General features: G+C 57.4%; 68 protein-coding genes and 1 tRNA gene (2 of these 69 running past the window's edge). 32 read left to right on the top strand and 37 right to left on the bottom strand.

The window, feature by feature from the left end:
* Together SH661x_RS20290 and SH661x_RS20295 are read left to right on the top strand one after the other, a co-directional pair.
* On the top strand, positions 1–210 hold the final stretch of the coding sequence (locus SH661x_RS20290; RefSeq protein ID WP_437225419.1) for a sigma-70 family RNA polymerase sigma factor. The gene continues 360 nt to the left of window position 1, outside the view; only the last 210 of its 570 coding nucleotides appear in the window; the start codon falls outside the window, past its left edge; its stop codon occupies positions 208–210.
* Between the two features lie 7 nt (positions 211–217).
* Positions 218–1,684 (top strand): LamG-like jellyroll fold domain-containing protein, encoded by a 1,467-nt coding sequence (locus SH661x_RS20295; protein ID WP_437225422.1) that lies wholly within the window; start codon positions 218–220, stop codon positions 1,682–1,684.
* Positions 1,685–1,723: 39 nt separating this feature from the next.
* On the opposite strand, the gene SH661x_RS20300 is transcribed toward SH661x_RS20295, so the two are convergent.
* The gene (locus SH661x_RS20300; protein WP_437225425.1) at positions 1,724–3,028 is read right to left on the bottom strand and encodes a coproporphyrinogen-III oxidase family protein; all 1,305 of its coding nucleotides are present in this window, start codon (positions 3,026–3,028) and stop codon (positions 1,724–1,726) included.
* Positions 3,029–3,390: 362 nt separating this feature from the next.
* Entirely contained in the window at positions 3,391–4,209 is an 819-nt protein-coding gene (locus tag SH661x_RS20305) for a DUF1559 family PulG-like putative transporter (RefSeq protein WP_437225427.1), read from the bottom strand.
* 340 nt (positions 4,210–4,549) lie between these two features.
* Between SH661x_RS20305 and SH661x_RS20310 the strand changes: the two genes are divergently transcribed.
* The gene (locus tag SH661x_RS20310) at positions 4,550–6,220 is read left to right on the top strand and encodes a glycine--tRNA ligase (RefSeq protein ID WP_437225429.1); all 1,671 of its coding nucleotides are present in this window, start codon (positions 4,550–4,552) and stop codon (positions 6,218–6,220) included.
* A 99-nt stretch (positions 6,221–6,319) separates the two neighbouring features.
* Here the strand turns inward: SH661x_RS20310 and SH661x_RS20315 are convergent, their stop codons facing one another.
* From SH661x_RS20315 to SH661x_RS20325, 3 genes are read right to left on the bottom strand one after another with little or no spacing between them, the layout of a single operon-like run.
* On the bottom strand, positions 6,320–7,288 hold the full coding sequence (locus SH661x_RS20315; protein WP_437225432.1) for a C-terminal binding protein: 969 nt from the start codon (positions 7,286–7,288) through the stop codon (positions 6,320–6,322).
* A 32-nt stretch (positions 7,289–7,320) separates the two neighbouring features.
* A complete protein-coding gene (locus tag SH661x_RS20320; protein WP_437225434.1) occupies positions 7,321–8,529 on the bottom strand; it encodes a GIY-YIG nuclease family protein in 1,209 nt (402 codons plus the stop codon).
* Positions 8,530–8,556: 27 nt separating this feature from the next.
* On the bottom strand, positions 8,557–9,429 hold the full coding sequence (locus tag SH661x_RS20325) for a 3-keto-disaccharide hydrolase (RefSeq protein ID WP_437225436.1): 873 nt from the start codon (positions 9,427–9,429) through the stop codon (positions 8,557–8,559).
* 345 nt (positions 9,430–9,774) lie between these two features.
* On the opposite strand from SH661x_RS20325, the gene SH661x_RS20330 reads away from it, so the two are divergent.
* Both SH661x_RS20330 and SH661x_RS20335 read left to right on the top strand, forming a co-directional pair.
* Positions 9,775–13,314, top strand: a complete 3,540-nt coding sequence (locus SH661x_RS20330; RefSeq protein WP_437225438.1) for an acyl-[ACP]--phospholipid O-acyltransferase — start codon at positions 9,775–9,777, stop codon at positions 13,312–13,314.
* Between the two features lie 153 nt (positions 13,315–13,467).
* Positions 13,468–13,540 (top strand) — tRNA-Lys (locus SH661x_RS20335).
* A 348-nt stretch (positions 13,541–13,888) separates the two neighbouring features.
* Here the strand turns inward: SH661x_RS20335 and greA are convergent.
* Positions 13,889–14,374, bottom strand: coding sequence for a transcription elongation factor GreA (greA, locus tag SH661x_RS20340; RefSeq protein ID WP_437225440.1), 486 nt, complete (start codon positions 14,372–14,374; stop codon positions 13,889–13,891).
* Between the two features lie 368 nt (positions 14,375–14,742).
* On the opposite strand from greA, the gene SH661x_RS20345 reads away from it, so the two are divergent.
* Entirely contained in the window at positions 14,743–15,231 is a 489-nt protein-coding gene (locus tag SH661x_RS20345) for a hypothetical protein (RefSeq protein ID WP_437225442.1), read from the top strand.
* Between the two features lie 129 nt (positions 15,232–15,360).
* Here SH661x_RS20345 and SH661x_RS20350 read toward each other — a convergent pair whose 3' ends face one another.
* Positions 15,361–16,416: a ParB/RepB/Spo0J family partition protein gene (locus tag SH661x_RS20350; RefSeq protein WP_437225444.1), complete on the bottom strand. Its 1,056-nt coding sequence runs from the start codon at positions 16,414–16,416 to the stop codon at positions 15,361–15,363.
* 283 nt (positions 16,417–16,699) lie between these two features.
* Positions 16,700–18,727 carry an ArnT family glycosyltransferase gene (locus tag SH661x_RS20355; RefSeq protein ID WP_437225447.1) on the bottom strand — a complete coding sequence of 676 codons (2,028 nt, stop codon included), beginning with the start codon at positions 18,725–18,727 and terminating at the stop codon, positions 16,700–16,702.
* Between the two features lie 442 nt (positions 18,728–19,169).
* Between SH661x_RS20355 and SH661x_RS20360 the strand changes: the two genes are divergently transcribed.
* The 3 genes from SH661x_RS20360 (at position 19,170) to SH661x_RS20370 (ending at position 23,092) form a co-directional block, all read left to right on the top strand.
* Complete coding sequence (locus SH661x_RS20360; protein ID WP_437225450.1) at positions 19,170–19,727, top strand: 3'-5' exonuclease; 558 nt, start codon at positions 19,170–19,172, stop codon at positions 19,725–19,727.
* Positions 19,728–19,841: 114 nt separating this feature from the next.
* Positions 19,842–21,200, top strand: coding sequence for a replication-associated recombination protein A (locus SH661x_RS20365; RefSeq protein ID WP_437225453.1), 1,359 nt, complete (start codon positions 19,842–19,844; stop codon positions 21,198–21,200).
* 749 nt (positions 21,201–21,949) lie between these two features.
* Positions 21,950–23,092: a Gfo/Idh/MocA family protein gene (locus SH661x_RS20370; RefSeq protein WP_437225456.1), complete on the top strand. Its 1,143-nt coding sequence runs from the start codon at positions 21,950–21,952 to the stop codon at positions 23,090–23,092.
* 195 nt (positions 23,093–23,287) lie between these two features.
* Here SH661x_RS20370 and kdsA read toward each other — a convergent pair whose 3' ends face one another.
* The 5 genes from kdsA to SH661x_RS20395 form a co-directional block, all read right to left on the bottom strand.
* Positions 23,288–24,133 carry a 3-deoxy-8-phosphooctulonate synthase gene (kdsA, locus tag SH661x_RS20375; RefSeq protein ID WP_437225458.1) on the bottom strand — a complete coding sequence of 282 codons (846 nt, stop codon included), beginning with the start codon at positions 24,131–24,133 and terminating at the stop codon, positions 23,288–23,290.
* A 106-nt stretch (positions 24,134–24,239) separates the two neighbouring features.
* The gene (gene polX / locus SH661x_RS20380; protein WP_437225461.1) at positions 24,240–25,958 is read right to left on the bottom strand and encodes a DNA polymerase/3'-5' exonuclease PolX; all 1,719 of its coding nucleotides are present in this window, start codon (positions 25,956–25,958) and stop codon (positions 24,240–24,242) included.
* 170 nt (positions 25,959–26,128) lie between these two features.
* Positions 26,129–27,787: a hypothetical protein gene (locus SH661x_RS20385; RefSeq protein WP_437225464.1), complete on the bottom strand. Its 1,659-nt coding sequence runs from the start codon at positions 27,785–27,787 to the stop codon at positions 26,129–26,131.
* Between the two features lie 414 nt (positions 27,788–28,201).
* A complete protein-coding gene (gene hemA / locus SH661x_RS20390; protein WP_437225466.1) occupies positions 28,202–29,488 on the bottom strand; it encodes a glutamyl-tRNA reductase in 1,287 nt (428 codons plus the stop codon).
* Positions 29,485–30,426 carry a hypothetical protein gene (locus SH661x_RS20395; protein ID WP_437225469.1) on the bottom strand — a complete coding sequence of 314 codons (942 nt, stop codon included), beginning with the start codon at positions 30,424–30,426 and terminating at the stop codon, positions 29,485–29,487. Before SH661x_RS20395 ends, hemA begins: the two co-directional genes overlap by 4 nt.
* Before the next feature lie 663 nt (positions 30,427–31,089).
* Here SH661x_RS20395 and SH661x_RS20400 point away from each other — a divergent pair.
* Entirely contained in the window at positions 31,090–32,103 is a 1,014-nt protein-coding gene (locus SH661x_RS20400; protein WP_437231227.1) for a glutamine synthetase beta-grasp domain-containing protein, read from the top strand.
* 213 nt (positions 32,104–32,316) lie between these two features.
* Positions 32,317–33,204: a nucleotidyl transferase AbiEii/AbiGii toxin family protein gene (locus SH661x_RS20405; protein WP_437225472.1), complete on the top strand. Its 888-nt coding sequence runs from the start codon at positions 32,317–32,319 to the stop codon at positions 33,202–33,204.
* Here the strand turns inward: SH661x_RS20405 and SH661x_RS20410 are convergent.
* Positions 33,181–34,065: a type IV toxin-antitoxin system AbiEi family antitoxin domain-containing protein gene (locus tag SH661x_RS20410; protein ID WP_437225474.1), complete on the bottom strand. Its 885-nt coding sequence runs from the start codon at positions 34,063–34,065 to the stop codon at positions 33,181–33,183. The two genes, SH661x_RS20405 and SH661x_RS20410, sit on opposite strands and share 24 nt — an antisense overlap.
* Positions 34,066–34,435: 370 nt before the next feature.
* On the opposite strand from SH661x_RS20410, the gene SH661x_RS20415 reads away from it, so the two are divergent.
* The gene (locus SH661x_RS20415; RefSeq protein WP_437225476.1) at positions 34,436–35,698 is read left to right on the top strand and encodes a protein phosphatase 2C domain-containing protein; all 1,263 of its coding nucleotides are present in this window, start codon (positions 34,436–34,438) and stop codon (positions 35,696–35,698) included.
* A 79-nt stretch (positions 35,699–35,777) separates the two neighbouring features.
* Here the strand turns inward: SH661x_RS20415 and SH661x_RS20420 are convergent, their stop codons facing one another.
* The 4 genes from SH661x_RS20420 to SH661x_RS20435 form a co-directional block, all read right to left on the bottom strand.
* Positions 35,778–37,196, bottom strand: a complete 1,419-nt coding sequence (locus tag SH661x_RS20420; protein ID WP_437225478.1) for an MATE family efflux transporter — start codon at positions 37,194–37,196, stop codon at positions 35,778–35,780.
* Positions 37,197–37,504: 308 nt separating this feature from the next.
* Positions 37,505–37,765 (bottom strand): type II toxin-antitoxin system death-on-curing family toxin, encoded by a 261-nt coding sequence (locus tag SH661x_RS20425; protein ID WP_437225480.1) that lies wholly within the window; start codon positions 37,763–37,765, stop codon positions 37,505–37,507.
* 126 nt (positions 37,766–37,891) lie between these two features.
* A complete protein-coding gene (locus SH661x_RS20430; RefSeq protein ID WP_437225482.1) occupies positions 37,892–38,089 on the bottom strand; it encodes a DNA-binding protein in 198 nt (65 codons plus the stop codon).
* 87 nt (positions 38,090–38,176) lie between these two features.
* The gene (locus tag SH661x_RS20435; protein WP_437225485.1) at positions 38,177–39,235 is read right to left on the bottom strand and encodes a DUF1207 domain-containing protein; all 1,059 of its coding nucleotides are present in this window, start codon (positions 39,233–39,235) and stop codon (positions 38,177–38,179) included.
* Positions 39,236–39,647: 412 nt separating this feature from the next.
* On the opposite strand from SH661x_RS20435, the gene lexA reads away from it, so the two are divergent.
* From lexA to SH661x_RS20465, 6 genes are all read left to right on the top strand, one after another.
* Positions 39,648–40,250 (top strand): transcriptional repressor LexA, encoded by a 603-nt coding sequence (lexA, locus tag SH661x_RS20440; protein WP_437225488.1) that lies wholly within the window; start codon positions 39,648–39,650, stop codon positions 40,248–40,250.
* 170 nt (positions 40,251–40,420) lie between these two features.
* The gene (locus tag SH661x_RS20445) at positions 40,421–41,899 is read left to right on the top strand and encodes a hypothetical protein (RefSeq protein ID WP_437225490.1); all 1,479 of its coding nucleotides are present in this window, start codon (positions 40,421–40,423) and stop codon (positions 41,897–41,899) included.
* A 314-nt stretch (positions 41,900–42,213) separates the two neighbouring features.
* A complete protein-coding gene (locus SH661x_RS20450; RefSeq protein WP_437225493.1) occupies positions 42,214–44,754 on the top strand; it encodes an ATP-dependent Clp protease ATP-binding subunit in 2,541 nt (846 codons plus the stop codon).
* Between the two features lie 228 nt (positions 44,755–44,982).
* Positions 44,983–45,816, top strand: coding sequence for a leucine-rich repeat domain-containing protein (locus tag SH661x_RS20455; protein ID WP_437225496.1), 834 nt, complete (start codon positions 44,983–44,985; stop codon positions 45,814–45,816).
* A gap of 286 nt (positions 45,817–46,102) precedes the next feature.
* The gene (locus SH661x_RS20460; RefSeq protein ID WP_437225498.1) at positions 46,103–47,086 is read left to right on the top strand and encodes an endonuclease V; all 984 of its coding nucleotides are present in this window, start codon (positions 46,103–46,105) and stop codon (positions 47,084–47,086) included.
* A gap of 143 nt (positions 47,087–47,229) precedes the next feature.
* Positions 47,230–47,685, top strand: coding sequence for a BLUF domain-containing protein (locus tag SH661x_RS20465; protein WP_437225500.1), 456 nt, complete (start codon positions 47,230–47,232; stop codon positions 47,683–47,685).
* Between the two features lie 257 nt (positions 47,686–47,942).
* On the opposite strand, the gene SH661x_RS20470 is transcribed toward SH661x_RS20465, so the two are convergent.
* Complete coding sequence (locus tag SH661x_RS20470; RefSeq protein ID WP_437225502.1) at positions 47,943–48,680, bottom strand: 3-keto-disaccharide hydrolase; 738 nt, start codon at positions 48,678–48,680, stop codon at positions 47,943–47,945.
* A gap of 204 nt (positions 48,681–48,884) precedes the next feature.
* Between SH661x_RS20470 and SH661x_RS20475 the strand changes: the two genes are divergently transcribed.
* On the top strand, positions 48,885–49,472 hold the full coding sequence (locus SH661x_RS20475) for a peroxiredoxin (RefSeq protein ID WP_437225504.1): 588 nt from the start codon (positions 48,885–48,887) through the stop codon (positions 49,470–49,472).
* Between the two features lie 265 nt (positions 49,473–49,737).
* Entirely contained in the window at positions 49,738–50,805 is a 1,068-nt protein-coding gene (locus SH661x_RS20480; protein ID WP_437225507.1) for a protein arginine kinase, read from the top strand.
* Here SH661x_RS20480 and SH661x_RS20485 read toward each other — a convergent pair whose 3' ends face one another.
* The 3 genes from SH661x_RS20485 to SH661x_RS20495 all read right to left on the bottom strand — a co-directional run bounded on the left by SH661x_RS20485 (position 50,806) and on the right by SH661x_RS20495 (position 53,994).
* Positions 50,806–51,477: a phosphopantothenoylcysteine decarboxylase domain-containing protein gene (locus tag SH661x_RS20485; RefSeq protein ID WP_437225509.1), complete on the bottom strand. Its 672-nt coding sequence runs from the start codon at positions 51,475–51,477 to the stop codon at positions 50,806–50,808. It lies immediately after the preceding gene.
* 96 nt (positions 51,478–51,573) lie between these two features.
* Positions 51,574–52,401 carry a uracil-DNA glycosylase family protein gene (locus tag SH661x_RS20490; protein WP_437225512.1) on the bottom strand — a complete coding sequence of 276 codons (828 nt, stop codon included), beginning with the start codon at positions 52,399–52,401 and terminating at the stop codon, positions 51,574–51,576.
* Between the two features lie 132 nt (positions 52,402–52,533).
* Complete coding sequence (locus SH661x_RS20495) at positions 52,534–53,994, bottom strand: family 16 glycoside hydrolase (RefSeq protein WP_437225515.1); 1,461 nt, start codon at positions 53,992–53,994, stop codon at positions 52,534–52,536.
* A gap of 205 nt (positions 53,995–54,199) precedes the next feature.
* Here SH661x_RS20495 and SH661x_RS20500 point away from each other — a divergent pair, with 205 nt between their 5' ends.
* From SH661x_RS20500 to SH661x_RS20515, 4 genes are all read left to right on the top strand, one after another.
* Positions 54,200–54,613: a hypothetical protein gene (locus SH661x_RS20500; RefSeq protein WP_437225517.1), complete on the top strand. Its 414-nt coding sequence runs from the start codon at positions 54,200–54,202 to the stop codon at positions 54,611–54,613.
* 21 nt (positions 54,614–54,634) lie between these two features.
* Entirely contained in the window at positions 54,635–55,447 is an 813-nt protein-coding gene (locus tag SH661x_RS20505) for an ExeA family protein (RefSeq protein WP_437225519.1), read from the top strand.
* A 207-nt stretch (positions 55,448–55,654) separates the two neighbouring features.
* Entirely contained in the window at positions 55,655–55,849 is a 195-nt protein-coding gene (locus tag SH661x_RS20510; protein WP_437225521.1) for a hypothetical protein, read from the top strand.
* Between the two features lie 9 nt (positions 55,850–55,858).
* The gene (locus tag SH661x_RS20515; protein WP_437225524.1) at positions 55,859–56,224 is read left to right on the top strand and encodes a hypothetical protein; all 366 of its coding nucleotides are present in this window, start codon (positions 55,859–55,861) and stop codon (positions 56,222–56,224) included.
* 281 nt (positions 56,225–56,505) lie between these two features.
* On the opposite strand, the gene SH661x_RS20520 is transcribed toward SH661x_RS20515, so the two are convergent.
* The 3 genes from SH661x_RS20520 to SH661x_RS20530 form a co-directional block, all read right to left on the bottom strand.
* A complete protein-coding gene (locus SH661x_RS20520) occupies positions 56,506–58,983 on the bottom strand; it encodes a helicase HerA domain-containing protein (RefSeq protein WP_437225527.1) in 2,478 nt (825 codons plus the stop codon).
* A 42-nt stretch (positions 58,984–59,025) separates the two neighbouring features.
* Positions 59,026–62,298, bottom strand: coding sequence for a DUF4332 domain-containing protein (locus SH661x_RS20525; protein ID WP_437225529.1), 3,273 nt, complete (start codon positions 62,296–62,298; stop codon positions 59,026–59,028).
* Positions 62,299–62,366: 68 nt separating this feature from the next.
* Complete coding sequence (locus SH661x_RS20530; protein ID WP_437225531.1) at positions 62,367–63,518, bottom strand: hypothetical protein; 1,152 nt, start codon at positions 63,516–63,518, stop codon at positions 62,367–62,369.
* Between the two features lie 501 nt (positions 63,519–64,019).
* Between SH661x_RS20530 and ribA the strand changes: the two genes are divergently transcribed.
* The gene (gene ribA, locus SH661x_RS20535; protein WP_437225533.1) at positions 64,020–65,270 is read left to right on the top strand and encodes a GTP cyclohydrolase II; all 1,251 of its coding nucleotides are present in this window, start codon (positions 64,020–64,022) and stop codon (positions 65,268–65,270) included.
* 310 nt (positions 65,271–65,580) lie between these two features.
* Here ribA and SH661x_RS20540 read toward each other — a convergent pair whose 3' ends face one another.
* Both SH661x_RS20540 and SH661x_RS20545 read right to left on the bottom strand, forming a co-directional pair.
* Entirely contained in the window at positions 65,581–66,780 is a 1,200-nt protein-coding gene (locus SH661x_RS20540) for a class I SAM-dependent rRNA methyltransferase (RefSeq protein ID WP_437225535.1), read from the bottom strand.
* A gap of 119 nt (positions 66,781–66,899) precedes the next feature.
* Positions 66,900–67,358: a response regulator gene (locus SH661x_RS20545; RefSeq protein ID WP_437225537.1), complete on the bottom strand. Its 459-nt coding sequence runs from the start codon at positions 67,356–67,358 to the stop codon at positions 66,900–66,902.
* 287 nt (positions 67,359–67,645) lie between these two features.
* Here SH661x_RS20545 and SH661x_RS20550 point away from each other — a divergent pair, with 287 nt between their 5' ends.
* Together SH661x_RS20550 and SH661x_RS20555 are read left to right on the top strand one after the other, a co-directional pair.
* Positions 67,646–68,725, top strand: a complete 1,080-nt coding sequence (locus tag SH661x_RS20550) for a metal ABC transporter solute-binding protein, Zn/Mn family (protein WP_437225539.1) — start codon at positions 67,646–67,648, stop codon at positions 68,723–68,725.
* Between the two features lie 114 nt (positions 68,726–68,839).
* The gene (locus SH661x_RS20555) at positions 68,840–69,418 is read left to right on the top strand and encodes a hypothetical protein (RefSeq protein ID WP_437225541.1); all 579 of its coding nucleotides are present in this window, start codon (positions 68,840–68,842) and stop codon (positions 69,416–69,418) included.
* 20 nt (positions 69,419–69,438) lie between these two features.
* On the opposite strand, the gene SH661x_RS20560 is transcribed toward SH661x_RS20555, so the two are convergent.
* The 5 genes from SH661x_RS20560 to SH661x_RS20580 form a co-directional block, all read right to left on the bottom strand.
* A complete protein-coding gene (locus SH661x_RS20560) occupies positions 69,439–70,032 on the bottom strand; it encodes a septation protein SpoVG family protein (RefSeq protein ID WP_437225543.1) in 594 nt (197 codons plus the stop codon).
* A 135-nt stretch (positions 70,033–70,167) separates the two neighbouring features.
* A complete protein-coding gene (ispE, locus tag SH661x_RS20565) occupies positions 70,168–71,034 on the bottom strand; it encodes a 4-(cytidine 5'-diphospho)-2-C-methyl-D-erythritol kinase (RefSeq protein WP_437225545.1) in 867 nt (288 codons plus the stop codon).
* A gap of 178 nt (positions 71,035–71,212) precedes the next feature.
* Positions 71,213–72,088: an alpha/beta fold hydrolase gene (locus tag SH661x_RS20570; protein WP_437225547.1), complete on the bottom strand. Its 876-nt coding sequence runs from the start codon at positions 72,086–72,088 to the stop codon at positions 71,213–71,215.
* A gap of 114 nt (positions 72,089–72,202) precedes the next feature.
* Entirely contained in the window at positions 72,203–73,663 is a 1,461-nt protein-coding gene (locus SH661x_RS20575; protein ID WP_437225549.1) for a hypothetical protein, read from the bottom strand.
* A gap of 94 nt (positions 73,664–73,757) precedes the next feature.
* Positions 73,758–74,867 (bottom strand): Gfo/Idh/MocA family protein, encoded by a 1,110-nt coding sequence (locus tag SH661x_RS20580; RefSeq protein WP_437225551.1) that lies wholly within the window; start codon positions 74,865–74,867, stop codon positions 73,758–73,760.
* A gap of 217 nt (positions 74,868–75,084) precedes the next feature.
* Here SH661x_RS20580 and SH661x_RS20585 point away from each other — a divergent pair, with 217 nt between their 5' ends.
* On the top strand, positions 75,085–76,251 hold the full coding sequence (locus SH661x_RS20585; protein WP_437225553.1) for a DUF1501 domain-containing protein: 1,167 nt from the start codon (positions 75,085–75,087) through the stop codon (positions 76,249–76,251).
* 102 nt (positions 76,252–76,353) lie between these two features.
* Here SH661x_RS20585 and SH661x_RS20590 read toward each other — a convergent pair whose 3' ends face one another.
* A complete protein-coding gene (locus SH661x_RS20590; RefSeq protein ID WP_437225555.1) occupies positions 76,354–76,809 on the bottom strand; it encodes a 3-hydroxyacyl-ACP dehydratase FabZ family protein in 456 nt (151 codons plus the stop codon).
* 477 nt (positions 76,810–77,286) lie between these two features.
* Between SH661x_RS20590 and glgB the strand changes: the two genes are divergently transcribed.
* Entirely contained in the window at positions 77,287–79,287 is a 2,001-nt protein-coding gene (gene glgB / locus SH661x_RS20595; RefSeq protein ID WP_437225557.1) for a 1,4-alpha-glucan branching protein GlgB, read from the top strand.
* Between the two features lie 36 nt (positions 79,288–79,323).
* On the opposite strand, the gene SH661x_RS20600 is transcribed toward glgB, so the two are convergent.
* The 3 genes from SH661x_RS20600 to SH661x_RS20610 all read right to left on the bottom strand — a co-directional run bounded on the left by SH661x_RS20600 (position 79,324) and on the right by SH661x_RS20610 (position 81,312).
* Entirely contained in the window at positions 79,324–79,611 is a 288-nt protein-coding gene (locus SH661x_RS20600) for a DUF1330 domain-containing protein (protein WP_437225559.1), read from the bottom strand.
* Positions 79,612–79,683: 72 nt separating this feature from the next.
* A complete protein-coding gene (gene bioB / locus SH661x_RS20605) occupies positions 79,684–80,709 on the bottom strand; it encodes a biotin synthase BioB (protein ID WP_437225561.1) in 1,026 nt (341 codons plus the stop codon).
* Between the two features lie 171 nt (positions 80,710–80,880).
* On the bottom strand, positions 80,881–81,312 hold the full coding sequence (locus SH661x_RS20610; RefSeq protein ID WP_437225563.1) for a response regulator transcription factor: 432 nt from the start codon (positions 81,310–81,312) through the stop codon (positions 80,881–80,883).
* 332 nt (positions 81,313–81,644) lie between these two features.
* On the opposite strand from SH661x_RS20610, the gene SH661x_RS20615 reads away from it, so the two are divergent.
* The 3 genes from SH661x_RS20615 (at position 81,645) to SH661x_RS20625 (ending at position 86,794) form a co-directional block, all read left to right on the top strand.
* Positions 81,645–83,030, top strand: coding sequence for an RtcB family protein (locus SH661x_RS20615; protein ID WP_437225565.1), 1,386 nt, complete (start codon positions 81,645–81,647; stop codon positions 83,028–83,030).
* A gap of 252 nt (positions 83,031–83,282) precedes the next feature.
* Positions 83,283–86,336 carry a PVC-type heme-binding CxxCH protein gene (locus SH661x_RS20620; RefSeq protein ID WP_437225567.1) on the top strand — a complete coding sequence of 1,018 codons (3,054 nt, stop codon included), beginning with the start codon at positions 83,283–83,285 and terminating at the stop codon, positions 86,334–86,336.
* A 266-nt stretch (positions 86,337–86,602) separates the two neighbouring features.
* On the top strand, positions 86,603–86,794 hold the full coding sequence (locus SH661x_RS20625; RefSeq protein WP_437225569.1) for a hypothetical protein: 192 nt from the start codon (positions 86,603–86,605) through the stop codon (positions 86,792–86,794).
* On the opposite strand, the gene SH661x_RS20630 is transcribed toward SH661x_RS20625, so the two are convergent.
* On the bottom strand, positions 86,776–87,500 hold the 3' portion of the coding sequence (locus SH661x_RS20630) for an SGNH/GDSL hydrolase family protein (RefSeq protein ID WP_437225571.1). Its footprint extends 244 nt past the window's final position; the window shows 725 of its 969 coding nt (coding positions 245–969); its start codon lies beyond the right edge, outside the window; the stop codon is at positions 86,776–86,778. The two genes, SH661x_RS20625 and SH661x_RS20630, sit on opposite strands and share 19 nt — an antisense overlap.

Raw genomic sequence — 87,500 nt, forward strand, 5'->3', positions numbered from 1 at the left:
CAGGAACAGCGGGATGTCCTGGAGAACTGCTTTGGAAAGATGCCGGAACGAGACCGCGATCTGTTGATGAAGTCCTATTCAACAGACGCGAAAATTCAGGAAATTGCCCGACTGAACGGGCTGTCCCGAGCGGCCCTGTACAAGTGGCTGTATCGGATCCGGAGGTTACTGTTGGAATGTATTCATCGAGAACAGGCACGCAGAGCATAGCAGCATCATGAATCAAGACCCCAGGGATGTCGACACTCTCTTTCAACAGTACGCGGAAGGTCAGGTTTCCGTCGCGGAACTGGACAATCTCAATGACCATCTGCGGAACGACCCTCAGGCGCGCCGCAGATTCCTGGAGCTGGTCAACATCGACGCTGGACTGATGTCTCTCGCGATGGATTACGCTGTCACTGCAGCACCCCATCAAGCTCCAACGGTCCGTCGCCGGGCATTGCTTCATCGCTGGGTTCTTCCATTGGCTGCCTGCCTGATGATGATGGCCGCCGGCAGTGTTTTCTGGTGGCAATCGTCAAAGTCGGCGTACGCCAGTGTCAGCAGCTGCGAAGGCGTTTCAGGGCTCGAGAAAGGGAGGCTCCTCCGCGACGAATGGTATGATATTTCTGAGGGGGCGATCGACCTTCTGACGAAAGACAAGACGAGTCTTGTCATCGAGGCCCCAGCCCGCTTTCGTTTCGAATCCCCGGAACGAGTACGGATCGAGCACGGTCGACTCGCAGCTTATGTTCCGCCGACTGCCGGCAAGTTCACCGTCGTGACTCCGTCGGGTCAGATTGTTGAAATGGGGACGAAGTTTGGTGTCGACGTCCCGCGGAACGGTGACGCGGAAGTGCATGTCTTTCAAGGCGAAGTCGTCGCACACTCGCCGGCTGGGAACTCACTTCGAAATCTGGTCGATGGAGATGCGCTCAGCCTGTCCGGCAAGCCGAGCCTCCTGCGATCAGGAGCATTCATTCATCCCAATGAAATTTCTTCGCTGCATGCAGCCATCGCCGCTGGTCAGCAACAAGTCTCTGATGTTGCACTGGAAAAATTGCGGCACGATCCCAGTCTCATCATTCTGCTCGATTTCGAATCGCTGAAATATTCGGATGGGAACTTCGGTCTGGTGCAGGGACGCTGGCCGGGGACACGGGCCGCTGAGTTCGTCAAAATCGGGGATCATATTAAGTTGAATGTCGGGGAAGGGGAGCGCTGGCCGCGTCTGACTCTCTCCACCTGGGTCAGGCTCGATCAACTCTCGGAGCCATATCAATCACTGCTGCATACGAATGACTGGGGGAATCAGGTGGGGAAAATCCACTGGATGATCACCGATTCGAAAAAGATGCGGCTGGGAACCTGGGGAAACCAGGATGTCACTCGCCGCGACGGGGCAAAGCACGAAGCCGACTCAAATCCCTCGTTACTCTTTGACCAGGGACGGTGGATCCATCTGACTCTGGTGTACGATTCAGACTTGCGTTCGGTGAAACATTATCTGAATGGAAAGCTCGATCGCGAAGTCATCGTGGACGTGGCGAATCCGGCGCTGCTGGGGGAAATTCAGATCGGAAACTGGAATGCGTATGATCGAAAACTCAGCGGTCGCGTCGATGAAATGGTCATCCTGTCACGAGCGATGAGCGATGAAGAGATCAAAGCACTCTACGAGGCCGGGAACCCGTATCGCTGATGCAGTTCCGCTTCCTTCGTGACGGTCTGCTTTCAGAAGTCAGGTATACCGAACTTCCCGGTGCCGTTCTTCGAAATATTCCGTCAACAGGCTGTCGACCTGAAGCAGCCCCTTGCGGGTCAGGTGGACTTCGTCGCCGTCGACGTTGAGATAACCGGCCTTCTGCTGGTTCTCCAAAGGAATCGCGAACTCTTTCAGCGGATCGGCCCCGAATTTTTCGCGGAACGGTTGAGCTGCAACGTGACCTTCTTTCATCTGAAGGACCCATTCCCGGATGAAACGTTGATGCTGTGTCGGCACCAGTGCCCGCTTCACCGGTAACTCACCGGCCTGCACACCAGCGATGTACTTCTCGAGTTCATCCTGGTTCTGGTAGTGGACTCCCTGCAGGTGTCCGAATGACGAAACTCCCACCGCCAGGAGATCGCTTCCCCGGAACAGATTGTCCCGGTAGATGAACTTATCGGTGTCGAGGTTCTTGACGAGTTCGTTGCCGCTGGAGAGCTGGTAGCCCGCTGCCTGGAACTGATCGATCGCTTCACTCGCCCAGCGTCGTTTCGTCGGCCAGTCCGCAACGGGAGATTCGATCCCCGCTGTCAGCATCTCTTTCGAATAGACCGTGTTCCAGGGAAGTTCCATCTGGTAGATGGTGACGTTGTCCGGCTGCATGCTGATGGCTTTCTCAACACATGCCTGCCAGTTCTCATCCGTTTCCCCAACCATGCCGGCGATGAGGTCGATGTTGATCTGCGGAAAACCGACTTCCTTCAACCAGCCGTATGCCCGCTCAATCTCGGGGGAGAGATGGGCACGGCCGTTTTCTTCCAGAATCTTGTCGTTGAAGTTTTCCACCCCGAGTGACACGCGGGTGATCCCGATCTCTTTAAGGGTCTGAACTTTTTCGAGGCTCAGGGTTCCCGGTTCGCATTCGAAGGTCACTTCCCGGGCTTTGTCCCAGGAGACGGATTTGCTCAGACGTTCCCGCAGCATGTGCAGCTGTCGGGCACTCAGATAGGAGGGAGTTCCGCCGCCGAAGTAGACGAATTCGAGATCGCGCCCCTGCAGTGCGGGTTGGTCCTTGAGCAGCTGGACTTCTTTGTCGAGCGTGTCGACGTAGTTCTTGATCGTGTCGGCGTTCTGCTGGGTGTAGACCCGGAAGTAACAGAACTTGCAGCGTTTTCGGCAGAAGGGGATATGCAGATACATCCCCAGCGGAACCTGCTTCTGCGGCGCGGCGTGCAGTGCCTCGAAGAACTTTGGCACATCCTCCCGATTCCATTGGGAATAGGGGGGATAGTTGGAGACAAAGTAGCTCCCGATTTCGGTTTTCGTCTCGGTCGACATCGCAGGCTGTTCTCGGGTCCGGAAGAAGCACGTTTCAACAATTGTCGCATGGAATTGCTCGATAGGCTACCCCGGGAGGCGATTTGTTTTTGATGGGGGCCAGATGTTTTTGAGGAGGAGAATGAAACGCAGAGAGCGCCGAGTTCGCGGAGGAAAGAAAGAGGGGAGGCAGGGGCAGGTCGATTCAATCGGGAGGGAGCAGCACTGGCCGAGCGGCAAGTGAAGAGTCAGCAAGAGTTCCCTGCGGCTCAGCGAGAGTTCAGAATCCCAAATTCTTCTCCCCACTTTCTCAGCGAACTCTGCGACCTCTGCGTTTCAAAATCCTTTTTCGCAATTGAAGATGCCGCATTACATCGACGGATTCAGAACTCCCCCTCGTTCAACTTGCCATCATTCGCCCGCAACAACTTCAGCAATACGGATGGATCGATGCTGTTAGAGAGCCAGCGTCCGCTTCCATCTGCGAAGGTCGCGGTGGCCATGCCCGGGTGATAACTGGAGATGATCCCATCCGACTCCCCTTTTCTCGCACCGGGGAGATTGACTCCGATCGGCAGTTGGTCGAAGTCGACATCCCGGGGTTCCGTCCACACGATATGCTGCCCGGCGGCCTCGACGAGCATCAACGTCTGGCTGGTGCCGTCGGTGATTTCCTCAATCGTCAATATCCCCGCCGGGGAATAGATCCCGCCAGTGCCGTGGGGAATCGCAAACGCAGTTTCGACGGGGGAATTCTCGACCGCTTTGGGCATGACAGGGCAACGGAAGACTGGAACGTCCAGTGTCGTCGCCGGTGAGTTGCGGGGATCGTTCCAGGTTGCGTCCCGATCATAACGCTCGTGAAGTCCGGCTTGGTCCAGAAAGGGGAGCATCTCAACCCGCCAACTGACCGGCGGATCCCCATCGGCAAGGGGCGGAAAACGTCCGTTATGGATAATGATGTAATTTTGAAGTGCGACTCCAACATTGCGTTCGTTGTTGAGGCATTGGTAGAGACTTCTCTTTTTAATGGAATCCGACGGGCTTCCCAGAAAGAATTCTGCCACCAGTAACAACATGAAAGCGATTGTTCCGAACTGGACAACTCTTCGAATTCTGTTGGAACGAATCAGATATTGGGCTGCGAGCACTCCTGCCGTCAAAAGTACAAATGTCGTCAGAAACTGCGGGAACTCGTACATGTCTCTTCCTTGGCCAAAAGAGATTGCTGTCCAGGTTTAGAAACGGGACCAGTCTCGCAGCTTCAACTACGATTCTGTGCGCCGCTTCTTCAAAACTCTGTCGCGGGAGCAGAAAACCACGGAGATACAGAGACACGGAGAAATCAAAGAGGCGTTCACGGTACTGCTGGCCGCGTTTGGAATTGAAATCTGCCGCTGAAGGAAGTCATCGGGAGAGAACACGCCTGTCACCAAAAGTTGTACTCAGCACTCCCGACTCGTCCGGTATGCTGTCCTTTGCGGATCGACTACAATTCAGGTTCGGACTTCAAATTTGTCAGAGACAGGAAAAGCAGCGACCATGGCGGATGCGGATCGTTCAGGATTGATGGAAAAAATCGTTTCTCTGTGCAAGCGGAGAGGATTCATCTTTCAGAATTCGGAAATCTACGGGGGCCAGAACGGCTTCTGGGATTATGGTCCGCTCGGGACCGAGCTGAAGCGGAACGTCCGGAATGCGTGGTGGGAAGACATGATCTCCCGGCACGACCCCCTCGACCCGCCGCCGGGAGCCCCGGGATCGTACCAGATGGTGGGCGTCGAAACCTCTATCATCATGCACCCGCAGGTGTGGAAAGTGAGCGGGCACTACGACCTGTTCTGCGACAAGATGGTGGACTGCAAAGAGAGCAAGGGCCGCTATCGACTCGATCACACGAAAGGGCGCTGGATTGAGGGGGCACTCGCTGGCTCCAAGGACGCTCCGTCACCCTCGCAGCGGTACTTCGTCACAGCTCTGGTCGAGGAATCGGAACTTGCAGAGACCCTGACCAAGAAAGCATGTTCGCTGTTCGGATTGAAATCCAAAGAAGCGGACAAGTTGAACTGGCAAAGCGAGCCGGTCAGTCTGGCGACGATTTCCGTTGAAGAATATGCCAGCGTGATCGCTCCGGATGCGACCAAGCCCGGCACGTTCACCGCGCCGCGCGACTTCAACCTGATGATGAAAACGATCCTCGGGGCCCTGGGGACTGAGGACAACGCAGCCTTCCTTCGGCCGGAGACCGCACAAGGAATCTTCGTCAACTTCAAGAACGTGATGGATTCGACGCGGGTCAGGCTGCCGGTCGGAATCAGCCAGATCGGCAAGAGTTTTCGTAATGAGATCACCCCGCGGAACTTCACGTTCCGTTCGCGCGAGTTCGAGCAGATGGAGATTGAATTCTTCTGCCGACCGGAAGAGTCGCCAGCGTGGTACCAGTATTGGCGGGACCGCCGGTTCGCCTGGTACACCAGCCTGGGAATCGGACCGAAGCATCTGCGGCTGCGGGATCATGACAAGGATGAACTCTCTCACTATTCATGCGGGACGGCGGATATCGAGTATCAGTTCCCGTTCCTGGCAGAAGGGGAATATGGGGAGCTGGAAGGGGTGGCCCATCGCGGTGACTTCGACCTGCGATCGCACATGGAAGGGAAACTCAAGAACGAAAACGGCGAACTGGTTGTCGAGACCGGTCCGGATGGCCAGCCGAAATGGCGCGGGTCCGGCAAGGATCTGACGTACTTCGATGAAGCGTCGAAGTCCCGGTTCATTCCTCACGTGATTGAACCGAGTGCGGGAGCCGACCGGGCAACTCTGGCGTTCCTGTGCGAAGCGTACTACGAAGATCAGGCTCCGGACGATAAGGGGCAGATGCAGACCCGCGTGGTCATGCGTTTCCATCCCCGGTTGGCGCCGATCAAAGTGGCTGTCTTTCCGCTGGTTAAGAAGGATGGACAGCCAGAAAAAGCCAAGGAAATCTACCGGGCCTTCCGGGACGCAGGGATTGCTGTCACGTACGATGAACAGGCTGCGATCGGCAAACGTTATCGACGTCAGGATGAAGCGGGAACACCGTGGTGCATCACCGTCGACAATGAGTCTCTCACCGCGGACACCGTGACGCTCCGTGACCGGGACTCGCTCGAGCAGGTCCGGATCCCGATCAAGGATGTCGTGGATGAGATTGCCCGGCGTCTTCGTAAGTAAGAAACGAAACGGAGAGTGGGACGTTTCAGGCTCCCACTCTCCATTTTTGTTGCCATCCTGACATTCGACATCAATGCCGACGTCCGGAACTTTGCGAGGTCAAATCCCTGCCAGAACTTTGGGGTTCACCACATTGTCTGGGCGCTCGCCGCTCAGCACAGCGGCGATCTGATGAGCGACCCGTTCTCGCATCTCGATCAGGGATTCTTCTGAAACGAAGGCTGCGTGCGGAGTGGCGATGACACGTTCATCCCGGTACAGCGGATCCGACAGATCGGGCGGCTCAGGCTCGAAGACATCCAGTCCGGCCCCTGCCACCTTGCCCGACTGAATGGCATCATAAAGAGCAGTGTGGTCGACGAGTGGTCCACGCGAGGTGTTGACCAGCACCACGCCGTCTTTCATCTTCCCGAACGCATCCGCGTTGAATGCGTGGCGGTTTTCGCTGGTGAGCGGAGCATGCAGCGAAAGATAGTGCGACTGCTCCAGCAGTTCTTCGAAGGAGACCATCTTGCAGCCGGTTCCGTAATCGTTTCCGCTGGGAGTGCAGGCAATGACGTTCATTCCGCAGGCGCGGGCCCGCTGATAGACCAGCTGACCGGTTTTGCCGAAGCCGAACAGTCCCAGGGTTCGGCCCTGCATCCGGTGCATGGTGCCGGCGGCGCGCAGGTTGTATTCCCCGCCCTTGGTGCGGTGATGAAAGAATCCGATGTTCCGTGTCACTGCCAGCAGCAGGCCCAGCGCGTGATCGGCCACTTCCCCCACGCAGTAGTCGGGAGTGTTTGTGACGACGATCCCTTTCGAGGTCGCGGTCGGGATATCGATGTTGTCCAGTCCGATCCCCATCCGGCAGATGATCCTGCAGTTCTGTGCAGCCTGGACCACCTTGGTCGTTACCTTCGCCCAGCAGGTGGCGATGGCATCGACATTCTGCGCAAGTCTCGCGAGGGTCGCTTCGGATTCATCCGGGGCGTCAATAATCTCGACGCCATAAGGAGCGAGCAGCCGCTGCTCGATGTCGATTCCGGGCCAGGGATGGTCGGTGATGAGAACCTGGTGTTGTGGCATTGGACGTTCTTCTGAATTGGAAAATTCGATGTTCAGCTAGGAGCATTACTTTGACACAGACGGCACGCTTTCGCGAGTGACAGCTGCCGATCTTTTTCTTCCGGGAACAGCCTGAACCAGCGGAACAACAGTCGGGCCGATTCGAATTCATCCGGACCGGTCACAGACGCCTGTGCAGGGGTTCCCGCGAACTGGGCTCCCAGCTGTTTCAGATGAAGTCGAACTACCTCCCGGTCCTTCCGCTCAACAGGCCGGGGAAGCACTTCGACGACCGCGCCGCGTGCTATCACCAGCCACCACTCCCGCCCATCTAGAGCCGAAGTGACCGGGTAGAGGAAGTTGGCCTGACTGGTCCAGTCATGAAATCGTCGCAGATGCAGATCGATTCGTTCCAGCGATTGCAGGCGGTCACGCAGAGTGGCTGCCTTCTCGTAACGACGAAGCTCTACCGACGCCTTCATCTCCTGTGACAACACCTCCAGCACGGAACGATCGGTCCCGTTCAGGAATTTTCGGGCGGCGTTGAGCGATCTGGAATAGGCGACTTTCGTACATCCGCCGATGCACGGCGCGAGGCAGGTTCCCAGATCTGCCCGCATGCAGGGGGTGAATTCCTGCGATTCCGTTGATGCTGCATCGCCCCGAAACTGCATCGGTGTTTCACGTGGGCAGTCCCGCAGCAGGAACTGATGGTTCAGTTCAGAGACCGCCTGACGAAGAAACTTTGTCAGCGGGAGCGGTCCCCAGGCTCCCCCATGCTTTCGCGGAAGGTGAGGCAGAAGCGTGAAGGCGGGAGCAGTCTGTTCCAGGAGAATCAGAAACCCCAGCTTCATCCGGGTCGGGTGCCCCTGCACGTTGTAGTTGGGGCGATACTGACGAATCAGCTCCCGTTCCCGCAGCCTGGCGATCAGCTCATGAGCTGCCGGTTGCCAGATCAGCGTCATCGACCGGTGGCCGATGCGCCGCTCTTTTGTTCTGGAGACCTTCGAAGAGAAGTACGACTGCAGCCGCTTCCGCAGACTGCGTGACATGCCGACATAGATGAGCTGGCCCGTCGGGCTCACCATGCCGTACACACCGGGTAGATCAGGGCAGTTCTCCCGGAGCCGCGAACGGATCTCCGGACGCGAGCCACTCAGAGGTAACGTCTTCGCTGCAGCGAGCACACTGATGTACCGGCTGGTGGCGAAGAGGTCCGGCAGCGACTCGACCGGAGTGATCTGCATCCGTTTGCGTTTCATGGATTCCTTCCATGAGGAGAGTTGACTTCAGGGAATCTCCTTGGGGAGGGGCTGGAGATCGAAGCGGCGGACAAACAGTTCCGCACCTTCGGTCTGCAGGATGAGTTTGCCCTCTGACGGGAAGACCTTGGTCGCGCGGTTCACGACAACGCCGTTCACCCGGTAGACGAGTTCGTCCCCTTTGCAGAAGCACTCCACCGTGGTCCACTCCTGTCCCGGGCTTTCAACATCATCCTTGCCTCGGAATCCGGCAACATCCTTCCAGTCCGGGTCTCGTCCAAACCAGTTGATGCGGCCGACTTCAAATGTGGCGGTTGGAGCTCCCGGGGTCCAGACCGGTTCGCCATCGCGGTCCTTGGTGACTTCGCAGGTGACGGTCGATTCAATCGTCTTGCCGTTTTCATCCGGCCCTCGCAGGACCAGGATGTCACCGGTTCCTCCCTCGATGATCTGGCATTCAATGGATGCCATCCAGGGGCCCGGCTTTCCATTGGCCATGCCATAGTTTCCGTCCGGTCCCTGACAGTGCACCAGCACCCCGCTGTCGCGAGCACGATCGGCCCGTCTCCCCCAGGTGGCTGTCCCCCAGCGAAACTCCATGACCAGATGGTAATCCTTGTACTCATCGTGAGTTGTCAGGCCGCCGAAGCTCCCCTCACCGGAGATTCGCAAGGTTCCATCAGGCTGCAGGGTGAACACGTTTTTCGTGTCGGCATCCCGCCCTTCTTCCTGCTGCCAGATGTACCATTTCGACAGGTCTTTCCCGTTCAGCAACTGGATGGTCTCCGTCGGGACAATCACTTCTGCCTTCGGCTCCTCTGCAGCGTGTGCGAGAATGCCGGATGGCACCCCCGCCAGGACTGCCGCCAGCAATGCAGCTCGTGTCAAAGAAATGGACATCTCTCTCTCCTGTCGAATCTAAGCTCTACCGCGTGCAGGCAATTCAGGCGTTTTTTCGCATGAACGTCGTACCATCGCCTGCGGAATACCGAACGTCATTTTGAAAACTTCTAAAACAGCTTTTTCAAAACGTGACCCGGGCACAATAGACAGATCTGAGCTCCCGGGCAACCAGTCCTCCGGGTTCCAAGGGGGCTCCACTCCAGGCCCTCAGCCCACGTGGTTGCCCCGTCCTTCCGAGAGTTCCTCTTTTGGCGATCGGCCAATCGTGTTAATCTCGACTCTGTACCGCCTTTACGTCATTTGCGGGTCGAGGAACCTTTCGTTCGCCTTCGGTCAATCAGCATGGAACAGCCACCCCCTCATCGCGATGATGAGCTGCCCAACTCGCAGCTTCGATCCAAAGAGAACTGGAAATCGACCAGCTTTCTCGGGCTGGTGCTGACACAGTTTTTCGGCGCCTTCAACGACAATCTGTTCCGCTGGCTGGCCGTTCCCATCGCGCAGCCCGTCCTGGGGAACGTGGCTTCGGTCGCTCTTGGCGGACTCTGCCTGACCCTTCCCTTTCTGTTTCTGATGCCTGTGGCGGGCTGGCTGGCCGACCGCTATTCGAAACGAAACGTCATCAACGCCTGCAAGGTGGCAGAACTGGTGCTGATGATGCTGGGGGTGCTCGCGATCCTTTATGGAAGCATCACTTCCCTGTTCGGAATTGTCTTTCTCATGGGGGTCCAGAGTGCGCTCTTCGGCCCCGCCAAGTTCGGAAGCATTCCGGAGATGCTCCCCTCGAGCCTGCTCTCCAAGGGGAACGGAATCATGGCGATGTTCTCCATCGTCGCGATTGGCCTGGGGACCGTGGCCGGCTTCGTGATCTATGACCTCACCGGACCTGTGCTGGGAAGCGGAAACTGGTCGACAGCCTGGCCCAGTGCGGCCGCTTTGATCGGAATCGCACTTGCCGGTTTGTTCACCAGCCTGCCGGTTCGAACGGGTCCTCCGGCCGACCCCACTCGCAAGCCGACTCTCAATCCACTGCTCGACGTCATTCCCGCGATCCGGTTGCTGAAAGCGGATCGCCGCCTGTTGCGGACAGCCCTGGGAATCGCGTTCTTCTACTTTCTGGCCTCCCTCGCACAGCAGAACATCGACCCATTTGGCGAGACGACGCTGGGACTCGGGAAAACAGACATCGGCATTCTCCTTGGCACCCTGATTGCCGGAGTGGCAGCCGGGAGTCTGCTGGCGGGAGTCTGGTCAGAAGGGAAGGTTGAACTGGGGATCGTTCCGCTGGGAGCCCTTGGAATTTCGTGCAGTGCCTTACTGGTGTTCATCGCGGGCAGCCAGATGAACTTCGATCTGCCTGCAAAATCCCAGTTCGCCTACTGGGGATCCAGCATCGGTCTCTTTCTCCTGGGGGCCAGTGCAGGGCTCTATGACGTTCCGCTCGAAGCCTATTTGCAGTTTAGGAGTGAAGAGAAGACTCGTGGGACGGTTCTCGCGGGCAGTTACTTCATAACCTACGTTCTGATTGTGCTGTCGTTTGGCATTTTCTATCTGCTGGGGACCGTCCTGGCGCTTTCGCCCGCTGCCATATTCATGGTGGCCAGCCTCATGACGTTGCCTGTGGTCTTCTACACCGTTTGGCTCATGCCCGACTGGACGTTTCGTTTCTGCATGTGGCTGGCGACCCATTCCATCTACCGGCTGCGGGTTCACAACATCGAGAACATTCCAGACCGCGGCGGAGCCTTGATTGTCGCCAATCATGTTTCTTTTCTGGATGGGGTGATGTTGTGTATTTCTTCATCCCGGTTTATACGATTTCTGGTATACTCAGATTTTACGGAAATGCCGCTGCTGCGGGTGCTGGCCAAGTTCATGCGGGTCATTCCGATCCGTGCGGAAGACGGCCCGATCGCTGTGGTCAAGTCGATCAACACCGCTCGGGAGGCCCTGAAGAATGGCGAAGTTGTCTGCATCTTCGCTGAAGGGGGCTTAACCCGCACTGGACAGATTCAACCGTTCCAGCGTGGATTACTGAAGATCATCCGTGGAATCGATGTCCCTGTCATCCCAACATATCTCCACGGACTGTGGGGCAGCATTTTCAGCTGGCGGGGGGGGAAGGTTTTCTGGAAATGGCCGAGAAAATGGCCCCTGCCTGTTGATGTTCACTTCGGAGATCCACTCCATAACCCACAGGATGTTGCCGTTGTACGACAGGCTGTCGAACACCTGGGAGCTGAGGCTGTAAAAATGGACGCGTCACAGAATCAAGTCATTCCGGCCCGACAATTCATCCGGCACTGCAAAGCGTCGAAGTTTGTCCCCAAGATCTGCGATTCCACCAAAGCCGAACTGACCGGCGGCAAATTGCTGGCTGCGACACTCGCCATGCGACGCGTTCTCAACCGCATCGCACTTCAGCGGGGCGAAAAACATGTCGGGGTGCTTCTCCCCCCTTCCGTCGGCGGATGCCTCGCGAACATGGCCCTGGCTGTCGATAGTCGCGTGGCTGTCAATCTGAACTACACGTTGTCAGAAGAAGTCCTGAACTTCTGCGTGAAGAAAGCCCAGCTCAAGCACGTCATCACCAGCCGGAAATTCCTGGAGAAGAAACCGTTCAATCTCGAAGGGGCAACGTTCATCTACCTCGAAGACGTCAAGGAGCAGGTGACCTCGCTCGACCGTCTGATCGGGGCGGCCGAAGCCTACTGCGTCCCGGCTCGCATCCTCGACATGTGGCTCGGGCTGAACCGCATTCATCCCGACGAGACCCTGACGATCGTATTCACATCCGGATCGACCGGCGAACCTAAGGGGGTTGTTCTTTCCCAGGCCAATATCGGCTCCAACGTGGAAGCGATCGATCATCTGCTGAACCTGCAGCACACCGACGGTGTCCTCGGAGTGTTACCGTTCTTCCATTCGTTCGGTTACACAGCCTGCATGTGGCTCCCGATGTGTTACAACGTCCGGGGCGTCTATCACTTCAATCCGCTGGATGCGAAAGTAGTCGGACGACTCTGTCAGGAAAACAAGATCACCATCATGATGGCGACACCGACCTTCCTGAAGATGTACATGAAACGCTGCGAGCCTGAACAATTCAAGACGGTGGACCTGATTGTCGTGGGGGCTGAGAAACTCCCAGTCGATCTCGCAAAACAGTTCGAGGAGAAGTTCAAAGTCCTGCCGACCGAAGGTTACGGAACGACGGAACTTTCTCCTGTCGCAGCAGTCAATATTCCCGATCACCGTTCACGAACGGTGTACCAGCAGGGAACCAAACTTGGCACCGTCGGGCGTCCTCTGCCGGGCGTGACCGCCAAGATCGTCGACCCTGATACCGGTGCCGATCGCGGAATCGGTGTTGAAGGTCTGCTGCTGATCAAAGGCCCGAACGTCATGCGGGGATATCTGGACGAACCCGCAAAGACGAGCGAACTGATTCACGACGGCTGGTACAACACCGGCGACTTCGGAATGCTCGATCAGGACGGATTCCTCACCATCACCGGACGGCAGAGTCGATTTTCCAAAATCGGGGGGGAAATGGTCCCGCACATTCGGATCGAACAGGAGCTGTTCAAGATCTGCGAGTCTCCCGAAGACGAAGAAGGAATGATCCCGCTGGCAGTGACAGCTGTCCCCGACGAAGACCGAGGCGAGCGCCTGATTGTGCTCTACACGCAGTTGTGCAAACCGGTGGAACAGATCATCAAGGAACTGGCCCAGACCGGCCTGCCGAAATTATGGCTCCCCTCTGCCGATTCGTTCATTCCGGTCGAACAGATTCCCATCCTGGGAACAGGAAAACTCGATCTGAGAGCGGTCAAGGAACTGGCCCTGCAGGCAACCTGCCCCGCGACGACCTCCCCGTGAGATTCGCCCAGAAGTCAGGATGCGGCAAATTGCAGCGCACCGGCCCGCACAATCGGGTGAATTGCGGGAAATCATTCCGCGAATGGTTGCGAAGAAATTTTGGATAACTATGATCGCCCGTCCGGCCAGCGGAGCAATTCTGCCCGGCCACCCGGAGGCGTAGCTCAGTCGGTAGAGCAACGGACTTTTAATCCGTTGGTCCAGGGTTCGAGTCCCTGCGCCTCCACTTGGTCAGGTGATGTCTTTTATCTCAGAGCAACCCGGTTCCGGGCGAGACGATTGACGAACTGACTGTACCTGAAATTCAGAAAGAGCCACCGAACACGTTCAGTGGCTCTTTCTGTTTGAGCGTCGCGAAGAGGGCGAATTCTGGCAGCCCACCCGACGGCTGATTCCTCTGATCCGATCGACTCTTGATTCCCGGGAGAAGAGATCGTTCGGCGCTGGGATGACAAACAGAAGGCCCGGCACTTTGTGGTACCGGGCCTGAATGGTGACTGAATTTGTTAGTGGGCGTGGGATGGGGCCGCTCTCTGCGATCCCGGATGCTCCTAACGCTTCACCTTCAACGCCGTCAATCCCCGTGGTCGACGATCTTGACGATCTCGACGTTCATGCTGCCGCGGGGGAGAGTGATTTCGACTTTCTCCCCTTCCTTCTTCCCCATCAGGCCGACGGCGATCGGGCTGGTGGTGAGGATCTTCATCACCGGGCCGTCGTAGTTCTCTTCGCCCGGGCCGACGAACTCGTAGGTCTCTTCTTCATCGAGGTCAAGGTCCTTGATGGTCACCGTGGAACCGAAGGTGACCTGACCTTTGGGCATGTCCGCCTTGTCGACGACATAACAGCTCGCGAGTTTGGCGTTGAGCTGGTAGATCTTTGCCTGGACACGCCCCTGTTCTTCACGCTGGCCGTGGTATTCCGCGTTCTCTTTCAGATCCCCTTCCGCACGAGCGTCGGCGATATTCTGAGCGATCTGCGGCATCACCACTTCATCCAGATGCTTAATTTCGGCACGAATTTTTTCGTAGCCTTCACGTGTAATCGGTTGTCGCTCCATGGCACTCACCCGTCTCAAACGCAATCGCGATCAAAAATGAAACCACGAGCGGCAGCTCGTGGCGTGAAATGGTCTGGTTCAGTTGAAAAATGACACGGGGCACAACTGATGTCGCGTCCCGTGTCTTGAGATGTGTTACCTCATTTCGGGATCAATGTCCATGGGAATCCGTATTCGCGACGGTTCCCGCTCGGAAACCTCACCCTTTCCGAAGTGGAAACAAATCGGTCTCAGCGGAGTTCGGATCAATTGCGTCTTCTACGAATATTTTTCCCGCTGCCATGCGTTCGTTACAGTGTCAGGCGCGTTCCCTGTCGCATGTTCATCATGCAGCGGGCCCATTCGGTGAATCAACCTGGAGAACGAAGATGACCAACAAAGATGCCGGGCAGAGCGACCAGCCCACTCCTGCGGAGTACTCCCGCTTCGAGCTCGACCGCGTCAACGCGGAACCTGTTGGACCGGTCAATACGCCAGCAGCCATTCAGGTGACCGCGAACACCTACACCTGGCGTTGGAATCCCTGGGAAATCAGCCCCATTCTTTTTACAAATCTCGTGGTGACCTTTCATCGCAATGGGGACTGGGAGACCTCCTGTACGATTCGGAATCAGTCCCGTCACAGCAACTGGGACGTCGAGTTTACAATCGGGGTGAGAAATAGCATCAGCGGCGGCGTCGCGTTCTACGTTCCCCCGGACCCGCCGGGACTCGCGTGGTTCCAGGATCTGGATCACGGAGAGGAATGGAACAAGTCCGGACGGGGCAATAATCACTATATCACCGGGTACTGGGACATCATTGCTGCCGGAACATTTTTCCCCTTCGGATCTGGATCGATTCGGCGAGACAATTGACGTCGGTTGACGCTTGCTGAACGGAGGATGACTCCCTCCCGCAATCGAGCTTTACCAGCAACCCATAAAAGAACGATCCCCCGGTTAAGTGGGGGATCGTTTCATTTTCTATCTCGCAGCAAGTGCATTTCACGCTGCGTTGCGTCGGAGCGTCCCCAGGATTCGTTCGAACTCCTGATTGTTCGCGAACTGTACGACGATCTGGCCGCTCTCTTTCGAGTTCAGTTTGATCTCGACTGGAACCCCCAGCAGGTCTCGCAGCTGCGACTCGAGCGAGGCCACATGATGCGTCCGGTTGGGATCTTCCTGGTGCATCGGCAGCGTTTCGGCATGCTGGTTCGAAGCTTCTTCGATGTGCTGTGCCTGTTGATGTTCTTCCCCGTGCTGCTGCGGATGTCGGCTCTCTGCTTCAGAAACTGGAGCTTGCTGCTGGACGTCAGTGGGCTGCTCGGTTGAAGCAGCGGTTGCAGCTTCAACTTCAGGTTCACGTCCCAGCATCTTCTTGACGGTCGCTTCCGTTTGGCGAACGGAAAGCTGTTCTGCCTGAATGCGACTTGAAAGTTCCAGCTGCTGAGCCTGCGGCAACGGAAGAATGGCGCGGGCATGACCAGCACTCAGGCGCCCGCTGTTGAGAGCGTTCTTGACCGGGTCTGGCAGATCGAGCAGTCGCAGCATGTTGCTGACGGTCGACCGCTTCATGCTGAGCTGCTTGCTGAGTTCTTCGATCGAGCACTGGAACTGCGCGATGTAGTCCCGGAACGCTTCGGCCTTCTCCAGATCGTTCAGGTCCTTCCGCTTCAGGTTCTCTTCCAGAGCGAATTCGCAGGCGGTCTTGTCGACGACATCGACGACCCGGCAGGGGATCGACGTGACTCCCGCTTTCTGGGCCGCCTGCCAGCGACGTTCGCCGGCGATGATCTGATATCCGTTGTCGACAGACCGGACCAGCAGCGGCTGCAGAATGCCGTGTTCCTTGATGCTCGAAGCAAGTTCCCCGATCGCTTCGGGGTCGAACTGCTTGCGAGGCTGAAACGGGTTACGGGTCAGTTCGCTGGTGGAGATGTTCCGGAGTTCGGATTGGATCTCCTGCTGCGACTCCTCGTAGGCAGGGGCCCCCCCTCCGAGAAGTGCGGAAAGCCCGCGGCCAAGGCGTCGTTGTGAGGAGGTGGTGGCTGCTTCGCTCATGGGGGTCTGTCTCCGTACAGACAAATTGACAATCAAATCCGTTGATCTGTTTCTCGCCGGGCGGCAACTCCACCCACCCGACACGTCTATTCTCGACCAACACCCCGCCCGGACTGCAGACCGGTCGGCACTCTCGGGAAATGATTTCGCCTCTGCCGCCAAATTCCTGTTAACGGGGAAGGCGGCGGAGTTAAGTTAAATTGGGTGGAATGGACAATAAGTCCAAAATTCATCCCGCATTCCAGCCAAGTGCCAACAGGCCGGAAAGGCCTGCCCACAGCGGTCATTGCCGGACCGACCAGAGCCCGATCGGTTCACTCTCGGGCAGCTGAATGTGGTCCGCGCCCCCACTGAATAAGTGGTCCGCATAGCGGACCCTACCGCACTCAGCGGGAGACTTGTCGTCCAGTAAGACGAGATCGCTCGGGTGGTACGAATACCCGGTGGCACCGTTTTCTATCGATCCATAATGCACTTGATTCGCCCGGTCTTTTGAAGCCTGAAGCTGCGCTGCTTCGTCTTTCGAATGGGGGCCGGTCACCAGGTAGGCAGGGACTCGAGGGTCGATCTTCCCAGAGGTGAGCATCCCCAGGTCGGACGCCGGCTGGGTGATGAACTTGAGTTTCTCGTTCTCCAATGCAGCCAGATGATAGTACAGTCCAGGCTCGGCGAGGACGTAGATCACGCAGTCCATTTCCGGGACCTTCGATGGAGCTCGCCCCTGCAGATCGCTCTGGATGCCAGCCACGATTTCATCAGCTGCAATTCGCAGCCCGTTCCGATCCTCCCATTGGACTCCCTTCGGGGAAAGGATCCAGGCAGCAACTCCCAGCGGAAGCAGAACGGCCACCAGAACATCGACGAGCTTTCGTTTCGAGGTTGGTCGACCGGCTGATGCAGCGACATCTCCTGAATCGTTTTCAGAATCAGCAGCAAGTTCCCGCAGCACGGCAGCGGCCAGGGCCAGTCCGATTCCGGCCGCCATCGACAGGCTGATCAGCCAGGGGAGAATGAGCCGGGGATAGGGGCGATAGAGCGGAGTCGTCAGCCCGAGCCCAATGATCCACGCCAGCAACAGCCATCCTCCTAGTGGGAGAACAGGCCACCTTTGACCCGGACATTTTCTGCTGTAGCAACACAACGGGATCAGGAGTCCGCCAGCCAGCAGGGCGGGAATCAGGCCCGCACCGGCGATCACGAGAACCGCCGGAAGGGAGATCGCCAGTGTCAGCAGCGGGGATCCTCTTCCTGATTTCCGCGTCGGCCGTGGGGCCAGTTGGCCCGCCCGGGGTGAGAGCCACCACGCGATCTGAGTGGCGAGAACGACCCCGAACAGAGTGGCGCCGCGCGAGTAGTACCGGTCGACTTCGAGGTGTCTGAGCAGTGAACTTCCCCAGCCGGACCACCCAACAAGATACCCGCGATGATTGGCTGCGACAGCAGCGTACCCGCCGGTGGGCTGCAGCTCCGACAGATAGGGCAACCAGCAGATGACCGCCACAGCGACGATTCCACCGTATTGAAGTGACTGCCGGATCCCCACGGGGAGTGAGCGGGGCGAAGTTGCTTTCACCTTCTTTTTTCGACCCGCAGTGGGACCTGGACGGGGGGAGGAGAACTTCAACGAGGCTCGACCCTCGCGGGTCAACAGCAGCCAGCCCGCCAGTCCGGAGCCGAGAATCGCCAACGGCAGCCAGCCGTTGTACTTCGTCCACCAGGCCAGTCCGGTCAGCAGACCGCCCGCCAGCACCCACCCCCAGCTGGCGGTTCGATAGGCTCTGGCTCCCGCTCCAACCGCCAGCGTCATCCACAGGCAGACGGGAGTATCGGTCAGCGCAGCCCGGCTGTACTGGATGAACATGTCGCTGAAGGCAACGATGGCAGCAGCCGCCAGCCCCGCTGTCTCTGAGAATTGGTTGAGCAGGTTCATCGGGAGACTCACGTCTCCCGCTCGCCGATTCTCAATACTCTGGACTCTCTGCTCTGGACGCTCGACTCGCACCAACTCTTTCGTGGTCCAGAACACCGCTGCCACGAGGGCTGTGCCAAGCACCACGTTCACCCACATCACCGCGTGCGGATTCGCCCCGCTGAGGATCAGAACCCATTCGAGGATCGCCGGCCAGAGCGGGGGAGCGTAGAACTGCCGGTCCGGGTATTTGAAGTCCAGGTGATCCGAGAACAGGTTGGAGGCGTACACCCCTTCGTCGAAGTGCTCGATCCCCATATTCCCCGGCGACCACGCCCGCAGCGTGAAGGCGGCAGCCAGCAGAAATCCCAGAGCGATCGACGTGGGGCGAAATGAGGACATGGATGTAGTGTCGAGAGTCGAAAGCGGAGAGTCCAGAGTGGTGAGTGCCAAGAGTTGAGTGTTGAGTGTTGAGTGTTGAGGGGCGGGCTGTGGAGGCTGAATGGGGTCGGCCCCCAATCCCCAATCCCCAATCCCCAATCCCCAATCCCCAATCCCCAATCCCCAATCCCCAATCCCCTCTCCCCTCTCCCCTTATCAACTCCCCGTTCCACGTGAAACGGGGGGAAGTCTTCCTCTTCAGCAGATCGTTCCGCCCGTGACGCGGAGGCGACGTATGGGACCTGAAGGAAATGAACTGCCATTGGCGACTGGCTGGGGTGTGAGCATCGTTTCACGTGGAACGATGAGTTGAGAGTTGAGTGTTGAGCGACTAGCGTGGCAGGGGCGGCTCCCGATTGCTCGTCATCCACACACCACCTCGCCCTCGACACTCAGCCTCCCCATGCCCGAGATTTACGTCAGCACCGATGTCGAAACCGACGGCCCCATCCCCGGACCGCACTCCATGCTCAGCCTGGGATCGGCAGCCTACCTCGCGGACAAAACGCTCGTCTCGACGTTCAGTGCGAATCTCGAGACCCTGCCCGGCGCCAGCGGACACCCGGACACGATGGCCTGGTGGGAACGAAACTCGCGTGCCTGGAGCAAGTGCCGCCGCGATCCCCAGCCCCCAGCTGAGGTCATGCTCCGCTACGTCGAATGGCTGAAGTCCCTCCCGGGAACCTGCGTCTTTGTCGCGTACCCGGCTGGCTTCGACTTCACGTTCGTCTACTGGTACCTGATGCGGTTTGCCGGAGAGAGTCCGTTTTCGTTTTCCGCCCTCGATGTCAAGACCATGGCAATGTGCCTGATGAACTCCGGCTACCGGGACGCCACGAAGCGGAACATGCCCCGACACTGGTTCGACCGGCTCCCGCACACCCACGACGCTCTGGACGACGCCATCGAGCAGGGAGCCATGTTCTGCAACATGCTGGCGGAGCTGAGAGCGAAGAGTTGAGTGTTGAGTGTCCAGAGTCCAGAGTCCAGAGTCCAGAGTCCAGAGCAAGCGGGCTCTCTGCTCTGGACTCTTCGCTCTTCGCTCTCGACAATCGATGAGAAACGGAGCGAGAGAATGGCGGGGTTGTTCGACAAGCAGGAACGGGCACATGCGGAATCGGCCCGGCCGTTGGCTGCCAGGATGCGGCCCCGGAGGCTGGATGAATTCGCCGGGCAGCAGCACTTCCTCGGCCCCGGGAAGCTGCTCCGAAGAATGCTGCAGGCGGACCGGGTCGGATCCATGATCTTCTTTGGCCCCCCGGGAACCGGAAAGACCTCGCTGGGTGAAGTCATCGCCCGACATACGAAGTCACACTTCGTCGTCCTGAACGCAGCGTCTGCGGGGGTGAAGGAACTGCGGGCCGCTCTCGACGACGCCCGTTCCCGGCTCCAGCGGGGGGGCGAACGGACCATCCTCTTCGTCGATGAGCTGCATCACTTCAACCGGACGCAGCAGGATGTCCTCCTCCCCGATGTGGAAGCGGGAGTCGTGAGCCTGATCGCAGCCACGACCGCGAACCCCTTCTTCTCGCTGGCAGGCGCGTTGATCAGCCGCAGCCAGGTCTTCGAATTTCAGTCCCTCACCCAGTCAGACATCCTGACCCTGCTCAAAAGAGCCCTCACCGACAAGGAACGCGGACTCGGCCAGTCCCCGGACGCTGCGACGGAGGAAGCTCTAAACTTCCTCGCTGAGGTGTGTGACGGCGACGCCCGGCGGGCGCTGACAGCACTTGAGATCGGGGTGAAGTCGCTCGAGGAGGGGACAGAGGGGAGAGGTCAGGGGGGAGTTAGAAGCGGAGCCTTCGACTTGCAGGTGGCGCAGGAGTCCATTCAGAAGAAGGCGGTCCTCTACGATGCGAAGGAGGATCAGCACTACGATGTGACCAGTGCGTTCATCAAAAGCATGCGGGGGAGTGATCCGGATGCAGCCATCTACTGGCTGGCTCGGATGCTGGTGGCTGGGGAAGATCCGCGGTTCATCGCCCGCCGGATTGTGATACTCGCGTCAGAAGACGTCGGCAACGCCGACCCGCAGGGGCTCGTTCTGGCGAATGCCGCTGCGGAAGCGACCGAACGGGTCGGCATGCCGGAGTGCCGGATCATTCTGGCTCAGGCGGTCACGTATCTGGCTTGCGCTCCGAAATCCAACGCTGCTTACATGGCGATCAATCAGGCGATGGACGACGTCCAGCAGCAGCGGGTTATCCCGGTCCCGGTACACCTGAAGGACGGCCACTACGCTGGGGCCAAGAGACTTGGCCACGGAGAAGGATACCAGTACGCCCACAACAGCGAAGGGGGCTGGGTCGACCAGGATTACCTGGGGGTCGAGAAGCACTACTACGAACCGACTGACCGAGGCTACGAGCAACGCATCAAGCAGCGATTGGAAGAACTGCGAGCGAGGAAGTCGCCGGTAGAGGAGGAACTATGAGATTGATGGTGGTATTGAGCGTTTTGCTCTTTTTCAACTTTGGTTGCGAACGAACTGCCCCACCAGATCAGAAGGTGCTTGTTGAAGTCCTTGATGACCTCCCCAGCACAATCGATCCCACTCGCCTTAAACCTGGGGTTCGGGAACTCTATGAACGAATGCTTGCTCATTCGGTGTCGCAGAATGAGTTCTGGGAATTGCAACCTGTCTTGGTGATGGCTGATAAATTCGAACTCATTGGAACCAAGAGTCTCTGTTACACATTTTATCTTGGAGACGCTTTGACGGCACCTCCTGAAAACGATGGATTGGCCCACATGCCCTGTATGATGATTCGTGTGAACACTGAACATCACACCGTGACCCGGTGCTGGATCATGGATTTCCGATTCTGACCAATAGCAGGAGGAGCTACGGGCGTGGAAGAAGCCGGTGATTGATCAGGAGTGCCCCGCTTTCGCTGATGTTTGATGCAAAGATCTCGCGCAGAGTCGCTGAGAGAATAGGGGAAATCTGGATCGATCAACCCGGTCATCACAGGCTCCCGTCGCGATTGAAACTCCTTATTCTCCTCCTTTTCCTCCGCGTCTCTGCGACTCTGCGCGAGACCGATTCCTTTTCATCAGTCCGGTCGCGGCGGATTTTTTATACGCTCCCTCGTCTCTGCGTGGTGAAATTCCCGTCGTTCGTGATACATTTTCGTTCCCGGAAATCACCACGCAACGACATCGAGAGAGAGGAGACCTGTTATGAGCAAGCCGCTCAACATCGGCATGATCGGTTACGGCTTCATGGGCCGCACGCACACCAACGGCTACAAGCGGGTTCCAGACTTTTTCCCGGAGCTGAAGTACCGACCGGTCCTCAAGGCCGCCTGTGCTCGGAACAAGGAGAAGATTCAGGAGTTCGCCGACCAGTGGGGCTACGAATCGATCGAGACCGACTGGAAGGCCCTGATCGCCCGCGACGACATCGATGCTGTCGATATCTGCACACCCAACAATCTCCACAAGGAGATTGCGATTGCTGCCGCCAAGGCAGGCAAGATGATTCTCTGCGAAAAGCCTTTGGCGATGAACACCGCTGAAGGGGAAGAGATGTGCCAGGCTGTCGAAGCAGCCAAGGTTCCTAATACCGTCTGGTACAACTACCGCCGGATCCCCGCTGTCACGTTCGCCAAGCAGATCGTCGATTCGGGTCGGCTCGGGCGGATCTTCCACTACCGCGCCAACTTCCTGCAGGACTGGACGATCAACGCGGATCTCCCTCAGGGGGGCAACGCCCTGTGGCGTCTGGACGCCGCAGCAGCCGGCTCCGGAGTGACCGGCGACCTGCTGGCTCACTGCATCGACACCGCTATCTGGCTCAATGGCAAAGTGACCGACGTTTCCGCCATGACCGAAACGTTCATCAAGGAGCGAGTTCATCAGGCGACCGGCCAGAAGCAGAAAGTGACCATCGATGATGCCTGTGCGTTCATCTGTCACTTCGAAAATGGTTCGCTCGGACTGTTCGAATCAACCCGGTACGCGCGCGGTCACAAGGCACTGTACACCTTCGAAATCAACGGGGAGAACATGTCGCTGCGCTGGGACCTGCACGACCTGCATCGCCTGGAAATGTTCGAATACAAGGAAGAAGGAGCCTTCCGCGCCTGGAAAAGCATCCACGTCACCGACAACGGCGGCGATCATCCTTACATGGACAAGTGGTGGGTCCCCGGCCTGCAGATCGGTTACGAGCACTCGTTCGTGCATCAGGTGGCAGACTTCCTGAAGAGCCTTGAAGAAGGCAAGCCGTGCGGACCCACGTTCCGGGACGCACTGGAAACTCAGAAAGTCTGCGACGCGGTTCTCAACAGCGCGAAAGACCGCGCGTGGAAGACCGTGTAACAAAGTGTGTCTGACATTGACAGAGTTGAATCTGAACCACGGAATGCACGGAAGACACGGAAAAGTCACAGTCCAGATTGTGGAGTGACCGGACTGATTTTGTGATTAGTGAGAATTGCAGAAATCAGTTTTTGATTTTCCGTGATCTCCGTGCATTCCGTGGTTAAAAATTCTCTTTCAATACAAAATCAAGTCTCACTGATTGACGTTGAACTCGTTCACCAGTTCCCGGACGCGTGTGAGCTGTTCGAAGACTTTCTCGAGATCGTCCAGTCGGACCTGATTCGGGCCGTCGGACTTTGCCTTGTTGGGATCGGGATGAGTCTCCATGAAGACGGCGTCCGCTCCCGCTGCCACGGCAGCCCGTGCGATGAACGGCACCATGGCGCGATTTCCCCCGGTCGTGCTTCCGCCGGGACGCTGCACGCTGTGCGTGGCGTCAATACAGACCGGGCATCCCATTCCCTGCATGGTCGGGATGGCGGTCAAGTCGTTGATGAGTCGGCCGTAGCCGAACATCGTTCCCCGGTCCGTGAGCAGGACGTTGTTCGCTCCCGCTTCCCGGCACTTGTTGACCACATGGATGATGTCTTCCGGAGCGATGAACTGCGGCTTCTTGACGTTCACGATTCCACCGTTGTCCCGAGCCGCCTCTGCGATGGCGTTGACCAGATCGGTCTGACGGGCCAGAAACGCTGGCACCTGCAGGATGCGACAGACTTTCGCAGCCGGGCCAGCCTGCTCCGGAGTATGAATATCGGTGGTAACGGGCAGACCCGTCTCCTCTCGCACCCGCGCCAGAATCTCCAGTCCCCGTTCCAGACCCGGTCCCCGGAAGCTGCTGTAGCTGGTCCGATTGGCCTTGTCGAAACTGGACTTGAATACGATCTGCCAGCCTCGCCGCGACGCCAGATCCGCAATCCGCAGCGACGTCTCGCGGATCAGCTCCTCCGACTCGATGACACATGGCCCCGCGATAAAGAGCAGGGGACGGCCATTTCCGCAATGAAATTGATCAACTTGCAACTGGTTTGCAGACATTGCAAAGCAACTCCTGAAATTTCCCGACGATCCTTCTAGAGCAGGAGCCTAGCAGAATCAGGGCTTCGGCCGGAATACCGAGCGGCGAACGGCGGGCACCTACGGGTCAGGCGGTCCGCAGCATCTTTTTGAACTTCTTGAATGGCTGGGCGTTGGCGACATCCTTGACCGTCAGGCCGGCACGGCGGGCCTGCGAGACCCCGTATTCCATGACGTCCATTCCGCCGGTCGAATGGGCGTCTGTGTTGATCACGATCGGAATTCCCTGGTCGCGGGCTGCCGCAGCGTGAACGTCGCTGAGGTCAAGTCGATGCGGGTTCGCGTTGATCTCCATCATGACGCCATGATCGGCAGCCGCCTTGAAGAGTTCAGGGTAGTTAATTTCTGCCCCCGCACGTCGGCTCACCATCCGCCCGCTGGGGTGACCGATGGCACAGACGTACGGATTGCGAACGGCGTTGAGCAGCCGCTTCATGATCTGTTCGCCCGGCTGCTTGAGTCCGTAATGAAGAACCGCCAGGACCCAGTCCGCTTCAGCCAGAACGTCGTCCGGCAGGTCGAGCTGGGCATCTTCGAGGATGTCACACTCGATTCCGAGCAGCACTTCGATATCCGAATACTCTTCACGGATCTCGGCAATCTCCCGCCAGTGGGCGCGAAGCCGCTCAGGGTTGAGTCCTCGGGCCATCGAGACCCGCTGCGAGTGATCGGTGATGGCAATGTACTCACGGCCTCGTTCGCGGGCCGCTTCAATCATCTCCCGAATGCTGGCGGTGCCGTCGGAGGCGGTGGTATGCATGTGGAGGTCACCGCGAATGTCGTCCAGCGTCAGCAGCGTGGGCAGGGTCCCCGATTCCGCCTGTTGAATCTCCCCGCGATTCTCGCGCAGCTCGGGCGGAATCCATGACAGGCCGACAGCTTCGTAGATGTCCTCTTCCGTTCTTCCCGCGACCAGTTGTTCATCCCGATATAAGCCGTATTCGTTCAGCTTGTAGCCACGTTCGATCGCGCGGCGACGGATCTCAATGTTGTGTTCCTTGGAGCCGGTGAAATACATCAGGGCTGCGCCGAAGGACTCTTCGGGGATGACTCGCAGGTCCAGTTCCAGGCCGTCGACAAGTTTGACTCGCTGTTTTGTCGGGCCGCGTGAGAGTTCACTGGCCACCAGCGGATGCTTTTTGAGTCGATCCATCACAGCCGTGGAGTCAGCTGCGATCGCCAGAATGTCGAGATCGCCGCATGTCTCTTTCCAGCGACGACAACTGCCGGCGATGCTGTACTGGGTCACAACCTCGAGGGTTGAGAGATCCTGAACGACATTTTCCGCAGCCAGTCTGGCATCCGAGATGAGTGTGCGTCGACCGACTGTTTCCAGCTCCAGCAAGCCGGCAATGATGGCCTGTTCGGACTTCTTGCCGAAGCCTTTGAGGGCAGCAATCTTTCCGGCACTCGCAGCAGCATGCAGATCTTCAATGGAGCGAATCTGCAACTCGCGGTGCAGGACGGCGGCCTTTTTGGGCCCCAGTCCCGGCAGGTGCATGATCTGTAGCAGGGCTGGTGGAAACTCTTGTCGGAGTTCCAGCAGCAGGGGGAAGCTGCCCGTTTCAACCAGCTGCCGGATCTTCGTGGCAATGTCCTGCCCGATCCCCGAAAGCTGAGTGAGTGCCGACGGATTTTCCCGGGCGATCCTGGCGAGCGACTCCGACTGGTCTTCGACTGTGTGTGCTGCATTGCGATAGGCCCGGATCCGGAAGCTGTTGGCCCCCTGCAGTTCGAGCAGCTGGGCAATCTCTTCCAGCGCGGCAGCAATCTCGGCGTTCGTCATGGAATCGTTCTGGACTGGTTTCCGGAGAGGGGGAGTTCAGCAATCCACTTTCCGCCATCTCGGCCCGGAAGGCAACCATTCCCCGTCCATGACGTGTGTGAATGAAAACGGGGAGCCGACCAGTCTGGCAGGCTCCCCGTGGAGGAAGTTCTCAATTCGTGTCGATCGACTTACGGCTGCTGTGGCTGCAGCTTGGACTTGTCGACAGGTTGGAATCTCTTCGAAGTCTGCCCGGTTGAGATGCGCGACGACCCCAGTTCTTCGTTGGTCGAGGCGCTTCGTGCTCCGGATTTCAGATTGAACTTCTGGTTGGCAGAAGTGTTGTACAGGCGATGCTGCTGCTCGTATCCCATGTAATTCAGGAAGTCGTTGAAGGTGATGACCTTAATCCCCTTCCGCAATGCTTCCTTGGTGAGCACGGCGTACTCGTCCAGAATCTTGCGAACCTGTTCCTGCTTGGCTTCGTCAGTGCCCGGGAAATCAGCGGGGTCTTCGATTTTGCCGATCACCAGGAACTTGGATTTCACAGAGAGTCCGGCCCCTTCGGGAACACGGTTTCCAAGATCGTCGATCTCCAGTTCGATTCCGGAGTTCGCGTTTTCCAGCGTGTTGTGCAGGAGTTCGCGGTCGCTCTTGCCATCGCCGTCCATGTCGACAATCCCGACGAACGAGAAGTACTCCTTGGCATTCTTCGTCCAGACTGGCGAGTAGATCGGGTCATCCGCCTGAATGGGACGGCTGATGTCATCTTTCAGAATGCGTGCTTCTGAGAGGTGCGGACCTCGCACTTTGGTCACTTCAATCTTCGCCTTGATGTCAGCATTGCCGCGGCCGAACCCTTCATGGCTGCGGGTGTAGACAGCGAATGTCACCTGGGGGCGAATTCCGTCATCAGAGCCCAGATTGATCCAGACAGAGCGGGTGGTGTTGTCGACGCGGACAATCGCTCCATCAGCCTTGTCGAAGCTCAGGTCTTCCAGTTCGTTCAGCTTCTGTCGCAGGAACGCAACGATGTTTTCAAGGTCATGAATCTCGCTGTCCTTGGACTTGCGAACCTGATCCAGTTCATCCCGGAGAGATTCTTTCTCCCGCTGCTCCCTGCGGAATTCATCTCGCCATTTGGCTGTTTCGGCATCCTTCTGAGCCAGCTGTTCCGTGCGGGTCGCCACCAGACTCTTCAGCTGATCTTCCGAGCCCGCCTGAGAGTCCGCCAGTTCCTTCACGCGATTCTTGTGGCTGGCGATTTCCTGGGCGAGTTCTGCCTGGACAGCGACCAGTTGTGTCTGCCGTTCCTGCACGTTCTGCAGGGCAGCATTCAGGGCGGATCGCAGGCTCTGCAAGGTGGCAGCGACGGTCGGAGAAGCGGCGTTCGGCTGGACCTGTTCCTTCCCGTAGAGAGCCAGATCCCGGTTCAGCGAACCGACGACTGTGTTGGGGGTGTTGTCGGCTTCAGCTCCGATCTGATCGAAATCGACGTAGCCGAGTTTCTTCTTCAGGAGAGTGATGTCATCCTGGGACTGACGATCCCTTTGGTCAGCACTGGCAGCGGTCGTGCGGGCAGTCTCGGCAGCCACCTTTAACTTCTGATTCTCTGACGCAGTCATGTAACAGACCAGCCCGAGAACGATCGTGGTCATCACCGAGAAGGCGAGTGCGAAGTGGACGGCGGTTGGCTTGGACGAAGCTGCCATCAGGTTCCCCTTGAAGTCGTCCCGCAGGACGGCTTGATGGATATGGATACTGGACTCGCGGCCGCCATCCGTGCCGAATCGCGAAATGGATTTCTGTCTGAAATGATCGACACAATTGCAGCGAGGAATCTGCCACACTGAACTTGTGCCGATTCTTCAGGCTGCAAATCGAGAAGACCTGCATCCTGTCTTAGTCATTCTCGATCCAGGCCTGGTGAAACTTCAACTCAGATTGCCGAACCAGAAAAGCCGTCACATTTGCAGATGTGAAACCAATCCGCATTTTCAGCAATGAAGAGACGTGAGAACGACAAAGGATCCCATTAAGAATACGAAGATGACGACCAGCGTCAAGAACGACTTCCACAATCTCTTGTGAGGAGTTGAGGTTGCGTCGAGTCAAGCCGGCCTGAAAGACCGGAGTTTCCCGCCCGCGTTTCGCGTCGTTTGCTCACCTCTGCAGAAGCCATCCGCGGCGGAACCCTTCATCCACCGCCCCCCGGAACGCAGTTTATTCAGTGCGATCCATACAAACCGGAGCGAAAGAATTTCTCAACTTTCGTCACGAAGATGGAAGAGGCGCTTAATGGCATCGATCATACCGTGTGGAGTGCCGGACCGTGCCTCGTGTCGAAGCGTCTCCAGCGGCGGATGAAGCAACTTGTTGACGATTCGGGAAATCGCTTTCTCGATTGCCTGACGCTCTCGATCTTCCAGATCCGGCAGCTTCCGGTACAGGATTTCCAGCTCCTGCCGACTGATCTCATCCCAGTGATCCCGAAGTCGCTTGACCACCGGCCCAGTCGCCTTGTGGTAGACGTCGTGCATGAATCGGCGGGTTTCTTCGTCGATGATTTCCTGAGCTTTCAGGACTTCCTGAGCACGGGTCCGGCGATTGCGCTCGCAGGTCGCTTCCAGGTCATCGATGTCGTACAGGAAGATGCCGTCGTCCAGTTTTCCGATTCCGGTTTCGAAATCGCGGGGGGCTCCCAGATCCAGGATGAACAATGGCCGGGGCCCGGTTTTCTTCCGGATCTGCTTCATCATGGGAGCGGTCACGACCGGCAGCTGCGCCCCTGTGGTACTGACGATCACGTCCGCCTGAGCCAGACATTCCGTCAACTGGTCCCAGCTGCGGGCCTCGCCGGAAAACTCCTGAGCCAGTCGCTGGGCGCGTTCGATGTTGCGATTGCAGACCAGGACCCGGTTGACACCTTCATCGCTGAGGTACGTGAGGGTTTCGGTGGCCATTTCCCCCGCACCGATCACCAGGACGGTCTTGTCATCGAACCGGTCAAAGATCCCTTTCCCGAATTCACCGACCGCCACGCTGGCAATGGAGACCCGACCGCTGGACAGCTTTGTCTCGGTGCGGACCCGACTGGAGACCGTTAACGCTCTCTGAAAGAGGGCGTTGGTCATGGGGCCGTTGGCTTCGGTGCGGGTCGAGAGCTCGTAGGCTTCTTTAATCTGATTGACGATCTGGCTTTCGCCGAGCACCATGCTGTCGATGCTGGAAGCGACTTCAAACAGGTGCCGCACTGCTTCGGGCCCCTGCCGTCCCAGCAGATCATTCATGAACTCCGCGAGGGGGACATGATGGAAGTCGGCGAAAAACTCCGCCAGCTGGATGTGCGTCGGGGCGTCCGCCGGGTCTTCCTGAGCGGAGTAGACCTCCACCCGGTTGCACGTGGAAATCACGACATGTTCCGACCGGGGAAACCGCGTCCGGAGTTCCCCGTAGGCGCGTGTCAGAATCTCCGGGGAAGAGAACGCCAGCCGTTCCCGCACCGCAAGGTTGGCACTCTGATGATTGCAGTAAACGACCTGCACATTCATGACAGCCCCCCCGTGCGAGACGAGCCGAGAGTCCAGAGCGGAGAGTCCAGAGCGGAAAGTCCAGAGCTGACATTTTCCTGCTCTGAACCCTGAACTCTGGGCTCGGTGTCCGCCCTGCTATGAATGTTGTCGGAGCTGGTCAGTTTCATGGTAAGCAGCGTCGCCAGCATAAAAATGCAGGCCAGCAGCGTTCGCCACGCGACAATTCGACCCGTCCGGTGTCGGGCGGCCAGCAGCCAGCCGAAGAGCAGGGCCATCGCCCCCCACACGGCAGCATTGGCAGCGACCGAAATGCTGAACAGATTCACCGGATGTGCACTCATCTTTGAAAGATGAATCAACCATAATCCGCTCAGCATCCCCAGCGTCAGCAACGGGACGGAGAGGATAATCAGCCACCAGTTCATGCGACTCAGACGTTCCAGACTGAACAGGTGCAGCGCCGGCAGCTCCGACTGCTTCTGCTTCAGGCGATAATGCTGTACCAGATACATCAGGCTGACCAGCAGCGCCAGCAGTACCCCCATCATTCCGAAGACCCAGAACGAGGCGTGCACCATGCTCCACCAGCGAAGCTCCGCAAGCTGGGGAACCGGCGAGGTACTGACAAATCGGGAAGACACGACCAGCCCCAGAATGACGGGCAGGCAGAATACCCCCAGCGACATTTCCTGATTCCACAGCTGGATCCCGAGATAGAGCACCACGCCCATCCAGGCGGAGACCAGGAGCCAGTCATGTGTCGACCCCAGCAGCGGGGGCAGGTCATGCTGGCGGCTGCGGACGATCAGATAAGCGGTCTGCGCGACGAGTCCCGCCCCGGTGAAGGCGATCGACGCCCAGCGGATCGCCAGATTACGGCGCAGAAACTGGGTCAACTCCAGCGCCAGGGCGACGGTGTAGCTGGCCAGGAAACAAAATACCGAAATCCTGTCCAATCGGAATCCAAGTTCTTGAGTACAAGTACGCCAGGACCACAGCTGACGCCCCGTGATCTCCGGGCCGGTAATGACGGAGTTCACGGGAACACCACAATCATTCCGCTGGATGCATCCGGCGTCAACAACAGGGGTTGAAGTCGCGGGTTTTCCTTCGGGGGTCGGAACCGGTTGATCGTAAGGGAGGGGGTTTCTCGAAGACAGGGATGTGCTGGAAAATTCCGCGTCATCTGGTTAGCCTGCCGGAGCTGAGAATCGCCAACGAGATGGCTGCAGAAACTGGCATCCCGTTTGCCATAATTCGCGAACGTAGTGGGTGGGGCGGCATGAGACCCGAATTTACGAGGAAAAATGCAAACCTCACCCGCAAGAGACTGCTTAGTGTTTAAGCAGTCTCGCCTCCAGAGCAGGCATGTTGCCTGATGGAGTGAGGATCAGTGTGAGTTTTCGATAAGCGATCGCGTCGATTTTCCGAAATATTCCGGATCAGCAGGCTGGCCCGGAGTCGGAGCCAGTCGGAAGATTGACGCAAGCCGAAAACTCGAGTGAGCAGGGCATGGATCCGCCCCGATGAGGAGATCCAGTGTCGTGTTCACGATACTGTCCGCTCAACATGCTGTCGCCTCGCCAACATGGTTTCGATGGGAGTGAGTACGAATGAGTTTGCCGACTTATAAGCTGGAATACATCTGGTTGGACGGATACAAGCCGGAACCCAATCTTCGCAGCAAGACGAAGATCGTGGACAAGGCCCCCAAATCGGTTGAAGACCTCGAGATGTGGGGCTTCGACGGCAGTTCGACAATGCAGGCTGAAGGGCACAGCTCCGACTGTCTGCTCAAGCCGGTTGCCCTGTACCCGGACTGCACCCGCAAGAACGGATTCCTGGTCATGAGCGAAGTGCTGCTCCCCAACGGCGAGCCGCACCCGACCAACGCCCGCGCGAACATCATCGACGACCCGGACCTGTGGATTGGTCTGGAGCAGGAATACTTCTTCTGGCAGGACGGCAAGCCTCTCGGCTTCCCCGAAGAAGGTTACCCCGCACCGCAGGGACCCTACTACACCGGCGTCGGTTACAAGTACATGGGCGACATCGCCCGTACCGTGGCTGAAGAGCACATTGACATTGTCCGCGAAGCCGGCATTAACCTGGAAGGGATTAACGCCGAAGTCGCCAAGGGACAGTGGGAATTCCAGATCTTCGCCAAGGGTTCCAAGAAGATCGGCGACGACATGTGGGTCGCCCGCTACATGCTCATGCGCCTGGCTGAGAAGTACGGCCTGGACATCGAATGGCACTGCAAGCCGGTCAAGGGTGACTGGAACGGTTCCGGCATGCACACCAACTTCTCCACGAAATTCATGCGTGAGAAGGGTGGCAAGGCCTACTTCGAGAAGCTCATGGAAGCTTTCGACAAGTACAAGAACGAGCACATCGCTGCCTACGGCCCGGACAACCACCTGCGTCTGACCGGTCTGCACGAAACCCAGTCGATCGACAAGTTCAACTACGGGGTCGCAAATCGCGGCGCTTCCATCCGTATCCCGCATGCGTTCGTCAAGAACGACGCTTACCGGGGTTACCTGGAAGACCGCCGTCCAAACTCCCAGGCTGATCCTTACAAGATCCTCGCACGCCTGACCCAGACCCTCAAACTGGTTCCAGAAGTCTGAGTTGAGTTGAGCCCAGCTTGAACTTCACCAGAGCCGCACACCCCCAGTGTGCGGCTCTGCTTTTTGATGGGTGGACATTTCTTTGAAGCTCAGTCGAAGAACTGCTTTTTGTGAGTGGAGCATGACAGAGAGTGCCTTGCTTCCTCAGTGGTGCTATAAAAACGCAGTGTTGATTCTGATGGATGCTATTCATTCTACCGGCAGAAAATCCCAATGTCCGAGTTCGATCGACTCAATCAAATCAAACAGCGAGTGATTGTCGCTCTTTTGGCTGATCGCGAATTGGGTGGACAGTTGGTGTTAAAAGGAGGCAATCTACTTCAATTTGCTTTTGAACTGACAACGCGCGCGTCCAAAGACGTGGACATTTCGATTGACGGAGAATTTGTCGACAGCGCCGAGTTGAACAATAAGGTGAGAACATGCTTGACAGAATCATTCGCGGAGGCCGATTTGATGGTTGTTGATTTCATGTTTGTGGAAGTCCCCGCTCAGGTTTCGGAGGATTTGAAATCCTTCTGGGGAGGATATCGCTGCGAGTTCAAGCTCGTTGAACGATCCAGGTATCAGCAGCATGAAAACAACATTGAACAGCTTCGTCGATTGGCGAGTGTTGTTGACCAGAGTGGCAGCACGAAATTCAAGATTGATTTCAGCCGCCACGAGTTCTGCGATGATAAGGAAACATTCGAGATCGGTGGACGTTCAATTTTCGGGTACTCGCCTCGCATGGTGATTGCTGAGAAGTTGCGAGCCATCTGTCAGCAGATGCCTGATTATGGCCCGATTGTTCACCGTAATCGTCCACCAGCGGCAAGAGCTCGGGATTTCGTTGACTTGTACGTCATTTCACAAACATATGGATTCAATTTTGACGATCCGGAATTTCTCGAAATTATTACCAAAACTTTTGTAGCCAAAAAAGTTCCTCTGAATTGGCTGGGACGGATTCAAGAAACCCGAAGCCAGCACGAGCCAGACTTTGAATCCGTTGTTCAGACAGTGGCCCCCGAATACCGACACCAACTCCAAGATTTTGGATTCTACTTCCAGTTCGTCTGCAAATGCTGCGATCAGCTAAAATCCCTTTGGGACATATAGACGCCACTCCTCATTGAGCACGGGATTTCGCAACTGATAGGTCAGATAGAAGTCAAAATCTATGGGCATTTTGCGCAGTTCCGATATCTGAGATTCCGAATAGCATCCGGCTCGCATCAGGTAGTATCCAATAGCTTGATGGTAAGGATAGGTATAGTTCAAAAGCTTGAGATAACTGACAAGGCGCTGCACGGATATCTGATCCGCCGCATTTCTGTATGCGTCGGCGACTTGAGCAATTCCTCCGGCATAAACTGGACGAACAACGATATCGATCAATGTACGCTCGAGATTTGTCACCTGAATTGTGGTCCCATCATCGAGTGTTCCCTGTAAGACTCCCAGTCTTCCGGTGTTCTGCCCATTGATCTTGTGAATCGTGTGTCCTCGAAACTCGATGACATTACTGGTGACTCGGCACTTGCCTTTGAAGGCTCGGTCAAGAGCTGGCTGAGAGAGAGCACCTCCTCCCCCGGTCGCCGGTTGCTCAACATTGAAGTAAATTGATTTGGGGATTTGGTCTGTGAGGTTGTGAAATTGCATTGCCGAGAAGTGGCTGAAGTAACCATCCGAGTCAACGGACTGAATGATGGCTTGGGTCGAGGCTTCGCCATATACGTAACGCGTGACTGTTCTGTAAGGGAACGCCAGTGAAATAGAAGCTAGGGGGATTTTTTCCAAAAGTACATCTAGGGCGGCTGTCGGTGCCTGTGACTGAAGTCGGACTGCATTCTTGACTGATTTTGGACACACCCAAGATCCAAGGTGAATCGCGACAAAACGCAGAAGGTCATTGCGATTCCAGATTCTTTGATCCGCTTGACGGAATGTTGAAATGGCCTTCGCGGGAGAAATAAACACGTTCGCCTCAATCGTTCTCTTTGTTGCGTAGACGACAGCCTTTGCGACCCTGTCGATGCAGTATATATACTGCATCGACAACAACGCCACGGCAATGGACTACAGCAAAGCGAAAATGTCGTAAGGCGTTTCGGCTAAACACCTTGAAGAGTCTCCTTGCAGGCTGGGACCGTAACTTTTGATTACGAGACGTAACGGCAGCAGAGCCTCGCCATTTTCTAGAGCCCGAGAACTTGGTGCGAGAACGGAGGCAGTAGTATATATACTACTGCCTCCAATAATCGGTTGATCTTAAACTCGGAGCCTGTAAAGTCATTCAGACAGCACCGTCGGATTGCTGTAATGCTGAAGCGAGCAGGGAAGACATCACATGGAAGAGGCGAAGAACACCGCCCGGGCGATGGTCAAGATTGGCTACGACGGCACGGTTCACAAATATTTCCGGCACCAGAACGCTCAGGAGCGGTTCGACAACGAGCTCCGCGTCCTGCAGTATCTCGAGCGCCAGGGCTGTGATTTCGTCCCCCGCGTCCTCAGCTACGATGCCGACAAGCTGGAACTCGTCACCACCAACTGCGGCGCCCGCGTCGACCAGATGGATGACGAAAAGCTGAAAGCACTCTTTGCTGAGCTGGAAACCTACGGCGTCCGTCACGACGATCCTTTTCTGAGAAACGTCACCTACCGTGCGAAAGATGGCCGGTTCTGCCTGATCGACTTCGAGTTCGCCACGATTCTCGATGAATCCGCCGGCGCTCCCCCTCCGCCATCTCACCCGACAGCCCCTCTCAATGCTGATGAGTTCCTGGAAACTCCCACGCTGAGCACGGTTCGCTGGTCGGGATACCGCCATGTGGGGCGATTTCGTTCGAACAACGAAGACGAGTTCCTGGGAGTTTCCTTTAACAAGGAAGAGTTCATTTACCTCCGCAGCCAGGGGGAGGTCCCGGTCGGGGAATTCGACTACGTCTTTGCTGTCAGCGACGGAATGGGAGGCGAACGTTCAGGCGAGTTCGCCAGCAAGTTCGCGATCGACAACATTACCCGACTGATGCCGCAGCGGTTCAGCCTGAAGCTGAAAAATCAGTCCGCCGGGATTCGTGACTGTCTGCGGGAACTGTTTCTGGGAATCCACCGCCAGCTGACCGTTCTGGGGAACAGCTACGATGAGGGAAAGAACATGGGGGCGACCTTGAGCCTCGTCTGGTTCGCCCAGGATCGTTTCTACTTCGGCCACATTGGCGACAGCCGGATCTATCACCTGCCGCGCGGAGGCGGGATGAAACAGGTCTCGCACGACGACACCCATGTCGGCTGGCTGCGGCGGGAGGGACAGCTCAACGAACGGGAAGCCCGGCAGCATCCCCGCAAGAACGTCCTTTCCCAGGCACTCGGATCCGGGAATCGGTATGTCGTTCCGCAGATCGGAGAGATCCAGGTCGCACCGGGAGATCGCCTGCTGCTGTGCACCGACGGGGTGATCGAAGGGGTCTGGGACCATGCACTGGAAGACCTGATCCGAATGCCGACACCGGAACAACGCCTCCAGACCCCGGCGGAACGAATCGTGGAGCTGTCCGTCAAAGCCGACGGCCGGGACAACGCCACCGCCATGGTCGTGGAAGTCGGCTAACCGTAGGGTCCGCTGTGCGGACCGCGACGCAAAAGGGAGGTTCCATGTTGGTCCGCACAGCGGACCCTCCACCTTGCACTTACGGCAGCCCTTCCAGCGGGTCGATTTCAATGACCCGCATACTCTTCCATTTGCCTTGCAGGAATCGGGCGAGGAAGCCGATGCCCATCACGATGACGGTCGCAGTGATCGCGGCCCAGCAGTCGTAGAGATCGCCGCCCCAGCGGATGATGAGAACCGTGGGGACCACCATCAGCAGCCAGGCAGAGATCATCGAGAAGATCAGGGAGAACAGCGTATCGCCAGCTCCGCGCACAGCAGATCCAAAGATGATCGCCATCGCATCGAAGAACGTATACAGCGCAACGAACTTCAGGAGACCGACCACAATCGGTTCGATCGTCTCGAACGATTGCTGCTCATCACCGTGCATGAATGGAGACAGGATCAGCCGGGGCACGGACAGATAGATCATTGCGAACACAAGCATGTATCCGCCGGAAAGTGCGAATGCCTTCCAGACCGTCTGAGCTGCCAGATGCGGCTGCTTTTCTCCGACCCGATGTCCGACGAGCGTCATTACGGCTGTCCCCATTCCCATCATCGGAATGAAGGCGACTGAGTTCAGGGTGAACGCCAGGTTGGTCGCAGCCTGATCATTCGTCCCGAGCTTCCCGATCAACGCGATGAACAGCGTGAATGCACCGACATCCAGCAGCATCTGGACTCCGTTCGGAAGCCCGTAACGAAGATTTCGTCGAAAGAGCTCCCAGTCGGCCCGGAAGGTGGCTGCAAAGGGGTAACCGTGCTTGCGGGCTTCGGGGATCATGAAACAGATGAACATCAGAGTTCCGCTCACTTCCGCCAGCACTGTCGACGCGGCTGCCCCGCTGATCCCCCAAGGTTTCACGCTTCCCCAGCCGAAGATCAACAGCGGGGCCAGGCAGGCATTCATCACCGACATCGCCAGGTTCACCCACATCACCACGGCCGATCGCTTTCTCGCTGTGAAGAATGCGGAGAGAACACAGTTGAGCAGAATGGGGAGTGCAACGGGGCAAAGCGTGTTGAAATAAATCGCCTCGAGCTCCGCGACATGCGGCTCATGCCCCATCGATCCGAAAATCTGTTTGGAGAACAGCACCAGCGGCTGCAGAACCAGACCTGCAAGAACCGCAATCAGGATTCCCTGCCAGACCGCGGACGCAACGCGATCCTTTCGCCCCGCGCCTTCGTACTGGGAGACGAAGGCGTTCGTGTAACCAGCAATGCCGAACGGCAGGCTGATGATAGTCCAATTGAGCATCACGGCCGGCATGGAGGCGGCGAGTGCATCCAGACTCAGGCGGGCGATGAAGATCCGGTCCACGACATTCATTAATGACAGCGAGCCGGCACTGATGACCAGCGGAAAGGCAACATGCAGCAGTTCCCGCAACGATCCTGCAGGGGCCGATGCCTGAGCAGTCTCCGGAATTTCAGATTTGACGACGTCCATATCACCATCAGCGCTCGAGGGGGAATTGGACAGTCTTGGCAGCGGAGAAGATTTTCGCAAGGCGGGAGACATGGGAATCAGGACCCATCCTCTGGAATTCAGGTTCGCCCCTGGGAGACCTTTGGAAAACCAGTTTGATGGGTGACTTGGAAAGTCCAAGTTCGAATCTCACGACAGGGTGGCGTTCCGGCGGCGATAAACACAGCTTTCGAACGACAAATCTCTCCGAATCGCCGCCACACTCCCCTGAGACAGGGGCTCAAATGCGTCAACTCCTGAGCGAGAGCAAGCATGGGGCCAGAAGATCGCTACTCGCGTGAGACAATGTGTTCTTTCACCCATTGCGTGAATGCGTCAAGTTTCAGATCTCCGGCGGCAACTGCGAGAATGACTTGTTCCTGTTCGGAAACGTCCGCATGGATTTCAAAACCGTTCAGCAAGAGCATCACTTCCATGGCTGCGTGGCCGACTCGTTTATTTCCATCCACAAAAGGATGGTTCGAGACCAACAGGTGTCCCAGAACTGCGGCCTTTTTCAGCGAGAGACTTGTACAGGTCGATACCGTCAAAGGTCATGGCCGGCTGGGCCACGCACGACTCCAGTGCTCCAGCGTCCCGGAGCCCGTCACTGCCTCCCGTACGAGCAACGATCAATCGGTGCAGTTCGATCACTTGATCTCGAGAAACGTACAGCATTATGCCAGACGCCTGTAGAGTTCCTCGTTCTTTTCAAGCACATACTCGGCAGCTGAGCGAAACACCTGGTCGAGTCGCAGTAATTTTTCTTCGACGCTGGCTCTCAATAATTCTTCTTCGGTGACCCCCAGACGTTCCGCGGCCTCGCAAAAGCGAATCGATTCAGACTCATCGAGCTGCAGTTCGAGGATTTTCATAGCAAATCCAGTATAGGCGGCCCGGACATCTCCGACAATATTTTAATCGGTCCGCAAGCTCGCTCAGGCTCGAGAGCTCTTTCGCTCTCAGTAGTCGAACCAGATTCCCAATCCGGTCATGTTTTCGTAGCGGTTGACGAACGACCACTGCATGGATTGACCGTTGTAGTGCTGGAATCCAAACCGGAAGAGAGAGTTCGAAGCACCGCCGCGCCAGGCCCACCCTGCTTCCACATTCACGCTTCCGCCGAAATTGTATTCCTGACGAAGGTGACCGTTGATGGCTGCAAAGGGCGCCCCGCGGAAGCCTGTTCCGAACGCGGGTGAGTACTGAAGTCCGAATTGCAACTCGACCGGCTCACCCCCTTCACAACCGACGGCATAAGCAATTTCGCCATAGCCCTGGAATTTCGGGGTGAAGTCGTAGGTCATTCCTGCCAGAAGCGAATCGCGAACGTAATTCACGCGGTCATACAGGGGGTTCTTGAGGATATATTCGTCCCCCACGTGCGAGCTGATGTGCGAGTACCCAAATTTCCAGCGATACTTCCCTTTTCTCCAGGTTCCAGCGAACCCTGCGCGGAAGTCAGCTGCTTCCAGGTCGGATTCTTCTTCAGGATCGATTCGGACTAGGGCAGCCCCTTCCACATCGAACTGAAACCCCTTCGCGTCGGTCCCCTGGGTTCCGTGTCGGAGCAGTCCCCATTTGCTTCCGACAGCTGCTTCCCAGATCAGGCCCCGCTTCTTATCCCACAGCCACGTCGCGGCAGTTCGAGGTTCTTTCTCACCCGCCAGATAGTTGTGATAGAGCAGTCCGGGGGGAAGGACCTGCCATGTGTAGCTGCTGACCTGATCCAGCTGTGCGGAGGTCATCGGCACGGCAAACTGGGGAACTTGTTCCACGAAAACGGGCTCTGCCTGCATGGCAGCCGGATTGTCTTCCGGAATCGGCACTTCGAGAAATTCCGTTTGAATTATGGAAGTGGGATCGACAACTTCCGGCAGTACCGGGTCATCCTTGAAGGACTCTGGCCATTCGATGAAGCTGTCCTGGGTAATCCAGTCAGATTCAGCGTGTGCCGCAGCCAGTCCTCCTGACAGGAAGGCCAGAGCGCAGATCAGCTTGAGCAAAGCAAACCTGGTCATGAGTGCGAAATGCCCCTCTATCCCGCCCGAGCGTTCTGAAGAGTCGTTACCGAAAATGGAACGACGTTTTGCTATCGGCCGGTTGCACCGCTGGAATCTGGTGCAACGGTTCTGCACGAACTGCGAATTGTCCGCCATGCTCCAGTTGTGCGGGATGTAGGGTATGAGCCGGTTAAGACGCCCGTGCCCGGCGTTTTTTCGCGAAAAGGCTCAAGTTTCAGCCAGAAATGACGAAGACAGGGTACACATGAACATTGCACATAGGTATATTGTGAACAGACGGTTCAGTGGCCAGCCCCTGTCATGGAGGTTCGTCGAATGTCCGGCGCGTCCAGCTTCGAGACGGCATGGGTGAGTTGAGTTCCAGTGACGGAGTTCGAATTTCAGCCTGATTCAAGGGAGGAGAAACGCGATGACCGAACAATCGAAACTCACCAAGCGACAGCACCTCATCTACGAATTTCTGAAGGATCGCATTCTGAATCGAGGGTACGGCCCGACGGTTCGGGAGATCGGTCTGCACTTTGGAATCCGGTCCCCGAACGGGGTGATGTGCCACCTGAAGGCGCTGGAGAAAAAGGGGCTGATCACTCGGGAATCGAACATGTCCCGGGCCATTCAGCTGCATGAATCGGTTCGTCGCGGCAAAACCAGTCTGCCATTCGCTGGTCAGATCGCGGCCGGGGCCCCGGTCTTGGCGGTCGAGCAATCGGAGCGGGCGGAGTTCGCCGACCTGTTCGAAGACGATGAGTTGTTCTGCCTGCGGGTGCGTGGTGATTCCATGATCGAAGACCACATTACCGACGGCGATTATGCTGTCATCCGGAAGCAGACCACCGCTCGCGATGGCGAAATCGTGGCAGCACTGGTCGACGGTGAAGACGCCACGCTGAAGCGATTCTACCGGGAGAACGGCCGGTTTCGGCTTGAGCCGGCGAATTCTTCGATGAAGCCCATCTACAGCGAGAACGTGGAAGTTCTCGGGGTTCTGCAGAGCGTGATTCGGCGGTATTGAGGCTTGGGACGGGGGGAGAGAATTTAGCTGGTCCGGGTGATTTCACCGGCGTCAGGGTTGACTCGAACGGATCGGAAACCGAGCATCCGTGAAGAAAATTGAGAGTTTGTCTCCTCAATCTCCGCACTCGATGAGCGCGGTCTTCGACACCCTCCGCTTGAGCCCGCCCTATGCCACACACCCTCCCGCGTCGTGTCCTGTTCAGCCGGTATTCTTTTGTTCTCATGAGCTGCCTGTGGCTGACTCTGGGGACGTTTGCCCAGGGTGCCGAAACTCCTGAGTTTCGGGCCGGAGCAGCCACCAGCAACATCACTCCGCCCATCGGCGGACTGATCATCGGAGGGTTCGTTCCGCAACCTTCCACGAACATTCACGATGAACTGTTTGCCCGCTGCATCGTTCTGGATGATGGAAAGACAACGCTGGCACTGGTCGTTTGTGACCTGCTGGGAATTTCGGCAGCGACCTGCAATGAAGCCCGCCGTCTGATCGAGAAGAACACTGGAATTCCCGCGACGAACGCTCTGGTCTGCGGCACGCACACTCATTCCGCATCGAGCGTCCTGGGCTCGAACCGATTCGATCCGGATGCTCCGCTCGATGAGTATCAGCTGTTTGTCGCCCGACGGATTGCGGACGGCGTTCAACGTGCCAAAAACCTGCTGCGACCTGCGGAATTCGGCTTCGGAACGGTCGACATTCCCGAGCATCTTTTTAATCGCCGCTGGTATCTGAAGCCGGGAAAAATGCCGGTCAATCCTTTCGGGGACTCTGATGACAAGGTGAAAATGAACCCACCAGCGGGCAGTCCAGATCTCGTGGAGCCCGCTGGTCCAACGGATCCCAGCCTGTCGTTCCTGTCGTTTCGGGAACCGGATGGAAAGCCAATCGCACTTCTGGCCAGTTATTCGCTGCATTATGTGGGCGGGGTGCCTGGCTCGGATATTTCCTCGGACTACTTTGGCCGGTTCGCTGAACACTTTCTGGAGTTGACCGGAACGCTCAGGCAGGATCCTCCGTACGTTGCCATTCTGGCCAACGGCACCAGCGGCGACGTCAACAACATCAACTTCACAAATCCCCGTCCCGCCCAGAAGCCCTACGAGCAGATGAACTACGTGGCTCGGGATGTCGCGACCAAGGTTCAGGAAGCGCTGAAAAATGTGAAGTACGAACGGAACGTGACGCTTGCGGCGTGTTTCCGGGTCATCAATCTGAAGTACCGCCATCCGGATGCGAAGATGCTGGAATGGGCAGAGAAAATGGTCGCTGCCGGGGCGGGCAAGCCGCTGGATGTTCCGCTGGTCTACGCCCAGCGAGCCATTGCCCTGGCCAACTATCCTGAAGAGGCCGAGGTCCCGTTGCAGGTGTTGCGAATCGGCAACCTGTGCATTGGAACCATGCCGTGCGAAGTGTTTTCCGAAATCGGATTGGAATTCAAAAAACGCTGCCCGATTCAGCCTGCGTTTCTGATGTCCATCACACACGGATACATGGGGTACCTGCCTCCTCCCCGCCAGATTGATCTGGGAGGATACGAGACCTGGCTGGGAACCAACATTCTCGAACGGGACGCCTCCGACAAGATGCTCGCCGAACTCATGGAAATGGCGAAAGAAGTGGAACCAGCAGCTAAAACTGGGAACTAGCCCCTGAGACGCCAGTCAGATTCACTTTTTGAACTCCTCGTCAGATTCGACGATGCCATCATCGAATGGTGTTTTTGGGCTCTTTGGTACCGATCTCACCCGTCTCAATCGTAAAATTTTGGCACAATTTTCGGTGTCTCAACCCCAAATCTTGTCCCGCTTTCAGACTGGGACTAGAATTCGGAAGCTTCCTGAGGAGTCCTGAGTCGACTGCTTCAGAACGTCCTGCCGCGCTCGTCGCACGGCAGTAGTTCCCGCCACGGAGGAGCGGTTGCACACAGGGCACGCAAGAGGAAGAGGAGGAGTCGGAAGTTATGTACGAACGATTTACAGACCGGGCTCGAAAAGTCATGCAGCTGGCCAATCAGGAGGCCCAGCGCTTCAACCATGAGTATATCGGCACCGAACATATTCTCCTCGGGCTCGTCAAAGAGGGCTCCGGGGTCGCTGCGAACGTCCTGAAGAATCTCGATGTGGATCTGCGAAAGATCCGCCTCGAAGTTGAGAAGATCGTGCAATCGGGACCGGACCTGGTGACGATGGGGAAACTCCCCCAGACTCCCCGGGCCAAAAAGGTCATCGAATACGCGATGGAAGAGGCCCGCAACCTGAACCACAACTACGTCGGGACCGAGCATCTGCTGCTGGGGCTGCTGCGTGAGCAGGAAGGGGTCGCGGCTCAGGTCCTCATGAATCTGGGACTGAAGCTCGAAGATGTCCGCGAGGAAGTTCTGAACCTTCTGGGACACGGCATCGAAGGGGCTGAACCGACCGAACGCGGCGGCGCCCCGGCCGGCAAGGCCAGCAAGAGCAAGACTCCCGCCCTGGACAGCTTTGGTCGCGATCTGACCGAACTCGCCCGTCAGGCGAAACTCGATCCGGTCATCGGCCGAGCCAATGAAATTGAACGCGTCACGCAGATTCTCTGTCGCCGTCAGAAGAACAATCCGGTTCTGCTGGGTGAAGCAGGGGTCGGAAAGACCGCCATCGTCGAAGGCTTTGCCCAGATGGTGGTGGAAGGAAGTGTTCCCGAACTGCTGCGTGAAAAACGAATCGTGGTGCTGGACCTGGCGATGATGGTCGCTGGAACCAAGTATCGTGGTCAGTTCGAAGAGCGCATCAAAGCGGTGATGAACGAAGTTCGTCGCGCCAAGAACGTCATCCTGTTCATCGATGAACTGCACACGCTGGTCGGGGCTGGTGGAGCCGAAGGAGCGATCGACGCATCCAACGTGCTCAAACCTGCTCTGAGCCGTGGAGAACTGCAGTGTATCGGTGCCACCACACTGGACGAGTACCGTAAGTACATCGAGAAAGATAGTGCCCTGGAACGTCGTTTCCAGATGGTCATGGTCGATCCTCCCAGCAAAGAGCAGGCGGTCGAGATCCTTAAAGGTCTGCGAGATCGGTACGAGACCCATCACAAGGTGCAGTACACCGACGACGCTCTGGAAAAATCAGTCGAGCTGTCGAACCGGTATATCACTGGTCGCTGCCTGCCGGACAAGGCGATTGACGTCATCGATGAAGCGGGTGCCCGCATCCGTCTGAAGTCGATGGTCCGTCCGCCCGACCTGAAGGAACTCGAAGAAGATATCGAGCGGATGAACTCCGCGAAGGAAGAAGCTGTCGCCAATCAGGATTTCGAAAAGGCAGCCTCGCTCCGCGATCAGGCCGACAAGCTCAAGCGGAAGAAGGAAACCATCACGCGGGAATGGCGTCAGAAGTCGCAGGAGACCGATGGCGTTGTCGACGCGGAAGTGATTTCTGAAGTGGTCGCCAAGATGACCGGTGTTCCGCTCACCCGTCTCTCCAGCGAAGACACTGTTCGTCTGCTGGAAATGGAGAAGTACCTGCATCGCCGGGTGGTGAACCAGGACGAAGCGATCAAGCTGGTCTCGAAAGCCGTTCGCCGCAGCCGCAGCGGACTGAAAGATCCCAAGCGGCCGACAGCAACGTTCCTCTTCTCCGGTCCGACCGGGGTCGGAAAGACGCTGCTGGCGAAGTCGCTGGCGGAATTCATCTTCGGTGATGAAGAAGCCCTGATCCAGATCGACATGAGCGAGTACCAGGAACGGCATAACATCAGCCGCCTGATCGGTGCTCCTCCGGGATATGTCGGCTATGAAGAAGGGGGACAGCTCACCGAGAAGATCCGTCGCCGTCCTTATGCGGTCGTGCTCCTGGACGAAATCGAGAAGGCCCATCCGGACATCTACAACATGCTGTTGCAGATCATGGAAGAAGGGCACCTGACCGACAGCTTCGGCCGTCGGGTCGACTTCAAGAACACGATCCTCATCATGACCACCAACGTGGGTGCCAAGGCCATTTCCAGTCCGGCTTTCGGGTTTGGAAACAAGGCGGGCGAAGCCGCTCACGATGAAATGAAGAAGAACGTGATGGGCGAAGTCAGCCGTCAGTTCAAGCCGGAGTTTATCGGCCGACTGGACGAAGTCGTTGTGTTCCACAAGCTCAGCGACGACGACATGAAGACCATCATCGATTACGAACTGAAGAAGGTCCGCGAACGCCTCAAGGAACGCGGCCTGATTCTCGACCTGTCCGACGAAGCCAAGCAGCTGGTGATCGACAAGAGCCGTTCCGAGCAGAGCGACCGGGACCACACCGACTACGGTGCCCGTCCGCTGCGACGAGCTGTGGAGATCTACGTGGAAGATCCGCTGGCGGAAGAACTCCTCCGCGGCGTCTTCGACGGCAAGAACCACATCATCGTCAAGGTGAAGGAAGTCGGCGACACCAAGCAGCTGGACTTCATTGGCGAATTGAAAGAAGGCGAAGAACCGGTTCTGGCTTCGGTCGGATCTGGTGAAGAGTCTACTGATTCTCAGTGACATCGATGTTGTTGAAGGTGATTTGAACCTCGAAGCCCCTGGCAGCCATGCCGGGGGCTTTTTTTGGGTAGTGGGTGGTTGGCAGTTGGTAGTGGGTAGGGAAGGGGGAAGTCGGCGGGTTGAGGGCGCGCTGTCTGAGGAGTTAAGATGAAAGTCCTCCTCTCCGGGGGTGAGTGGCCTTCGGAGTGTGATGTCCCTCCTGTTCTCAGCACCTGAAAGGATCCCTTGATGCTGCTGCCGAAAATCTCCTCGCTGCTCTGTCTGATGACCCTCTTCCTGTCCGCTTCCGTCGTTCACGCGGACGAGATTTTTCCGGACCCGCAACTGAAGTCCGTCATTGAAGGAATTCTCAAGCAGAAGCAGATCAACAAGCCCCAGATCGATCCGGAAGACCTGAAAACCATCTACTTCCTCGATGCCCGCGGCAAACAGATCAAGGATCTGACCGGACTCGAACGCTGCCCTCAGCTGGCCGAAGTCAAACTGAGCGACAATCAGATTGAGAACCTGCAGCCGCTGGCCGGGCTCACCAATATTCAGTCGCTGTACCTCTCGAAGAATCAGATTAAAGACCTCAAGCCGCTCGCTGCGCTGGTCAAGCTGCAGTATCTGGAAGCGGAAGGAAACCAGATTGCTTCTCTGGAAGGATTGGAGAATCTTGAAAACATGCGGGCGCTGTATCTGGCAGGAAATCAGATCGCCGATCTGGCTCCACTGGCGAAATTAAAAAAGTTGACGTCGCTGGATTTGAACGACAATCAGGTGGCAGATCTGAATCCCATTCGAGAGCTCCCCTGGATTTCAACGCTGGGGCTGAAGAACAACAAAGTTGCAGACCTTTCACCGCTGGGCGCATTCACGAATCTGCATTACACATTTCTGGAAGGGACTCCCGTCACGGATCTCACGCCGCTGGTTGAGATGTCCGCGAAAGATGCAGCGGGCCCCAAACGATTCGCCCCGTTCTGGTTTCTCTATCTGGATGTCGACAAGCTGCCGGATGCTGCCAAAGGACAGGTTGAAGAGCTGAAGAAGGTCGGCGTCCGGATCAACTCCAAGTAAGCTGGACGTTCGACGGGCACGCAACCGTGAGAAGACGAGAGACAAGAGCGAAGAGTCCAGAGCAGGAAATTCATCATCCCTCTGGACTGACCGCTCTGAAGTTCTTCAACGCGAATCACGTGGAACGTTAGAGCGGTTTTGCAAATAATCTATTACGGTCCGCAGGCGATAACATGGACTTTCATGCGGTGAAAACCCTGAATCGCCTGCACATGATAGACCAAACTGGTCTAGAATGTGAGCAAGCGTTTCACAGGTGATCGTCTTTTCCTTAGAGGACAACCCGTTGCAACTGGACCTTCCCTGCGTCGATCTTGCTGGTCAGGTTCAACACCTGCTGAAGCAGATCCCAGCGGGGCGAGTGACAACCTACGGTGAACTGGCCCGTGCCCTCGGGGACGAGAAAACACGGGCCGCACGCTGGCTGGGAGAATATCTGTGCCATCACTCGCATTTGCCGGGCTGCAACTGCCATCGGGTCGTCCGCTCGACCGGTGAAGTCGGCCTGCACATCAGTGGCGTTCCGCAGACCAAAGTCCGGTTGTTGAGGAAAGAAGGTGTCACGGTTTCGCAGACCGGGGTTGTCGATCTTTCGGCATGCTTTCGTGACTTCACGTCTACTCGTCCGTTGGAACTGCTGCGAAATTTTCAAAAGTCTCTCGGCCAACAGGTGATCGAGGCTCCATTGCCCTTTCCTCCCCGGGCGTTCGCGGGAGTCGATGTCGCATACCGTCAGGATGGAACCGCCTGCGGAGCATATGTTCTGCTGGACGCTCGAACACTGTACGTTCTCGATGAAATCACGCTGACGATGCCCGTCAGCTTTCCTTACATCCCCGGGTATCTGACTTACCGTGAACTGCCGGTCATGCTGGAGTTATGCCAGCAGGCCCGGGCTGCCGGGAAGCTGGGGGACGTCATCTTCTGCGATGGAAACGGCCGGCTGCATCCGTGGCGGGCCGGGATCGCAACATGTCTGGGGATCGCCCTTGATCACCCGGTTTTGGGGGTCGGAAAATCGCTGCTGTGCGGAAAGGTTCGTCCGGAAGGTGCAGATCCTGCCGCAGTTCCTGTCTGCGATGGGGATGAAGTGCTCGCAACGGCAATCCGGGTTTCCGAAAATTCGAAACCGGTGTATCTCTCCGTCGGCAACCGACTGACGCTGGAAGATGTCACCAGAATCGGTCGATCCGCCTTTGCAAAACATCGTGTCCCCGAGCCGATTTATCATGCGGATCGATTGACAAAGCGATCCAAGAATTGGTTGTGAATCTGGCCCCTCCGGGAGGCGATTGGCACATCGGGCCTTTTTGTTGCGGTCGAATCCCGCCGATCCCCAAGAGTCCCCATGACTTCACCGAGCAGCCATTCCAGCGCCGGAAAGTTTCACGTGCTCTCACGAAAGGCATGAACATGATCCATCTCATCTACACCAGCACAGCTCGTGCTCCTCTGTCAGGAGTTGAACTCTCCCGGCTGCTGTTGAAGTCTCGCGTCAGCAACGACATCGCGGGAGTCACCGGGATTCTTCTCCACCGGGGCGATTCGTTTATGCACCTTCTCGAAGGGGAAGAGGAAGCTGTCGAGGAGACCTTTGCCCGGATCGCTGCCGACCCAAGACATTGCGGAGTGCAGGTGCTTTTAAAAGGTCCCACCGAGGAACGGATGTTTCCGACGTGGAGTCTTGGTTTCATTCGATTCGAGAACAGCCGCGTCGAAGAACCGGTCGGTCTGCAGGAGTTCTTCGAGAAGAAGGGGCGGCCGACCGCTCAGCTGGGGCAGACGGCTATTCAGCTGCTTTCATGCTTCCGCTTCGGACACTGGCGACGGCACGTGGAACGGGGCCAGTCTCCGGTCGTCGCGAGATGACAAATTGCTCAAACGTCACGCGTTCTTGATGGATCGCGGCGGAGGGAACCACGGAAGGCACGGAATTCACGGAAAGTGCTTTGGTTGTTCTTTTCGTTTGCTGTTCTCGCTTTTGCATCGCAAAAGCATTTCCAACGTCGAAGTCGGCTCAAACTTTCGGGTGCAAATAGAAACCTTCCGTGAGTTCCATGTCTTCCGTGGTTAAGACTTTTCTTGAGTTTTCACACAGCGGCCGTCCGGAATTCAGGACCGACCCATTACTTCCCTTTTAACAGTGCCTGAGCCTCGTCCGATCCGATCTCGCGGACGTACAGGTTTCGCCACCGAATCTCTCCTCCGTGGGTCTGCAGCATGATGGGGCCCTTCTTCGGCAGTGGTCGGGATCGATCCCAGTAGTTCTCCATCACGGCACCGTCGACGACCAGCTGGTCATTCAGCCAGACCCAGGTGCGGTCTCCCACCTGCTTGATGCGGAATGAGTTCCACTCGCCAAACGGCTTGTCGGCGACGACCAATGGATCTCGCCCGGGAGACTTTGGATCGTTGTTGAAGAGTCCGCCGGAGCCCAGATGCGGCTTTCGATCAGGCGCATTCGCCCGAGGTTCCTGATTCACGTCCCAGATCTGAATCTGCGGCGTCCCTCGCAGGTAAATTCCGCTGTCCGCTTTGGGAACGGTCTTGTACTCAATCCAGAGTTCAATGTCGCCAAATTCCTCGTCGGTCGTGGCGTACGGTCCGGTCCCGTCGTTCACGAGTTCCCCATTCTCCACCCGCCATTGGCTGGCGAAGGTGTCCCGTTCTTTCTTCAACGCGGCTTCCCGATTCTCCTCTTCCAGCTTTTCCACCTGATGCGGATTCAGCCCGTGCCACCCGGTGAGGTCCTTGCCGTTGAACAAAGCCCGGAAGCCTTCCGGCGGCTGTGGAGCTTCGGCAAACGAGTCGCTTGCAGACACTGTCAACAAGGCGATGAGTGCAGTCATCAGAAGTCGAGACATCAAAGGATTCTCCACAAACTCGAATGAAGCGGCCGTCAGCAGCACCGATGATTTCACGTGCCACTTTTCAGTCAGTATGATTTCGTCGGGAACTTCCAGCAAGTGCTCGCACAGTACCGGATTCCACCTACACTGGACGGCATGCCGGATCGGGTCCTATGCTCGATTTCACATCCAACTGAACTGCCACGCCGGAGGAATTCTATGAAAGCGATCTACTGTCTGACCGCCGCCTGTCTGCTCAGCCTGCTGTCCCCCCAGAGGAGTTTCGCTGTGGAAGAATTGAAAGTTGGAGACCCCGCTCCGGAGTTCGGTGCTCAGGCGGATGACGGTTCTGAGTGGAAGTCTGCGGATCATGTTGGCAAGAAAATTCTGGTGGTTTATTTCTATCCGGCAGACCTGACCGGCGGCTGTACTAAGCAGGCCTGCAAGTTCCGTGATGACATGTCGTCCCTGACGAAACTGGGCGTGGAAGTGGTTGGGGTCAGCGGAGACACGGTTGAAAACCATCAGGTCTTCAAGAAGGCTCACGATCTCAACTATCCGCTGCTGGCAGACGTCAAAGGGGAGGTCGCCACTGCTTTCGGCGTTCCGGTGACGCTGGGAGAGAAGTCCGTGACAGTCAACGTCGACGGCAAGGAACTGAATCTGATCCGCTTTGCGACAGCCAAACGCTGGACGTTCGTCATCGATGAGGATGGCAAGATTGCCTACAAGAATGAAAACGTAAACCCCGAACTCGACAGCCACGAGGTGGCAGAGGTCGTCAAAGGCTTGAAGAAAGCCAAATAACGCCGCTTGACGCTGGGGCAGGGGGCGAAGTCTCACACACGAGCTGGGACGGCCTCCCTCCTCCTGCTCCCTGTCCAATCTTGAACGAGGACGAATTCGGCCCGCTTCCAGGACTGTCGCGCGAACAAGTTTCTGAAGATCTGCTGTGAATTCGAATTCTGATCCCGTCCGCCGTTGCCAGCACGAGGCTGGTCCGCGAAAATACAAGTAACGAAAGTTTTCGCATCCGTTGCGAAAAGAGGAAGCATCAGGGGAGTATACGGCAGTGGATCTGGATGAATTGATTGGCACCAGCGGCGAATGGCTGCGCGGCACCGGCCCGGAGTCGGACATCGTCGTTTCCAGTCGCATCCGTCTGGCGCGGAATCTGGCCACCTTCCCGTTCCCCCCCCGGGCTGAGGAACCGGTCCGCAAGGAAATCAACGGAATCCTTCGCGAACATATCTCACACCTCTCCTGCACCCCCGCACTGGACTACGTCCCTGTCAACGAACTGGAGAAGGTCGACCGGCAGTTCCTCGTCGAACGTCAGTTGATCAGCCGCGAACACGCAGAATCCCAGGGGCCACGCGGCGCCTGCATCGGTCGTCAGGAAACCGTCAGCCTGATGATCAATGAAGAAGATCATCTCCGCATGCAGGTTCTCCGCAGCGGGTACGCGCTGGAGAGCTGCTGGGAAGAGATCAACCGGATCGATGACGAACTCGAACAACGGGTCGCCTTCGCCTTCAACGACGAGTTCGGCTACCTGACTTCCTGTCCGACAAATGCCGGAACCGGAATGCGGGTGAGCGTGATGCTGCACCTCCCGGCCCTGGTCATGACAAAGGAAATTCAAAAAGTCTTCCAGTCGATGCACAAGATGAGCCTGGCGGTCCGTGGCCTGTACGGCGAAGGGAGTCAGGCCATGGGGGACTTCTACCAGATCTCCAATCAGGTGACGCTCGGGAAGTCGGAAGACCAGATCATCCAGAACCTGAAGAAGGTGATTCCGGATGTTCTCTCCTACGAGCGAAAGGCGCGGCAGGCCCTGGTGAAAGGGGACCGGCAGCGGCTGCACGATCAGGTCTCGCGCGCCATGGGAGTGCTCAGCAGTGCTCGTCAGATCTCTTCCGAAGAAACGATGGAGCTGCTCTCCAGCGTCCGACTGGGAATCAATCTGGGACTGGTGGATGACATCGAAATTTCCACTGTCAACGAGCTGTGCATTCAGACCCAGCCGGCTCATCTGCAGAAGATCCGGGGCGAAGCTCTGGAGTCGGCGGAACGGAATGCGGCGCGGGCAGGACTGCTCCGCGAACGTCTTACCGGCCGGACCCCGCCGCAGAACTGATCAGTCCAGCGTTGATCGCTCGTCCGCAGAGTTTTCATCGAGCCAGCCCACGAGATTGGCGGCGACGAGCGATTTGCTGCCGGACCAGTTCTGGACCGTCTCTCCTGCGCGATCGATCAATTCGACCTGATTGACGTCTGCGCCGATCGCACTGGGAGCATTGAGGACGATCCAGTCACAGTTCTTGCGTCGCAGCTTCTGCAAAGCATTTTCCCGGGGGTTCTGCGCCTCGAGAGCAAAACCGACAATCCACTGCGTCGTCTTCAGCCGTCCCAGTTCCGCCAGCACATCATCGGTTTCGATCATCTCCAGCGTGATCGGTCCGCCGGTCTTCGAGAGCTTGCCGGTGATTCTCTGCTTCGGTTTGTAATCGCAGACAGCTGCGGCAGCGATCACTCCCTGGCATGTCGGGAACAACTTCAATGCGGCATCCCGCATATCAGATGTGGTCACGACGGAATGGAACTCGCATCCCGGCGGAGGCGGCAACTCGACTGGACCGCTGACCAAAACCACATCCCAGCCCAGCTTGATCCCTGCCTGGACGATGGCATACCCCATGCGTCCGCTGCTGGCGTTGGAGAGATACCGTACGTCGTCGAGGTATTCGCGGGTCGGCCCGGCGGTGACGAGCACGCGAAGTCGGGATGGGGAGGAATTGTCATTTGTCATTTGTCATTTGTCATTAAATGAGCGGGGCGGCCTGTCCGTGTCTCGCTATTTCAATTCCCCATTGACCAATCCTCAATCCCCAATGACAAATTCTTCTCAGCCCGCTGGCGGCGTCAGTCCCATTTCGGCCAGCAGGAACTTCATGTCGTCCCACACGGGTTTCTTAGCTGCCGGGTTCCGCAACAGATAGGAAGGATGATAGGTGCAGAGGACTTTTGCACGTCCGTGCTGGTAGAAACGCTGCCGCATCTTGCCGATGGCGTCTTTGGTTCCCAGCAGATTCTGGGCAGCACACGAGCCCCAGCAGACGATGTATTCCGGGTCAACAATCGCAATCTGGGCATCCAGGTACTCGCGACAATTGCCAGCTTCCGTCTCGGTTGGCGTTCGATTCTCCGGAGGCCGACAACGGAGAATATTGCAGATATAGATCTCTTCCCGCTGCCACCCGCAGGCTTGAATGATCTTCGTCAACAGCTGACCCGCCTTGCCGACGAACGGTTCTCCCAGACGATCCTCATCGGCGCCTGGAGCTTCTCCGATGAACATCACTTTGGCCGCTGCATTTCCGACACCGAAGACGGTCTGCGTGCGGGTACTCGCCAGCTGCGGACACCGGACGCAGCCTGCCACACAGGCGGCCACCTGACTCAGCTTCTCCTGACGAACCGGCAACGGATCATGGTTCTCTTCGAGATTGCTCACCGATGGAGCAGCCATGACCCGCGGTTCCGGCCGAGGTGCAGGGCTGGCGGGGGCGATGCGTTGAGCTGCCTGCAGTGGAGACGAAGCAGCCGAACGCGGTTCGGGACCGGGTGCAGCAGCTAATGGTCGCTCCGGCACTGCCACGCGAGGCAGGTGTGTCAGCCCGGCAGATTGCCAGTCTCGCAGCAATTGCCGGGCAGCACGTGAAAGATCGGTCATAGCACTGGTTCATTCCCGAAGGAAAATTGCCGCACTCAAAGAGTGCGGCGTACGTCACTCGCACTCTCCGAGTGCGAGCACTCACACGGTCTCGATCAATGACGGGAATTCACCCCGACATCCTTCCATCAATTAATCCGGCAACTTCTTGACCCGGATATTTTTGAAGTGCACAACGCTATGGGGGTCGTGTGCCTGCAACGCGAACGTGCCCGATCCGAAACGGCGGTTGGGGAAATTCGCATCTGGTTGGAAGTCATCCGGCTCGGTGTACTCGGCAGCGACCTTGCCGTCGACTTTGATCACGACGTGCTTTCCATTCACGGTCACTTCCTGTGTCCACCAGGTGTCGTCCGGAATCAGCTGCTGGTGCTGATCGGCCACAGCGTACAGACTTCCGGTCTTGCGGGGATCCTTCACATAGGTGTTGTTCACCTGAGTTTCGAAGCCGTAACCGGGCCACCCTTCTTCTTGAAACTTGGTGTGGTAGTAAATCCCGCCGTTGCTGTTGGGGGCCGCCTTCACATCCACTCGCAGCTGAAAGTTCTTGAACGGAGCCTGATCGCCCACGTAGAACAGGTGGCTGCGGGGGCCTTTGGCGATGATCTCGCCATTCTCAATGGCCCAGCTGTCCGGAGACTCGTTGATCTTCCAGTTCTCCAGGGTCTTTCCATCCCAGAGAGAGATGAAGTCTTCTTCCTTGTCATCCAGCTGCGCGACAGCATTGCGGACGGTCGCCAGACAGAGCTCGAGATCGGAAAGCGGGTTCTGCGGGTTCTCTTCGTATTCGATCGACATGGGGAGTTCATATCCCTGGTTGCGGAGTTCCCGCAGCAGGCCGACGACATTCAGGTCCCCTTCGCCCAGAATCGTGAACAGCTTCTTGGTGCTCTTCCCTTCTTCGTCGCGCACGGTGCGGACATCTTTCAGGTGAACCCCGAAGACCCGCTTGCCGAGCTTGCGGACAACCTCAACCGGGTCTTCATCGCTGCGCAGATAGTGTCCGGTGTCGACACACGCTCCGATCAGTGGATGCCGGTTTTCACAGACCTTCAGCACGTCTTCAACTTTTTCGTAGCGGTGTCCGGGGCCGTGGTTGTGAATCGCAATGGGAATCTGGTACTCCTCGACCAGCTTGTCGAGCATGTCGAACGTCTTCGCGTCCGGATTGGGATCGGCACTGATCGATTGCAGGCCGATCGCTTTGGCGAAGTCGAAAATCTCGCGGGCCTTCGACTCGTTTCCGTCGAACCCGACAACGCCGAACGACGTCAACTCCACGCCGGCGTTCTTCAGCTTCGTCTTCTGTTCGGTGACGTATCCCGGGACGGTGCTGATGGGAATGTGATTGGGAAATGCTTCCCAGTAATGCAGACCCAGCTTCTTGGTCATCTGCAGTGCGGTCTCTTCGTCAAAGTTCCGCAGGCTGTAACTCTGAAGCCCGATTTTGAAATCGCCATACGGATTTTCTGCCGGTTCGTCCGCAGCAGAGAGTGTCGCGGGCACCAGAAGCAGTCCCATCGCCAGACCGGCAGCAGTTTGCAGGCAGGCTCGGCGTGAGAACGGAAATTGGGAGACCAGTTTGTGCATCATGAGCAAATGTACCCCTCAAGCTTGAATCCAGAAAACTTGATGAAATTGAAGTATCGTCTGGCGAGATAGCGAGATTCAAGCTCGTCGACAGCGAAGAATCTGCCGATCCGGTATTTTCGTTAAGTTCTGCAGTTCATTCGCCGATGCTTGGAAGGGACGCGCTCGCGTTTCCCGCGCCGAATGTATGAAAACAGGATGCCGCCGTATGCTGCGGATACGCCAACAGTACTGGTTCTGTCTGGCCGCGATCTGCCTGGTCGGGTCGCTGGTCATGTTCTGGTCAACCGACATCCAGGTCGCTGAGGATGCGACGACACCGCCGGTACCGACCTCGAAGGATTCGGTGTTTCGGCGTCTGGGTGACCTTCCGGTCTCCGCCACATTCTCTGATCCTTCCCAGCCTGCCGCGATCGACCCTTCCGGGTTCGACGATTCCGAGCCGCTGCTGATTGCTCCGGCTGGCGTTCCGGGCCGAATGGCAAGCCTGCTGAACACCACCAGCCGCATCGTTCCACGCGAAAAAGTGACTCCCGCCGGGTTTCAGCAAACGCTGGCCTCGCCTGCCCCCGAACCTGTCTGGCTGTCAGGGCAGATCGAAATTCTGGACCCCGTCCGCTGATCCGAAGAAATCACCGACCCCATGTACGAAGCACATTGGCATCTCCTCCGACGACCGTTTGAAGACGGAGCCCAGCCCGAATTCTACTACGCGAGTCAGACTCATCAGACCGCTCTTCTGAAGCTGCGGTATCTGGTGGATCAGCGTAAGGGAATCGGCCTGATCGCCGGCGAACACGGCCTGGGGAAGTCCTTTCTGACACACGTGCTGGAGCGGGACACCCGGGACGATGGCATCGGGCCATTCTTCCGTCTTGTCTTCCCACAACTGAGCCCGGCAGGAACTCTCGCCTACTTCGCCAGTCGGCTCGGCAGCAGTGTCACCGCGAAAGACAGTGATGACGTTGTTCTGCTCGCACTGGAAAGACAGCTGCAGGCGTTTCAGGCTGAACAAAAGCACGTCGTTCTGCTCATTGATGATGCACATCTGCTCGAGGTACCACAGCTGCACCTGCTGCGGATGCTTCTAAACCTTCGCGAAGAAGGACGAAGCGATTTCTCCCTGATTCTCTCCGGTCGAACGGAGTTGCTTTCGCGCCTGCAGCGTGTCGCTGCACTCGACCAGCGGGTTGTGGTCAGGACCGCTTTGGAACCGCTGCATCAGGAAGAAGTCCTGCCCTATCTGCGGCACCGTTTGTCGGTCGCTGGCCGCTCCAGCAACATCTTCAACGAGCAGTCGGCACGGTCGATCTGGGAACTCTCGCAGGGGATCCCCCGCCGGATCAACCAGATCTGCGACCTGGCACTGCTGGTCGGATATGTCGACGAGCTGCAGTCGATCCAGGCTGTCGAGATCGAAGCCGCTGCTGAAGAACTGATGAGCGTGGCTGCGTAGCCATCGGGCCGGAAAACTGGGCTTCCCGAAAACGCGATCTCCCGCTATTTTTCCCCGCGCCGAGCGTTCTGCTCCGGCAGCCCCCCCCTTTTTCAAAGTCAATCCCCTACAAAAATCCAACCGTTTGCCCCCCGCCATGAAGGCTGGGTGTTGATTTGTTCATAATGTCGCCCTGAAGAGAGTGTGCATCGGCGGAAGTTTCTGCGAATGCCTTTCGACTTACGAGGCACCATTGAAAAATTCCAACCGCAGGAGGCGGATGTGGAACGAAAGCGATTCCCGACGATCATCGGCTTGCTGATGCTGACATTGCTTGTCGGTTGCGAGACGATCCGTCCATTGAATCCGCTTTCGAAGAGCCATGGTCTTCCGCCGCAAACCGAAAGCGATAGCGGAGACTGAGAAAGCCGCATGATGCGACTCCCCTTCAGTTCAAGCCTGATGCGGATTCTTCCGCTGCTGCTTCTCCTGGCATCTTCGGGATGCGAGGTGGGGCATCAATGGTTCTCCATGAGCAGCGATTCCCCGATGCCGTGGTTCGGCTTCGATCTCATGCCTCGGCGACGCACCAGCCAGGTTCTTCCGGACCATCGCGACGGAATTGATGCCACCCGGGAAGTCGCCACGAAAGCCCGTTCGCAGGATCAACGGGAACGACCACGCTCCGAACGCGTCTGGTCAAAAGAATTGCATCTCCCTTCGATTCCCGCGTACTTCAACGGCGAGGAAGAAGTCGAACTCTCCTTCAACGGCCCGAGCGGACCCTTCTCGAAGTAGACTCTCGCACAGCTGAGATTCTCTCGCTCCGAAGCCGCCACGTGAATTCGCTTCAAACAAAGAACCACGGAAGACACGGAACTCGCGGAAGATTTTCGTTGTTCCGTTCGAGCTTCATCTCTCAGAACTTTGACTCATTCGCAGGCGAGATCAGGAGTGGAACCTGTCTTCAAATCCACTGACGTTCAGTTGCCGGTCGTTTCCGTGAGTTCTGTGCCGTCCGTGGTTGAAGATCTTTCCATCCCGTCTCTGTGAGACCGGTCCATCTGATCTTCAATCCCTTAGGCCTTTACTTGCAGCAAACTCTCTTCGTATCCAATCTCCAGTCGTCCGCTCTCCGTGATCACGAACGGCATCCAAAGTAACGCGACTTCATCGACCGAGAGATCCGACTTACGGGGCTTCACCTCGTAGGGTTCCACCTTGATATTGGTCTCGGACAGGCTCTCTTTCAGCTGGTCGAGTTGTTCTTCCAGTTGTTCATTCAGCGAGGCCAGTTCTTTTTCCAGCTGATCACGAGTCTCTTCAGCGCGTTTGATGTCCCCCCGCTGTTCGGCAGCACGTGATGCCGCACGCATGCTGGTTGCTGCACGGTTCGCGTTCGTGGCGCTGAGCTTCTTTCGCCCGAACAAGGCTCCCAGAACAGACGAACCGAAGGTCATGGCAGCGGTCATCGTCGCGGAATTGGCCTGTTGCTTCTCCACTTCCACTTTTTGATCTGCCTTACGGATCTTCTCTTTGAGCTTGCTGACAGTCACTTCGTGCTGCTGGCGGAGTTTCTCCATCTTCAGGTCACGTGCCTCTCGCGCCTGGTGAGACAGCCGGGCGCGAAAGGCTCCGTCCTTGTCGTCCGGAGAGGAGTAGATCCCGAGGTCCGGACTGTAGCTGAGGACCAGATTCTGGGTGCGATAGAGGAAGTTCTTGAAGGATGTGGCCCAGCCTTTGTAGGAGGTGACCCGCAGGCATTCGCCTGGAAGTTCCGCATAATGTACTTCCGCGGGAGGAGGGTCGTTCGGAATGGATGCCGGGATAGGGTCACCGTCATCCCAGGGGTCCTTGGTGACGGAATCGTCGGAGATCGACACCAGCCAGGCAATGTCCTTCCAGCTGTCGACTTTCGATTTCGCATCGACATAGTGGGCTCGACCAACTGCCAGTAACGCGGGCTTGTAGAGCAGACGGGCGTCTCTCGACACGCCTCGCCCCACGGGCAAATGTCGTTGCCGAATCTCCGGCGGCAGGATCGGTGCGACCGGTTGAGCCCCTCCGGGAACGCCGGCCGCCACAACATTGGCCGCTACTGTCGCTGCCGTGCGGGCTGCGGTAACGACCGATTGAACGGCCGCCTTGAAGGGTGCTGTCAGGGTGCGGATCTGCTCACGGGTCAGCGGTCCCCGCAAATAGGAGAGAGCCCACCGACATTGGAAGACGATCGGGTGATCTTCGTGCACGTTATTCAGCAGAAAGACCCGGTTCTTCAAGCCAGAGAGAATCGTTTCAATCTTCTGACGATCGAACGCGACCCCCGCTGCTTCACTGGCTCCCTGCAGTCCGTCCAGCACGCGTAGCTTGTCCCGTTCGGCCTGCAGTCGACCGAGGAACCAGGTCCCGGCATTCGAAAGTGCCTTGTAGTCCAGGTCGACAGGATTCTGGGTCGCGAGGACCAGTCCCAGACCGTAAGCACGCGCCTGCTTGAGCAGCGTGAGCAGTGGTGTTTTTGAAGGTGGATTCGCTGTCGGTGGGAGATATCCGAACAGTTCATCCATGTAGAGGATCGCACGCAGGCTGGAAGTTCCCGGCTGCGACCGCATCCATGAGATCATTTCATTCAGCACGATCGTGACGAAGAACATTCGCTCCTGCTCGCTCAGATGCGAGATGGAGAGAATCGCCAGACGAGGCCGCCCTTCCTTGGTGTAGAGCAGCTTCTGAATGTCCAGCGGTTCTCCCTGTGTCCAGCTTGCGAAGGCCGGAGACGCCAGCACATTATTGATCGTCATCGCCAGTTGACGGCGGTCGGCAGCGGGGAAGATCGACTCCAGATCCATGACGCCGATCTTGTGAAACGGTGGAGTCTGAATCTCCCGGATCAGCTGGGCGAGGTCGAGATCCCGACCTTCCCTCCAGGCGGTCTCAAGGATGTTGGAAAGGAGAATGTGTTCGCGGCTGCGCAGTGGATCGGCATTGAGGCCCAGCAGAGTCAACAGTCCGGAGACAGCATTGGCCGTCCGTTCGCGAAGTGATTCAGAGTTCTCACGGATCGCAGGAGGAGGAGCATCCAGTGACTTCAATACCGTCAAAGGAATTCCCGCGTCGCTTCCGGGCGTGTAGATCGCGACTTCGGCGGCATCACGAAATCGACTGATCCGATCGGTCGGCTGGTCCCATGCTGCGAGTCCCTCTTTCCATTGCTGGGCCTGCTGGGCTGCAAACTCTTCAACCGTCATCCCCCGGCGAAGTGCTTCCGAGGATTCGATCCAGGGCTGAAAATCTCCGGCCCGCAGTTGCGGGAACGTGAGCATCAGATTTCCCAGATCTCCTTTGGGATCAATGATGATCGCCGGGATCTGATCGATCGCCGCTTCTTCCAGCAGGGTGATTCCCAGCCCGGTCTTGCCGCTGCCGGTCATCCCGACAATCACCGCATGGGTCGTCAGGTCTTTCGAGTCATAGAGGATCGGTTGGGGCGACGCCTGACCACTGGTGACATCAAAACTTCTTCCGAGGTAGAAGACCCCCAGCTGTTCGTAGTCAATCATGGTCAGTGTGTCTTGCGAGCGATCGGGAAGAGGGAGATGACGTTATGCCGCTTTCAGCGAAGGAGACTGGCGGGCAAAGTTGATCCAGTCGGTCACTTCAGCCAGATCGGGCACACGAGATGATCTTAACATGCGAACGCCGTCCCGCGAATTCACGAACGGTTCGACCAATGCGAACAGCTGGGTGGGGGACATGGCCGCGAGTGTTTCCGGATCGGTGATCTTGCAGGTGACAAGAACCTGCACATCATGGCCCCGAAGCTGCGGCACACGGCACATCAGATTCGCCTGCTGCTGCCAGGCCAGGACGTTTTCCGGAGTGACATCCCTACGGTTGAGACGCTGTGCAAGTTCTGTCGGTCGCGCTGCCAGCAGGTGCGAAACCCGTTCGACGCCGATGGCGTTCAGGCGTTCGGCCATGCGCGGGCCGATCGAAGGAGCATCCACGATCGGGCTGTCGAACTGCAGGTAAAACTTCCAGGTCGACTCGGCCCCTTCCGATTCCGACTGCGAATGAAGACGGACATGCGAAGTTGGTTCAACGACTGCGGCAGGCTGGATCATCCGCTTCCGGGGGCGGGCGTTCTGATGCCGCATGTGAATTTTTCGCCCTTCGGACCACTCCCGGGCGGCTTTCCATGAGCGGGCTGCACGTCCCCCTCGAACCCAGCTCTCCAGTTGAGAACGGGTCGGCCAGTCCGGTTGCTGCGAGAGCCACTGGACTTCATAGTCGCCTGCGGAACGGGACCGAAGTTGAGCCACGCGGTTCGAAAGCGTGGCCGCATCACACTCGGCCAACTCGCCTGGAGACAGAATTCCACAGCGGGTCAGCAACTGTGCATCTCGACCATTCAACCCGGGAACGCAGCACAGCAGTCGAGCTTCCGCCTGCCACAGACGTAATGTTTTGGCCGAAATCTGCAGACTGTCGAGCGGCATTTCAACGTTCTCAGGATCGAGTTCCACGAGTTCGCCGACATTGCGGACCCCCAGTGCCCCAAGTCGCCGGGCCATCTGCTCACCCAGCGAAGGAACGTGGCTGATCGAGCTGGCTGTCTGCAACCAGAACGGTTCATCCGGCTGAATGCGGTCCCGTGTCAATTGGCTGATCGTCGCCGAAGCGTCCGGCGAAACCGTTTCCCTGGTGGCCTGAGAGGATGAAATGGATGGCAGTTCGTGACGACTCGAAACCCAGGGAGTCCCCGGAAGGGCGAGCACCACCGCAGATCTTGAGGAGAACAGATTGACGAGGTGTTCCTGGCAAGTCAGGAACAGGATCTGATGAGACTGGGCAAACTCGCACAGGACATCAACAGCGGCTTTGAGTCGGTCTTCGTCGCTGTCCGCCAGAACGTCGTCGAGGATGAGCGGAAGTTCGGTTCCGCGACGCTGGAATTCGCGGCACAGTGCCAGCCGGAAGCTCAGCACCGCCTGCTCCAGCGTCCCGCGACTCAGGGCTTGTGCGGGAAGTTCGCCGTCAGCGGAATTCACCACCAGCAGCTCACCGGAGTTCGAATTCCACCGCATGCGGGGATAGCGGCCTTCCGTCATCTGGTTCAGGAACTTCGACGCTTCTGCAATCACCGGGGAGATCGCATCGGCATTCAGCTTCTGCTGAGTTCGCAGGAGGACCGTCTGCAGCAGCGTCAGCGACTGCCATTGCTCACGGGCGTCTGCAAGTTGCTGTTCGATGAGTGTAAATTCGTTCTGCAGATCTTGAGCGGTCCGGTCTCCGGAGAACTCTTTCGCGGCCCACAGGAGTTGTTGAAGTTCAAGGCGGGCCAGCCGCAGCTGTTCAGTCGTTTCAGCACGCTGTCCGCGAAAAGCGGCCCGTTTTGCAAGCAGATTGACTTCGAGTTGCTGATCCCCGGGACGTGCGGCCGATGTGATGACGGTCCGTTCCCGGACGATCACCTGCTGAGCGACTGGAGTTTCTGCCGTCCGGTCCTGCCACTGCGAGACCGCTTCGTCATGTCCGTCGCACTGACATCCTGCCGCTTCATGCAGGGTGCGATGATGCACCCGGTCAGCAGGCTTGCGTCCACGCTGCTGGAGAATCTCTTCACGTCGAAGCCGCAGTCGCTGGACTTGTCGCACCAGTTCATGCTCGCAGCGGTCGACCCCTTCACGCTGCGACTGCAGCAGGTCATGCTGATGGGCGGAGGTCTGTCGGCCCAGTTCCTGACAGATCAGCCAGACCTGTTCGCGGATGACGTCGATTCCCGCCTGCAGGTGAGCGGACTGAGGACCACACATACACGCGGCCGACTGCTGCAGGTGTGCCAGAATCAGTGAGAGATTCGTGGTCTGCGATTCGATGGCGGAGAGCGATTTCCGCTGGCGTTGCAGCGTGCTTTCGAAGTCCGGGATGTCCGCCCCCGCCAGTTCTGCTTTGGACATGGACAGAGTCATACGCGAAGCAGCAAGGTCTCGCAGCACCTGCTGAATGTGTGCAATTTCCTGATCAATCGCGGACAGCTTGGCAATCCAGTCTGCTTCCACGACCGGCGTCGGACGGGCAACGGTCTCCACGTCCTGCACTTTGGTTTCGCGTGTGGACCACAACCGATCCTGTGTTTCGGTCAGGTCCGTTTCGACAGCCTGAAGCTCACCATCCTGCCATGTTCCACGGGCGATGAGCGTTTCAATCCGCTTCCGGAGCGCCTGCAGTGAATGCTGCCACGCTGCGAGTTGCTGTGCCTGCAACTGACGAGTTGCAGCCAGTTCCCGGGCAACCCGATCCCGTTCCTGTTCCAGCGAGACCAGTGATCCCTGTGTCGGGGCGGTCCGGAAAAGTTCCGCCCGCTCTGCTTCCATGTCGCGGATCTTTGCGGAGAGCCAGGCCCCCGCGTTTGATCGCGAACCGAGGTCGATCCCCTGCTCGCGTGCGAATTCCACCAATCCCGCAAGGTCCAAGGCTCCATTGCCAGTCACGGCATAGAGAGTGGTCAGCACATGTTCGGGAATCTCTTTCAGTCTCTTTCGCAGATCCGAGACATCATTGGCGGTTCCCTGCAGCAACGAAATCGCCAGAGTGTCGGAGTGTCCAGACCGGGCGTGTCGGATTACTTCGAAACGTCCCGCTTCGTTTCGAAGTGTCACACTTCCCCCGGGCGTACCCTGCTTCAGCGGGGGAAGGAGCTTCGCCTTGCGAGCCTTGTCGTAGCCACTGAGGACTCCCGTCAGGAAGTGCATCAGTGTGGTTTTCCCAGAACCGTTGACACCGTGAATGACGCTCAGACCTTCGGAGAGTCCCGAGATTCTGCACTGGGAAAGCGTTCCAAAACCTTCGACATGTATCTGCTGAATTCGCATGTGAGTTTCCTGGGTTCCGCAGCTGCTGTCTGTGCTGGGTCTTCTTGAATCGCCCGTCGAGCAAGTGGCTACTGTTGGCTGGAAATGGTGCCCGCAATGGCTTCTGGTTGTCGCAGTTCACGCACCAGACGGATCCGGTGCCCGCGGAATTCGTGGTGTGTGAGAATGGGACCTCGCAGGCCCGCGGTGGCAAACCCCGGAACGCTGGCAGCGGCGGAAAAATCTGCGGTGCTCAGTTGTTCAAACTGCAGCAGCCCTTCGGCGATCGCCGGAGAACTGCTCCACAGGCGATACTGTTCCGGGGACGGATGCAGATGGACCTTCCAGTTCCAGATCCGGGACTCACGGCCAGCGGCATTTCGTATTTCCTGCAGAAGCAGCTGCGAATCCCGATTGGAAACCAGCTCTTCCCACAGCGGACTGACACCAGAGAGAATCCACTCAACACAGATCAGACGCGAGTCAGAGGCCTCAGTCTGCAAGCGACTCCGCCGTGCGATTTCATCCATCAGCGAGGCGTGGTTGGGATGCATCGCCAGGTCGATCGTTTCCGTTCTCCAGGTGACTGCGGCGGTCGGAAGGACCGAGGCCGTGGGACGTTCGCCGAGCGGACAGTTTACCAGCCGCATCCCTGTGAGCCCGGAGTCACCCAGACCGGTCCTCTGTACCGGAATGCACTCCAGTCGCAGCTTCTGGTCGCTGTTGTGGGAGGAAAGTTCGATCGCGGGTGAAGATGTCCCGGTGCCGCTGACTGATATGACCAGGTCACAAGAGGATCGGTCGACCTCGGGAGAAGACCTGAGTGTACGGTCGCCGGAACTGTGCTCCACCCGAATCTGCCGCGATTCGGCGTGGGTGAAGACGTTAATCATCTCGCCCGGCAAAAGGCAGGCGACGTCCGTTGGCCGCACCGACCAGCTCGGAAGCTGGGTTGTATCGCAAGTCGCCCAGACTGTGCAGACTCCGCCGGCTTGAAGCCTTCGAAACTGCTCCATGAGGAAACAGGCCAGTCGGGGTTCAGCGTCGAAGTCTGCGAGCGGACCCGTCAGCAGGAGTAGGTCGACCCGCAGCTGCAGTGCGGTCTCGAAGACTTTCAGTGCCGCACTTTCCCGGGCCTGATTGAAGATTTCCCGTTGCAGGGCCGGCAGTCTGCCGACAGATTCAAGCGGCTCATGCAGATTCAGATCTGCCGCTTGAAGAACGCGAATGGCGCTCCCCATGTGTTCGCCTCCATGCTGCCGCCCGACGCCCCCGCCACAATCGTGTCAGCCGACACGTCATCATTGCTTCGGAAACGGCATCCATCCTTGGTGTCATCGCTTCGGAAAGGGGAAATTCCCGGTTCCGTGCCTCCTGAACTGCTCCCGATTCCATCGGGACCGGCAAAAATTACCAGTTTGCAGAATTTGCAACAAGACGAATCCGGAAGTGCATCAGGGCGTTCGCCAGATTCAACTTCGGGAAAGTCCAGAGCAGAGAGTCCAGAGTCGAGCCCCTGTCTCAGGGGACTGTGGCGGCGATTCGGGGAGATTTGTGGTTTGAAAGCTGTGTTTATCGCCGCCGGAACGCCACACTGTCGTGCGATTCGCTCCAGAGTCAGAAAATCGCTGAAGTTCTTGCTCTGGACTCTCGTCTCCCGACTCTCGACTTCTCCTCATTCGTGCTTCCCTGCGATCTCTGCCTATAATTGGACAGGTCCCAGACTGAGCGCCGAGAGAGACATGACTGAAGAACCGAATGTGATGACCGGACTGAACACCCTGGAAGACGCGATCAAGCAGCTGCAGGCCGGGGGAATGGTCGTCGTTCTGGATGCCCAGGAACGTGAAAACGAAGGGGACCTGATCTGCGCCGCGGAATCGATCACCCCGGAAATGATCGACTTCATGCTCCGCAAAGGAGCTGGGGTTCTCTGTGCCCCCATGACTCAGGAGACGGCCGACCGGCTGCGACTCTCCCCGATCGTCGATCGGGATTCGAATACTTCTGCCCACCAGACTCCGTTCCTGATTCCCCTCGACCATCGCGAAAGCGGAACCGGAGTGAGCGCGGACGCCCGGGCCCGGACTCTGCGGGCACTCGCTGATCCTCACAGCCAGCCGCAGCATTTCGTCAAGCCCGGACACGTTTCACCACTGCTTGCCCGCGACGGCGGATTGCTCCGACGCGCCGGACACACGGAAGCCACCGTCGACCTCCTCAAGCTGGCCGGACTGACTCCGGTCGGCTGCCTCATCGAAGTTTGCAGCCAGCGCGGTTCCGGCATGGCGGATATGGACGAGCTGCGGGATCTGTGTCGCGAGTTCGATTTGCCCATGATTTCCATCGCCCAAATCATTCAATATCGCCGCATCCGGGAGAATCTCATCCACCGTGAAGTGGAAGTGACGATTCCGACTGAAGATTTCGGATCACCCAAATTCATTTCCTACCGTGTCGAACACGATGACCAGGAACCGCTGGCGATTGTCTGGGGCGATCTGAGTTCAGACCCCGCTCCGCTGGTGAGAATGCACTCATCTTGCTTCACGGGGGATATTCTGGGGTCGCTGCGTTGCGATTGCGGTGACCAGTTGCATATGGCCATGAAGATGATCGAAGAAGCCGGCTGCGGCGCGCTGGTCTATCTTCCGCAGGAAGGTCGGGGCATCGGCCTGGCTGCCAAGCTGAAGGCGTATCAGTTGCAGGATGAAGGTCTGGATACGGTGGAGGCCAATCATCGACTCGGCTTCAAAGCAGACCTGCGCGACTACATGGTTGGCCTGCAGATTCTGAAAGACCTGGGACTGAAGCAGGTGCGGATTCTCACCAACAATCCCAAGAAAACCGAAGCGTTCGAGCAGTGGGTCGATCTGAAAGTCGTCGAACAGGTGCCGATCATCGCTCCGCCGCATGAGAAGCGGAGCCGCTACATGGACACCAAGCGATTGAAGATGGGGCATCTGCTGCCGCCGTCCGGCTCGGCCCCGTGAAACCGGTGTCGACGGCGACGCTGAAGAGGTCTAACCACGGAAAGCACGGAACTCACGGAAGATGAATTCTGTGGACATCAGCTCTTCGGTGGTACTCGAGAACGAGGTTGAGTCGTCAGCACTCGACGTGAAGTCAGAAGCGGCAGTCATGCTGAAGATGCTCCTCTTTCGATTAGATAGGCGTCATCTCTCACAGACCGAGTTGCCACGCCAGCGTAAAATTCCGTGACTTCCGTGCTTTCCGTGGTTCATTTTGAAACTCTGAAAATCAGTTGCGATACCCACGCAGTGCAGACACCGACGACTGACATTACTCCACCCGGCAGACCGTGCATTTCAGGTAGTTCGTCTCCAGGCAGGTGACCGCAACTGGGTGATCCGGAGCCTGTCCACGCTCTTCGAGAATCTGCACGCGACGACCGGTCTCGAGACTCGCCCGTGAGATGATCTGCTGAAAGTCTTCTCGCTGGACGTGACCGGAACAGCTGCAGGTGATCAGAATTCCGTCCGGGTTGAGTGCTTCCATTCCCAGTTTGTTGAGTCGCACGTAGGCTTTGGCGGCTCGCTCCAGCCCGCTGCGCGAACGGGCGAGCTTCGGAGGATCCAGCACCACGACATCATATTTCTCGCCCGCAGCGACCTGAGCCTCCAGAAACTCGAAGGCGTCTTCGCAATGGAAGGCAATGCGATCCGAGAGTTCATTGCGTTCCGCATTTCGCTGAGCAAGTTCCAGAGCTGCTGCTGAGGAATCGACAGCAACCACTTCACGGGCGTTCCCCAGTTTCGCTGCTGCGAGTGCAAAAGCTCCGGAGTAACAGAAAGCATCCAGCACGCGTCCACCGCGAACATACGTCTGCATCAGACGCCGATTGTCCCGCTGGTCGTAGTAGAAGCCGGTCTTCTGGCCCGCCTGCAGGTCGACGGAAAACCGGATTCCGTTTTCTTCAATTTCCAGAGACGGCGGGGGGACTTCTCCAGCCACCAGTCCATCTTCAATCTCCAGACCTTCCATCGCCTTGATCCCTTTTTCCGTTCGCAGCCACAGGCCACGCGGAGAAACGAGCGACTGCAGTTCGTCAAGGATCGCTGCCTGACGCTGCGCGAGGGCAGCACTGGTCCATTGCACCACCAGCCAGTCATCCACCCGATCGACGCTCAGACCGGACAGACCATCGGATTCGCTGAAGATGAGTCGGCATGCCTTTTCTGCGGGGGTGCCGGCGAACAACTTCTGTCGAAACTGAACGGCACTGCGGACCCGTCCTCTCCAGAACTCGTCGTCCAGCGGCTGCTGCTCGTCCCAGGAATAGAGCCTGACCCGGATGTTGCTGTGGGGATTGAAGAGTCCGCGAGCAACGAACTTCCCCTCCTGAGAACGGACCAGCACCTCGGTCCCGACATCCGGGCGGCCCGAAACGCTTCCCACAGCACCGGCAAAGACCCACGGGTGCTGACTGAAGAACGGGAGCGCCCGACGCGGCTTGAGGATCACAATCGGAGTGGTGGACATGGTCTGAACGATTTCTCAATGCGAATGGGGAAGTCGGTCATCACCCCGGGGCGATTCCGATTCGTCGAAAGATTCAATCGCCGAAGCGATCCGGCGCGAACGGTGAGACTGGCTGGCAGCTACTGCCGTGGATTGGAGGCATCCACTTCCGCGAGATAGGCGAGGAGACGGTCTCGCTCGCTGGTGAGATGGCGGACGCGAAGCAGCGATCGGACGCGGGTTTTCAATTCGAGTCGATGGACCGGCTTGGTCAGAAAATCATCCGCTCCGGCGTCGACCGCTTTCTGAATGTCTCCCATTTCCTTCAGCGCAGTCACCATCAGGACAGGGATGCGGCGGGTCGCTTCGTTCTCTTTGAGCTTCTGACAGACTTCATAGCCGCTCAGCTTGGGCATCATGATGTCCAGCAGCACGAGATCCGGCATCTTCTCCAGGGCCACTTCCACCGTCTGCTGCCCGTCCGCTGCCATCAGGATTTCGTGACCGTCATCACTGAGGTAGGCCTCGAGCAGCTCACGGTTCTGCTCGTTGTCGTCTGCGATCAGAATACGACCGACGATTGGTTCCTGATTGTCCATGGTGGGTTGCTCAACAGAATGACGCACTGCGTGAAATGGCTCCATTCTACTAACGTCCTGAAATTACGGAAGAAGGGGCAGCGGGAATCTCCTCATTTGGCCGGGATTGAGATTTCCCCGCAAGCGCACGAAATTGAGGATTTGCGGCAGATTCCATGGGAGCTTCCTGATGCGATAGCCAGTTTTTCCAGCATTTCAGCTTTTCGGCATTTGACCCCAGCGAAACGTTGCCTCTATTCTTCACCCCCGGACGCTCGCCGATCCTCCAGACCTGAGGTCCATTTCTCTTGTCAACACTCCCTCCGCTTCCGATCGACGTCAGCAGCGTATTCCCTTCTCGAGGAGACCGCTGTTCCTCGTTCCGCCGCAGCCTGTTGCTGGCGGCAGGCCTGTTCGCTGCTCTCGCTGGATGTGAACGGGAAAGCACCACCGGACAGAACGCCAATGCCAACGCAGATCCGGCGAAGTTGAATGTTGTCGTGACCACCAGCATGGTGGGTGACCTCGTCCGCAGTGTCGCAGGAGACCATGCCCATGTGACGGGACTGATGGGAGAAGGAGTCGACCCCCATCTCTACCGCCCGACGTCTCGCGACCTGGGGCTGATGATGAAGGCCGACGTCATCTTTTACTCCGGACTGGGGCTGGAGGGAGCGATGCAGTCCGCCTTTGAACGCGTGAAAAAAAGCGGCAAAACCGTAGCAGCGGTCACCAGCGGTCTGCCGGGGGATCAGCTGATTCACTCTGCCAATTTCGCCGGCCATCCCGACCCTCATGTCTGGAACGATGCTGCCTTGTGGGCCGAATGCCTGGATGAAGTTGTCCAGGTTCTCAGTCGTGCCGACGCAGCCCATGCTGAGGAATTTGCGAGCAACGCAGCCAAGTACCGGGCCTTGCTGGAAAAGCTGGATCAGTATGCGCGTGACTGCATCGGGAGTATTCCGGCAGAGTCCAGATATCTGATCACCGCACATGATGCCTTTGGTTACTTTGCACGCGCCTATCAGATCGAAGAGAAGTCTGTTCAGGGAATCTCCACGGAGTCTGAACCGGGAGTGCAGGACATCAACGACCTGGTCGACTTCCTCGTCAAACATCGTGTCCCGGCACTGTTCGTCGAAGCGACTGTCAATTCCGCCAATCTGCGAGCTGTGATCGAAGGAGCCCAGCAACGAGGCTGGATTGTGAAAGAAGGGGGAACCCTTTTCTCGGATTCCACGGGAGCCCCGGGAACCTACGAGGGAAGTTACGTCGGAATGTTCGATCATAACGTGACGACGATTACTCGCGCCTTAAACGGAGAAGCTCCCGCACGGGGCATGGAAGGCCGACTGACAGTCGGCAAAGGGAGTGCCCAGTCACCGTAAGCACTGGCTACGGAGCATCTTAAGTCGCATCAGATCGATCTTGCGGGATTCCTGGATTCCTGCGACACTCCCCGCCCATCCTTCCCCTCCCACTCCAAGTCGCGTTCAGAATCCGTGGTCTCACGTCGACTTTTCCTCACTGGATCACTTTGCAGCCTGCTGGGATGTGCCCTGCCCGGCGGCTCGCGATCGACGAGCGCGCCGATCCCGGTGTCGAATCCGCTGCTGGTGGCGACTTCCAACGAGGAACTGGTCTGGGAACGGGCAATCGATGTGCTCCATGACTTCCAGTTCGAAATCGGGCGGGAGAACCGACTGGGACGGGTGATCGAGACGGTCCCGAAAGTGGGGTCCGGGCTCTTTGAACCCTGGCATCACGATTCCGTGGGATTCGAGAACCGGCTCGAAAGCTCCATGCAGTCGATTCGCAGAATTGTCATCATCAGCCTGCAGCCGGACGACGGCGGTCAGGGATATCTGGTGAGCGTCACCGTGCTGAAAGAGATCGAAGATCTGGTCGGAGTGGCTGGCAACTCCGCAGGGGCAGCGACTTTTTCGGAAAGCACTCCGCTGATTCGAGACCTCTCCCCGGTGGTGGGTCAGTCGAGTCCCTCAACGTGGCTCCCGCTTGGGCGTGACGGTCTGCTCGAAGAAGCCATCCTGACCCGCCTGCGGACCGTCTATTCCTGGTAGTTGCCGAATTCACTGCCGGCTCAGAGTACCCCTTCGCCGAATCCCTCCATGCGGGCGGGTTGCGTGGGAGAGTCGCCGGAATCGGTTGAAGGTTGAGGATCCTCTGCGATTGCAGCATCCCAGTTTTCAGGCGTCAGCGCCTGTTCTTTCCGTGCAAACTCTTCATCCCAGCGATCCGCATCGACCCCTTCCAGATCGAACTCGCCGAAGTCGTCGTAACGGGAGACATACCCGGGCTGCTGGGAGAGAACCAGCTCTTCATCGTACGCTGAGAGTACCCGCTGCTGAATCTGGTCCCGGCATTCGGAATTGATCGGATGAGCAATATCCGCGTAGAGCTTCGCCTTTCCTTCCACGGACTTGGCCGACCGGTTTTCGGAAAGTCGAATGCCGCACTGCGAACAGAATGCGGAACGCAGGGGGTTCTTGTTTCCGCATCCGCGACAGCGATCGGTCAGCTTCCGGCTGGGCATTGCCACGAAGGCGCCGCGGCTCCCTTTAATGATCTTGAGATCGCGCACGACGAAGGCCCGGTCAAAGGTGATCGAGCAGAACCCCAGCAACCGGTCCTGGACGCCGTCCATCAGTTTGATACGAACTTCAGTGATTTCCATCACATCCTCCGTGAAGTCGTCAGTGAAAAAATGGACCCGCTTCCTGAGAGGAATGAGCGCCAGGCTTCTCACGGAACCTTTGCGTCATACCCTCAGGTCTTTCAGTCACCAGCGAGATCTCCTGCACATGTTCCTTCATACTCCTGAAGAAACCACAAACACCTGTCCCATTCGCCAGCTCCGGCACCTGCCGGCAAGGGTTCTGGCCTGTCGTGCCGTTCGACAAATTGCAAAGCAGGCAGAGCCACTTCCTGTCATTCCCGCTTTCAAAACATCCTGCCGCTGCAGTCGGGCCAGCAGCTGATCAATTTCCGGATTTAAACGTCTTGCAGGTTCCTGCAGGTCATTTTCGATCACACTCGTTTGCACAGGAGTGCTGGACGTCACCTGATCCCGAGACCACTGCTGAAAGACCTTCGCAGTCGAGAGTCCGCTGGGCGGTTTGATGATCACTGCGCTGAAGGGTTGTGGAAGCGGCACTGTTTCAATTTTCTCACCCCGCCCGGTACAGAGTGCCGCTGCCTGTGAATCGAGAAAGAAATTGACGTCGCTTCCCAGTCGCGCCGCCAATGCATGCAGCTGTTCCGGGTTGAGCTGCAGGTTCCAGAATTGATTCAGCCCAACAAGCGTGGCAGCAGCATCGCTCGAGCCCCCGCCCAGACCTGCTTCAGACGGGATCCGCTTCCACAAGGTGATGTCCGCTCCCCGCCGAGCTCCGGTTTCAGCCTGCAGAAGTCTGGCGGCTTTGATCACCAGATTTCGATCGTCGACAGGAATCTCGTTGACGGGGGAAGAATTGACTGACCGACACAGCGAGTGAACTCGCAGCGAAAGGCTTTCCTCCGCAGGAGCAAATCGTAATGTGTCGTACAGTCCGACAGACGCCATCACAGTCTGAAGTTCGTGGTATCCGTCATCCCGACGCCCGAGAACCTTGAGTGACAGATTGATCTTGGCCGGAGCCAGAACAAACAGAGAATCTCCCTGCGGTAATAACCGCATCGGTCTGCCTTCTGATTCGAACACAAAGGAGGTGACGCTGTGGTGCGAGATTCGCAAACGGCCGAGTGATCTCGAATCCTGATGGTAAGGCAGCCGGTCGGGAAGTCAACAAAATTTGTCCTTTCAACGCGATCTGTTGAAAGTCCATTCTGATGCGATTTTGCAACACTCCGGGCGGTTATTCGCCCAGAAATGCACGCAGCTCCGGCACCATCCGCTCATGAGCATCTTCGAAGACATAATGCCCGGCATCCGGGTAGCGCACCGTGCGGGCCTGAGGAAAGCGTTCCTCCCACTCATCCAGAAACGCAGTCGTGAAACACCAGTCCTGCTCCCCCCAGATGAAGAGAAACGGATGGTCTTTGAATTGTGCCAGACCCTGTTCCACGTCGACCAGAGTCTGATAACTCGGATGAGCGGGCTCAAGCGGAATCTCTTCGACGAAACGCTGCACCGAGATCCGATTCGCCCATGAGTCGTACGGAAGCAGGAACCCTTTCTTCACAGCAGGTGACATCGGCTTCGTCACAGCCATGGTGATGGCAGCGGCTGCAAAGAGGTTGAATCCTCGAACTCCCAACGGTCCCAGCACGGGTGTCCGGCAGACGGCAATCCGTAACGGGATTCTCTGCGACCGGAAGGCTGCTGTATTCATCATCACGAATCGGCGAAACCGCTGCGGCGTTCTTCCCGCTGCTCCCATCCCGATGCAGCCTCCCCAGTCATGCCCAAGCAGGGTGATGTCCTTGAGGTCCAGATGCTCAATCAGGCGCTGCAGGTTCTGGATATGTTGAGCGATGTGATAACTGTAATTCTGCGGCTTATCCGAGAGTCCCATTCCAATGTGATCGACCGCGATGCAGCGATACTGGCTGGACAGAGCCTTGATCAGGTTTCTCCAGGCGAAGCTCCAGGTCGGATTGCCGTGCACAAAGAGCAACACAGGGCCCGTCCCTTCATCGACATACGAATATCGCAGCCCGTCGATCTGCATCGACTTCGGGGTGAACGGATATTCCTGGAGCACGTCGGCGGGAAGTACGGGAACGGACACGAGCAGCAGACTTTCCAGTCACAAGATGAAACAGGGGAACACGTACTTTAAGAAGCTGAACGCGTTTTGCCACGCACTTGAAGCTTGTGGACGAGCTGCTCTGCGTCCGAACCATCACTTCGTGCGGATCTGCACGTGATACTCCCCGGAATTGTTTCCCAGGCCGTTCCCGACGTCGTTAACCCTCAACCAGAGTTCCCCGCTGAACCGGGGGACGAATTCCGTTCCCCGGCCGACCGGAATCACTTCGAAGACCTCATGACTTGACTGACTGGTCTGGTCGGGAAGGATCCCCGCCATCAGCAGTCCAATCGGTTCACCTGCCGCATAGCGGATCGAGATTCCCTGCGGCTCGCTGCGCCAGGGCTGACTTGTTTCATCAAGGATGACCTCCCCTTCCACGTCGATCTGCACCGGCTGATTTGCGGTCAGGTGCAGACCGGTGGACTGCCAGCCCTTCGAAGAGTCGACATTCACGCTGACAGGGGACTCCAGCGGCCTGAGTGGTTCCGGAGAAGTGGCAAAGGCATTCGCGGCGACGTCGTAACCATAGACCAGTCGTTTCTGGTACTGATCCCATTCCGCTGCCAGCAACGCCCGGTCTTGTTCGAAGTGGTCTGCCATGTACCTGAGAAAGGCACTCTCTTCCATGTGCTGCCCCAGTTCCCGGAAGCGGTCGCGGTACCGCGGGTGTTCATCGAGGAACTGACACAGCGCCCAGCTCCAGGCATAGGGAATCGGTAATGGCTGATCCCAGTCGTGCCCGGTATATGCTCCCAGATGAGCAAGGCTGGCAGGTTTCCCTCGCACCAGTTCCTGCTGGATCGATTCAATTCGTCCCAGGCCCGGAAAGGCTTCGGACCGGCCGGGCATCACTCCGAACTCGACAGTCCCGTCAGGATGAACCACATGCGTTCCGAAATATTCCGCCATCCCCTCCAGATACCAGCGAGGCGGATACTGACGGAGCATGGTCGTCATGAAACAGTGTGTTGCCTCATGGATGAGGAGATGTCGGCGGTAGTAATCGCTGTTCATCTTGTTCATCCAGAACTCTGCTCCCAGATGACGTCCGAAGCGAAACATTGGCGGTCCTTCCGGCAGCATCCCAGCCGCGACGAACCGCTGTGGATCTTCAATCAGATAGCCGGTGATCTGATACGGGGTTCCTTCCCGATTTGGAGGAAGTTCTCCGAAGTACTTCACCCAGGCAGCGTAGGCCTGATCGACCAGCTCCGGGAGCGGTTCAGCCAGTGCAGGATCAATGTCGGTGTAGAGGATCAGTCGTTCCGATGAGTATTTGCGAATCCCGAACTCCGCAGCTCGAGCATCATCCCGCTGCGGGCGTCGATCCGAATCCCTGTAAATCTTCTGGACAACCGGTTCCTGGGGAACCTCCTCCGGCTCGAACGTTTCCTCTTCCACTTCGACTACGTCGACCGTTTCATGTGTCGGTGATGTCTGCGGCTGCGCGGCGGCGGGGAGTTGCACAGGCGGAGCTGTGGCCGGCTTCTGAGGCTGCCCTCCGCAACCGGCAACAACCATCACAAGGACGATCGCCGACAGTGAAGGCATGGTCGTTATTGGATCGCCGGAAGCCATGAATGTTCGAGTCCAAATTGACTACTGAAATGTGGGAAGCATCAACATTGGAAAACCGAGATTCTGTTCAACGATTCTCCGGGTTCGAGATTCTCACAGGCCGGGCGTCATTCCGGGCCGACTCCAGACACGCATCCAGCACGATCTGCGTTTTCATAGAAATGTCAGGCCAGTACGGATCAATCCGCCCCTCATTGACCAGCTGTGAAAACGTGCGAAAGAGATTCGTCTCCTGAGCATCGACGCCATTGTTGCTGAGTTCCCGGACGGCCACCCTGCGGGGATAGTTCTGCATGTTGAACCGGGTTCCCTGGATGTCAAAGACACTTTGAGAGACGGTGAACGCGGTTTCATTTCCAAAATGAGGCAGGACGAAATCATTGACCATGAGATTCCCTTTGGTCCCGCTGACGTGCACGAACTGCTGATGGTCCGTCAGAAAAGAGCAGTAAAAGCTCGCCGAGACTCCCCCTTCGAAGAGCATTTCCGCCGACACTTCTGTCGGGACCGCTGCGTCTGCAGACCCGTGTTGGGAAAGCATCCTGGCGTTGACCTCAACAGGCATCTGAAGCTTCATCGTCCATAGCGCAAACCGGATCAGGTACCACCCAAGGTCTCCCAGTGCACCGTGCGGTTCCATCTGACGGCTGACACGGATATTGCCCTGGAAGAAGTCGTCCGGCGGAAGAAAACTGAATTGCCCGACAATCCGCTTGAGCGTGCCGATGCTTTCACCGTCATCCAGAGCATTACGAATCGCCGGGAGCCGCGAGGAGTGTATGAACATCACTCCGTCCATGAACTGCACGCCATTGGCTTTGCAGGCTTCCAGCATCTCACGCAGTTCGCCGACGCTGGTCGCACACGGCTTCTCACACAGCACGTGCTTTCCGGCTCGAGCCGCCTTGATCACCCACTCCGCCCGCAGCCCGGTAGGGAGCGGGATGTAGACCGCATCAATATCGTTTCGGCTCAGCAGTTCTTCGTAGCTGCAGGGGACGGGAACAGTCGGGTGTGGACAATCCAGTTGTAATTCATTGATAAATTGAGCCGCGCGTGAAGCCTCGCGACTGGCGACCGCCACCAGCTGACTGTTTCCAGAATTTCGAATCGCTGCCCAGTTCTTTCTGGCAATCCCAGCCGCTCCGAGAATGCCCCATCGACACACATTTCGCATCTGCAAGTTTCCGCTGAATTCCAAAAACGTCGAGCGAACTATTCTGTCACTTCGTCCGCTGAAACGTAAGGCAAACCCCTCAAACCGAATCACCGACCATCACGATGCCGCTCCGAATGCCCGTTGAACATGACCTCGGGAGCCCCGGTTCCGAATCCCCTTTTCCTTCTTTCGGTGTTTCCTGATATGCTTTTGCTCAGACCATCGAGGTGAACTCATGAGTAAATCAAGTTCGGCACAGTCATTCCCGGCGCTCTCTCGCAGGGGATTTTTAGCGGCAGGAGGGGCCGGAGTGGTGGGACTGACGTTGAGCGAAGCACTGGCAGCCCGGGCCGCCTCGGGAGGCAGTGCCATCCAGATCGTCCTCACCGGTGGTGCCAGTCACCTGGAGACATTCGATCCAAAGCCACACGCTCCTCGGGAAATTCGGGGACCACTGCATTCCATCGCCACAAAGATTCCAGGCGTCCGGTTCTCGGAATGCCTGCCGCGACTGGCGGAACGAGCCGACCAGCTGGTGGTCCTGCGATCGCTGTTTCACGAGGCCGCTCCGATTCACGCAACTGGCCTGCAGCTGCTTCTGACGGGTGGACTGGTCAAAAAAGGAATCCGCCTTCCACACATCGGATTCGTCCTCAAGGAATTGCTGTCGAACCGCCGTGCTCCCGTCGCTGTGGAACTGGGCGGTACCGTTCGCTCGATTGGCACCGCCGCCAGCAGCGGGGACAGTTCAGGATGTCTGACTTCAGGCGACGAATCGGCATCACTTCCCGGGCTGAACGATCTTGCACTCCCCGCCACTTCTCGTCCGGATTTCTCTCAGGCGCCGCGACGGATTCGTGATGCCTACGGGGAGAACCATTTCGGCGAGCTGTTCTGGACCGCAGCCAGACTCGTAGAAAGCGGCGTGCGATACGTCGCAGTGAACACCTTCAGCGAGCTTGAAGGGAAGCTGACCTGGGACGCCCATGGCTTTCCTGGCGTTGGCCCCGCCACGATCTTCGACTATGGAAATCTGCTGGGACCGCAGTTCGACAAAGCCCTGGCTGCGCTGTTCGATGATCTGCATCAGACGGGCCTATGGAAACAGACGCTCGTGGCTGCAACCGGGGAAATGGGGCGAAGTCCCAAGGTGAACGAAGCTGGAGGTCGGGACCATTGGACACAGGCGTGGTCCGGTCTGCTTGCGGGGGGGATGCTGCAGGCGGGACAGGTGATCGGAGAAACCGATGAGCACGGGGAGACAATCCTCGATCACCCGCTGGAGATCACCCGCATTCCCGCCATGATTCTCGAATTCCTGGGGATCGCTCCCGGGACCGAAATTGTGCTGCAGGACGGCTGCAAACTTCACACTCCAGCTGCTCCAGCCATCTTTTCGTAGGAGATGGTTGCCCGGCGAGATAGCCGGTTCTCGCACTCGGAGAGTGCGAGGTACTCTCTGTATCCCGCACTCTCCGAGTGCGGGCTTTCCCGCAACACGCCCTCACCCCTGCGGATTCGCCAGCGCACAGGCAAATTCCAGTCGGACTGTCACCTGGCCATCGACCGAAACTTTCGCCTTCAGAAAATAAGCATTGGCGACCTTCTCAGTCAGCTCGACATCCATTTCGATGGTCTGGCCCGGCGTCACCATGCGGCGAAACTGCACCTGATTCAACCGCGTGACGACAGGCACCTGATCCGGCTCAGGGGGGAACCGGCTGGCGATGAGTACCGCCCCCGCCTGAAACGCCGCTTCGCACTGCAGCACCCCCGGCAACACCGGATGCGCGGGATAGTGCCCCTGAAAGACATCGAGCTGCGGATCGATGAACTTTCGTGCTTTCAATGAGGTCTCGCGCAGCTCGACCACTTCGTCCAACCAGAGAAACGGGGGACGATGGGGGATCAGCGCCTGAATTTCATCGCGGTTCAGGGACTTCACATTGCCTTCAGTCATCGATCTTTGCCTGGATTGTAAAAATAAGTTACCGGTACGACAGTGAGGGATTTGAACCACGGAATTCACGGAAGAGAACAGAAAGGTTAGAACCGCGAATCACGCGAATTCAGCGAATAAAAAACTGAATGAGGTGAACGAGGGGATGTCGGAAACAATTGAATGAGTCAACTTCTGTCTATCTTAAATTGAATGATTCGCCTGATTCGCGTCATTCGCGGTTGACTTCTTTTTTCTCCCCTTCCGTGCTTTCCGTGGTTCACTCCCGAATCTTGAAACGGATCGGAGTTTGTGCATTCCCAGCGGAGACAGTAGGGGCTGTGGGGGGCTCTCGCAATCCAGCGTTGGCTGGGAAACAGAGAACCCGGCAGGAATGTCGCTCCCGCATTCGACAATCGCACGGATTTGGCATTCCGGTTGATTCCTTCAGCATCTACATTGCACTCGTGAACACAGACACCCTGGGAACCGAAAGCAATGCCCTTCTCCCGAAACGGGAACGTGACACGGCCCACTGCGACTCAATTGACTGCCGTATCGCTCGAGAGGCATCGAGCTTCCATGAGGAGCGGAATGAACTGCACAGCATATGACTGGCTGGGGGCCCACCCTGTTTCAGACGGGAATTTTCGCGGGACCCGCTTCGCCGTCTGGGCTCCCAACGCCCGTGAAGTCTGCGTCATCAGCGATCGAAACCATTGGTCCCACGGAGCCTTCTACCTCAACTCCAGCTACGAAGGGGTCTGGTCCGGGACCGTCCCCGACATGCAGCCGGGCGAAGCCTACAAGTACAGCATCCGGACGCACTCCGGCGAACTGATTCAGAAGTCCGATCCGTATGCGTTCTACGCTGAGCAGCCTCCCCGGACAGCGTCCATTGTCTATGACCTGAACGGCCATCAGTGGCAGGATCAGGAGTGGATGCAGTCTCGCGGAAGCGTGAACTGGTTCGAGCGTCCTGTTCAGACCTATGAAGTTCATCTCGGCTCCTGGCGTCGTCCCAAAGACGGCCGCAGATACCTCAGCTACTGGGAAATGGCGGATCAGCTGATCGGGTATTGCCTCGACATGGGCTTTACCCATCTCCAGTTGATGCCGATTACCGAGTATCCCTTCGATGGCTCATGGGGTTACCAGTCGACCGGCTATTTCGCCCCCACCTCCCGGTATGGCACTCCCCATGACTTCATGATGTTCGTGGACAAGTGCCATCAGGCGGGGCTGGGAGTGCTGCTGGACTGGGTGCCGGGTCACTTCCCGACCGATGCCCATGGTCTCAACAACTTCGACGGCACTGCCCTCTACGAGCATGCGGATCCGCGTCAGGGATTCCATCCCGACTGGAACACCAGCATCTTCAATTACGGGCGATTCGAAGTCCGGAACTTCCTGCTCTCCAGCGCCCGGTTCTGGTGCGATAAATATCACATCGACGGCCTGCGCGTGGACGCTGTCGCCTCCATGCTCTATCTCGATTACTCGCGAAAGGCGGGACAGTGGATCCCCAATCGCTATGGAGGTCGAGAGAATCTGGAAGCGATTCAGTTCCTCAAGGACATGAACACCATGCTGCACGGGGAGTTCCCGGGCATTCTGACGATCGCTGAGGAATCGACCGCGTGGCCCGGAGTTTCTCGACCGGTCTATGACGGTGGCCTGGGCTTCACGATGAAGTGGGACATGGGCTGGATGAATGACACGTTGCGGTATCTGCGCCGCAGTCCCATCCATCGACGTCATCATCAGAATGAACTGTCATTCCGATCCCTGTACGGCTTCACGGAGAATTTTGTTCTGCCGCTTTCCCATGACGAAGTGGTGCACGGCAAGAAATCGCTGATCTCACAGATGCCGGGGGATCACTGGCAGATGTTCGCCAATCTGCGACTTCTGCTCGGGTATCAGGCGACCGTTCCTGGAAAATCGCTCCTCTTCATGGGGGGCGAACTGGGACAGTGGACGGAATGGAACCACGACGCTGAGCTGGACTGGGCACTGGAGTCGGTCGACACACATGCTGGGATCAAACGCTATGTGAAAGACCTGAATTTTCTGGTCCGCAAGCACCCTGCCCTGCATGAGCAGGACTGCACGCAGGATGGGTTCGCCTGGATTCAGGCGGATGATGCGGCCAACAGCGTCTATGCCTTCTGCCGGTTTTCTAAGGAGCGGCAGGAGACACTGGTGGTCGTCCTCAACATGACCCCCGTTCCGCGAGACGGCTACGGAGTGGGAGTTCCACTGGCAGGAACCTATCAGGAAATCTTCAACAGCGATGCGTGGATGTACGGCGGAACGGATGTCGGTTCCGGTGGCGGAGCCGATACTCAGCCCGTCAGCATGCATGGGCGGGAGCAGAGTATTGTACTGACACTGCCTCCGCTGGGACTGCTCATCTTCCGGCATGTTCCGGGATCGGAAAAACAGATTCCCACGCAGAAATTGACAGTCCCCGAGAAGGCGCCGCCGAGCGTCTGAAACAATCGTTCGGTCGCTCGAAGGAAGCGCTGTCGTTCAGGCCCCTTCCACCAGGAAGGCCCGGTAGTCTGCCCCTTTAAAGCGGTATTCCCGGGCCTCTTGATAGGCAGGGCTATCATACCAGGCCTTCGCGGCTTCCATGGAAGGGAACTCGAGAATGACCACCCCTTCCATTGGCGGACCTTCCAGAATTTCCTGCGGACCGTAGGCTGCGAGAATCTTGACGGGATGCCCTTCGATGGATGCGCCCGCTTTCGGGGAATAAACATCCAGCTGAGACTGGTCGCGAGTCGCTTCTCGAATGAAGACGGCATAAGCAGGCATCGGGCATCCTTTCAACTTAAGAAAATCAGAGCACGACGTGTGAGCAAGTGCGTTTGACGCCCGCGTCCAGCTCTACGCGTGAACCGACGCTTCGTGTCCGCCGATCACAATTTCAAACCCGAGGTCCTTCACCATTTCAAAGTCCTCTTCCTTGGTCTGTCCTTTGGTCGTCAGGTAATCACTGACAAAGATGGAGTTGGCAGCGTACAGCCCCATCGCCTGCATCGAGCGGAGATTCAGCTCACGCCCTCCCGCGATACGAATTTCGACATTGGGATGGGCCATTCGCAGCAGGCAGAGAACCTTCAGGCAGTAACGAGGATCCAGCTCATCACGGGCCTGAAGCGGAGTGCCATCGATCGCATGCAGGAAGTTGACGGGGATCGACTTCACGTCCATGCCGCGGAGTTCGAACACCGCATCCAGAATGTCCTGATGCACTTCGCCCATGCCGACAATCAGTCCGCTGCACAGTTCCATGCCCGCTTCATGAGCCACCTGCAGCGTGTCGAGCCGGTCCTGATAGGTATGAGTCGTGCAGATCTCTTCGTAGTAGCGGCGCGACGTATTCAGGTTGTGATTGATGCGGTCGACGCCGGCTTCTGCCAGTCGCCGGGCCTGATCCGGCTTCAGGAGACCGAGGCACGCGCAGATGTGCAGGCCCATTTCGTCCTTAATCTTCTTCACGACATTGCAGACGTGGTCGACTTCCCGGTCGGAAGGACCACGACCGCTGGCGACGATGCAGTATGTACGGGCCTGGCTCTCTTTGGCGTTTCGGGCCCCTTCCATCAGCACGCGTTCGTTGGCGATGGAATATCGTTCGATGGGGGCGTCCGAGACTTTGGACTGTGAGCAGTAGCCGCAGTCTTCCGGGCACAGACCGCTCTTGGCGTTCTTGAGATAATACAGCTGAACCGCTTTACCGAAGTATGTTCGACGAATCGTGTAGGTTGCGGCCAGCAGGTCGAGCAGTTCTTCATCTGAAGAAAGCAGGATCTCCCGCCCCTCGTCCTGAGAGATCATTTCTCCCGCAAGAACACGTCGGGCCAGGTCATGCCAGCGGGAAGCTGATGTCGAAACTTCGGAAAGGAGCATTTTCGAGTGGGGAGAGTTAAAGGTGGAAGCTGCTCTAGGTAAATACGAATTTGTGGTGGGAAGCCGCTGACGAACGGCTTTCGCACAGGTCGATCATACTTTACAGGCAATCGCATGGACCTTCATGCGGTGAACATCCTGAATCGCCTGCACGTGATCGACCAGACTGCTCTAGTCTTTTTTCTTCTTGGTCACGCGTCTGCGAAGAGGTCCCTGATCGTCAGCTTCTTCGTCGTCCCCTTCGTCCAGTGCCTTTCGGACCGACTCGAGGAGGACATCCATGGCGAAGGGCTTTCGCAGGTAGTCTACTGCCCCCAGCATCTCGGCATAGGCCTTGTGCCGGCCCCCTTCATTGGCGGTGATCATGATCACGCGCGGGGGATCTTCCAGGGTGCGAAGGTATTCCAGAACCGGAAATCCGCCCATGCGGGGCATCATCATGTCCGTGATGATGAGGTCCGGATCTTCAGTCTGAATGAGGCGTTGACCTTCCGCGCCGTTCGACGCGGACGAAACCCGGTAACCGGCCGACTCCAGGACGGTTCGCAGCGTTGTCTGAATTTCGCGATCATCCTCAATGAGAACGATCTTGTTGCCGGCCATGCCAGACTCCTGTCTTCTACCCTGTCCCGGAATTGACGACGAATCTTCTCTTCTTCTCCAGCTTCCTGAAGCAAAATCAGGGGAGAACGAAACCGAATCCGCGGACAAATCGATGCCCTATCTTATTTTCCCGTCGCTGCCGACTCAACGAGGGGGGAAAAGTATTTGTCACGAAGTCATTGACCCGTAAATTCCGGCACGAACCCGGCCCCGTGACGCGTTGTCAGCTTCGGATCATCAAATCTTCATTAATTCGAGAGAAACACCCGCCAGATCCCGTCGCAATCAGAAATTCAGACTGGACTTCCGGTTTCCGCGTCGAAAATAGAATCATGAACCGCAAACAACTGACCAAACTCGGCGTTCCGGATGACGTCGTGCCCGCAGCGATTCGAGCCATCGAAACCGCTGTCGCCGGCGGACTGCGAGGGAAAGAGGCTCAGAAGCAACTGCTGGCGGCACTGCAGAATCCCCGGGAGATTGTCGAAGGCCCTTTCTCCGAATTCGCCAAAGCGCTCATCGAGACGCCTGTTCCCGAAGTGCGTGAACCGATCGCGTATCCGACCTGGGGAAGCCAGTTCATTGAAGAACTTTCGCATCAGCAGATGCGGGAAGCATGCTCACTGCCAAATGCCGTTGCAGGGGCCCTGATGCCGGATGCGCATCCGGGATACGGCTTGCCGATCGGAGGAGTTCTGGCACTGGAGGGGGCGGTCTGCCCATATGCAGTGGGGGTGGATATCGCCTGCCGCATGAAGCTGTCGCTGTTGAGCGTTCCTCCGGAACGTCTGACCGATGAAGCGAATCTCCCGGAATTCCAGAAGGCCCTCGAACAGGGAACGATGTTCGGAGCGGGCAAGGCATTCAAACGACGACACAACCATCCGGTCATGGATCAGGACTGGTCGATCACGCGTGTCACCCGTGAAAACAAAGACAAAGCGTGGTCACAGCTGGGGACTTCCGGATCAGGAAATCATTTCGTCGAATTCGGTTTGCTGACACTGCATGAGCCTGAACTGGGACTCTCTCCGGGGACATACGTTGCTCTGCTCAGCCATAGCGGGAGCCGGGGAACGGGGTTCGCGGTCTGTTCCACCTACAGCAACATCGCCCGCAAAGATCTTCCCAAAAAATACGGAGACTTCGGTCGACTGGCCTGGCTGGATCTGGAAACAGAAGCAGGGCAGGAGTACTGGAACGCAATGAACCTGATGGGGGACTACGCTGCCGCCAACCATGCGGTGATCCATCAGAACGTCATCAAACTGCTGGGGACTGAAGCGATTGGAGGTGTAGAGAATCATCACAATTTTGCATGGAAGGAAGTTCATGGCGGCCGCGAAGTGATCGTTCATCGAAAAGGGGCCACCCCCGCTGGTGAAGGTGTACTGGGAGTCATTCCCGGTTCCATGGCGACACCTGCGTATGTGGTTCGAGGAAAAGGGAACGCAGCCAGTCTGAACTCCGCTTCACACGGAGCGGGGCGAATCATGTCCCGCACGCAGGCGAATGCGAAATTCCGTTTCAACGCTGTGCGTGGTGACCTCAAGAAGAAGGGAGTAACGGTCCTCTCCGCAGGATCCGACGAAGTACCCGGTGTCTATAAGAACATTGATGACGTCATGGCTGCCCAGCAGGATCTGGTGGAGATTGTGGCGAGATTCGACCCGCGGATCGTGAAGATGTGCGGGGACGGCAGTCGCGCGGAAGACTGATCAGACTAGAGCGGTTTTGCCAATAATCTATAACGTTCCGCAGGCGATAATATGGACTTTCATGCGGTGAAAATCCTGAATCGCCCGCACATGATAGACCAAACTGGTCTAAGTCGCTCGGCGGGAAAGTTTGCAAGCCGTTCCCGGGACAATTGCTTCGCAGTGAGGTATGCTGACTCCACTGCAAAAACAATCAGTCCCACCGGAGCGAAGTCCTCCAGACTTTGCCGAGTTGCACGAGGTTTGAGTTTCATGAGAATTCTGCAGGCGACCCTGGTCCTCTTCTGCTGTCTGGCCAGTTTCCATGCGTACGCTGAAGACTCGGCTGCATCTTCCAGCGGCCCGTTTTCTCCAGAATTGGCCGCGGGAAAATTTGTTCTTGACCACGATTGCAGAATCGATCTGGTCGCTGCCGAACCCGATGTCATTGATCCCGTCGCAATCGCTTTCGGAGCTGACGGAAAACTCTGGGTGGTCGAATACACGGACTATCCCAACGGTCCCAGCGAAGGAGAACCGGGACGCTCACGCATCCGCGTGCTGGACGACCTCGACGGAAATGGCCGTTACGAAAACTCGCGTATCTTTGCCGACAAGCTGCTGTTTGCGAACGGACTGATGCTGTGGAAAGACGGTGTCATCGTCACCACCGACGGCAAGGTTCTTTTCCTGCGCGACACCGATGGCGACGGCAAAGCAGACGAAACGCAGGTCTGGTTCCAGGGATTTCAGGTCGAGAACCCACAGCTCCGCTGCAATCATCCCACGCTGGGAATCGACAACATGATCTATGTCGCCAACGGATTACGGGGGGGTGAGATCGTTCCCGGAGAAAGCAATCCGTGGAAGCTCGATCCAAAGAGCCCGCCGGTTTCCCTGTCCGGCATGGATTTTCGTTTCGATCCTCTCACAGGCAGATACGAAGCCGTTTCGGGCATGGGACAGTTTGGACTGACGTTCGACGACTGGGGCAACCGTTTCCTGTGCGACAACCGCCATCCCTGCAAGCAGATCATGCTGGAAGATGCGGACATCCACCGGGTCCCATGGCTGCAGCCAGAGTCCGTCTACTTTGATGTTTCACCAGCTGCGGAGAACTCGCGTCTGTATCCGATCTCCCGAACCTGGACCACATCCAATCTGCACGCGAATCAGTTCACAGCGGCCTGCGGTGTCTTGATCTACCGTGGCGACGCACTGCCCGCTCATGATTATGGAAACTGCTTTGTCTGCGAGCCGACCGCCAATCTGGTGCATCGCGACGTCATCAAGCCTGCCCGAAGTACGTTCCTGGCTGCCCCTCAAAGCCATGAGAAAGAGTTCCTCGCGACCAAGGACGAATGGTTCCGACCAGTGAATCTCAGTGTGGGTCCGGATGGAGCCCTGTATGTGTGCGACATGTACCGGGCCGTCATCGAGCATCCGCAGTTCATGCCTGACGAATTGAAGAATCGCCCGGACCTGCTGCTGGGATCAGACATGGGACGCATCTGGCGAGTCTCTTCCAGAACCGATCCCAAGCTCCGTGATTTTTCGTCTTCACATGTCACCCACCTGGAGCAACTTGGCTCCGCAGATCTCGTGGAATTGCTGAAGCATCCCAACCAGTGGCAGCGGGAAACGGCTCAGCGACTTCTGCTCGAACGGCAGGATCAGACCATCGAACCAGAACTCTTCTCGCTCGTGAAAGAGCGAGACAGTCACTGGGGAGCCAGCCACGCTCTGTGGGTTCTCGACGCACTGAACCTGTTGAAAGTCGAACATGTGGCCGCCGGCCTGGAACATCCCTTTGCGAAGCGGGCCGCCCTGCAACTGGGAAGTCGCCACTTTGCGGATTCAAAAGAGATGCTGGAGTTTCCGCAGCGATACCTCGCCCCCCAAGCCCCGTTCGATGAAGACCCGCACCTGTTCGAACAGATCCTCGTGAACACGAAATGGAAGGATTTCCCCAACGTCGCGAGAACCGAACACCCGTACTATCACAATCCGAAAGGGGCTGCGATCCTGCAGATTCCCGAAGACGGTCAGCACGAATGGTACTGCTCGATGCTCGTCATCAATGCCGGCGATCAACTGGCGGACGTTCTGGATGAAGTCTTCTTCGTGCTGCGGCGAGGCGAAACCCCGGGAAGCCGACCGATGCGACTCGGCCCGCAAGGCATTCAGTTCCTCACGGCTGCCTTGGCCCGTCGCAATCAACCGGCGGAACTGGAACACCTGCTGTCGACCGTGTTTCAGGCGGCTGCGTCACCGAAGGATAGGGCCTGGCAGCGAGCTGTGCTCAGTGGAATTCTCGAAAGTGCTCCCAACGCCCGCACCTGGCTGCCGGAGACTGTGGCAAAGATGTCACCTCAGGTGCGTCAGGCCTATGCAGCCTGCCTGAACGATGTGTTGTTCTCATTCGTCGATTCCGCACCCACTGCAAAACCCCAGCTTGACCAGCTCCCCATCCTCGCATTGCTCCCACCTCAGGAAACGGTTCCCGTCCTGAAGCGACTGGCGGCGTCCAACGACCTGGACAGTATGAACGCTGCCATTGACATTTACAGGCTGCTTCCCGGCTCGATTGCCGTTCCGGAATTGAGTCAGCTCGTGGCAGTCGGCACTCCTCAGATCCGGACCAGTGCCATCGCAGCCCTTGCCAATTCTGCTGAAGGGGTCCAATGGCTGCTGGACAGCGTTGAAGCCAAACACATCGCCCCCCTGGAAATTGACCCGGCAATCGCCAAGCGGTTCGTGGAGTCTCAGAACCAGGCGATCAGCTCTCGGGCGACAGCTCTTCTGAAGCAGAGCCCGCCCGAAGACCGTCTGAAAGTACTTTCGGAGTACGCATCAGTCCTCACCCTGCCAGCGGATCCCCACAAGGGCCGCGTGGTTTTTGAGAAGACTTGTGCAACCTGCCACCGCGTCGGCGATCTGGGAGTAAACGTTGCTCCGGATATTTCCGATTCTCGCACCAAAACATCCGAGTTCCTGCTGACAAACATTCTCGATCCAAATCGCGCCGTCGACAACAACTACTTCAGCTTCACGATTGCCGATACCGAAGGCCGCGTCGAAACAGGAGTCATCGCGAGTGAAACTTCCACCGCCGTGACTCTGAAACAGCCCGGTGGAAAGGTCATCACGATTCCCCGGGACGAAATCGATATGATGAAGAACAATGGTGTCTCGCTGATGCCCGTCGGACTGGAACGGACCATCCCTCCCCAGGACATGGCGGACCTGATCTCCTTCATCAAGAACTGGCGCTACCTGGACGGTCAAATTCCGGGAGAAATCGTGCAGCCGCAGCAACTGAAGTGAGCAGCGCAGCGTCTCGAAATTAAAACACTGACGTTCACGTTGCGAAACATCAGAACGGTTCGCTGTGCTGGAAATCGGCGAAATTGCCCGCCGCCCCGAGTGTTCTCACAGGAATGCCCGGGCGGCATTCATTTTGCTACAAAATTCTTCATGCTTCGACGGATCGATAAAGGAAACACCTCACGACCGGTGTCTCCTTGGCTTTGCATCTCCCTTCATTGGATCGATGGTGCCACCCAGCAAGACTCTTTCGGACAAACCGAATCATGGCAGGCCAGACGTATAACGATTCTCAAATTGACCGCAGCGTGGGAACACTGCTGCTGGGCCTGATCGTCTCTGGTTTCTTTTTTCTCGCCATCCTCGGTATGCAGAGTGTCCAGGAGAATGCCAAGAGCGTTGCCGGCGAGCCTGCGAAAGATGCAGCTGCAGAACCGGTTTACGATTTCGCCAACTGAACAAGTCGCGGTTTCGCGTGCTTTGCAATCCCCGTTAAGAACAACCGGCGGATAGCGTCGTAGCCCCGGTCGTTGGGATCTTCAAGGTTGTCGAAGTACCAATAGTACGGATCGCTCGCCCGATAACCGGATCGCCAGAACTTGCGACAATGGATGCCATGCCCGAGGAAGGCCGAATGAATGTCGACCAGATGGACATTCTCGCGTGACGCGCACGTCTTCTCGATGAGATCGTTATAGGCCTGAATCACTTTGAGGCCGTCCGGCCATGCGGGCAGTCCAGCATGTTCCGCATCGCCGATTCCATCCGTGGGGTCGTAGATGTTGGCCAGGAAAATGTCGCATCCGCCCGGGAACTTGGCTTCAATCTCGTCCAGAATCCGATTCAGCCGGACTCCGAATGCATCGATCCACTCCTGGGCCTGAGAAATCGTCGCTCCATACATCGCTCCTTCGCGAGGAGGAGTTCGACCGTAATTGTGGATGATGTCGTTTCCCCCGGTAGTCAGCAACACGATTCCAAAGTGATCCTCGGGTGCCGCCTCGAGGCGAGGGAGTGTGAAATCGAGCAGTTCGAGTGAGGTGGTCCCGGAAATCGACTTGTTCATCGATTGCAGATTGGGAATCACGTTCCGTAACGAGATCCCCTGCATCTCTTTAAACTCTCCATCCGGATTCTTGATCACCCGATCGAAGTAAGACATCC

This window comes from Planctomicrobium stercoris (assembly GCF_051465655.1).
Lineage (GTDB): Bacteria > Planctomycetota > Planctomycetia > Planctomycetales > Planctomycetaceae > Planctomicrobium.

Bases quoted from the DNA above. Each gene is read 5' to 3' on its own strand.
- SH661x_RS20320 (WP_437225434.1), bottom strand. From the start codon at position 8,529: ATGAAACGCAAACGGATGCAGATCACTCCGGTCGAGTCGCTGCCGGAC.
- SH661x_RS20300 (WP_437225425.1), bottom strand. From the start codon at position 3,028: ATGTCGACCGAGACGAAAACCGAAATCGGGAGCTACTTTGTCTCCAAC.
- SH661x_RS20475 (WP_437225504.1), top strand. From the start codon at position 48,885: ATGAAAGCGATCTACTGTCTGACCGCCGCCTGTCTGCTCAGCCTGCTG.
- SH661x_RS20485 (WP_437225509.1), bottom strand. From the start codon at position 51,477: ATGACAAATGACAATTCCTCCCCATCCCGACTTCGCGTGCTCGTCACC.
- SH661x_RS20305 (WP_437225427.1), bottom strand. From the start codon at position 4,209: ATGTACGAGTTCCCGCAGTTTCTGACGACATTTGTACTTTTGACGGCA.
- SH661x_RS20525 (WP_437225529.1), bottom strand. From the start codon at position 62,298: ATGCGAATTCAGCAGATACATGTCGAAGGTTTTGGAACGCTTTCCCAG.
- SH661x_RS20360 (WP_437225450.1), top strand. From the start codon at position 19,170: ATGCCCGAGATTTACGTCAGCACCGATGTCGAAACCGACGGCCCCATC.
- SH661x_RS20350 (WP_437225444.1), bottom strand. From the start codon at position 16,416: ATGAGCGAAGCAGCCACCACCTCCTCACAACGACGCCTTGGCCGCGGG.
- SH661x_RS20540 (WP_437225535.1), bottom strand. From the start codon at position 66,780: ATGTCCACCACTCCGATTGTGATCCTCAAGCCGCGTCGGGCGCTCCCG.
- SH661x_RS20580 (WP_437225551.1), bottom strand. From the start codon at position 74,867: ATGCGAAATGTGTGTCGATGGGGCATTCTCGGAGCGGCTGGGATTGCC.
- polX (WP_437225461.1), bottom strand. From the start codon at position 25,958: ATGACGAACGCCGAGATTGCTGCCGCGCTGGAAGAGATTGCCCAGCTG.
- SH661x_RS20520 (WP_437225527.1), bottom strand. From the start codon at position 58,983: ATGATTGACTACGAACAGCTGGGGGTCTTCTACCTCGGAAGAAGTTTT.
- SH661x_RS20345 (WP_437225442.1), top strand. From the start codon at position 14,743: ATGACCAACAAAGATGCCGGGCAGAGCGACCAGCCCACTCCTGCGGAG.
- SH661x_RS20295 (WP_437225422.1), top strand. From the start codon at position 218: ATGAATCAAGACCCCAGGGATGTCGACACTCTCTTTCAACAGTACGCG.
- SH661x_RS20455 (WP_437225496.1), top strand. From the start codon at position 44,983: ATGCTGCTGCCGAAAATCTCCTCGCTGCTCTGTCTGATGACCCTCTTC.
- SH661x_RS20500 (WP_437225517.1), top strand. From the start codon at position 54,200: ATGCTGCGGATACGCCAACAGTACTGGTTCTGTCTGGCCGCGATCTGC.
- SH661x_RS20310 (WP_437225429.1), top strand. From the start codon at position 4,550: ATGGCGGATGCGGATCGTTCAGGATTGATGGAAAAAATCGTTTCTCTG.
- SH661x_RS20530 (WP_437225531.1), bottom strand. From the start codon at position 63,518: ATGGGGAGCGCCATTCGCGTTCTTCAAGCGGCAGATCTGAATCTGCAT.
- SH661x_RS20600 (WP_437225559.1), bottom strand. From the start codon at position 79,611: ATGCCTGCTTATGCCGTCTTCATTCGAGAAGCGACTCGCGACCAGTCT.
- SH661x_RS20415 (WP_437225476.1), top strand. From the start codon at position 34,436: ATGGAAGAGGCGAAGAACACCGCCCGGGCGATGGTCAAGATTGGCTAC.
- SH661x_RS20370 (WP_437225456.1), top strand. From the start codon at position 21,950: ATGAGCAAGCCGCTCAACATCGGCATGATCGGTTACGGCTTCATGGGC.
- SH661x_RS20490 (WP_437225512.1), bottom strand. From the start codon at position 52,401: ATGACCGATCTTTCACGTGCTGCCCGGCAATTGCTGCGAGACTGGCAA.
- SH661x_RS20625 (WP_437225569.1), top strand. From the start codon at position 86,603: ATGGCAGGCCAGACGTATAACGATTCTCAAATTGACCGCAGCGTGGGA.
- SH661x_RS20585 (WP_437225553.1), top strand. From the start codon at position 75,085: ATGAGTAAATCAAGTTCGGCACAGTCATTCCCGGCGCTCTCTCGCAGG.
- SH661x_RS20420 (WP_437225478.1), bottom strand. From the start codon at position 37,196: ATGGACGTCGTCAAATCTGAAATTCCGGAGACTGCTCAGGCATCGGCC.
- SH661x_RS20615 (WP_437225565.1), top strand. From the start codon at position 81,645: ATGAACCGCAAACAACTGACCAAACTCGGCGTTCCGGATGACGTCGTG.
- SH661x_RS20470 (WP_437225502.1), bottom strand. From the start codon at position 48,680: ATGTCTCGACTTCTGATGACTGCACTCATCGCCTTGTTGACAGTGTCT.
- SH661x_RS20620 (WP_437225567.1), top strand. From the start codon at position 83,283: ATGAGAATTCTGCAGGCGACCCTGGTCCTCTTCTGCTGTCTGGCCAGT.
- SH661x_RS20330 (WP_437225438.1), top strand. From the start codon at position 9,775: ATGGAACAGCCACCCCCTCATCGCGATGATGAGCTGCCCAACTCGCAG.
- SH661x_RS20365 (WP_437225453.1), top strand. From the start codon at position 19,842: ATGGCGGGGTTGTTCGACAAGCAGGAACGGGCACATGCGGAATCGGCC.
- lexA (WP_437225488.1), top strand. From the start codon at position 39,648: ATGACCGAACAATCGAAACTCACCAAGCGACAGCACCTCATCTACGAA.
- SH661x_RS20590 (WP_437225555.1), bottom strand. From the start codon at position 76,809: ATGACTGAAGGCAATGTGAAGTCCCTGAACCGCGATGAAATTCAGGCG.
- SH661x_RS20465 (WP_437225500.1), top strand. From the start codon at position 47,230: ATGATCCATCTCATCTACACCAGCACAGCTCGTGCTCCTCTGTCAGGA.
- SH661x_RS20495 (WP_437225515.1), bottom strand. From the start codon at position 53,994: ATGATGCACAAACTGGTCTCCCAATTTCCGTTCTCACGCCGAGCCTGC.
- SH661x_RS20450 (WP_437225493.1), top strand. From the start codon at position 42,214: ATGTACGAACGATTTACAGACCGGGCTCGAAAAGTCATGCAGCTGGCC.
- hemA (WP_437225466.1), bottom strand. From the start codon at position 29,488: ATGAATGTGCAGGTCGTTTACTGCAATCATCAGAGTGCCAACCTTGCG.
- ribA (WP_437225533.1), top strand. From the start codon at position 64,020: ATGACTGAAGAACCGAATGTGATGACCGGACTGAACACCCTGGAAGAC.
- SH661x_RS20505 (WP_437225519.1), top strand. From the start codon at position 54,635: ATGTACGAAGCACATTGGCATCTCCTCCGACGACCGTTTGAAGACGGA.
- SH661x_RS20545 (WP_437225537.1), bottom strand. From the start codon at position 67,358: ATGGACAATCAGGAACCAATCGTCGGTCGTATTCTGATCGCAGACGAC.
- SH661x_RS20510 (WP_437225521.1), top strand. From the start codon at position 55,655: ATGCCTTTCGACTTACGAGGCACCATTGAAAAATTCCAACCGCAGGAG.
- glgB (WP_437225557.1), top strand. From the start codon at position 77,287: ATGCCCTTCTCCCGAAACGGGAACGTGACACGGCCCACTGCGACTCAA.
- bioB (WP_437225561.1), bottom strand. From the start codon at position 80,709: ATGCTCCTTTCCGAAGTTTCGACATCAGCTTCCCGCTGGCATGACCTG.
- SH661x_RS20560 (WP_437225543.1), bottom strand. From the start codon at position 70,032: ATGGAAATCACTGAAGTTCGTATCAAACTGATGGACGGCGTCCAGGAC.
- SH661x_RS20315 (WP_437225432.1), bottom strand. From the start codon at position 7,288: ATGCCACAACACCAGGTTCTCATCACCGACCATCCCTGGCCCGGAATC.
- SH661x_RS20435 (WP_437225485.1), bottom strand. From the start codon at position 39,235: ATGACCAGGTTTGCTTTGCTCAAGCTGATCTGCGCTCTGGCCTTCCTG.
- SH661x_RS20405 (WP_437225472.1), top strand. From the start codon at position 32,317: ATGTCCGAGTTCGATCGACTCAATCAAATCAAACAGCGAGTGATTGTC.
- kdsA (WP_437225458.1), bottom strand. From the start codon at position 24,133: ATGTCTGCAAACCAGTTGCAAGTTGATCAATTTCATTGCGGAAATGGC.
- SH661x_RS20355 (WP_437225447.1), bottom strand. From the start codon at position 18,727: ATGTCCTCATTTCGCCCCACGTCGATCGCTCTGGGATTTCTGCTGGCT.
- SH661x_RS20515 (WP_437225524.1), top strand. From the start codon at position 55,859: ATGATGCGACTCCCCTTCAGTTCAAGCCTGATGCGGATTCTTCCGCTG.
- SH661x_RS20575 (WP_437225549.1), bottom strand. From the start codon at position 73,663: ATGCCTTCACTGTCGGCGATCGTCCTTGTGATGGTTGTTGCCGGTTGC.
- SH661x_RS20430 (WP_437225482.1), bottom strand. From the start codon at position 38,089: ATGAAAATCCTCGAACTGCAGCTCGATGAGTCTGAATCGATTCGCTTT.
- SH661x_RS20445 (WP_437225490.1), top strand. From the start codon at position 40,421: ATGCCACACACCCTCCCGCGTCGTGTCCTGTTCAGCCGGTATTCTTTT.
- greA (WP_437225440.1), bottom strand. From the start codon at position 14,374: ATGGAGCGACAACCGATTACACGTGAAGGCTACGAAAAAATTCGTGCC.
- SH661x_RS20325 (WP_437225436.1), bottom strand. From the start codon at position 9,429: ATGTCCATTTCTTTGACACGAGCTGCATTGCTGGCGGCAGTCCTGGCG.
- SH661x_RS20610 (WP_437225563.1), bottom strand. From the start codon at position 81,312: ATGGCCGGCAACAAGATCGTTCTCATTGAGGATGATCGCGAAATTCAG.
- ispE (WP_437225545.1), bottom strand. From the start codon at position 71,034: ATGCGGTTATTACCGCAGGGAGATTCTCTGTTTGTTCTGGCTCCGGCC.